105 protein-coding genes, 1 pseudogene and 1 riboswitch (1 of these 107 only partly in view) are annotated in these 111504 nt (G+C 75.3%); of the genes and pseudogenes, 42 read left to right on the top strand and 64 right to left on the bottom strand.

From position 1 onward, the window contains the following. A protein-coding gene (locus Ae331Ps2_RS19710) for a hypothetical protein (RefSeq protein ID WP_075307205.1) crosses the window boundary here: on the bottom strand, positions 1 to 424 show its 5' portion. 404 nt of this gene lie to the left of the window's left edge; 424 of the gene's 828 nt are visible here — the first part of the coding sequence; the start codon lies at positions 422 to 424; its stop codon lies off the left edge, out of view. A gap of 98 nt (positions 425 to 522) precedes the next feature. On the opposite strand from Ae331Ps2_RS19710, the gene Ae331Ps2_RS31330 reads away from it, so the two are divergent. From Ae331Ps2_RS31330 to Ae331Ps2_RS19695, 3 genes are read left to right on the top strand one after another with little or no spacing between them, the layout of a single operon-like run. Then, a complete protein-coding gene (locus tag Ae331Ps2_RS31330) occupies positions 523 to 2451 on the top strand; it encodes a hypothetical protein (RefSeq protein ID WP_139318764.1) in 1929 nt (642 codons plus the stop codon). A gap of 46 nt (positions 2452 to 2497) precedes the next feature. After that, entirely contained in the window at positions 2498 to 3814 is a 1317-nt protein-coding gene (gene dinB / locus Ae331Ps2_RS19700) for a DNA polymerase IV (protein WP_075329770.1), read from the top strand. Positions 3815 to 3863: 49 nt separating this feature from the next. After that, entirely contained in the window at positions 3864 to 4592 is a 729-nt protein-coding gene (locus tag Ae331Ps2_RS19695; RefSeq protein ID WP_075307209.1) for a Clp protease N-terminal domain-containing protein, read from the top strand. 45 nt (positions 4593 to 4637) lie between these two features. Here Ae331Ps2_RS19695 and Ae331Ps2_RS19690 read toward each other — a convergent pair whose 3' ends face one another. The 7 genes from Ae331Ps2_RS19690 to Ae331Ps2_RS19660 all read right to left on the bottom strand — a co-directional run bounded on the left by Ae331Ps2_RS19690 (position 4638) and on the right by Ae331Ps2_RS19660 (position 13160). Then, entirely contained in the window at positions 4638 to 5525 is an 888-nt protein-coding gene (locus Ae331Ps2_RS19690; protein WP_083695774.1) for a MaoC family dehydratase N-terminal domain-containing protein, read from the bottom strand. Beyond that, positions 5522 to 6316: an alpha/beta fold hydrolase gene (locus tag Ae331Ps2_RS19685; RefSeq protein WP_075307211.1), complete on the bottom strand. Its 795-nt coding sequence runs from the start codon at positions 6314 to 6316 to the stop codon at positions 5522 to 5524. Before Ae331Ps2_RS19685 ends, Ae331Ps2_RS19690 begins: the two co-directional genes overlap by 4 nt. Next, on the bottom strand, positions 6313 to 7749 hold the full coding sequence (locus tag Ae331Ps2_RS19680; protein ID WP_075307213.1) for a wax ester/triacylglycerol synthase domain-containing protein: 1437 nt from the start codon (positions 7747 to 7749) through the stop codon (positions 6313 to 6315). Before Ae331Ps2_RS19680 ends, Ae331Ps2_RS19685 begins: the two co-directional genes overlap by 4 nt. Next, positions 7746 to 9251, bottom strand: a complete 1506-nt coding sequence (locus tag Ae331Ps2_RS19675) for an HAD-IB family hydrolase (RefSeq protein WP_075307216.1) — start codon at positions 9249 to 9251, stop codon at positions 7746 to 7748. Before Ae331Ps2_RS19675 ends, Ae331Ps2_RS19680 begins: the two co-directional genes overlap by 4 nt. Next, on the bottom strand, positions 9238 to 9537 hold the full coding sequence (locus Ae331Ps2_RS19670) for a hypothetical protein (RefSeq protein ID WP_075307218.1): 300 nt from the start codon (positions 9535 to 9537) through the stop codon (positions 9238 to 9240). Before Ae331Ps2_RS19670 ends, Ae331Ps2_RS19675 begins: the two co-directional genes overlap by 14 nt. A 21-nt stretch (positions 9538 to 9558) precedes the next feature. Continuing rightward, positions 9559 to 11637, bottom strand: coding sequence for a glycerol-3-phosphate 1-O-acyltransferase (locus tag Ae331Ps2_RS19665; RefSeq protein WP_075307220.1), 2079 nt, complete (start codon positions 11635 to 11637; stop codon positions 9559 to 9561). Positions 11638 to 11738: 101 nt separating this feature from the next. Beyond that, complete coding sequence (locus Ae331Ps2_RS19660; protein ID WP_075307222.1) at positions 11739 to 13160, bottom strand: aspartate aminotransferase family protein; 1422 nt, start codon at positions 13158 to 13160, stop codon at positions 11739 to 11741. 115 nt (positions 13161 to 13275) lie between these two features. Between Ae331Ps2_RS19660 and Ae331Ps2_RS19655 the strand changes: the two genes are divergently transcribed. Further along, the gene (locus tag Ae331Ps2_RS19655; RefSeq protein WP_075307224.1) at positions 13276 to 14751 is read left to right on the top strand and encodes a PucR family transcriptional regulator; all 1476 of its coding nucleotides are present in this window, start codon (positions 13276 to 13278) and stop codon (positions 14749 to 14751) included. A 9-nt stretch (positions 14752 to 14760) separates the two neighbouring features. On the opposite strand, the gene Ae331Ps2_RS19650 is transcribed toward Ae331Ps2_RS19655, so the two are convergent. Both Ae331Ps2_RS19650 and Ae331Ps2_RS19645 read right to left on the bottom strand, forming a co-directional pair. Beyond that, on the bottom strand, positions 14761 to 15630 hold the full coding sequence (locus Ae331Ps2_RS19650; RefSeq protein WP_075312027.1) for an SAM-dependent methyltransferase: 870 nt from the start codon (positions 15628 to 15630) through the stop codon (positions 14761 to 14763). Between the two features lie 173 nt (positions 15631 to 15803). Beyond that, positions 15804 to 16913 (bottom strand): glycosyltransferase family 4 protein, encoded by a 1110-nt coding sequence (locus tag Ae331Ps2_RS19645; protein ID WP_075307226.1) that lies wholly within the window; start codon positions 16911 to 16913, stop codon positions 15804 to 15806. Between the two features lie 185 nt (positions 16914 to 17098). On the opposite strand from Ae331Ps2_RS19645, the gene Ae331Ps2_RS19640 reads away from it, so the two are divergent. Further along, positions 17099 to 17518: an ATP-binding protein gene (locus Ae331Ps2_RS19640; RefSeq protein ID WP_158071506.1), complete on the top strand. Its 420-nt coding sequence runs from the start codon at positions 17099 to 17101 to the stop codon at positions 17516 to 17518. A 45-nt stretch (positions 17519 to 17563) separates the two neighbouring features. Here the strand turns inward: Ae331Ps2_RS19640 and Ae331Ps2_RS19635 are convergent, their stop codons facing one another. Further along, positions 17564 to 18487 (bottom strand): methylenetetrahydrofolate reductase, encoded by a 924-nt coding sequence (locus tag Ae331Ps2_RS19635; protein WP_043277965.1) that lies wholly within the window; start codon positions 18485 to 18487, stop codon positions 17564 to 17566. A gap of 213 nt (positions 18488 to 18700) precedes the next feature. On the opposite strand from Ae331Ps2_RS19635, the gene Ae331Ps2_RS19630 reads away from it, so the two are divergent. The 4 genes from Ae331Ps2_RS19630 to Ae331Ps2_RS19615 all read left to right on the top strand — a co-directional run bounded on the left by Ae331Ps2_RS19630 (position 18701) and on the right by Ae331Ps2_RS19615 (position 24078). After that, entirely contained in the window at positions 18701 to 19777 is a 1077-nt protein-coding gene (locus tag Ae331Ps2_RS19630) for a polyprenyl synthetase family protein (protein ID WP_075312031.1), read from the top strand. 5 nt (positions 19778 to 19782) lie between these two features. After that, positions 19783 to 21342, top strand: coding sequence for a phytoene desaturase family protein (crtI, locus tag Ae331Ps2_RS19625; protein WP_075312029.1), 1560 nt, complete (start codon positions 19783 to 19785; stop codon positions 21340 to 21342). A gap of 104 nt (positions 21343 to 21446) precedes the next feature. Beyond that, on the top strand, positions 21447 to 23105 hold the full coding sequence (gene mptB, locus Ae331Ps2_RS19620; protein ID WP_170918289.1) for a polyprenol phosphomannose-dependent alpha 1,6 mannosyltransferase MptB: 1659 nt from the start codon (positions 21447 to 21449) through the stop codon (positions 23103 to 23105). Next, complete coding sequence (locus tag Ae331Ps2_RS19615) at positions 23086 to 24078, top strand: phytoene/squalene synthase family protein (protein ID WP_075307232.1); 993 nt, start codon at positions 23086 to 23088, stop codon at positions 24076 to 24078. The genes mptB and Ae331Ps2_RS19615 overlap by 20 nt, the downstream gene beginning before the upstream one ends. Positions 24079 to 24122: 44 nt before the next feature. Here Ae331Ps2_RS19615 and Ae331Ps2_RS19610 read toward each other — a convergent pair whose 3' ends face one another. After that, entirely contained in the window at positions 24123 to 24476 is a 354-nt protein-coding gene (locus Ae331Ps2_RS19610) for a helix-turn-helix domain-containing protein (protein ID WP_139318765.1), read from the bottom strand. A 122-nt stretch (positions 24477 to 24598) separates the two neighbouring features. Here Ae331Ps2_RS19610 and pknB point away from each other — a divergent pair, with 122 nt between their 5' ends. After that, a complete protein-coding gene (gene pknB, locus Ae331Ps2_RS19605) occupies positions 24599 to 26467 on the top strand; it encodes a Stk1 family PASTA domain-containing Ser/Thr kinase (RefSeq protein ID WP_083695770.1) in 1869 nt (622 codons plus the stop codon). Between the two features lie 179 nt (positions 26468 to 26646). Here the strand turns inward: pknB and Ae331Ps2_RS19600 are convergent, their stop codons facing one another. Genes Ae331Ps2_RS19600 through Ae331Ps2_RS19590 form a run of 3 tightly spaced genes read right to left on the bottom strand, consistent with a single transcriptional unit; the run spans position 26647 to position 29905 of the window. Beyond that, positions 26647 to 27510: a ribokinase gene (locus Ae331Ps2_RS19600; protein ID WP_075307234.1), complete on the bottom strand. Its 864-nt coding sequence runs from the start codon at positions 27508 to 27510 to the stop codon at positions 26647 to 26649. Then, positions 27507 to 28931 (bottom strand): MFS transporter, encoded by a 1425-nt coding sequence (locus tag Ae331Ps2_RS19595; RefSeq protein ID WP_075307236.1) that lies wholly within the window; start codon positions 28929 to 28931, stop codon positions 27507 to 27509. Before Ae331Ps2_RS19595 ends, Ae331Ps2_RS19600 begins: the two co-directional genes overlap by 4 nt. Continuing rightward, on the bottom strand, positions 28928 to 29905 hold the full coding sequence (locus tag Ae331Ps2_RS19590; RefSeq protein WP_075307238.1) for a nucleoside hydrolase: 978 nt from the start codon (positions 29903 to 29905) through the stop codon (positions 28928 to 28930). The genes Ae331Ps2_RS19595 and Ae331Ps2_RS19590 overlap by 4 nt, the downstream gene beginning before the upstream one ends. Before the next feature lie 117 nt (positions 29906 to 30022). On the opposite strand from Ae331Ps2_RS19590, the gene Ae331Ps2_RS19585 reads away from it, so the two are divergent. Then, on the top strand, positions 30023 to 31039 hold the full coding sequence (locus tag Ae331Ps2_RS19585; RefSeq protein ID WP_075307240.1) for a LacI family DNA-binding transcriptional regulator: 1017 nt from the start codon (positions 30023 to 30025) through the stop codon (positions 31037 to 31039). A gap of 126 nt (positions 31040 to 31165) precedes the next feature. Here Ae331Ps2_RS19585 and Ae331Ps2_RS19580 read toward each other — a convergent pair whose 3' ends face one another. Genes Ae331Ps2_RS19580 through Ae331Ps2_RS19570 form a run of 3 tightly spaced genes read right to left on the bottom strand, consistent with a single transcriptional unit; the run spans position 31166 to position 33880 of the window. Next, positions 31166 to 32569, bottom strand: a complete 1404-nt coding sequence (locus Ae331Ps2_RS19580) for a class II 3-deoxy-7-phosphoheptulonate synthase (RefSeq protein ID WP_020626439.1) — start codon at positions 32567 to 32569, stop codon at positions 31166 to 31168. Positions 32570 to 32597: 28 nt separating this feature from the next. After that, positions 32598 to 33098, bottom strand: a complete 501-nt coding sequence (locus Ae331Ps2_RS19575) for a polyadenylate-specific 3'-exoribonuclease AS (protein ID WP_020626438.1) — start codon at positions 33096 to 33098, stop codon at positions 32598 to 32600. Positions 33099 to 33124: 26 nt separating this feature from the next. Beyond that, positions 33125 to 33880, bottom strand: coding sequence for a 1-acyl-sn-glycerol-3-phosphate acyltransferase (locus tag Ae331Ps2_RS19570; protein WP_020626437.1), 756 nt, complete (start codon positions 33878 to 33880; stop codon positions 33125 to 33127). A 186-nt stretch (positions 33881 to 34066) separates the two neighbouring features. Between Ae331Ps2_RS19570 and Ae331Ps2_RS19565 the strand changes: the two genes are divergently transcribed. Further along, on the top strand, positions 34067 to 34567 hold the full coding sequence (locus tag Ae331Ps2_RS19565) for a hypothetical protein (RefSeq protein WP_075307242.1): 501 nt from the start codon (positions 34067 to 34069) through the stop codon (positions 34565 to 34567). 3 nt (positions 34568 to 34570) lie between these two features. On the opposite strand, the gene Ae331Ps2_RS19560 is transcribed toward Ae331Ps2_RS19565, so the two are convergent. From Ae331Ps2_RS19560 to Ae331Ps2_RS19535, 6 genes are read right to left on the bottom strand one after another with little or no spacing between them, the layout of a single operon-like run. Then, positions 34571 to 35557, bottom strand: coding sequence for an ROK family protein (locus tag Ae331Ps2_RS19560; protein ID WP_075307244.1), 987 nt, complete (start codon positions 35555 to 35557; stop codon positions 34571 to 34573). Further along, on the bottom strand, positions 35554 to 35946 hold the full coding sequence (locus tag Ae331Ps2_RS19555; protein WP_075307246.1) for a hypothetical protein: 393 nt from the start codon (positions 35944 to 35946) through the stop codon (positions 35554 to 35556). Before Ae331Ps2_RS19555 ends, Ae331Ps2_RS19560 begins: the two co-directional genes overlap by 4 nt. Continuing rightward, positions 35943 to 37190, bottom strand: coding sequence for an ArsA family ATPase (locus Ae331Ps2_RS19550; RefSeq protein WP_075307248.1), 1248 nt, complete (start codon positions 37188 to 37190; stop codon positions 35943 to 35945). Before Ae331Ps2_RS19550 ends, Ae331Ps2_RS19555 begins: the two co-directional genes overlap by 4 nt. Before the next feature lie 43 nt (positions 37191 to 37233). After that, positions 37234 to 37671 carry an SRPBCC family protein gene (locus tag Ae331Ps2_RS19545; protein ID WP_020623841.1) on the bottom strand — a complete coding sequence of 146 codons (438 nt, stop codon included), beginning with the start codon at positions 37669 to 37671 and terminating at the stop codon, positions 37234 to 37236. A 20-nt stretch (positions 37672 to 37691) separates the two neighbouring features. Then, a complete protein-coding gene (locus Ae331Ps2_RS19540; RefSeq protein ID WP_075307250.1) occupies positions 37692 to 38486 on the bottom strand; it encodes a metallophosphoesterase in 795 nt (264 codons plus the stop codon). Between the two features lie 2 nt (positions 38487 to 38488). Then, complete coding sequence (locus Ae331Ps2_RS19535; protein ID WP_075312037.1) at positions 38489 to 38905, bottom strand: polyketide cyclase / dehydrase and lipid transport; 417 nt, start codon at positions 38903 to 38905, stop codon at positions 38489 to 38491. 207 nt (positions 38906 to 39112) lie between these two features. Here Ae331Ps2_RS19535 and Ae331Ps2_RS19530 point away from each other — a divergent pair, with 207 nt between their 5' ends. After that, complete coding sequence (locus tag Ae331Ps2_RS19530) at positions 39113 to 40957, top strand: long-chain fatty acid--CoA ligase (RefSeq protein ID WP_075307252.1); 1845 nt, start codon at positions 39113 to 39115, stop codon at positions 40955 to 40957. A gap of 43 nt (positions 40958 to 41000) precedes the next feature. Here the strand turns inward: Ae331Ps2_RS19530 and Ae331Ps2_RS19525 are convergent, their stop codons facing one another. Next, the gene (locus Ae331Ps2_RS19525) at positions 41001 to 42143 is read right to left on the bottom strand and encodes a glycosyltransferase family 4 protein (RefSeq protein ID WP_075307254.1); all 1143 of its coding nucleotides are present in this window, start codon (positions 42141 to 42143) and stop codon (positions 41001 to 41003) included. Between the two features lie 397 nt (positions 42144 to 42540). On the opposite strand from Ae331Ps2_RS19525, the gene Ae331Ps2_RS19520 reads away from it, so the two are divergent. Further along, positions 42541 to 42870: a hypothetical protein gene (locus tag Ae331Ps2_RS19520; protein WP_075307256.1), complete on the top strand. Its 330-nt coding sequence runs from the start codon at positions 42541 to 42543 to the stop codon at positions 42868 to 42870. 4 nt (positions 42871 to 42874) lie between these two features. Here Ae331Ps2_RS19520 and Ae331Ps2_RS19515 read toward each other — a convergent pair whose 3' ends face one another. Further along, the gene (locus Ae331Ps2_RS19515; protein WP_075307258.1) at positions 42875 to 44368 is read right to left on the bottom strand and encodes an NYN domain-containing protein; all 1494 of its coding nucleotides are present in this window, start codon (positions 44366 to 44368) and stop codon (positions 42875 to 42877) included. A 148-nt stretch (positions 44369 to 44516) separates the two neighbouring features. Here Ae331Ps2_RS19515 and Ae331Ps2_RS19510 point away from each other — a divergent pair, with 148 nt between their 5' ends. Next, positions 44517 to 46262, top strand: a complete 1746-nt coding sequence (locus tag Ae331Ps2_RS19510) for a DEDD exonuclease domain-containing protein (protein ID WP_075307260.1) — start codon at positions 44517 to 44519, stop codon at positions 46260 to 46262. A gap of 99 nt (positions 46263 to 46361) precedes the next feature. Here Ae331Ps2_RS19510 and Ae331Ps2_RS19505 read toward each other — a convergent pair whose 3' ends face one another. The 4 genes from Ae331Ps2_RS19505 to Ae331Ps2_RS19490 all read right to left on the bottom strand — a co-directional run bounded on the left by Ae331Ps2_RS19505 (position 46362) and on the right by Ae331Ps2_RS19490 (position 50749). Further along, positions 46362 to 48077 carry a ubiquinol-cytochrome c reductase cytochrome b subunit gene (locus tag Ae331Ps2_RS19505; RefSeq protein WP_075307262.1) on the bottom strand — a complete coding sequence of 572 codons (1716 nt, stop codon included), beginning with the start codon at positions 48075 to 48077 and terminating at the stop codon, positions 46362 to 46364. Next, entirely contained in the window at positions 48074 to 49210 is a 1137-nt protein-coding gene (locus Ae331Ps2_RS19500; RefSeq protein WP_043279663.1) for a ubiquinol-cytochrome c reductase iron-sulfur subunit, read from the bottom strand. Before Ae331Ps2_RS19500 ends, Ae331Ps2_RS19505 begins: the two co-directional genes overlap by 4 nt. Further along, positions 49207 to 50073 carry a c-type cytochrome gene (locus Ae331Ps2_RS19495; RefSeq protein WP_075307264.1) on the bottom strand — a complete coding sequence of 289 codons (867 nt, stop codon included), beginning with the start codon at positions 50071 to 50073 and terminating at the stop codon, positions 49207 to 49209. The genes Ae331Ps2_RS19500 and Ae331Ps2_RS19495 overlap by 4 nt, the downstream gene beginning before the upstream one ends. A 64-nt stretch (positions 50074 to 50137) precedes the next feature. Then, positions 50138 to 50749 carry a heme-copper oxidase subunit III gene (locus Ae331Ps2_RS19490; protein WP_020625132.1) on the bottom strand — a complete coding sequence of 204 codons (612 nt, stop codon included), beginning with the start codon at positions 50747 to 50749 and terminating at the stop codon, positions 50138 to 50140. Between the two features lie 248 nt (positions 50750 to 50997). Between Ae331Ps2_RS19490 and Ae331Ps2_RS19485 the strand changes: the two genes are divergently transcribed. Together Ae331Ps2_RS19485 and trpD are read left to right on the top strand one after the other, a co-directional pair. Next, on the top strand, positions 50998 to 51393 hold the full coding sequence (locus tag Ae331Ps2_RS19485; RefSeq protein WP_020625131.1) for a response regulator: 396 nt from the start codon (positions 50998 to 51000) through the stop codon (positions 51391 to 51393). 23 nt (positions 51394 to 51416) lie between these two features. Then, a complete protein-coding gene (trpD, locus tag Ae331Ps2_RS19480) occupies positions 51417 to 52457 on the top strand; it encodes an anthranilate phosphoribosyltransferase (protein ID WP_020625130.1) in 1041 nt (346 codons plus the stop codon). Positions 52458 to 52609: 152 nt separating this feature from the next. On the opposite strand, the gene Ae331Ps2_RS19475 is transcribed toward trpD, so the two are convergent. Then, the gene (locus Ae331Ps2_RS19475) at positions 52610 to 52888 is read right to left on the bottom strand and encodes an Lrp/AsnC family transcriptional regulator (protein WP_060711495.1); all 279 of its coding nucleotides are present in this window, start codon (positions 52886 to 52888) and stop codon (positions 52610 to 52612) included. Positions 52889 to 53197: 309 nt separating this feature from the next. On the opposite strand from Ae331Ps2_RS19475, the gene Ae331Ps2_RS19470 reads away from it, so the two are divergent. Beyond that, positions 53198 to 53509: a hypothetical protein gene (locus Ae331Ps2_RS19470; RefSeq protein ID WP_020625128.1), complete on the top strand. Its 312-nt coding sequence runs from the start codon at positions 53198 to 53200 to the stop codon at positions 53507 to 53509. 59 nt (positions 53510 to 53568) lie between these two features. On the opposite strand, the gene Ae331Ps2_RS19465 is transcribed toward Ae331Ps2_RS19470, so the two are convergent. From Ae331Ps2_RS19465 to Ae331Ps2_RS19445, 5 genes are all read right to left on the bottom strand, one after another. Further along, positions 53569 to 54954, bottom strand: a complete 1386-nt coding sequence (locus tag Ae331Ps2_RS19465) for an FAD-dependent oxidoreductase (protein ID WP_075307266.1) — start codon at positions 54952 to 54954, stop codon at positions 53569 to 53571. Between the two features lie 59 nt (positions 54955 to 55013). Next, entirely contained in the window at positions 55014 to 55925 is a 912-nt protein-coding gene (locus Ae331Ps2_RS19460) for a PaaI family thioesterase (protein WP_075307268.1), read from the bottom strand. 128 nt (positions 55926 to 56053) lie between these two features. Further along, positions 56054 to 57190 (bottom strand): LLM class flavin-dependent oxidoreductase, encoded by a 1137-nt coding sequence (locus Ae331Ps2_RS19455; RefSeq protein WP_075307270.1) that lies wholly within the window; start codon positions 57188 to 57190, stop codon positions 56054 to 56056. A 67-nt stretch (positions 57191 to 57257) separates the two neighbouring features. Further along, positions 57258 to 58043, bottom strand: coding sequence for an IclR family transcriptional regulator C-terminal domain-containing protein (locus Ae331Ps2_RS19450; RefSeq protein ID WP_075307272.1), 786 nt, complete (start codon positions 58041 to 58043; stop codon positions 57258 to 57260). After that, complete coding sequence (locus Ae331Ps2_RS19445) at positions 58040 to 59191, bottom strand: lyase family protein (RefSeq protein ID WP_075307274.1); 1152 nt, start codon at positions 59189 to 59191, stop codon at positions 58040 to 58042. Before Ae331Ps2_RS19445 ends, Ae331Ps2_RS19450 begins: the two co-directional genes overlap by 4 nt. Here Ae331Ps2_RS19445 and Ae331Ps2_RS19440 point away from each other — a divergent pair. From Ae331Ps2_RS19440 to Ae331Ps2_RS19425, 4 genes are all read left to right on the top strand, one after another. Next, a complete protein-coding gene (locus Ae331Ps2_RS19440) occupies positions 59190 to 59978 on the top strand; it encodes an HAD hydrolase-like protein (RefSeq protein ID WP_233147596.1) in 789 nt (262 codons plus the stop codon). The two genes, Ae331Ps2_RS19445 and Ae331Ps2_RS19440, sit on opposite strands and share 2 nt — an antisense overlap. A 68-nt stretch (positions 59979 to 60046) precedes the next feature. Continuing rightward, positions 60047 to 60964, top strand: a complete 918-nt coding sequence (locus Ae331Ps2_RS19435) for an MOSC domain-containing protein (RefSeq protein WP_075307276.1) — start codon at positions 60047 to 60049, stop codon at positions 60962 to 60964. 198 nt (positions 60965 to 61162) lie between these two features. Then, positions 61163 to 61906: a CoA transferase subunit A gene (locus tag Ae331Ps2_RS19430; RefSeq protein WP_020626880.1), complete on the top strand. Its 744-nt coding sequence runs from the start codon at positions 61163 to 61165 to the stop codon at positions 61904 to 61906. A gap of 2 nt (positions 61907 to 61908) precedes the next feature. After that, entirely contained in the window at positions 61909 to 62535 is a 627-nt protein-coding gene (locus tag Ae331Ps2_RS19425) for a 3-oxoacid CoA-transferase subunit B (protein WP_075307278.1), read from the top strand. Between the two features lie 92 nt (positions 62536 to 62627). Here the strand turns inward: Ae331Ps2_RS19425 and Ae331Ps2_RS19420 are convergent, their stop codons facing one another. Continuing rightward, positions 62628 to 63836: a cytochrome P450 gene (locus Ae331Ps2_RS19420; protein ID WP_075307280.1), complete on the bottom strand. Its 1209-nt coding sequence runs from the start codon at positions 63834 to 63836 to the stop codon at positions 62628 to 62630. Positions 63837 to 63870: 34 nt separating this feature from the next. After that, positions 63871 to 65040 (bottom strand): FAD-binding oxidoreductase, encoded by a 1170-nt coding sequence (locus tag Ae331Ps2_RS19415; protein ID WP_075307282.1) that lies wholly within the window; start codon positions 65038 to 65040, stop codon positions 63871 to 63873. Between the two features lie 258 nt (positions 65041 to 65298). On the opposite strand from Ae331Ps2_RS19415, the gene Ae331Ps2_RS19410 reads away from it, so the two are divergent. The 3 genes from Ae331Ps2_RS19410 (at position 65299) to Ae331Ps2_RS19400 (ending at position 67987) form a co-directional block, all read left to right on the top strand. Beyond that, positions 65299 to 65619, top strand: coding sequence for a hypothetical protein (locus Ae331Ps2_RS19410; protein ID WP_075307284.1), 321 nt, complete (start codon positions 65299 to 65301; stop codon positions 65617 to 65619). Positions 65620 to 65739: 120 nt separating this feature from the next. Next, positions 65740 to 66447, top strand: coding sequence for a 4'-phosphopantetheinyl transferase superfamily protein (locus Ae331Ps2_RS19405; protein WP_233147597.1), 708 nt, complete (start codon positions 65740 to 65742; stop codon positions 66445 to 66447). Positions 66448 to 66454: 7 nt separating this feature from the next. Next, positions 66455 to 67987 carry a DNA polymerase IV gene (locus tag Ae331Ps2_RS19400; RefSeq protein ID WP_075307288.1) on the top strand — a complete coding sequence of 511 codons (1533 nt, stop codon included), beginning with the start codon at positions 66455 to 66457 and terminating at the stop codon, positions 67985 to 67987. A 21-nt stretch (positions 67988 to 68008) separates the two neighbouring features. Here the strand turns inward: Ae331Ps2_RS19400 and Ae331Ps2_RS19395 are convergent, their stop codons facing one another. The 9 genes from Ae331Ps2_RS19395 to Ae331Ps2_RS19355 all read right to left on the bottom strand — a co-directional run bounded on the left by Ae331Ps2_RS19395 (position 68009) and on the right by Ae331Ps2_RS19355 (position 78388). Continuing rightward, positions 68009 to 68386 (bottom strand): hypothetical protein, encoded by a 378-nt coding sequence (locus Ae331Ps2_RS19395; protein WP_075307290.1) that lies wholly within the window; start codon positions 68384 to 68386, stop codon positions 68009 to 68011. Between the two features lie 34 nt (positions 68387 to 68420). Then, a riboswitch (cobalamin riboswitch) is annotated at positions 68421 to 68610 on the bottom strand. Then, a complete protein-coding gene (locus Ae331Ps2_RS19390) occupies positions 68607 to 70193 on the bottom strand; it encodes a chloride channel protein (RefSeq protein ID WP_075307292.1) in 1587 nt (528 codons plus the stop codon). Its footprint overlaps the riboswitch before it by 4 nt. Further along, entirely contained in the window at positions 70190 to 70732 is a 543-nt protein-coding gene (locus Ae331Ps2_RS19385) for a MarR family winged helix-turn-helix transcriptional regulator (RefSeq protein ID WP_226362056.1), read from the bottom strand. The genes Ae331Ps2_RS19390 and Ae331Ps2_RS19385 overlap by 4 nt, the downstream gene beginning before the upstream one ends. Positions 70733 to 70785: 53 nt before the next feature. Then, on the bottom strand, positions 70786 to 72006 hold the full coding sequence (gene cobA, locus Ae331Ps2_RS19380) for a uroporphyrinogen-III C-methyltransferase (RefSeq protein WP_075307294.1): 1221 nt from the start codon (positions 72004 to 72006) through the stop codon (positions 70786 to 70788). Then, the gene (locus tag Ae331Ps2_RS19375; protein WP_075307296.1) at positions 72003 to 72503 is read right to left on the bottom strand and encodes a cobalamin biosynthesis protein; all 501 of its coding nucleotides are present in this window, start codon (positions 72501 to 72503) and stop codon (positions 72003 to 72005) included. Before Ae331Ps2_RS19375 ends, cobA begins: the two co-directional genes overlap by 4 nt. Positions 72504 to 72556: 53 nt before the next feature. Continuing rightward, the gene (locus tag Ae331Ps2_RS19370) at positions 72557 to 73933 is read right to left on the bottom strand and encodes a cobyrinate a,c-diamide synthase (RefSeq protein WP_249265278.1); all 1377 of its coding nucleotides are present in this window, start codon (positions 73931 to 73933) and stop codon (positions 72557 to 72559) included. A gap of 23 nt (positions 73934 to 73956) precedes the next feature. Further along, positions 73957 to 74571: a cob(I)yrinic acid a,c-diamide adenosyltransferase gene (gene cobO, locus Ae331Ps2_RS19365; RefSeq protein ID WP_075307298.1), complete on the bottom strand. Its 615-nt coding sequence runs from the start codon at positions 74569 to 74571 to the stop codon at positions 73957 to 73959. A 29-nt stretch (positions 74572 to 74600) separates the two neighbouring features. Continuing rightward, the gene (locus Ae331Ps2_RS19360; protein ID WP_139318767.1) at positions 74601 to 76862 is read right to left on the bottom strand and encodes a VWA domain-containing protein; all 2262 of its coding nucleotides are present in this window, start codon (positions 76860 to 76862) and stop codon (positions 74601 to 74603) included. Further along, positions 76859 to 78388: a cobyric acid synthase gene (locus Ae331Ps2_RS19355; protein ID WP_075312043.1), complete on the bottom strand. Its 1530-nt coding sequence runs from the start codon at positions 78386 to 78388 to the stop codon at positions 76859 to 76861. Before Ae331Ps2_RS19355 ends, Ae331Ps2_RS19360 begins: the two co-directional genes overlap by 4 nt. A 58-nt stretch (positions 78389 to 78446) precedes the next feature. Here Ae331Ps2_RS19355 and Ae331Ps2_RS19350 point away from each other — a divergent pair, with 58 nt between their 5' ends. Beyond that, positions 78447 to 79361: an SURF1 family protein gene (locus Ae331Ps2_RS19350; RefSeq protein WP_083695760.1), complete on the top strand. Its 915-nt coding sequence runs from the start codon at positions 78447 to 78449 to the stop codon at positions 79359 to 79361. A gap of 222 nt (positions 79362 to 79583) precedes the next feature. Here the strand turns inward: Ae331Ps2_RS19350 and Ae331Ps2_RS19345 are convergent, their stop codons facing one another. Continuing rightward, positions 79584 to 80591 carry a cobalamin biosynthesis protein gene (locus Ae331Ps2_RS19345; protein WP_075307300.1) on the bottom strand — a complete coding sequence of 336 codons (1008 nt, stop codon included), beginning with the start codon at positions 80589 to 80591 and terminating at the stop codon, positions 79584 to 79586. Positions 80592 to 80601: 10 nt separating this feature from the next. Then, positions 80602 to 81468 carry a helix-turn-helix transcriptional regulator gene (locus tag Ae331Ps2_RS19340; protein WP_075307302.1) on the bottom strand — a complete coding sequence of 289 codons (867 nt, stop codon included), beginning with the start codon at positions 81466 to 81468 and terminating at the stop codon, positions 80602 to 80604. 102 nt (positions 81469 to 81570) lie between these two features. On the opposite strand from Ae331Ps2_RS19340, the gene Ae331Ps2_RS19335 reads away from it, so the two are divergent. Both Ae331Ps2_RS19335 and Ae331Ps2_RS19330 read left to right on the top strand, forming a co-directional pair. Further along, positions 81571 to 82557: an aldo/keto reductase gene (locus Ae331Ps2_RS19335; RefSeq protein ID WP_075307304.1), complete on the top strand. Its 987-nt coding sequence runs from the start codon at positions 81571 to 81573 to the stop codon at positions 82555 to 82557. A gap of 46 nt (positions 82558 to 82603) precedes the next feature. Beyond that, entirely contained in the window at positions 82604 to 83236 is a 633-nt protein-coding gene (locus tag Ae331Ps2_RS19330; RefSeq protein ID WP_075307306.1) for a flavin reductase family protein, read from the top strand. 17 nt (positions 83237 to 83253) lie between these two features. Here the strand turns inward: Ae331Ps2_RS19330 and Ae331Ps2_RS19325 are convergent, their stop codons facing one another. Further along, complete coding sequence (locus Ae331Ps2_RS19325) at positions 83254 to 84951, bottom strand: AMP-binding protein (RefSeq protein WP_075329769.1); 1698 nt, start codon at positions 84949 to 84951, stop codon at positions 83254 to 83256. Between the two features lie 242 nt (positions 84952 to 85193). On the opposite strand from Ae331Ps2_RS19325, the gene Ae331Ps2_RS19320 reads away from it, so the two are divergent. Together Ae331Ps2_RS19320 and Ae331Ps2_RS19315 are read left to right on the top strand one after the other, a co-directional pair. After that, positions 85194 to 85859: a hypothetical protein gene (locus Ae331Ps2_RS19320; RefSeq protein ID WP_075307310.1), complete on the top strand. Its 666-nt coding sequence runs from the start codon at positions 85194 to 85196 to the stop codon at positions 85857 to 85859. A 285-nt stretch (positions 85860 to 86144) separates the two neighbouring features. Beyond that, a complete protein-coding gene (locus Ae331Ps2_RS19315; protein ID WP_020625337.1) occupies positions 86145 to 86570 on the top strand; it encodes an SsgA family sporulation/cell division regulator in 426 nt (141 codons plus the stop codon). An 83-nt stretch (positions 86571 to 86653) separates the two neighbouring features. On the opposite strand, the gene Ae331Ps2_RS19310 is transcribed toward Ae331Ps2_RS19315, so the two are convergent. Beyond that, entirely contained in the window at positions 86654 to 87193 is a 540-nt protein-coding gene (locus Ae331Ps2_RS19310) for a DUF5709 domain-containing protein (RefSeq protein WP_175581805.1), read from the bottom strand. A 206-nt stretch (positions 87194 to 87399) separates the two neighbouring features. On the opposite strand from Ae331Ps2_RS19310, the gene Ae331Ps2_RS19305 reads away from it, so the two are divergent. Further along, positions 87400 to 87984, top strand: a complete 585-nt coding sequence (locus Ae331Ps2_RS19305) for a TetR/AcrR family transcriptional regulator (protein WP_075307314.1) — start codon at positions 87400 to 87402, stop codon at positions 87982 to 87984. Here Ae331Ps2_RS19305 and Ae331Ps2_RS19300 read toward each other — a convergent pair. The 5 genes from Ae331Ps2_RS19300 to cobF all read right to left on the bottom strand — a co-directional run bounded on the left by Ae331Ps2_RS19300 (position 87974) and on the right by cobF (position 91224). Then, positions 87974 to 88969 carry an SDR family NAD(P)-dependent oxidoreductase gene (locus Ae331Ps2_RS19300; RefSeq protein ID WP_075307317.1) on the bottom strand — a complete coding sequence of 332 codons (996 nt, stop codon included), beginning with the start codon at positions 88967 to 88969 and terminating at the stop codon, positions 87974 to 87976. The two genes, Ae331Ps2_RS19305 and Ae331Ps2_RS19300, sit on opposite strands and share 11 nt — an antisense overlap. 48 nt (positions 88970 to 89017) lie before the next feature. Further along, entirely contained in the window at positions 89018 to 89518 is a 501-nt protein-coding gene (locus Ae331Ps2_RS19295; protein WP_075307319.1) for a hypothetical protein, read from the bottom strand. A 35-nt stretch (positions 89519 to 89553) separates the two neighbouring features. Further along, the gene (locus tag Ae331Ps2_RS19290; protein WP_083907834.1) at positions 89554 to 89814 is read right to left on the bottom strand and encodes a helix-turn-helix transcriptional regulator; all 261 of its coding nucleotides are present in this window, start codon (positions 89812 to 89814) and stop codon (positions 89554 to 89556) included. Positions 89815 to 89895: 81 nt separating this feature from the next. Next, the gene (locus tag Ae331Ps2_RS19285) at positions 89896 to 90387 is read right to left on the bottom strand and encodes an SRPBCC family protein (protein WP_020625343.1); all 492 of its coding nucleotides are present in this window, start codon (positions 90385 to 90387) and stop codon (positions 89896 to 89898) included. A gap of 30 nt (positions 90388 to 90417) precedes the next feature. Beyond that, positions 90418 to 91224: a precorrin-6A synthase (deacetylating) gene (gene cobF / locus Ae331Ps2_RS19280; protein ID WP_020625344.1), complete on the bottom strand. Its 807-nt coding sequence runs from the start codon at positions 91222 to 91224 to the stop codon at positions 90418 to 90420. A gap of 210 nt (positions 91225 to 91434) precedes the next feature. Between cobF and Ae331Ps2_RS19275 the strand changes: the two genes are divergently transcribed. Then, on the top strand, positions 91435 to 92625 hold the full coding sequence (locus Ae331Ps2_RS19275) for a glycosyltransferase family 4 protein (protein ID WP_233147599.1): 1191 nt from the start codon (positions 91435 to 91437) through the stop codon (positions 92623 to 92625). Positions 92626 to 92735: 110 nt separating this feature from the next. Here the strand turns inward: Ae331Ps2_RS19275 and Ae331Ps2_RS19270 are convergent, their stop codons facing one another. After that, a complete protein-coding gene (locus Ae331Ps2_RS19270) occupies positions 92736 to 94082 on the bottom strand; it encodes a glycosyltransferase family 2 protein (protein ID WP_075307321.1) in 1347 nt (448 codons plus the stop codon). A gap of 628 nt (positions 94083 to 94710) precedes the next feature. Here Ae331Ps2_RS19270 and Ae331Ps2_RS19265 point away from each other — a divergent pair. Beyond that, complete coding sequence (locus Ae331Ps2_RS19265) at positions 94711 to 95835, top strand: C40 family peptidase (protein ID WP_075307323.1); 1125 nt, start codon at positions 94711 to 94713, stop codon at positions 95833 to 95835. Positions 95836 to 96097: 262 nt separating this feature from the next. Here the strand turns inward: Ae331Ps2_RS19265 and galT are convergent, their stop codons facing one another. Together galT and Ae331Ps2_RS19255 are read right to left on the bottom strand one after the other, a co-directional pair. Beyond that, complete coding sequence (gene galT / locus Ae331Ps2_RS19260) at positions 96098 to 97177, bottom strand: galactose-1-phosphate uridylyltransferase (protein ID WP_075312049.1); 1080 nt, start codon at positions 97175 to 97177, stop codon at positions 96098 to 96100. 14 nt (positions 97178 to 97191) lie between these two features. Then, entirely contained in the window at positions 97192 to 97983 is a 792-nt protein-coding gene (locus tag Ae331Ps2_RS19255) for a DeoR/GlpR family DNA-binding transcription regulator (RefSeq protein ID WP_060714509.1), read from the bottom strand. 314 nt (positions 97984 to 98297) lie between these two features. Here Ae331Ps2_RS19255 and Ae331Ps2_RS19250 point away from each other — a divergent pair, with 314 nt between their 5' ends. The 5 genes from Ae331Ps2_RS19250 (at position 98298) to Ae331Ps2_RS19230 (ending at position 103089) form a co-directional block, all read left to right on the top strand. Next, positions 98298 to 99983, top strand: a complete 1686-nt coding sequence (locus Ae331Ps2_RS19250) for a sodium:solute symporter family protein (RefSeq protein ID WP_020625350.1) — start codon at positions 98298 to 98300, stop codon at positions 99981 to 99983. Between the two features lie 13 nt (positions 99984 to 99996). Further along, positions 99997 to 100305 carry a hypothetical protein gene (locus Ae331Ps2_RS19245; RefSeq protein ID WP_083695757.1) on the top strand — a complete coding sequence of 103 codons (309 nt, stop codon included), beginning with the start codon at positions 99997 to 99999 and terminating at the stop codon, positions 100303 to 100305. A 312-nt stretch (positions 100306 to 100617) separates the two neighbouring features. Then, entirely contained in the window at positions 100618 to 101244 is a 627-nt protein-coding gene (locus Ae331Ps2_RS19240) for a YigZ family protein (protein ID WP_075307325.1), read from the top strand. Positions 101245 to 101248: 4 nt separating this feature from the next. Next, complete coding sequence (locus Ae331Ps2_RS19235) at positions 101249 to 101734, top strand: GNAT family N-acetyltransferase (protein ID WP_075307327.1); 486 nt, start codon at positions 101249 to 101251, stop codon at positions 101732 to 101734. Positions 101735 to 101829: 95 nt separating this feature from the next. Then, positions 101830 to 103089, top strand: coding sequence for an Nramp family divalent metal transporter (locus Ae331Ps2_RS19230; protein ID WP_043279857.1), 1260 nt, complete (start codon positions 101830 to 101832; stop codon positions 103087 to 103089). A gap of 1 nt (position 103090) precedes the next feature. Here Ae331Ps2_RS19230 and Ae331Ps2_RS19225 read toward each other — a convergent pair whose 3' ends face one another. Further along, positions 103091 to 103894, bottom strand: coding sequence for a crotonase/enoyl-CoA hydratase family protein (locus tag Ae331Ps2_RS19225; protein WP_051050258.1), 804 nt, complete (start codon positions 103892 to 103894; stop codon positions 103091 to 103093). Positions 103895 to 103903: 9 nt separating this feature from the next. After that, on the bottom strand, positions 103904 to 104794 hold the full coding sequence (locus Ae331Ps2_RS19220) for an alpha/beta fold hydrolase (RefSeq protein ID WP_075307329.1): 891 nt from the start codon (positions 104792 to 104794) through the stop codon (positions 103904 to 103906). A gap of 128 nt (positions 104795 to 104922) precedes the next feature. Here Ae331Ps2_RS19220 and Ae331Ps2_RS19215 point away from each other — a divergent pair, with 128 nt between their 5' ends. Genes Ae331Ps2_RS19215 through Ae331Ps2_RS19200 form a run of 4 tightly spaced genes read left to right on the top strand, consistent with a single transcriptional unit; the run spans position 104923 to position 109365 of the window. After that, complete coding sequence (locus Ae331Ps2_RS19215) at positions 104923 to 106710, top strand: SDR family oxidoreductase (RefSeq protein ID WP_075307331.1); 1788 nt, start codon at positions 104923 to 104925, stop codon at positions 106708 to 106710. A 19-nt stretch (positions 106711 to 106729) separates the two neighbouring features. Further along, complete coding sequence (locus Ae331Ps2_RS19210; protein WP_075307333.1) at positions 106730 to 107641, top strand: metal-dependent hydrolase; 912 nt, start codon at positions 106730 to 106732, stop codon at positions 107639 to 107641. After that, on the top strand, positions 107638 to 108687 hold the full coding sequence (locus tag Ae331Ps2_RS19205) for a PDR/VanB family oxidoreductase (protein WP_075307335.1): 1050 nt from the start codon (positions 107638 to 107640) through the stop codon (positions 108685 to 108687). Before Ae331Ps2_RS19210 ends, Ae331Ps2_RS19205 begins: the two co-directional genes overlap by 4 nt. A 27-nt stretch (positions 108688 to 108714) precedes the next feature. Beyond that, complete coding sequence (locus Ae331Ps2_RS19200) at positions 108715 to 109365, top strand: TetR/AcrR family transcriptional regulator (RefSeq protein ID WP_075312051.1); 651 nt, start codon at positions 108715 to 108717, stop codon at positions 109363 to 109365. Here the strand turns inward: Ae331Ps2_RS19200 and Ae331Ps2_RS19195 are convergent. The 3 genes and pseudogenes from Ae331Ps2_RS19195 to Ae331Ps2_RS19185 all read right to left on the bottom strand — a co-directional run. Continuing rightward, positions 109323 to 109940, bottom strand: coding sequence for a phosphodiester glycosidase family protein (locus Ae331Ps2_RS19195; protein ID WP_075307337.1), 618 nt, complete (start codon positions 109938 to 109940; stop codon positions 109323 to 109325). The genes Ae331Ps2_RS19200 and Ae331Ps2_RS19195 overlap by 43 nt on opposite strands. 36 nt (positions 109941 to 109976) lie before the next feature. Next, complete coding sequence (locus Ae331Ps2_RS19190; RefSeq protein ID WP_075313133.1) at positions 109977 to 110801, bottom strand: transposase family protein; 825 nt, start codon at positions 110799 to 110801, stop codon at positions 109977 to 109979. A 76-nt stretch (positions 110802 to 110877) separates the two neighbouring features. Further along, positions 110878 to 111504, bottom strand: a pseudogene (locus tag Ae331Ps2_RS19185) (hypothetical protein); the annotation flags it as partial.

The raw sequence follows: 111504 nt of genomic DNA, 5'->3' as shown, positions 1-111504 counted from the left end.
GTGCGGCGGCGAGGATCAGCACGAACGACACCAGCAGGACCGGGGTGGCCACGGGGGGCAACGCGTCCGGACGGTCCGGCTCGGCGCTCGCGGCCACCACGACCAGGCCTGCGAGCACCGCCAGGACGGCCCACCGGTCGCGCCGGATCAGGTTCCACGGGTTCCAGCCGTGGTCGGCCAGCGTGGTCAGCGCGATGGCGCCGGCGAGGATCGACTGGACCGCGAAGACCGGCAGGTACCGCAGTGCGACCACGGTGAGCACCCAGGCCAGGATGTCGGCGAACAGCCCGGCCAGGAACCACGGCTGCAGCCACACCGGCCGCCCGTACTTCGCCAGCCGGCTCCCGCGGGCCTCCCAGAGGGCGGCGACGGTGTTGCCGGCCATGGCGGCCGCGGCCGCGAGCAGGGCGAGGAGTGTGGTCATGTCCCGGCCATCCTGCCTGCCGAGCCGGTGGCCCGCTCCGGACACGCCGATCCGTGGCCGTGGGTGTGGCCGGCCCGCCGGGCGTGCACACTCGGGCCATGCGCATGCGGTTCGGCCCGGACTCCGACGACGAGTTCCACGCGGCCGCCCAGGAACTGCTCGACGGGTTCGCGGCGTGGCTCACCGAGAACGAGGTGGACGCCGAGCCGATGTCGGCGGAGCTGTTGCTGCAGTACAAGTGGCTGGCGGCGGACGGTGACCTCGCGGACTGGCCCCTGGAGCACGTCGAGACCTTCCTCGACGGCTGGTGCCCGCACGGCGTGCTGGAGCACCGGCTGCCGGTGCGTCTGGTGCCCGCGAGCGTCGCGGCGTTCATCGAGTACCTCGACGAACGGGGGCTGCTCGCCCCGGGCGGGCCGCGGCCGTCGCAGGTGCGGCGGCTGTGCGGGGAGTACGTACAGGAGTACGAGGAGCTGGAGGCCGGAGCCGGGTCCCCGCTGCTGACCGAGCTGGGCGACGACCCGGACCCGGTGCGGATCCCCTCGCCCGCCGACCGGGCGGCGTCCGCGGCGCAGGCCCGGATCCTGCACGACGCCCGCGCGCTGGCCGCCTGGTGCGGCGACCGCGGCAGGCCGCTGACCGCGACCGGCAACCTGCGGCTGGCCGACGCGCGGGAGCTGGTGGACCTGCTCGGCACCGGTGACGAGCCGGACCGCTACGGCCGCCTCGACCGCTCCACCCGGCTGCGGACGCTCACCTGGGTGCTGGAGACCAGCGTGCGCGCGGGCGCGGTGCGCCGGGAGAAGGGCAGGCTGGTGGCCGTGCCACGGTTCGCCGGGCTCGACGACACCACGGCCCACGAGGACCTCGTGCTGGCCGCCCGCGACGTGGGGGCGCTCTCGACCGGCTGGCCGCGTGCCGTCGTCGACGACGGGACGGACCCCGACCGCCCGGCCGGCTCGTCGGCCCACCCGTCGCTGCCCGCACCGCTCGAGGACGTGGTCCTCGGGTTCGACGACGAGGCCCCGGTGCCGGGGGCCGGGATCGACGACGAGGCCCCGGTGCCGGGGGCCGGGATCGACGACGAGACGATCGAGGCGCTGCTCGGCGCCGGGGACGGCCCGCCCTCGGAGGACGCGACCCCGGCCCTGCTGTTCCTGCTGCGCCACGTCGAGGACGGCGTCGACCACGACGACCTGTGCCACGCCCTGGACGTGCTGCTCGACTGGACCGAGGAGCAGCCCGGCGACACCGGTGTCGCCGAGGGCCGGGCGCAGCTGCTGCTGGAGCAGCTGGAGCGGCTCGGCGTCGTCGCCTGGACCGGCTCGCGGACCGAGCCCGACGACCTGGTCGGCCAGGTGCGGGTCGGCGGGATCGTGCAGCTGACTCCCGGTGGGGTCGCCTGCGCGCTGCTGCTGCTCGCCGCCGAGGACCTGCACTACCCGACCCGCCCGGACCCGGCGGTCGCCTCGGCCGCGGAGATCGTCGAGCTGGCCGGGGAGGTCGCGCCGGACGAGTGGCGCCGCGACATCGACGCCTGGCACGCCGCGCAGCCCGACCCGGCCCGCGCGGTCGCGGACTTCGTGGCCGCCGCGCTCGCGCCGGGACAGTCGCTGCTGGTCGCGCTCACCGCGACCGGGGTGGCCGCGGACCGGTTCGGCGCCGACACCGTCGACACCCTGCTGCGCGAGCACCTCGACGGCCCGCACCGCGGGATGGTGGCCCGCCGGCTCGTCGCGCGCGGGGAGCTGGACCCCGACGCCGTCGAGCCGGAGCTCCTGCTGGTCGCCTCGGTCAACGTGCTGGCCGTCGCGCTGGACACCGTCGACGCCGAGGACTGGCCGGACGCGTTCGCCGCCGAGTTCCCGCCCGAGTCCCTCGACGTGTTCGACATGCTGTGGCAGCTCGACCATCCCCGGGTCGGCGACGTGCTCGCCGCGCTGGGCGAGCACCACCCCGACGCCGCGGTGGCGAAGGCCGCCCGGCGGGCCCGCGAGCGCTGGCGCAGCCGGACCGGGGGCGCCTGAGACACCACACCGAGCCCTCGCCGTCGGCCCGGCCGCATGCGAACATGTGTTCGTGCGCGGCCTGGCCACCATCCTGCATGCCGACCTGGACTCGTTCTACGCGTCGGTCGAGCAGCGCGACGACCCGCGGCTGCGCGGGCGACCGGTGATCGTGGGCGGCGGTGTCGTGCTGGCGGCCAGCTACCAGGCGAAGGCCTACGGCGTGCGGACCGCGATGAACGGGCGCCAGGCGCGGGCACTGTGCCCGCAGGCGGTCGTCGTGCCGCCGCGGATGGCGGCCTACTCCGAGGCGAGCCGCGCGGTGTTCGCGCTGTTCCGCGACACGACCCCGGAGGTCGAGGGGCTGTCCATCGACGAGGCGTTCCTGGAGGTCGGCGGGCTGTTGAGGATCGCGGGGACCCCCCGGGAGATCGCGACGCGGCTGCGCGAGCGGGTGGCCGGGGAGGCGGGTCTGCCGATCAGCGTCGGCGTGGCCCGCACGAAGTTCCTCGCGAAGGTGGCCAGCGGGGCGTCGAAGCCCGACGGGTTGCTGGTCGTCGACCCCGACCGGGAACGGGAGTTCCTGCACCCGCTGCCGGTGCGCAGCCTGTGGGGCGTCGGCGCGGTGACCGCGGCCCGGCTCCACGAGGTCGGGGTCCGGACCGACGCCGACGTCGCGTCGCTGGGCGAGGCGGCGCTGGTCTCCTACCTGGGACCCGCCGCGGGCCGCCACCTGCACGCCCTGGCCCACCTGCAGGACCCCCGGCCGGTGGACACCCACCGGACCCGCCGGTCGATCGGGTCGCAGCGGGCCCTGGGCCGGCGCCCGCGCACCGACGCCGAGCTCGACGGCATCCTGGCCTCGACCGTCGACCGGCTGGCCCGGCGACTTCGCGCCCCCCGCGGCTCCGACCGCGACGAGCAGGACGGGACCCCGGACCCGTTCGACGCCGCCGGGCCGGGCGACGACCCGGACGATCCGGCGGGCACCGGCGCGATCGGCACCCCCGCCGGCGGCCGGGTCTGCCGCACCGTCGTGCTGAGGGTGCGGTTCGGCGACTACGCCCGCATCACGCGCTCGCACACCCTGCCGGTCGCCACTGCCCACACTCCGACGATCCTGTCCGCGGCACGACGACTGCTCGTCGACGCGCTGCCCGAGATCCACCGCCGCGGGATCACCCTGCTCGGCCTGTCGCTGACCAACCTCGACCGCGACGACGCCCTGCAGCTGGAGCTGCCGCTCGACGCGCACGCCGGACCCGCCCTGGACACCGCGCTCGACGCCGTCCGGAGCCGGTTCGGATCGGCCTCGGTCGGCCGCGCCAGCCGCCTCGGCCACGACGAGGGCCTGCAGGTGCCGCTCCTGCCCGAGCACGAATGACCGTCAACTCAATGTTGACGGATCGCCTGCGTCAACTTACAGTTGACGCATGGGAACTCCGACGCCTCCGGGCACCACCGTCCGTCTCGACGACCTCATCCGAGCCATCACCGCCATCCACCAGGACCCCCTGGAGCAGCTGTCCGACGCAGTACTCGCCGGCGGCCACCTCGGTGAGGTGGCCGACCACCTGATCGGCCACTTCGTGGACCAGGCGCGCCGTTCCGGCGCCTCCTGGACCGAGATCGGCCGCAGCATGGGGGTGTCCAAGCAGGCCGCGCAGAAGCGGTTCGTGCCGCGTGCCGACCCCAGGACCGACATGGCGGGCGGCTTCGAGCGCTTCACCCCGCGGGCGCGGGCCGTCGTCGTCGCCGCCCAGGAGGCGGCCCGTGCGGCCGGCAACGACCGGATCACGCCGGAGCACCTGCTCCTCGGCGTGCTCTCCGAGACCCGTGGGCTCGCGGTGCTGCTGCTGACCGGGCTCGGCACCGACACCGCGGCGCTGGGCGAGGCCGCCACCGCAGCGCTGCCCGCCCCCGCGGACACCCTCCCCGCCCTCATCCCGTTCGACCCGGACACGAAGAAGACCCTGGAGCTGACGTTCCGCCACGCGCTGCGGCTGGGACACAACTACGTCGGCACCGAGCACGTCCTGCTCGCGCTGCTGGAGACCGAGGACGGCGACGGCGTCCTGTCCGCGGCCGGTGTCGAAGCCGCCCGCGTCGAGGAGTCCCTGGCCCAGGCACTCGCCGCGATGGAGGACCCCGAGACACCGTGACTCCTCGGCAGTTCGTCCGCCGCCACGCCCCGCGGACCTGACCGGTCAGGACGCCAGCTCGATGCTCCCCCGCACCGACTCCGGTGCCCCGTCCGATCCCGCGGCGACGACGATGCGGTCCCCGTCCGGGGTCCCGCCGACCCAGACGTCCGCGCCGGCGAAGGCCGGTGCGGTGAGGCGGTACTCGAAGCCGCGGACGAACGCCGTCGGGCGGTGGCGTCGCGCGATCTCCAGGCCGAGCAGCGCGAACAGCGGGCCGTGCACGACCAGCCCGGGATAGCCCTCCACCTCGGTGACGTAGGGCAGGTCGTAGTGGATGCGGTGGGTGTTGTAGGTCAGCGCCGACATGCGGAACAGGAGCTCCGGGCCGGTCGGCACGGTGAATCCCCACTCGTGCTCCGGACGCGGCGCCGGGTCCGGGGCGGTGATCCCGCGCCCGGTGCCCGCGGGCTGCGAGCGGTAGACGATGTCCTGCTCCTCGACGCAGAGGAGCGTGTCACCGCGGTGGAACTCCGCGCGGGTGGTCACGAAGGCCATCTGCCCGCTGCGGCCCTGCTTCACGCGGACCGGGCCGAGCTCCTGGCGGCGGGTCACCGGTTCACCGACCCGCCACGGCGCGTGCCAGGTCAGGCGGCCGCCGGCGACCATGCGTCGCCGGTCCGGGATCGGCGGCAGGAAGCGACCCTCGCCGGGGTGCCCGTCGTCGCCGAGCGCGGACGTCGGCGGGGTGTCGAGGAAGGCGAACCAGTGCCACAGCGGCGGGAGCGGGTCGCCCTCGGCGGCGACCGGGTCGAGGTCCAGCAGGCCGGAGAACGCGGCGACCGACCACGCGGACACCGCGTCGGTGCCGACGAGCGGCTCCGGCGCCCAGCCCTCGACCGCCGCGGCCAGGTCCACGGCCCCGTCCGGCGACCCGGCGGCCGGCCCGGTCACGAGGCCACCTCGTAGCGGGTGTGCTGCAGGATCGTCCACGCGACCAGGGCCGGGTTGTCGACCATCGGCACGTGCCCGACCCCCGGCAGCACGACGAACTCCGCGCCGGGCACGGCGTCCATCATGGGGCGCCCGTAACGGCTGTAGGGGATCGTGCGGTCCGAGCCCGACCACGCGATCCGGACCGGGCAGGGCAGCTCCTCGAACGGTGCCATCGCGTTGTCCATCCGCGCGGCGGACAGCAGCGGGTCGAGCACCGTGCAGCCGAGGAAGTCCGCGAACAGCTCGGCGACCTCCTCGGGGGTGAAGCGGTCGGTGCGCTCGGACAGCGCGCGCAGCATCAGCCGGCGGATCAGACCGCACGAGGCGAGCGCCCGGACCGGCGCCCACCCGGCGAGCATCGCGCCGATCCGGAAGCTCGCGAGCAACCGGTACAGGTCGGCGGGCATCTCCCAGGTCCCGGCCGGGGACAGCGCCACGACCGACCGGGCGCGCCCGCGGCGGGCCAGCTCCAGCGCGACCCAGCCGCCGAGGGAGTTCCCCACGACGTGCGGGCGCTCGGGCACGCCGAGCCCGTCGAGCTGGTCGAGCAGCGCGTCGACCAGCAGGTCGATGCTGAACTCGCCCTCGGGCATCGGGGGGCCGTTCAGGTGGCCGGGCATGGTGACCGCCCAGACCTCGTGGTGCTCCTCGAGCATCGCCAGCACCGGCTTCCAGGCCCGCCACGACGACGTCACCCCGTGCAGCAGCAGCAACGGCTCGCCGGACCCGCCGACGTGGACGGCGCTCACGCCACCACCACCGGCTCGGCCGACCCCGGGTGCAGGGCGAGGACCTCGGAGAACCCCTCGGCCAGGCAGCGCGCGAACGTGTCGCGGTCGGTGATGGCGGCGGCGTCGATGTTCGCCCCGACGCAGCAGAGCTCGCCGTGCGTGACGACGGTGATCATCGCCGCGCAGCCGGGCAGCGGCGCGAACGGGTAGACCCGATCGATCCGTGCCCCGCACAGGAACGCCTCCGCCCGCAGGCCCGGCACGTTCGAGGCCTGCAGGTCGTTGCCCTGGGTCGACCCGCCCGCCACCAGCGTCAGCAGCGGTCCGGGCAGCCGGGCCAGCAGCGGGGCGACGACGTCCGGGCTCTCCAGCGCGGGCTCCTCGTGGGCCGCACGCATCTGCTCACCGACCGCCCGCAGCCGGGCGGCCGGGTCGGCGATGCCCATCGGGCCGCGCAGCCGGGCCGGCGCCCACCGGTTGCCGCCGTCGGCGTCCCCGGGTCGGCGCACCGACACCGGAACCGAGGTGCGCAGGACGGCGTCGCCGGGGACCGGGTGGCCCATCTCCTCGTGGTAGCGGCGGAAGGCGCCGAGCAGCGAGGCCACGTAGGCGTCGTTGAACGAGCCGCCGACCGTCTTCGCGGCCGCCCGCAGGTCGGGGAAGGAGACGTCGAGCGCGACGAACCGCCACGACGTCCCGCGCGGGCGCAGCAGCTCCGACCCGGTGCCCGGCGGCGGCGACAGCACCCGCAGCGCGGACTCCAGGTAGCGCGCGCTGTCGCGGGCCGCGGAGAGCGGGTGGGTCAGCGCGCCGACGACGTCGCGCGCGGCGCGCACCGTCGCCGGGACGATGCCGGCCTCACGGCGCACCAGCCGGTCGACCTCGGCCAGCGGGTCGGGCGTCTCGGTGGCGGGTGCGGGGGGCTGCGGCTTCTCCTCGTCGTGCTCCCGCTTGCGGCTGTGCAGCTGCGACAGCAGCTGGACCACACCCATCCCGTCGGTGAGCACGTGGTGCAGCTTCAGCAGGAACGCGGCGCGACCGCCCGGGAGACCTTCGACGAGGGTCGCTTCCCACAGCGGCCGCTCCCGGTCGAACGGCGTCATCATGAACTGCTCGGCGATCGAGGACAGCTCCGGCCAGAAGTCGGGTCCCGCGCCGGGGATGCGCACCCGGCGCAGGTGGTAGTGCAGGTCGAACTCGACGTCGTGGATCCAGTAGGGCGTGCCCAGCCCGCCGAGCGGCTCGCGGATCCGCTCGCGGAAGCGCGGCACCATCCGCGTCGCCCAGTCGACGGCGGCCACGAGCCGGTCCCAGTCCGGCCGGATGTCGAGCAGCTCGACCGCGAGGACCGGCGAGCGGAACCGGGGGTCGTCGGCCTCCGCACGCCACATCATCGTCTCGAACGACGAGATCTCGCGGACCGAACCCCACGCCAGCGGAGTGTCACTCATGCCGGGTCCTCCTGGGTGCGTCCGTCCTGCGCGATCCGCCGCTCGGGCCAGGCCGCGAGCGTGTCGAGGAACTGGTCGCGGACCTGGTCGGCGTACTTCCCGACGTCCTCCGGCACCCACGACGAGGTGTCCACCGGCGGGAGCACCGCGACCTGCACGGTGCCACCGCGCATCGTCTGTGCACCCCGCCACATGATCTCGCCGGCATTGCGGATGACCACCGGGACGATCGGGACACCGGCCTGGATCGCGATGTGGAACGCGCCCTTCTTGAACGGGCCGAGCCGCGGCGTCGCCGAGCGCGTCCCCTCCGGCGCGATGGCCAGCGAGACCCCTTCGTCGCGGAGCTTCTCCACGGCGGGGCGCAGCGCCTCGCGGGCGGCGGTGGAGTTGCCGCGGTCGACGAACGCGACGTCGGCCGCCCAGAACAGCTGGCCCCACACCGGGATCTGTGCGGCCTCCTTCTTCGCGACGCCGGTGAAGTTCTCGCGGAGGAGCTTCATCATCAGCGGCACGTCGAACTTGGACTGGTGGTTGAACACGAACACGCACGGGCGCGCCGAGTGCAGGTGCTCCGCGCCGCTGACCTCGACGTCGATACCGGCCAGCCCGAACGCGACGTCGGACCCCACCCCGGCGGCCATGTCCACGAAGCGTCGCCGCGAGCCGTGCAGCAGACCCGCGCCTGCCGCGGTCGCGAGACCACCCAGCAGGCCGCCGTAGAACACCGCGGTCCGCGCGAGGTCGGCGACGCTCGGGAACAGCCCGCCCCGCGGTGCGCAGTCGAGCACCGGCCAGCCCCGCTCCACCGCGAGCCGGCGCAGCGAGTCGGTCGGCGAGACGGCCACCGCGTGCCCGACGGCGGAGAGGAACTCCGCGTCCTCGGTGCCGTTGGCGTAGCCGAAGCAGTCCGCGAGGTCGACGCCGTGCGCCGCGGCGTCGGCCCGCACCGCGTCGGCCTTGCCGGTCCCCCACAGCGAGGTCCCGGCGACGCGGCCGGTCAGCACGCCGTCGCGCACCTCCAGCTCGGTGCACAGTGCGCGGTCCGCGCCCAGCTCCTCGGCCATCGGCTGCACCTGGAACCGGGTCGCCGAGGACGCCATCACGACCTGGTGGCCCTGCTCCCGGTGCGCGGCGACGAGCTCCCACACCTCCGGGTGCAGCGCGGCCGCGATCTCGTCGCGGAACAGGGTCCGGCCCAGCGCGAGCAGCTCGTCCTCGCTACGGCCCTTCCAGGTCGCGAGGGTGATCGCGAGGAACTCCTTGAAGTCGTCGTCGGTGCGGATTCCACGCATGCCCGAGAGCACCGTTCGCACCATCTCGACCGGGCCGACGTCGAACTCACGCAGCCGTCGGCGGTAGAACGCGCCCGCCGAGTAGCCGTCGATGACGGTGCCGTCGTAGTCGAAGTAGGCGATCGTGCCCGGTCCGGGCTCGGCCTCCTGGATGGCCCGGATCCTGGCCCGGGTGTCCCCGTCCCGCGCACCGTCAGCTGGCGACACCCGAGTCCCCTTCCGCACGCTGTTGCGCCCCGGCCGGCGGGACGACGGCGCCCGCGGCGGCGGAGGCCGCGACCGTCGTCGTCTCGCCGGAACCGAGGACCACCTCGAGGCGGGCGCGCTGCAGCTCGCCCAGCCGTCCCAGATCGTGGATGACCGCGGTGACCTCCGTCAGCCAGGCGGCGCGCCGGTCGGCCAGCGGCGCACCGGCCGCGCCGGACTCCGGCTCGGCGAGCAGGTCGCGGTTGTCGGCCTGGCGCACGGCGGTGGCGTACAGCTCACGCGACACCGAGTCGGCGCGGTCGACCCGCTACTGGAGCAGCATCTGGCGGCCGACGCCCAGGCAGTCCTCCAGGAACTCCTTCTCGTCGGTCATCGGCTCCTCGCCGAGCGCGACGAGCCGGTCCGCGACGACGAGCTGGGCGTCGAAGAACGAGCGCAGCACACCCGGCGCGACCAGCAGCGGCGCCTGCCGCAGCGCACCGCGGACGTCGGCCGGGTCCGCCGCGCGGGTCCGCCACTGCGGGTCGACGAGGTCGAGCTCGCCGATGATCTCGGCGCGGAACTCGCGGCGGGTGGAGAAGAAGAACTCGAACTTCAGCAGGTCCCGGAGCCGGGCCAGCTCCCGCCATGCGACCTCGACGATGTCCTCGTCCGGGTCGGCGTCGCCCACCCGCAGCAGCGCGATCTCCAGCATGGCCCGGTTGAGCAGGTGGTGCAGCGCGCCGTTGCGGTAGAAGGCGGCCACGTGGTGGCGGCCGGTGCTGATGGCGAAGACGGGCTCGGTGCCGCCGTCGTAGATCGTGACGACACCGGCCTCGGCGAGCCGGTCGAGGGTCATCCGCAGGCCGTGCCGGGTCCGCAGCTCGGCGATCGGCACCGGGATGCCGCGGGCCTCCAGGTAGTCCGCCAACGGCGCGACGACCTCCCGGACCTGCTGCAGGGTCAGTGCCCGGTCCTGCGCCCAGAGCAGCGCGAAGGTCGCCAGCGAGGTCGCGGTGGCCGGGGTGACCCGGTTGATGCCGGCGCACACCCGGAACGCGACCTTCTCCAGCTGGGCCCGGCCCGGCCCGGCGTCGGCCAGCGCCTGGCGCAGCGCGAACGGCTCGGCGAAGCGCACCCGGGCGGTGCCGATGTGGCGGCGCTGGTCCCGGAAGTAGCCGAGCAGCCAGCCCAGGCCCTCGGCCTTCTTCGCCGCCCCACGCTGCTCGGCGGCCATCGCACCGACCTCGTGCAGCTGGTCGTAGACGATCGACACCGGCACCAGGATCGCGTCGAGCTCGGGGCGCTCCTCCAGCGCGGACACCAGGTACCGCAGCAGCCCGATGCGGGGCTTGCGCAGCTTGCCGGTGCGGCTGCGGCCGCCCTCGATGTACCACTCCAGGTTGAAGCGCTTCGCGAGCAGATGCCCCAGGTACTCCTGGATCGCGGCCTTGTAGATCGTGTCCCCGCCGAAGGTGCGCCGGATGAACACGATCCCGGCCCGGCGGCCCAGCGCCCCCATCGGCCAGAACGACAGGTTGTTGCCGCCGAGCACGTGGTTGCGCGGGAAGTCGCGGTCGTGCAGCACCTCGGCGAACAGCAGCGGGTCGGCGTAGGACCGGTGGCTGGGCAGGAAGACCAGTGCGTGCTCCTTGTTGAGCTCCCGCAGCCGCTCCAGCCCGGACTCGTCGACCTGCACGTCCCAGGCCTTGGAGTGCATCGGGCCCATCATCGCCCGGAACACGTCGATCGCCGGCGGGCTCTGCACCGCGGCCATCTCGTGCAGGCAGGACTCCAGGCGCTGCTCGACCTCGGCGGCCGGGGTGCCCGTCTGCCGGGCGAGCCGGTCGACCAGCGCCGCGAACCGCGACGAGGAGGTGATCTGCTCGACCATCCGGCGCGGCACCTTGTAGCGGTCGCCGAGGATCCGCCGCTCCGCCCGGTCGCAGGCCAGCACGGCCTGGCGGGCGACGAAGCGGGTGAAGCCGTTGCTGCCGGGCCGCCCGCTCTCCTGGGCGACGAACCGCGACACCAGGTCGGCGACGGTCGCGGCCTCCCCCACGACGACCCGCGCCGCGTCCGGGCGGTGCCGGGCCATCGAGGGGTGCAGCGGCGACCAGGCCATCCGCATGACGGCCGAGGTCGCGAGGCCGGTGAGCTTGCCGACCGCGCCGCTGTCCTCCGGCTCGGGGGTCACCCAGGCCACGCGGGCGGGGACGATCACGGTGTCGTCGCCGTGCAGGGCCTCCCCCAGGGCGGAGGGCACCTCGCCGTTCGGCCCGATCCCGACGACCCTCGCGCCCGGGTGGTGCTCCTCGGCCCAGCGCCGCAGGATGCCGCGCTCGGTGTGCGACCGGGCCTGGGTCACGACGACCTCGCGTCCGCCGGTGAGGTCGTCGGTCGTCATGGAGCCCCCCGTCGCATGCCCCGCCGCGGTGCGGCGCCTGCGCGTTCAACCTAGTTACCCGCCGGTTGGTCAACAACCCGACGCGGCGGGTCCCTACGAACTCATACGACCTCCGCCGCCTCGGTGAGCACGTGCCGCAGGATCTGCTCCATCTCGTCGAACTCGGCCTGGCCGGCGATCAGCGGCGGTGCCAGCTGGATCACGACGTCCCCGCGGTCGTCGGGCCGGCAGTACAGGCCCGCCTCGAACAGCGCACCGGGGAGGAAGCCGCGCACCAGCCGCTCCCGCTCCTGCGGGCCGAAGGTCTCCCGGGTCTCCCGGTCGCGCACGAGCTCGATCGCCCAGAAGTAGCCGTCGCCGCGGACGTCACCGACGATCGGCAGGTCGCGGAGCCGGCCGAGGGTCGCGCCGAACGCGTCGGCGTGGGACGCGACGTTGCCGTAGAGGTCCTCGCGCTCCATGAGGTCGAGGTTCGCGAGCGCGACGGCGGCGGAGACCGGGTGCCCGCCCCAGGTGTAGCCGTGCGGGAACGTCACGCCGGGGGCGAGGAACGGCTCGATCACCTTCTCCGAGGCGATCATCGCGCCCAGCGGCCCGTAGCCCGAGGTCATGCCCTTCGCGCAGGTGATGATGTCCGGGGTGAACCCGAACTTCGCGCTGGCGAACGGGACGCCGTGGCGGCCGAAGCCGGTGATCACCTCGTCGGCGACGAGGAGCACGTCGTGCCGGTCGCAGATCTCGCGGACCCGGGCGAAGTACGACGGCGGCGCGGTCAGGCAGCCGCCGGAGTTCTGCACCGGCTCCAGCACGACCGCGGCGACGGTGTCGGCGCCCTCGAACGCGATGGCCTCCTCGATCCGGTCGGCGGCCCAGCGGCCCAGCGCCTCGGCGTCGCCGTCGAACTCGGGGTGGCGGTAGAGGTTGGTGTTGGGCACGCGGAACCCGCCGGGGGCCAGCGGCTCGAAGTCCTTCTTCATCGCAGGCAGCCCGGTCACGGCCATCGCCCCGTGCGTGGTGCCGTGGTAGGCCGTCGCCCGGGAGATCACCTTGTGCTTGAGCGGGCGGCCGCGGAGCTTGAAGTACTGCTTGGCCACCTTCCAGGCGCTCTCGACGGCCTCGCCGCCGCCGGAGGTGAAGAAGACCCGGTTCAGGTCGCCGGGGGCGAGATGGGCCAGCCGCTCGGCGAGCTCGGCCGCGGGTGGGGTCGTGTAGCCCCAGACCGGGAAGAACGCCAGCTCCGACGCCTGCCGGGCGGCGACCTCGGCCAGCTCGCGCCGCCCGTGCCCGGCCTGGACGACGAACAGGCCGGCGAGGCCGTCGAGGATCCGGCGTCCGCGGTCGTCCCACAGGTGCACGCCCTCGCCACGGGTGATGACCGGGATCGGGTTCGCGCCGTCGCGGCCGTGCATCCGGGCGAAGTGCATCCAGAGGTGCCGGCCCGCCGCGTCGGCGTGCGGCGAGAGGGCGGGCGCGTCCGGGGTGGCACCGGCCTCGGTCCGGGTCGGGTTCTCGACGACGGTCACGTGGGGCTCCCTCGGTAGCGGCGTGGACACCTCCGATCGTCGGCGCCGCGAGTGCTCCGGTCAGGGATACGATCCGTATCGTCCCGAGCCTTCCGGCGAACGGAGTGGATCCCCGGTGCACCCGACCATCGCCGACGTGCTGGCCCGTCCGGAGGTCCGGGCGGGGGCACCGGCCGTCCGGGCCGGGCGGGCGGCGCTGGGTACCCCGGTGCGCTGGGTGCACGTCAGCGAGGTCGCCGACCCGGCCGGGACGCTGCCCCCGGGGGTGCTGGTGCTGTCGGTGGGGATGCCGGTGGCCGACCCCACCACCGTCCCCGCCCGCTACGTCGACGCGCTGCGGGCCGCCGGGGCGGTCGGGCTGGTCGTCGAGATCGGGCAGCAGCTGCCGTCGCTACCCGCCGGGCTGGTGCAGGCCGCCCGCGCGGCCGGGTTCCCACTGGTGGAGCTGCGCCGCACGGTGCGCTTCGCCGAGATCGTCGCGGGCGTGCTGGGGGAGATCGTCGACCGCGGCGACGACCTCCCCGGGCCGCCGGGCGCCGAGGCCGCGTTCCGGTCGCTCGCCCTGCACCGGGTGGGGCCCGAGCGCGTGGTCGACGAGCTGGCCCGCCGGATCGACGCGCCCGTGGTGTGCGAGGACCTCGCGCACCGGGTCCTGCTCACGGCGGGCGATCCGGATCTGCGGGACTGGGTGGCGCGCTCGCGCCTCGCCGGGCCCGCCGGGCCCGAGGGCTGGGCGACCGCGCCGGTCGGGCGGCCGGGCGCGCGGTGGGGGCGGCTGACGGTGCCGTCACGGCCGACGCCGGGCACCGCCGACCGGGTCCGCGCGGTGCTCGACGCCGCCGCGGACGCGGTGTCGCTGCTCGACCCGGACCCGGTGGTCCTGCTGCGCGCCGCCCGCGACGCGCTGGTCGCCGACCTGGCCGCCGCGGTCCCGTCCGACGCAGGACGGCTGGCGGTGCGCGCCCGCGCCGCCGGGCTGGACACCGCCGTCGGATTGTCGGTGGTGGCGCTGCGCGCGACCGGCGACCACCCCCCGGAGCAGGGCCTCGAGGCGGCACTCGCCGTCGTCGCACCGGCGGCGACGGTGGCCTCCCCCGCACCCGGCGAGCTCGTCGTGCTCGTCCCCGGCGACGGCGGCCCGCTGCTCGCCGCGCTGCCCGCCACGGTGGCCGCGGCGACGGCCGGGCCCGGTTCCGTCGCCGACCTGCCGGACCTGCTGCGCAGGGCCCGCGAGGACGCGGCCGCCCACGCCGCGACCGGCGGCCGCGGCCCCGTCCGGGTGCCCGCGCTGCGCGGGCTGGTGCACCGCCTCGGCGACGACCCCCATCTGCTCGGCTTCGCCGCGGACGTCCTCGGCCCGGTGGGCGCACTGCCCGCGGCCGCGCGGACCGACGCCCGGGACACCCTGTGGGCCCTGGTCGACGCCGGCGGGGTCGTCGCCGACGTCGCCCGCAGGCTCGGGGTGGGCCGCCCGGCGGCCTACGCCCGGCTGCGCCGCCTGTCCGCCCTGCTGGACCTCGACCTCACCGACCCCGAGGTGCGGACGACGCTGCACCTCGCCCTGCTCGTCGACGCCCGCGCCGCGCGCTGAGCCCGCCGCTCAGGGCCGGTCGGCCCACAGCAGCGTCGTCGCGCCGAGGATGTCGACGGCCGTGCCGCCCAGCGGTCGCCCGTAGTCCGCGGCGACGTCGCGGGCCGTACGGGCCGTGACCGTCCAGCCGTGGCGGCGCAGCCAGGCGTCGCAGGGCTCGGTCCGGGGCTCGGCGAAGAACAGCTCGCGGACGTCGGTGCCGGGCAGCATCTCCTGGGCGGCCACCCGGAACGACGGGTCGTCCGCGATCCGCTCCACCTGGTCGCCGAAGTGCTCGACGGCGATCCGGCTGCCCGGCGCCGACAGCGCGTGCACCCGTTCGAACAGGAGCTGCTCGGCGTCGGCGGGCAGGTAGGGCAGCAGCCCCTCGGCCAGCCAGGCGGTCGGCCGGGCCGGGTCGAAACCGGCGGCGGTGAGCGCGGCGGGCCAGTCGTGGCGCAGGTCGACCGGCACGGTGACCCGGCGCGCGGTCGGCGTGATCCCCGCCTCGGCGACGACCCCGTCCTTGAAGTCCAGCACCTTCGGCTGGTCGACCTCGAACACCGTGGTCCCGGCGGGCCACGGCAGCCGCAGGGCCCGCGCGTCGAGTCCCGCGGCGAGCAGCACGACCTGGGTCGTCCCGGCGCCGGTGAGGGCCTCGTCGAAGAAGCGGGAGCGCACGCCCTGGTAGCCGGCCTGCACGACCCACGGGTCGGCGGGGTCGTCCGGGTCCTGCGGCACGGCCGACAGCGTCCCGGCCGCATCGACGAACCGCTGGGCGTACGGATCGTCGACCAGTCGGTCGGGGCGGCGGGTCTCCAGTGCCCGCCCCGCGGCGACGGCCAGGGCGGTGGCGCCCACGCTGCTGGTGATGTCCCACTGATCGTCGGCTGTGCGCATGCCGATCACGGTAGGAGCTGATGCTTAGCGTCGCTCACCAGTCACGCGGATGACCACTCGCACGGCGCAGGCGGTACCGGACACCGAGCCCCATACCGACGGTGCGTGCGCGATCCGCGACGCCGCGTAGGTGCCAGGGAGCCGCGTAGGTGCCGGGGAGCACGGCCGCCGGGTCAGCCCAGGGCGCCCACCGGCGTGCGGGCCTCGGGGTCGTCGTCCTCGGAAGGCTCGACGACCGGCTCGCCGACCAGCTCGCCGTAGACGGCGGTCAGGGCCTGGGCGATCCGCACCCGGTCGAACCGTGACACCGCACGGTCCCGGCCCGCGATCCCGAACCCGACGCGCAGGGCGTCGTCGCCGAGCACGCCGCGCAGCGCGACCGCCAGCTCGGCCGGCCGGGCCGGGCGGACCAGCATCCCGGTCACCCCGTCGACGACGACGTCGCGCAGCCCGCCCACCCCTGTCGCCACGACCGGTCGCGCGCACGCCATCGCCTGCAGGACCGCCCCGACCCCGACGTCGTGCTCCGGCGCGGCGACCACGACGTCGGCCGAGCGCAGCAGCCGCGGGAGCAGGTCACCCTCGACCGGCCCGAGGAACCGGACACGTCCGGCGACTCCGGCCTCGCGGGCGATGCCGAACAGGCGCGCGCGGTCGGGGTCCTGGCCCGCCGCGCCGCCGGCGACCAGCAGCTCGGCGGTGCGGATCCGGGCCAGCGCCCGGATCACCGTGTCCACCCCGGCACCGTCGGCCAACGAGCCGACCGCGAGGAGCCGCGGCCGCTCGCCCCGGCGCAGCGCCGGGCCGTCGGGGGTGAAGGCGTCGGTGTCGACGGCGGTCGGCACGGTCCGCAACGCCGCCCGCGGCACCCCGTGGCGCAGCAGGGCGGTGTGCTGCTCCTCGCTGGAGGCCAGCACCCGGGCCACCTCCGGCGACGACCAGGTACGGGCCGCGGGAACCACGGCCGGGCCCGGGGTGTCGGGCGGGTAGACCTGCACCACCGGCACCCCGGTCGCGGCGGCGGCGACCCCGGCGCGCAGACCGATCGCGTGCACCACCTGGGGCGGGTCGTCGGACCACGCCGCGGCCAGTGCGGTGTCCTGCCCGGCGTCCCACGGCTGTACGCGCAGTGCGTCGCTGCCGGCCCGGGCGACCAGGTCCGGGTCGTCGGGGACGTCGGTGAACACCCGGACGGTGTGCCCGGCGGCGGCCAGCGAGGCGGCGGTGATTCCCGCGCCGCACGTTCTCGGGACCTCGGGGGTACGGATGACGGCAATGCGCAAGCGGAGCCTCCACGTCGTGCTCGCAGCTGCGGGCACGCGCAGTTGGCTCTACGCGTCGGATCTGTGACCGTACCCGCTCCGGGCGGCCCACGGGTGGGTGACCGCGCGCGTGTGCGAGGGGGGCACATCGGGTAACCCGTTCAGGTCGGGTGGCACGACCCGACAGGACGGGGAGGGGGCGGGCCGTGACCGCGCAGTCCTGGACCCTGAGGGTGGAGCCCGACGCGGCCGCGTGCCGCGCGGCCCGGCACGAGCTGACGCGGTTCCTGACGCCGCTGGTGGACGACTCGACCCTCGACGACGCGGCACTCGTGCTGCACGAGCTGGTCGCGAACGGCATCGACCACGCGCACACCCCGATGCTGGTGACCGCCCGGGTGCGCGACGGCGCGGTGCGGCTGCGCGTCCGCGACGGCTCGGTCGTCCGCGGACGCGAGCAGCCCCACGACCCCACCGCCACCCGCGGGCGCGGGCTGCAGATCGTCGGCCGGCTCGCACAGCGCTGGGGGGTGCGCCCGCACCGCGGCGGCAAGACGACCTGGGCCGACGTCGGGCCGACGGGCGCCCGACCGGCCCCGGACCTGCACCTGGTGCGCCCGGCCTGACCACCGGCCCGGCCGTCGGACCGGCACGGGCGCTGCGGCGCGGGGTCAGGCCGGGGTGGAGTGCCGGGCCCCCTCATGGCGCGGTGCCAGCCCGAGCCGCTCGACCAGCTCGGTCGTCGCCGTGGACCGATTGAGGCAGTAGAAGTGGATCCCGGGGACGCCCTCGGCGAGCAGCCGCTCGCACAGCTCGCCGGTGACCTCCATCCCCGCGGCGCGGAACCCCGCCGCGTCGCCGGAGTAGGGCGCGAGCCGCTCCACCAGTGCTCCCGGCAGCGGCGAGCCGGACAGCTCCGGACCCTTGCGGAAGGTCTTCTCCGAGGTCAGCGGCATGATGCCGGGGATGATCGGCTGGTCGAACCCGGCGGCGGCGACCCGGTCACGCAGCCGCAGGAAGCCCTCGGGCTCCAGGAACAGCTGGGTGACGGCGAACTCCGCCCCTGCCCGGAACTTCCCGACGAGCCGCTCGGTGTCGGCGTCGAGGTCGGCCGAGCGCGGGTGGCCGTAGGGGAACGCGGCGACGCCCACGCAGAACGGGCCGGACCGCTTGATCAGCGCGACCAGCTGGTCGGCGTACTCGAGTCCCTCGGGGTGGGCGACCCACTCGCCGAGCGGGTCGCCGGGCGGGTCCCCGCGCAGCGCCATGATGTTGCGGACACCCGCGGCGGCCAGCGACCCGATCACGTGGCGCAGCTCGTCGGTGGAGTGCGAGACGGCGGTCAGGTGCGCCATCGAGCAGAGCGTGGTGTCGGTGGCGATCCGTTCGACCGTGCGGACGGTCCGGTCGCGGCTGGAGCCGCCCGCGCCGTAGGTCACCGAGACGTAGGCGGGGTCCAGCACCTCGAGGCGACGGATGGCGCGCCACAGCTCCGCCTCGCCCTGGTCGTCCTTCGGCGGGAAGAACTCCACCGCGAAGAAGGGGCGGTCGACGCTGATCCGTTCGGTCACCGTGGATGCGGAACTCGTCGTCACGGCGACGACCTTACGGGGCGCAGGACCCACCGGTCGTCCGCCGAAGGGTCCGCACCGCCCCCGAGCGGCCATGACGTGCACCACCACCGCATCGACGGGCCGGGTCCCCGGCGCACCGATAGCCTGGTCGACGTGGCAGACCCCGTCTCCCCCGTGTCCGCACCGTCCGGTCCGTCCGGGTCCCCCGGCCCGTCCACGACCGGTCCGGCCCCCCTGGACGACGCGCTGCCCCAGCACGTGGAACGGGTGCTGGCCGGGTACCTGGACCGCCGGCGCGCCGAGGTGTCGGGCATCGACCCGGTCGTCGTACAGGCCGCCGACGCGCTGGCCGGGTTCGTCCTGGGCGGTGGGAAGCGGCTGCGGCCCACCTTCGCCTGGTGGGGCTGGCGGGGCGCGGGTGGCGACCCGGCCGACCCGCACGCCCAGGGCGTGCTGAGCGCGATCGCGGCGCTGGAGCTGATCCAGGCGTGCGCGCTGGTCCACGACGACCTGATGGACGCCTCCTCCACCCGGCGCGGCCGGCCGACGGTGCACGTGGAGTTCGCCAGGATGCACGCGGCGAACGGCTGGTCGGGCCCGCCGGCCCGGTTCGGTGCCGCCGTCGCGATCCTCGTCGGGGACCTGGCCCAGGTGTGGGCCGACGACATGTTCCACGCCGCACCGCTGCCCGAGGGAGCCCACACCCGCGCCGCCGAGCCGTGGCGGGCGATGCGCACCGAGGTGCTGTCCGGCCAGTACCTCGACGTGCTGGCGCAGGCCTCCGGGGACACCGCGGAGTCGACCGCGCTGACCATCGACCGCTTCAAGACCGCCGCCTACACCGTGGAGCGGCCGCTGCACCTGGGCGCGGCGATCGCCGGGGCCGACCCGCGGGTCGTCGCGGCCTACCGGCGCTACGGCGCCGACATCGGGGTCGCGTTCCAGCTGCGCGACGACCTGCTCGGCGTGTTCGGCGACCCCCGGGTCACCGGCAAGCCCGCCGGGGACGACCTGCGCGAGGGCAAGCGGACCCTGCTGGTCGCCGCGGCCCTGCAGCGGGCCGAGCAGCGCGGGGACCGGGCCGCCGCCGACGTCGTCCTCGCCGCGCTCGGCGACCCCGACCTGGACGCCGCGAGCCTGGACCGGGCCCGCTCCGCGCTGTCCGAGCTGGGCGCGGTGCAGTCGGTGGAGCAGCGGATCGCCGCCCTCACCGGCGCCGCGCTCGACGCGCTCGACTCCGCACCGGTCGCCGAACCGGGCCGGTCGCACCTGTTCGAGCTGGCCGAGCGCGCCACCCGACGGGCGTGGTGAGCGGGATGCGGCGGATCGAGGGGCCCTCCGACCACGTCGTCGTCGTGGGGGCGGGGCTGGCCGGGCTGTCGACCGCGCTGCACCTGCTGGGCGCGGGCCGCCGGGTCACGGTCGTCGAGCGGGAGAGCGTCCCCGGCGGCCGCGCCGGACGGCTCGACGTGACCGACGCCCACGGGACCTACGCCCTGGACACCGGCCCGACCGTGCTGACCATGCCGGAGCTGCTGGACTCCGCCTTCGCCGCCGTCGGCGAGACCACCGCGGACCGGCTCGACCTCGTCCGGCTCGACCCGGCCTACCGGGCCGAGTTCGCCGACGGCTCGGCCATCGCGGTGCACACCGACGCCGCCGCCATGGAGCACGAGATCCGCGAGACCTGCGGCCCGGACTCCGCGGCCGGGTACCGACGGCTGCGTCGCTGGCTCACCGACCTCTACCGCGCCGAGATGGACCACTTCATCGGCGCGAACATGGACTCGCCGCTGTCGCTGCTCGGCCCCGACCTGGCCCGGCTCGCCGCGCTCGGCGGGTTCGGACGGCTCGGGCGGCGGATCGACCGCTTCCTGCCCGACGAGCGACTGCGCCGGGTGTTCTCCTTCCAGGCGCTCTACGCCGGGGTCTCCCCGCGCGACGCGCTCGGCGCCTACGGCGTGATCGCCTACATGGACACGATCGCGGGCGTGTACTTCCCCCGCGGCGGCATGCGGATGATGGGGACCGCGCTGGCCGGCGCGGCCGCCGACGCGGGCGCGGAGATCCACTACGGCCGCACCGTGACCGGCCTGGACCGCTCCGGCGACCGGGTCACCGCGGTCCGGCACACCGGCCCCGACGGCACCGACGAGTCGCGCACCCCGTGCGACGCGGTCGTGCTCACCCCCGAGCTGCCCGCGGCCTACGCGCTGCTCGGCGGGGCGCCGCGACGCCCGGTCGGGCTGCGCTGGTCGCCCAGCGCCGTCGTCGTGCACGCGGGGATGCCCGCCCCCGCCCCGGGCACCGCGCAGCACCACCACACGATCTCCTTCGGCGGCTCCTGGGAGGGCACCTTCCGCGAGATCATCGACGAGGGCCGGCTGATGTCCGACCCGTCGCTGCTGGTCACCCGGCCCGGGCTGACCGACCCGTCGCTGCAGCCCGACGGGCGCGAGGTCATGAGCGTGCTCGCGCCCTGCCCGAACACCGCGGTGGCGCCCGGGATCGACTGGGACCGGGTCGGCCCGGCCTACGCCGAGGAGCTGTTCGGGGTGCTCGCCGACCGCGGCCTGGTGGACTCCTCGGCGGAGCCGAGCTGGACCCGGATGTGGACCCCGCAGGACTGGGCGGCCGCCGGGATGGCGGCGGGCACGCCGTTCTCGGCGTCGCACACGCTGGCCCAGACCGGCCCGTTCCGGCCGCGCAACCTGGTCCGCGGGACGGCGAACGCGGTGCTCGCCGGGTGCGGCACGACCCCCGGCGTCGGGATCCCGCCGGTGCTGATCTCCGGGCGGCTGGCGGCGGAGCGGATCACCGGTCCGCGCCCGGCCGAGCGCGCCGGGCACGGGGTCGGGGCACGCACGGGTCGCTGAGGGTCGGCACTGACGACGGCCACTGCGGGCGGGCGCCGAGTAGGAGCGTCGAGGGGCGTGGAATCATGACCCCGGACGACGCCCGACCAGCACACACGGACACGATGACGGCTCAGCCCTCGCCCCCGCTCCCCCGCCCGGCGGCTCCCGAACCGGTGACGCCGGCCCCCGGCGCGGGCCGGGTCCTGCCCCCGCCCGCCACCCCGCGGCCCGCCGGGCCCGGTCCGGTCGAGCGGCTCGGCTCGCCGCCGCGGGGCATCCTGCTGCTGGGGCTGGCCGGGACCGTGCTGATGTTCCTCGGCTCGTTCGGCGGCGGCGGGATCCCGATGCGGGACCCGGTGATCGGCAACTCGGCCCTGTCGTTCTGGCGTTACGGCCACGGCGCGATGCTCGCGACGATCGTGATCTACGTCGGCCTGGTGCTGATGGTGTGGGCGTGGGTGCGGCTGGGCCGCGCCGTGCTCGCCCGCAGCGCCGGCGGCCGCGCGGTGCTGACGACGGCCGCGGTGTGGATGCTGCCGATGCTGGTCACGGCGCCGCTGTTCACCCGCGACCCCTACAGCTACCTCGCCCAGGGCGCGCTGCCGCTGGCCGGGTACGACCCGTACGTCGTCGGGCCGGACACCATGGGCGGGATCTTCACCGACAACGTCCACTTCTTCTGGCAGGACACCCCCGCCCCCTACGGGCCGCTGTTCATCCTGCTCGCCCAGGGCGTGGTCCTGCTCGCCGGCCAGAACGTGCTGCTCGGCGTCGTGCTGATGCGGCTGAGCCTGGTCACCGGGCTGCTGCTGCTCGTCGCGGTGCTGCCCGCGCTGACCCGGCGCCTGGGCGGGCGTCCCGCGGTCGCGCTGTGGCTGGCGGTGGCGAACCCGGTGATGGTCGTGCACATGGTCGGCGGGGTGCACAACGACCTGCTGGTCGTCGGCCTGCTGCCGCTGGCGGCGCTGCTGGCGCTGCGGGAGCGGTTCGTGTGGGCGATCGTCGTCGCGTCGCTGGCGATGGCGGTCAAGGCCTCGGCCGGGATCGTGCTGCCGTTCCTGGTGCTCGTGTGGGCGGCGAAGCTCTCCGGCGGGTTCTGGTCGCGGCTGGTCCGGGCCGGGGTGCCGTCGGTGGCGGTGTTCGGCGTCGTGTTCGGCGGGGCCACCTGGCTCACCGGTCTCGGGCTGGGCTGGCTGCCCGCGCTCAGCGCCCCCTCGATGATCGTGAACTGGTTGTCGGTGCCGACCGCCGTCGGGCAGGCGACCGCGAGCGTGGCCGGGATGTTCGCCGAGGAGGTGAACTCCCAGGCGTTCGTCGACACGTTCCGGTTCATCGGCGCGCTGGTGATGGCCGCACTGATCGCACTGCTGTGGTGGCGCGGCCGCAACGACCCGCGGGTCGCGGTGCGCAACGCGGCGATCGCCCTCGCGCTGGCCGCGGTCCTCTCCCCCACCACACTGCCGTGGTACCTGAGCTGGGGGTTCTGCCTGCTCGCGATGACCCCGTGGAGCGCCCGCGGGCTGCAGTGGGTCGTGTTCGGCTCGATCTGGCTGATGATCGTGTACTTCCCCGACGGCGAGACCGCCCTCTACGTGCCGCACTACCTGCTGGCCTGCGCCCTGGCCGGTGTCCTGGCCGCGGTGTCGCTGCTGCGGCCGGACCCGCTCGGCCTGCGCCGGAGCACGCCGTCGCCGGCCCCGGCCCCGGCCCCGGCCGTGACACAACCCGCGACAGGGCCCGCGACCCAGCCGCCCACCGACGATGCGGCCGTCCGCGGCTGAGCGGGCCGGGCGCGTCGAGCTCGACGCCGCCGGCCTGACCGACCCGCAGCTGCGCGCGGCCTATGCCGCCTGCCGGGCGCTGCACGCCGAGCACGGGCGCACCTACTTCCTCGCGACCCGGCTGCTGCCCCCGGAGCGACGGGTCGACATCCACGCCCTCTACGGCTTCGCGCGCTTCGCCGACGAGATCGTCGACGACCCCGACGGCGCGGGCGGCGGGGACCCGCACACCCGGCTCGACGCGCTCGACGCCGAGCTGGCGGCCGCGCTGGCGGGCGCGCCACTGCCCGGCAGCAGGCCCGAGGTCATCGCCGTCGCCGAGACAGCGCGCCGCCACGACCTCGACGCGTCACTGTTCCGGGACTTCATGGTCTCGATGCGGATGGACCTGTCCGTCACCGACTACGCCACCGACGACGAGCTGGCCGTCTACGTGCACGGCTCGGCCGCGGTGATCGGGCTGCAGACGCTGCCGGTGCTCGGGACCGTCGTGCCGCGGGCCGAGGCCGAGCCGCACGCCGCGCTGCTGGGCGTGGCGTTCCAGATCACGAACTTCCTGCGCGACGTCGGCGAGGACCTCGACCGCGGCCGGGTGTACCTGCCCGCCGACGAGCTCGCCGCGTTCGGGGTCGACCGGGAGCTGCTGGCCTGGAGCCGGCGCACCGGGCGCCCGGACCCACGGATCCGCCGCGCCCTGGCCCACCTGGTCGCCCGGACCCGGGCCACCTACCGCCGGGCCGACCCGGGGATCCCGATGCTGGAGCGGGTGTCGCGGGCCTGCGTCGGCGCCGCCCGGGTGCTGTACGCGGAGATCCTCGACGAGATCGCCGACGCCGGCTACGACGTCCTGACCCGCCGGGTCGCGGTGTCGAACCGGCGCCGGGCCGCCGTCGCGCTGCCCCGGCTCGGCCGGGCGCTGGCCGCCCGCGGGAGCCAGCTGGCGCGCGACCGCGTCCACCGCGCCCGCGCCTGACGGGCCGCGCCCCGCAGGGCACCGGTCAGACCGCGGGGCGGCGGTCAGAAGGCCATGGCCTGGGCGCGGCGCTTGATCTCCTTGTGCCGGCCCGCGCGCAGCGCGGTGATCGGGGCGCCGTCCAGCGACTCCTCCTCGCTGAACAGCCAGGTCAGGATCGCGTGGTCGTCGTAGCCGCCGTCCCGCAGGACGACGATCGTGCCCGGCAGCCCGCGGACGACGCCGTCCCGGTCGAGCAGCGCCGCGGGGACGACGACGTCGTGCCCCTCCTTGAAGGACAGGAGCTGCCCGTCGCGGACGAGCTGGTGCACCCGGGAGACGGGGATCGACAGGCGGTCGGCCACCTCGGCGACGCTCAGCGTCTCCTCGGTGACAGCGGCGGAGAGGGACTCGTTCACAGCCGGACACTGTCCCACACCGCCCCGGGCGGCGGCGACGCCCACCGCACCGACCGGCACGGCGGCCCCGGCGCCGACCACCTGCACGAGCGCCGGGATCCCCACCGGTAACCTGACCCGCGATGAGCTCACCGTCCGGTCCGGCCGCCCCCGGCACCCCGGGTGGGGCCGGGCGGCTCGCCGCCGACGGCCCCGGCGAGGTGCTGCTCGACGGTCGCTACCGGGTCGGCCCGGTGCTGGCCCGCGGCGGCATGTCGACGGTGCACCACGGCACCGACACCCGTCTCGAACGCGCCGTCGCGATCAAGGTGATGGACCCGAGGATGGCCGGGGACCACGCCTTCCGCACCCGGTTCGACCGGGAGGCCCGCCTGGCGGCGCGGATCGACCACCCGTGCGTCGTCGCCGTCTACGACCGGGGCACCGTCCCGGCGGGCCCGCTGGGCGAGGCCAGCCTGTTCGTCGTCATGGAGCTGGTCGACGGCGGCACCCTGCGCGACGTGCTGCGCGCCCGCGGCGCACTCGGGCTCCCCGCCGCGGTGCGGGTGCTGGAGCCGGTCCTCGCCGGGTTGGCCCGCGCGCACCGGCTCGGCATGGTGCACCGCGACGTGAAGCCGGAGAACGTGCTGATCTCCTCCGGCGGCGAGGTGAAGGTGGCCGACTTCGGCCTGCTCACCGCGGCCGCCGAGGCCGGGGTCAGCCACGCGGGGATGATCCTCGGGACGATGGCCTACCTCTCCCCCGAGCAGGTCGTGTCCGGCCGCGCCGACGGCCGCAGCGACGTCTACGCCGCCGGCGTCGTGCTCTACGAGATGCTGACCGGGCAGCCGCCCTACACCGCCGACAACCCGCTGTCGGTGGCCTACCGGCACGTGAACGAGGACGTGCCGCCGCCGTCGGCGCTGGTCCCGGGCCTGCCACCGGCCGTGGACGCGCTCGTCGCCCGGGCCACCTCGCGGGACCCGGAGCAGCGCCCGGTCGACGCGGAGCACTTCCGCCGCGAGCTGCTGGACATGGCCGACCGGCTGGGCCTGCCCCGGACCGCGACGCCGCGACCGCCCGGCCCGCCGCCCCCCGACGACGGCGCCACCCTCCCCGCCGGACCGCTGCGGCACCGGCCGCTCGACGCGGCCGCGCCGGGCCCCGGCGGCACCCGGGTGCAGACCAGGGCCCGCGGCGCGCACGGCACCGCCGTCACCCCCGCCGGTCAGCCGGAGCCGATGACCCGCGAGGAGCTGGCCGGGCGCCGCCGTCGTGGCCGCCGGGTATTCGCGCTGTGGATGGTGCTGCTCCTGCTGCTGGCCGCACTGGCCGGGACGGGCGCCTGGTGGCTCGGGTCCGGCCGCTGGACCACGATGCCCGCGGTCACCGGCATGGACCGGGAGCAGGCGACCGCGCTGGTCGCCGAGTCCGACCTGACCCCGACCGTCACCGAACGCGCCGACGACGAGGTGGCCCCCGACCGGGTCGCCCAGGTCGACCCGGCGCCGGAGACCCGCGTGCTGCGCGGCACCACGGTCACCCTGGTCGTCTCCACCGGCCGGCCCGCCGTCCCCGACGTGCCGGCCGGCAGCGCCGTGGCCACCGCCGAGGACGCGGTGCGCCGCGCCGGGCTGACCCCGGTGCAGTCCACGACCGCGGCGGAGTACAGCACCGAGGTGCCGGCCGGGGCGGTCATCCGGACCGACCCGCCCGCCGGGACCCGGCTGGCGAGCGGCGCGGCGGTCACCCTGGTCACCAGTCGCGGCGCCGAACCCGCCCCGCCCCCGACGACCACGCCGCCCACCGCGGAGCCGGGCCCCACCTCGGTGCCGTTCGTGATCGGCATGCGCGCCGACGAGGCCGCGGACCTGCTGCGCCAGGCGGGCTTCGACGTCGACGTCGAGCGCGGCTTCCCGTTCGGCCGCCGCGACGGGCGCGTCATCGGGCAGGACCCGGGAGCGGGCAGCGACGCCGAACCGGGCGACACCATCACGCTCACCGTCCTCTGAGCCCGGCCCTCGGATCCGGGCGCTCCGAGCCGGATGCTCCGCGACGGGTGCTCTAGGCCGGATGCTCCGGGCCGGGCGACACACCGCGTGGACACCGGCCGCGGCCCGGAACCCGGCGGGACGGGAACCGGTGTCCCGGCCGGATGGCGGTCCGGCCGGGACACCGGCGTTCGTGGGGCCTACAGCCCGAAGCGGATGCGCTCGTCGTCGCCGACGGGCGGCAGCTGCGCCCCGGCGACGGTCACCGCGAGGGCACCGGCGCGCACGGCATAGCGGGCCGCGTCGACCAGGTCGTCCCCGGCGGCGAGCCGCACGGCGACGGCCGCGAGGAACGCGTCGCCCGAGCCGGTGGTGTCCACCGGCTCGACCCGCATCGCTTCCACTGTGGACACCGTATCGCGGTCGGCGTCGTGGACCTCGCACCCCGCGGCCCCGCGTGTCACCACCGACCGGGGCACCGGGTGCTCCCCCAGCAGCGCGGCCTCGTGCTCGTTGACGACGAGCACATCGGTGGCGTCGAGCAGCTCCGGGGGCACCGGGGCGTACGGCGAGAGGTTGAGCAGCACGGTGGTCCCGGCGGCGCGGGCGGCCCGGGCGGCGGCCAGCACCGTCGGGGTGGGGATCTCCAGGCACAGCGTCAGCACTGCGACGTCGTCGAAGGCGGGCAGGTCCTCCGGCCCCAGGGTGGCGTTGGCCCCCGGCGAGACGACGATCGTGTTGTCGCCCGCGGCGTCGACGGTGATGACCGCGGTGCCGGTGGCCGTGCCGGCCCGCACCGCGACCCGGTCGACGTCGGCACCCGCGGCGGCGACGGCGTCGCGCACGGTGCGGCCGTGGTCGTCGTCGCCGATCGCGCCGACCATGCCCACGCCGACCCCGGCACCGGCCCCGAGCCGGGCGGCGGCGACGGCCTGGTTGGCCCCCTTGCCGCCGGGGCCCACCGTCAGGTCCTCCCCGGCCACGGTCTCCCCCGGTCCGGGGAAGCGCTCGGTGCGCACCACCAGGTCCGCGTTGAGCGAGCCGACGACCAGGACCCGGCTCATCGGGCGTCCACCGCGTCGTGTGCGGCGCCGGTCTCGGCCGCGGCCGGACGCGGGATGAGCAGCGACAGCGCGAACGCGCCCGCGGTGCACGCGGCCCCGACGCCCATGCCCGCGGCGTAGCCGCCGACCCCGGTCTGCTCGACACCGCCGACGGCGACCTGCACCGCGGGCAGCACCACGAAGCTGATCCCGGCGCCCAGGTTGAACGCGCCGGCGTTGAGCCCGGGGAGCATGCCGGGCCGGTCGGCGGGCGAGAGCAGCACACCCAGGCCGTTGAGCATGATGTTGGCGATGCCGGCGTAGGTGATGCCGAGCAGCAGCGTCGCGACGACCAGCACCGGGAACGAGTGCACCCCCACCACCGCCAGCAGCACGGTGGCGACGACGCTGCCGGCCAGCCCGACCCGCAGCACCGTGCGGTAGCCGAGCACCGGGGCCAGCCGACCGGCGAACGGCCCGACCAGCCAGCCGATCAGGGCGTAGGGGGCGAGCAGCGCCAGCGCGGTGAGGTCCGCGCCGAGCCCGAACCCGGCCGTGGGGTTCTGGGCGATCGAGGCGACCAGGCCGTTGACCACGGCGAACACGCCGGTCATGGTCAGCAGCGTGGTGCCGAGTGTGGCCCAGGTCGCGCGCCGGCGCAGGTCCTCGGGTGCGACGAGCGGCTGCGCGGTGCGGCCCTGCAGCCGCCAGAACACCACGGCGGCGACGACGGCGAGCAGCGCGTACCCGACGACCAGACCCCAGCTCGCGTCGGACAGCGCGGCGGCCTCGTCGAAGGCCAGCAGCAGTGCACCGACCGCGACGACCAGCGGCACGACCCCGCGCCAGTCCATCCGGGCGCCCTCCGAGGGGCGGGACTCCACACCCCACACGGCGACGAGCACCAGCGCGACGACGGTGACCGCGGCGATGACCCAGAAGATCGAGCGGAAGCCGTGGTGGGTGGCCAGCCAGCCGCCGAGCAGCGCGTCGAGACCGGCGACGCCGCCGTTGACGGCGGTGATCAGCCCGAGCACGACCCCGTAGCGGCGCGGGTCGGCGATCTCGCTGCGCAGCATGAGCAGGCAGATCGGGACGACCGGCCCGGTGATGCCCTGCAGGATCCGACCGGCGAACAGCATCGGCACGCTGACGGCGAGGGCGGCGACGACGCTGCCGACCAGCATGACCGCGAGCATCACCAGCAGCACCCTGCGGCGCCCCGCGATGTCGGACAGCCGCGGCAGGAACAGCGAGAACATCGCCGCAAGGGTGAAGAACATCGTCTGGGACAGGCCGACGGTGGCGTCGTCGGTGCCCAGCTCACGGGCCATGGTGACCAGCGCGGGGCTGAGCATGGAGGCGTTGAGCTGGAACGCCACGCAGGCGGCCAGCACCGCCACGACGAGCGTGACGACCGGGCGGCGGTCGGGGGTGGTCATGCGATCTGCTCCGTCGCGGCGAGGAGGGCGGGCGCGGGGTCGCCGATGGCGCGCAGCGCGTCCACGACCAGCTCCCAGAAGCGGGCGTGGTCGAGCTCCAGCGCGGCGTGGGTGCGGCACCCCTGCGGGGCCGGACCGCGCCGGTCGGCGACCGTCATCCCGGTGGTGTGCCGACCCGCCGTCTCGACGACGATCGGCATCGGGAACGCCCGGACGATCGTGGGGTCGATGACGTGGGCGACCGCGCACGGGTCGTGCACCGGCGGGGCGTCGAAGCCCTGCACGTCGCGGTAGGTGGCGGCGAAGAAGTCGAGCAGCTCGTCGACGAAGCGCGCCGGGCCGGTCCCGACGGCGCGGATCGCGCGGCGCACCTCGGGACCGGCCAGCGCCTGGTGGGTCAGGTCGAGCCCGACCATGACCACCTCCCAGCCCGCCTCGAACACGATCGCGGCGGCCTCGGGGTCGATGGCGATGTTGAACTCGGCCACCGGGGTCCGGTTGCCGACGGCGACGCCGCCGCCCATCAGCACCACCCGCTTGACCCGTCCGACGATCTCGGGTGCGCGCCGGGCGGCGAGCGCGATGTTGGTCAGACCGCCGGTGGGGACGAGGGTGACCGTGCCCGGCTCGTGGGCGAGCACGGTCTCCACGATGAGGTCCACGGCGTGGGTGTCCACCGTGGTGAACGCCGGGGCGGGCAGCTCCGGGCCGTCCAGCCCGGACTCGCCGTGGATGTCGGCGGCGACGGCGATCTCCCGCAGCAGCGGGCGGTCGGCGCCGGCCGCGAACGGCACGCCGGTGATCCCGGCCAGGGTCGCGACCGACAGTGCGTTGCGCGTCACCTTGTCCAGCGTCTGGTTCCCGACGACCGTGGTGACGGCGAGCAGCTCGATCCGCGGGTCGCCGTGGGCGAGCAGCAGCGCGATCGCGTCGTCGTGGCCCGGATCGCAGTCCAGGACGATCTTCTCGGTCATCTCCGGTGTCCTACCTCGTCGTCGCGGCCGTCCGGGGCTCCGGACGTGTCGACTGTGACTGGTCAAGCGCATGACGTCAAGCGCTTGATGTGTGGCGCGTCCGGGTACGCTCGCCCAATGGCAGGACCGGTGGGCCGGCGGGTGACGGCGGCGATGGTGGCCCGGCGGGCGGGGACGAGCGTGTCCACCGTGTCGCTGGTGGTGAACGGCAAGTCGCGTGGGCGGGTGTCGGAGGTGATCACCGACCGGGTCCGGGCCGCGGTCGACGAGCTGGGCTACGTGGTCGACCACGCGGCGAGCTCGCTCGCCCGCGGTACCACCGACCTCGTCGTGCTGCTCGCCCCCGATCTCCCCAACCCCTACTTCGGGCGGGTCACCACCGGGATCCGGGCGGCGCTGGGTAGCAGGCACCCGCTGATGCTGTCGGTGATCGAGGGCGGCGAACAGCCCGGCGCCGACGACGTCCGCCGGGTCGCGGCGTTCCGGCCGGCCGGGCTGCTGGTGCACGCGCCGTCGCCGACCTTCCTCGACGACCTCGAGCCCGGCGGCCCGCCGATGGTCCTGATGGACGCCCCCGGTTTCGAGAGCCGCGCGGCCACGGTGACCTTCGACCTGGAGCCGGGCGTGCGCGCGCTGGTCGCGCACCTCGCCGCGGCCGGGCACACGACGATCGCCTACCTGGAGGGGTCGACGCCCTCGGCCACCTTCACCGTGCGCCGCGAGCTGCTGTCCCGGGTCGCCGCCGAGCACGGCCTGCGGGTCCTCGACGACGGCACCCGGGCCGGGCTGACCCTCGACTCGGCCGCCGACGTCAGCGCCGAGGCACTGCCGCGCTGGCGGGCGGGCGGGGCGACCGCGGTCGTCGCGGCGGCGGACACGATGGCCTACGGCGTCCTCGCCGCCGCGCACCGGCTCGGGCTGGACGTGCCGGGGGACATCGCCGTCGCCGGGTTCGACGATCTGCCGTACTCGCAGGTGACGGCGCCGGCGCTGACGAGCGTGGCGCTGCCCGCCGAGGAGCTCGGCCGGGCCGCCGCGCAGCGCCTGGCCGGGGTGCTCGCCGGCGCCGACGGCTACGGCGTCGCCCCCCGCCTGCCGTCGCGCCTGGCGGCCCGGGCCAGCACCGGCGCCTGATCCCGGGCGCCCCGCGCGTCGGGATGCGGGCGGCCCGCTTCCCGTCGATCAGTACTTGAGCGCGGTCCGGACCGGCCGGAACAGCGCTGAGGTACTGATCGACGGGTACTGATCGAGGACGGCAGGTCAGCCGCGCAGCATCTCCGCGACGAGGAACGCCAGCTCCAGGCTCTGCTGGGTGTTCAGCCGCGGGTCGCAGGCGGTCTCGTACCGGCCGGCGAGGTCGGTGTCGGAGATCCGCTGCGCACCGCCGAGGCACTCGGTGACGTCCTCGCCGGTGACCTCGACGTGGATGCCGCCGGGGTGGGTGCCGAGCGAGCGGTGCACCTCGAAGAAGCCCTGCACCTCGTCGACGATCCGGTCGAAGTGCCGGGTCTTGTAGCCGGTCGAGGCCTCGTGGGTGTTGCCGTGCATCGGGTCGCACTGCCAGATGACCTTGTGCCCCGAGGCGGTGACCTTCTCGACGATCGCCGGGAGCACGTCGCGGACCTTGTCGTTGCCCATCCGGGAGATGAGCGACAGCCGGCCGGGGCGGTTGTGCGGGTCGAGCCGCTCAACGTACTCGACGGCCTGGTCGGGCGTCGTCGTCGGGCCGATCTTCATGCCGATCGGGTTGGCCAGCAGCTCCGCGAACGCGACGTGCGCGCCGTCGAGCTGGCGGGTCCGCTCCCCGATCCAGAGGAAGTGCGTCGACAGGTCGTAGAGCTTCGGGGCCTCCCCGCCGGTGGGGTCGCGCTCGAGGTCCAGGCGCAGCATGGCGCGCTCGTAGTCCAGCAGCAGCGCCTCGTGGCTGGCGTAGAACTCGACCTGGTGCAGGTTGTGGTCGCGCACCCCGCAGGCGTCCATGAAGCGGACCGCGCGGTCGATCTCGGCGGCGACGGCCTCGTAGCGCACGCCCGCGGCGGAGGTGCGGACGAAGTCCTTGTTCCAGTCGTGCACCTTGGACAGGTCGGCGAGCCCGGTCGCGGTCAGGCCGCGGACCAGGTTCATCGCCGCGGAGGCGTTCGCGTAGGCACGCACCATGCGCGACGGGTCCGGGATCCGGCCCTGCGGGTCCGGAGCGAGGCCGTTGACGATGTCCCCGCGGTAGGACGGCAGCCCGGCCGCGTCGATCGGGGAGCTGCGCGGCTTGGCGTACTGCCCGGCGATCCGGCCGACCTTGACCACCGGCATCGAGGCACCGTAGGTCAGGACGACGGCCATCTGCAGCAGCGTGCGGATCGTCGCCCGGATGTGCGGCTCGGTGTTGTCGACGAAGGTCTCGGCGCAGTCGCCGCCCTGCAGCAGGAACGCCTCGCCGTTCGCGACGTCGGCGAGCCGGGACTGCAGCCGGTCGACCTCGGGCGGCAGCACCACCGGCGGGACGGACTCGAGGACCTTCCGCACGTCGCCCACCTGCGACGGGTCGGGCCACTCGGGCTGCTGGGCGGCGGGGCGGGAGAGCGCGTCGTCCAGCGCGGAGCGCAGGTCCGCGGGCAGCGGCGGCAGCTCCGGGAGGACGTCGATCGGCGCGTCGACGGACCAGTTCACGTGGTCCAGCCTAGGCCGCGGCCGATCCCTACCGGGGCGCGGCCCCCGTCGCGAGGGTCTCGGCGATCACTTCCCAGCGCCGCAGGTTGTGCCGGGCGTCGGCGAGCGCGTCGTGCGCCTCGGCGGGCGGCGGGGGCAGTGCCGGGCGGCCCGCGTCCTCCCACCGCTGGCGCAGCTCGCGGGTGAAGCGCGGGATCGGGCGCGGCAACGCGGGCATCGCGCCCCACAGCTGGCACAGCGCCACGTGGTCGTAGGCGGCGATCCAGGCCCACAGCTCGACGTCGCCGGGCGCACCGGTGCAGAAGTCGAGGATCTCCTCACGCATCCGGGCCCGCGACATCCAGGCCCGGTCGCTGGGCGGGGGCAGCTTGGGTAGGACGTTGGCCCGCACCCACTTGCCCGCCCGGTCCGGGTCGAACTCGGTGGACACGGCGTAGAACTCGCGGCCGTCCTCGCCGACGATCCCGATCGACACCAGGTCGATCGTCGTGCCGTCCTCGATGAACTCGGTGTCGTAGAAGAAGCGCATGGTGCCGTCCTGTCTACCGGAGCCGGTCAGGAGGCGCGGGAGTCGGGCACGTTCGCGTCCGGCCGCGGCAGGCTCTGGCGCGACGGGGCCGGCGGCGGCGCACCGGCCGCGGCCTTCTCCTTGACCGACGCCGCGTACAGGTCGACGTAGGTCTGCCCGGACAGCTCCATCAGCGCGTACATGATCTCGTCGGTCATGGAGCGCTCGATGAACCGGTCCCCCGCCATGCCCTCGTAGCGGGAGAAGTCCAGCGGCTCGCCGATCACGATCCGCACCTTGCGCGGGCGCCACATCTTCGAGCCGATGGGGTTGACCTTGTCGGTCCCCACCATGGCGACCGGGATGACCGGCACGCCGGCCTCCAGCGCCATCCGGGCGACGCCGGTCTTGCCCTTGTAGAGCCGCCCGTCGGGCGAACGGGTGCCCTCCGGGTAGATGCCGAGCAGCTTGCCCTCGTTCAGCAGCCGCACCGCGGTGTCCATCGCGGCGCGCGCCGCGGACCCACCGGACCGGTCCACCGGGACCTGCCCGACGCCGGTGAAGAACTGCTTCTTGAACCAGCCGCGGATCCCGGGCTCGGTGAAGTACTCGCGCTTGGCGAGGAAGGTCACCCGCCGCGGCAGCATCAGCGGCAGGAAGAAGGAGTCGGCCACCGCGAGGTGGTTGCTGGCGAGGATCGCGCCGGAGCCGGCGGGCACGTTCTCGGCGCCGCGCACCTCCGGCCGGCAGAACAGCCTCATCAACGGGCCGAGCAGCACGAACTTGGACCACCAGTACAGCACCCTGCGCTGCCTCCCTACCGACTTCGGCGACAGCCTACGGAGCGTCGACACCTCCTCACAACGGGGCTGTGGTCACCGTGGTCGGGCGCGCCCCGCGGTGGCCCGCGCGGGCCCGTGGGCGGTGTCGGGCGGGACACCGGCCGTGACAGGATGGGAGCCGCCGCGAGCGGGGAGGGACGGACCGGTATGAGTTCCGCAGACCCCGCGCGTGACCGCGAGGACCGGCCCGACGACGACTTCGACGCGATCGTCTCCGCCTGGCGCGACGAGGGCTCGGTGCCGGACTGGCCCGCCGAGCCCGTCGAGCGGGCCGACCGTGCGGACCGCACCGACAGCGGCGACACCGGCGACGCCACGGGCACCGCGGCGGACCGCCCCGTGCACCGGCCGGGCCCCGCGGTCCCGCCCCCGGGAGGCGGGGCCGACGCCGACCCGGAGGACCACTACCACCCGCCGGAGCCGCCGCCACTGCCGCGGCCGGGCCCCCCGGCCGTCGTGGGTGGCGGACTGATCGCGGTGGGGCTGCTGCTGTGCGTCGCGCCGGGGCTGGTCGGCGTCGGCGGGACCTGGCCGCTGCCGCTGGGGCTGGTGCTCATCGCGGCCGGGCTGGGCTGGTTGTTGCTGCGGCTGTGGAGCCCGGACACCGACGAGGGCCCCGACCCCTGGGACGACGGCTCGCGGCTGTAGCGCTCAGCGCCGGGCGTCGGCCCGCAGGCTCTCCCGGGCCAGCGTCGCCGCGCCCACGACGGCGGCGGCCGCGCCGAGCTGCGCGGTCCGGATCCGGGCCAGCGGCCGGTTGCCCGCGCCGGTGAGGATGCGGGCGTAGTGCTCGCGGGCGGCGTCGAGGAACAGGGGCGCCGACGCCGACACCCCGCCGGCGATCACCACGAGGTCCGGGTCGAAGACGTCCGCGACGAGCGAGAGCCCCTCCCCCAGCCAGCGCCCCATGTCGTCGAGGGCGGCGCGGGCGACCGGGTCGCCCTCGCGGGCGGCGGCGGCGACCCGTTTGCCGGTGATCCGCCCCGGGTCGACGGCGGCCTCCCGGGCCAGGCCGGACGGGCCGGGCACGTCGCCGCCCGAGAGCATCTCCAGCGCGGTGGCGCCGAGCGCGGTCCCGCTGCAGTAGCGCTCCCAGCAGCCGCGCTTGCCGCACGGGCAGGCTCGCCCCTCCGGGACGACCCGCAGGTGCCCGAGCTCGGGCGCGACGCCGTGCGCGCCGCGGTACAGCTCGCCGTCGAGCAGCAGGGCACCGCCGATCCCGGTGCCCAGCGCGATGACCAGCGCCACCGACGCGCCCGCCGCGGCGCCGTAGCGGCGTTCGGCGAGCGCGGCGGAGTTCGCGTCGTGCTCCACGACGACCGGGATCCCCCCGAGCCGGGCGCCGATCCGCTCGGCGACCGGGGCGTCGCGCCAGGACAGGTGCGGGGCGTAGCGGACCAGCCCGCGCGGGGCGTCGACGAACCCGGCGAGCGCGAGCCCGACGGCGGCGACGGTGTGCCGGCGCCGCAGCTCCTCGACCGCGCCGGCGATGGCGGCCTCCAGCGTGTCGTCGGTGCGTGGGGTCGGTGCGGAGGCGGTGTCGAGGATCCCGCCCTCGGCGTCGACGACGCCCGCGCGCACGCTGGTACCCCCGACGTCCACCCCGATGGTGCGGACGTCGGACATCCGGGGGCTCATGTCCGGTGCACCACGATCCGCTGGACGGAGCGACCGCTGCCCTGCGGCCGGCGGGACTCCCGGCGCGCGGGCGGGGCGGCCTCCTCCAACAGCGCGACGAGCACGGCGAGCAGCCCGGTGGCGTGGTCGGCGAGCCGGGTGACCAGCTCCGAGCGCTCCCCCCGGACGACGGCGATCAGCGCGCACACCGGACAGGCGGTGCAGGAGCCCGCGGCGCCGGGGCCGGGGTCGACGCCCGTGGCCTGCAGCGAGTCCGACATGGCCTCGGTGGCGGTGCGCAGCCGGTCGAGCAGCGCCACCGCGGTGACCCGCAGGTCCTCCGGGATCGCGCCGTGGGTGCCGCAGTGGGTGCCGCCCTGGGTGCCGCCCTGGGTGCCGCGGCCGCTCACGAGGTCATCCAGGTGCCCGGGTCGGGGACGAAGGAGATCACCAGGCGGGCGTCGGAGCCGTGGCCCTCCAGCCGGGCGCCGGTGGCCTCGCAGCGGCGCAGCACCGACGGCAGCGAGACCACGCGCCGGGAGAACCCGATGCCGACGACCATGTCGTCGCCGACCCGGGCGAGGTCCAGCGGCGCGTCCTGGGCGCCGGGCAGCACCACGTCGAGCTCGAACTCGGTGTCGGCGGAGACCCCGTGACCGGCGGTGCGCCGGAGCTCCATCAGCGGCCGCGACGGGGCGTCGTCGGCCGTGCCCGCGGGGTCGTCGTCGCCGTAGACGGAGTGGGCCAGCTCGCGCAGTGCGGCGACGCCGGTCGGCTCGGCGGCGGTGTAGCGGACGGCCGTCACCGGCACGTCCGCGCCGAGCTCGCCCAGCTCGGCGAGCACGGACTGCTGCTCGGCGGCACGTTCGCGCAGCCAGCGGGCGGCGGGCCCGCGCAGCGACGGCGGCGGGCCCGGCATCACCCGGTTCGCCAGCAGCCCGTCGACCCGCAGCTCGTGCAGGGCGAGCGCGGTCAGGGTCCGGCGGGTCTCGGCCGCGACGACCCGCTCCGGGGTCAGCACCAGCCGGATCGAGGTGCGGGAGCGGTCCGCGAGCAGGCCGCGCAGGCCGCGCAGCTGCTCGGCCAGCACACCGAGCGCGTCGACGGTGCGCTCCCAGCCCGCGCCGTCGGCCTTCGCGCCGGCGAGTCCGGCGACCAGACCGCGCACGGCGCGCCGGTGTGCGGGGAACAGCCGCTCCAGGTAACCCGACAGCGCCTCGGGCAGGGTGAGCAGCCGCAGCGTCTCCGCAGTCGGCCCGCAGTCGACGACGACGACGTCGAAGCGGCCGGAGTCGGCGAAGCGCTGCACCTCGACGAGCGCGAGCAGGTCCTCGACGCCGGGCAGCACGGTCAGCTCGTCGGCGACGAGCTCGTCCACCCCGGCCCCGGCGAGCATCGTGCGCAGGCGCCCCTGCAGGTCCCCCCAGGCGCCCTCGAGCAGGTGCCGGGCCTCGATGTGGGCGCCCCACAGGTTGTCGGTGACCTCGGTGGGATCGGCGCCCAGCTCGGCGTCCAGCGCGTCGCCGAGGGAGTGCGCCGGGTCGGTGGACACGACCAGCGCCGACCGCCCGGTCCCGGCGACGTGCGCGGCCGTCGCGGCGGCCAGGGTCGTCTTGCCGACCCCGCCCTTGCCGGTGAAGAGCACCACACGCACAGCGCGGAGCCTAACGATCGTGTCCGGGTCGCCGCCGACCGGCTCAGCCCTTCTCGACGCGGCGCTTGAGCCCCTTCAGGGCCGCGTCGATGATCACTTTCTCCGCCTTGCGACGGAGCATCCCGATCATCGGGAAGTTGACCTCGACGCTGAGCTCGTAGGTGACGGTGGTGCCGCCTGCGTCGCCGACCAGCCGGTACGCGCCGTCCTGGGCGCGCTGGATGCCGCCCTTGACCAGCGTCCACGACACCGAGCGGTCGTCGGCGGCCCAGTCGTAGTCGAGGGTGTAGGTGTCCTTGATGGCCCCGGCGTCCATCGCGAAGCGGACCTGGCGGGCGCGGCCGTCGGCACCGGCGTCGAGGATCTCGACGCTGGTGATCTGGTCGGTCCACTCGGGGTAGGACGCGAAGTCCGCGATCACCGCCATGACCCGCTCCGGCGGGGCGTCGATGTGGATCGAGGACGAGGTCGCGTCGGCCATGGCGGGAGGCTATCCGGTGGTCAGAACCGGAGCACGTAGGGCGTGCCGTGCGCACGGAAGTGTCCGGCGTTGACGCACTCGGTGCGGCCGACCCGGGTACGGCGGCGCAGCAGCTGGTGCACGTGGCCGAACAGCGCGTGCGAGGGCTGCTCGGCCCGGATCCGCGCGGCCAGCGGGGCACTGGCGATCTCGGCGCGGCGGGTGACGACGTCGTAGGTCAGGCCCGGGAGCGCCGGCGGGACGTGGGTGCACAGCACGTCGGCCGGGCCGAGCGCGTCCAGGCGGGCGGTCCAGTCCTCGTGGGACACGAAGTGCGGCTGCCAGGGGCCGGTGCGGCGCGGGTCGACCCCGGGCGGCAGCGGCACCCCGCCGAGGAAGCCGAACCGGCGGCCACCGATCTCGACCACCCGTCCGTCGGCGCGGGTGACGCCCTCGGTCTCGGGCCAGGCGTCGGGGACGTCGACGTTGCCGGGGATCGCCCACACCGGCACCCCGAGCCCGCCCAGTACCCCGAAGACCTCGGCGTACTGGGCGGCGACGGCCTCGGCGACGGCGGCCGCCGGGTCGGTGAACCGGGCCCAGGAACGCTCCAGCAGGCCCAGCATCTGCGTGCGCGGTGCCCCGATCCGGCGCATCCGGCCGAACTCGGCGGCCACCTCCGCCCCGAGCAGCCGGGAGATGATCCCGTTGGCCGGGTCGCGGTAGTCGATGAACTCCAGCAGGTCGCCGAGCACGAGCACGCCGTCGGCGCCCTCGGCGGCGCGGGCGAGCGGCGTGGTGGCGCCGTGGACGTCGGTGACGACGTGCAGCCGCACGCTCAGGCCGTCCCGTCCGGCCGGTACGCCGACGGCGCGACGCCGGCCGGGCGTCCGTCCTCCAGCCGGCGCTTGAGCGCGAAGGCGTGCGCCTTGAACGCGCGGTGCCGCCGGTCGGACTCGGCGCGCAGCCACCGGCGGCGGCGCAGCCGCCCGCCGGACGGCGCACCGTCCGGGTCCGCGCGCAGGAAGAAGTGCAGGACGGTGCCGTCGCCCTCCGGCTCGCACCAGACCTCCATGGTCCCCACCAGCGCGCCGGTCACGGTCCAGCGCAGCCCGGCCGGTCCGCGGTCGTGTGCGACCTCGGGGCGCAGGTCGGGCCAGTACGACGGCCACCGGGCCGGGTCGGCGAACTCCGCCGCGACCCGCTCGCGGGGCACGGCCAGGAAGGTCTCGTCGATCACGTCGATCGCGGGCACCGGGTCAGCGTGCCACCCCGTGCGACGGCCCCGGTCACGGGTACCGTCGCGGGCCGGGCCGGACCGGCGGATCAGCTCGTGGATCCGGTATGTCCGGTTCGATGTACGCACGTCCTACTCTCCGGTAAGTTCTGCCGGAAGGTGTCGCCGCAGCCGTCGCGGCGACCGTGTTCTCAGCCTGTCGAGGCCGCCAGGAGGTCGATCCCCGTGCGTGAGTACAGCGTTCCCGCCGCGGTGTCAGTGGGAGACGAGGAATCGCTCTCGGACGCCGTGTTCGACAATGCCGCGCAGCACCCGTCGGACGTGCTCTACCGCCGCAAGGCCACGGACGGGACCTGGTCGGAGGTGACCGCGGCCGAGTTCGCCGAGCAGGTCACCCGGGTCGCGGCCGGGCTGATCGCCGCTGGTGTGCAGGCCGGGGACCGGGTCGCGCTGCTGTCGCGGACCCGCTACGAGTGGACCCTGTTCGACTACGCGATCCTCGCCGCGGGCGGGGTCACCGTCCCGATCTACGAGACCTCCTCGCCGGACCAGATCTCCTGGATCGTGTCGAACTCCGGCGCGGTCGGGATCGTCGTCGAGACCGCCGACCACGCCGCGGCGCTGGAGAAGGTCCGCGGGGACCTGCCGTCGCTGCGCACCGTGTGGCAGATCGAGCCCGCCGGGTCGGCGCCGGACGCCCCCTCGGCGGTGGAGCAGCTGCGCGGCCTGGGCTCGGACACCCCGGACGCCGTGGTCCACGAGCGCCGGGGCGCGGTGCGCGCGGACGACCTGTGCACTCTGATCTACACCTCGGGCACGACCGGCCGGCCCAAGGGCTGCGAGCTCACCCACCGCAACATGCTCTCCGAGATCCGGACGATCGCCGCGACGATCCCGCACCTGTTCGAGCCGGGCGACTCGGTGCTGCTGTTCCTGCCGCTCGCGCACGTGTTCGGCAAGGCCATCCAGTGCGGCTGCCTGGCCACCCGCACCGTCGTCGGGCACACCCCCGACGTCAAGAACCTGCTGCCCGACCTGGCGGAGTTCCGGCCGACCTTCCTGCTCGCCGTGCCGCGGGTGTTCGAGAAGGTCTACAACGGGGCCCGGCTCAAGGCGCACAACGACGGCAAGGGGAAGATCTTCGACGCCGCCGCCGACACCGCGATCGCCTACTCCGAGGCGCTCGACGCGGGCGGCCCGGGGCTGCTGCTCAAGGCCCGGCACGCGTTGTTCGACAAGCTCGTGTACGGCAAGCTGCGCGCCGCCGTCGGCGGGAACGTCAAGGCGGCGGTGTCGGGATCGGCGCCGCTGGGTGCGCGGCTGGGCCACTTCTTCCGCGGCATCGGCCTGCCGGTCCTGGAGGGCTACGGCCTGACCGAGACCACCGCGGGCATCACCCTGAACACCCTCGACGCCCAGCGGGTCGGCTCGGTCGGGCGCCCGGTGCCCGGCTGCGCGGTCCGGATCGCCTCCGACGGCGAGATCATGCTGCGCGGCGACATCGTCTTCCGCGGCTACTGGGACAACGAGGAGGCCTCGGCCGAGGCCCTGGAGTCCGACGGCTGGTTCCACTCCGGCGACATCGGTGAGCTCGACGACGGCGGCTTCCTCACGATCACCGGCCGCAAGAAGGAGATCATCGTCACCGCGGGCGGCAAGAACGTGGCCCCGGCCGTGCTCGAGGACCGCCTGCGGGCGCACCCGTTGGTCGGGCAGTGCATCGTGATCGGCGACCAGAAGCCGTTCATCTCCGCGCTGGTCACGATCGACCCGGACGCCCTACCGGGCTGGCGCGAACGCAACGGCAAGCCCGCCGGCGACGGGAGCTCGGCCGCCGACCTCGTCGACGATCCGGAGCTGCGCGGCGAGATCGCGGCCGCGGTCGAGGACGCCAACCAGGCCGTCTCGCGGGCCGAGCAGATCCGCAAGTTCACGATCCTGCCGCACGACTTCAGCGAGGCGGGCGGCGAGCTGACGCCGACGATGAAGGTCAAGCGCAAGGTCGTCGTGGAGTCCTACTCCGACGAGATCGAGGCGCTCTACGCGGGGACCACCGCCGACAAGGGCTGACCCTCCACCGACGCCCTCCTCCCGGCGCCGACGGGTCGCGCGCTCAGCGCGGCCCGTCGTCGCCGGTCAGGAAGCCGTGCAGCCGCGCCGCCGACGACGGTCCGCCCCAGAGCCGACGGACGCGGGCCCGCCCGGCGCGACCCATCGCCGTCGCGCGGGCGGGATCGGCGAGCAGGTCCGCGACCCGGTCGGCGACGGCGGCGACGTCCCGTCCCGCCACGACGTGGCCGGTCACGCCGTCCTCGACGGTCTCCGGTGCTCCGCCGGAGTCCCCCGCGACGACGGGCAGTCCCGACGCCGCGGCCTCCAGCAGCGCGATCCCCAGCCCCTCGACGTCGAGCCCGCCCAGGTGGGTGCGGCACGGCAGGGCGAACACGTCCCCGGCGGCGTGGTGCGCGGCGAGCTCGGCGGCCGGCACCCCGCCGGTGGACACCACGGCGTCGGCGACCCCGGCCCGGGCCGCCAGTGCGCGCAGCCGGTCCCGGTAGGGCCCGCCGCCGACGAGCAGCAGCCGGGCGCCCGGCACCCGCGCGCGGATCCTCGGCAGCGCCGCGACCAGCACGTCCTGCCCCTTGCGCGGCACCAGCCGGGACACACACGACACCACCGGCGCGTCCCCGAGCCGGTAGCGGGCCCGGACCGCGGCGCGGGCGGCCGGGTCGGGCGCGAAGCGCACGGTGTCCACCGGCGGCGGCAGGACCTCGACGGCCGCGTCCGGGCCGAGCGCACCGGCGAGCCGGCTGCGGGTCCAGCGCGAGACCGTGGTGACGACGTCGGCGTCCCGGCCGATCCGGCGCAGCGCCCGACGCGCGCCGGGCAGCATCGACCAGCCGACCTCGTGGCCGTGCGTGGTGGCGACGACCCGCTCCACCCCCGCGTGGCGGCGCAGGTACGGGCCGAGCAGCCCCAGCGGCGCGGCCGCGCCGAACCAGACGGTCCGGGCGTCGTGCTCGCGGGCCAGCTCCGCGGCGCGCCGGGCGACCTCGGGGACCGGCAGCATCAGCGACGACCGGTGCCGGTGCACGGGGAACGGCAGCGTGGCGTCGTGGGCGGCGTCGCCGCGCCAGGCGGGGGCGTGGACGGCGAGGGTCTCCGGCGGGAGCGCGCGGGCGAGGTCGGACAGGTAGGACTGGATGCCGCCGGGGCGGGGCGGGAAGTCGTTGGTCACCAGCAGCGTGCGCGCCACGATCGGCGACGCTAGTCCCCGACGGGGCGGCGGCCCCCGGTGGTCACCGGCGGACCGGGCAGCGGGGTCGGAGCGGCGGGGTCGGGACGGCGGCTCCGCACGCGCACGGCGCGTCGGGGATGCGGGCCGCCGTCCGACACTCCGGGGAGCGGACGAGTTCCGCGTCCTCACCGCTGCGTGACCGGAGCGTTGGCCCGCCGGCGTGGCGCTGCTCCGCAGGAGTGGTGCCGGTCGTTCGACGGGACAGCTGGTGAGGATGTCGTGCTGTTCAGGTGAACGAGTGCGGCCGCCCGCGGTGACGGTCCGGCCCGGCATTTCTCCGGCGCGGCCATTCTGTCGGACCCCTCCCCTAGCGTCCGCGGTACTCGACCACCTCGGGTCCGACGAAGGAGGAGCCATGATCGTCGACTGCGATCGCTGCGAGGTCCGCGGTGCCGCGTGCGGTGACTGCGTCATCGGAGTGCTGCTGGAGGTCCCGGAGGACGACCGACCGATCCCCTATCTCCCCGTCGACCTGGCGGCCGGCTCGGTGGACACGAGCGTGGCCACGGCCGGGGCCCCGGTGGAGTTCGCCGAGCCGGAGCGCCGGGCGTTGCAGGTGCTGGCCGAGGGCGGCCTCATCCCGCACCTGCGCCTGGTCGAGCCGGGCGCGCCGGCACGCACCACGCTGCCGATGCCGGTGGTCCCGCCGGCCGGGCGCCGGACCCGGCACCGTGACGTGGGGTGACCGGTCAGCCGCCGAGGCGGCGCAGCAGCACGGCGGACGCCACGGTGTGCGCGCCCCGGCGGCGCACCGAGCGCACGAGTTCCTGGTCCGAGGTCGCCACCAGCAGCGGCCTGCCCGCCGGTTCGGCGGCGACGAGGTCGCGGACGACGTCGTCGGCGATCACCCCGGCGTCGCTGAACAGCACCCGTACCCCGCGGCTGCCGCGCACCGGCGCGGCGATCACCGCGGCGCCGTCGAACACCACGGTGATCTCGGCCCCGGTGCGGGCGCCCAGGGCGCTGAGCTGGGCCACCAGCCGGGAGCGCTGGTCGGCCAGCGGCAGGTCCGGGTAGCCGGTCTTGCTGACGTTGTAGCCGTCGACGATGAGGTGCACCGACGGCACGCTCAGCAGCGCGTCCAGCGCGGCCAGCCCGTCGACGGGTGCCGCGGCGCGTGCGCCCGCCGCGCGGTCGCCCGTGCCCGCGACCAGGTCCGCCGGCCGCGGTCCGCCCGCGCCGACGTCGAGCTCGCGGCGCAGGCCCGAGATCGCGCCGCTGACGGTGTCGAGCAGCAGCTCCAGGCGCACCTCGTCGCCGCGACGGGCCTCGCGGGCGGCCTGGCGGGCGGCGGCGACCTGACCGGCCGCGGCCTCGGCCCTGCGGCGTTCCCGGTCGGCGCGCTCGCGCTCGGCGGCGGTCTCGGCGCGGGCCCGCGCGAGTTCCTCGTCGACGCCGCCGCGCAGCCGCGCGACCTCCGCCTCCAGCTCGCTGCGGGCGTCGAGTGCGGCACGCAGCCGGGCGCCCTGGTCGCTGACCCGGCGGCGCATCTGCTGGTACTCGGTCTCCCGCTCACCGACGAGCATGCGGGCCCGCTCCCGTTCCTCGACCAGCTCGGCCCGGGCCCGTTCGAGCTCGGCGGTGAGCTTGTCGACCTTGGCCAGTGCCTCGTCGCGCTCGGCGCGCAGGTTCGCCAGGTCCGCGGTCTGTCCCACCTCGGCGACCCGCCGGTCCGCGAGCGGGTCGGCGGTGAGCAGCGCGACCGCGGCCGCATCGAGCTTGTCGACGGGCGCGGGCAGCGGCCCGGCCCCTTCCGCGGCTCCGGCGTCGCCGGCGGGCGCGCCGGTCCCGTCCGGGGACGGGTCGTCGGTGGGCCGTGGCGTGGAGGTCTCGGGAAGCTCCAGCTCACCGGGCCGGTTCTCGGCCCACCAGGCCACCACCGCGGCCCGGAACGCCGCGTCGTGCTGGAGCCGGGCCACCAGCACCTGCCCGCCGAGGCGGGCCCGCTTGGCGGGGGTGAACCGGGCGAAGCGGCGCAGCGGGGTGGGGACCTCCCCGGGCGGCAGGCCGCCCAGCGCGGTGCCCGCGATCTCCGCGAGCCGGGCCCGCAGCGGGGCGGGCAGCTCCGGCCAGTCGCCCGCGGCCGGTCCGCCGGGGCCCTCCCCGTCACGGGTACCGTCCTCGGCGCACGACGGCGGCCCGGAGCGCGTGGGCTCCGGTCGCTCCGTGTCGTCGTGCGCCATCTCTCCAGGTTATCCCCGCCCGCCCCGGACCGCCGTCGGCGCGGCCGTCCCCGTACGGGGCGTGCCCGATCGGTGGCGGCGCCGCGCCCGCCCGGGTCCCGGCCGGGCGTTCGAACATACTGTCGGACCCGACGGCTACGGTGCGGGCGTGACCTCCTGCTCCCCGCAGCTCACCTTCGACGAGCTGGGCACGCCGCTGCGCGACGTCACCTTCTGCGTGGTGGACCTGGAGACGACCGGCGGCAGCCACCGGACCGACGCGATCACCGAGGTCGGCGCCGTCGCCGTCCGCGGCGGCAGCCGGGTCTCCGAGCTCGGCACCCTGGTCGATCCGGGCGTGCGGATCCCGGCCGACATCACCCGCCTGACCGGCATCACCACGGCGATGCTGCACGGCGCACCGCCGCTGGGGGCGGTCCTGCCGTCGGTGCTGGACATGCTCCGCGGCTCGGTCCTGGTGGCGCACAACGCCCCGTTCGACGCCGGGTTCCTCAAGGCCGCCTGCGAGCGCCTCGACCGTCCCTGGCCCGGCCCCCCGGTCCTGTGCACCGCCCGGCTCGCCCGTGCCGTGCTGCCGCACGCCGAGTGCCCCAGCGTGAAGCTGGGCGTCCTGGCCCGGCACTTCGGATGTGCCACCACCCCGGACCACCGGGCGCTGACCGACGCCAGGGCGACCGTCGAGGTGCTGCACCACCTGCTGGAGCGGATCGGGAACCTGGGCGTGCAGAGCCTGGAGGAGCTGCTGCAGCTCGTGCGGGACCGGGCCCCGCACCGGCCCACCACCACCCAGCGCCGCCGCAGGCACCTGGCGAACGACGTGCCCTCCGCGCCCGGGGTGTACCTGTTCCGCGGCGGCGACGGCCAGGTGCTCTACGTGGGCACCAGCGGTGACCTGCACCGGCGGGTGCGGTCGTACTTCACCGCCGGGGAGAAGCGCCGCCGGGTCCGGGACATGCTCGCCCGGGCCGAGAAGGTCGACACGGTGGTCTGCGCGCACGCCCTGGAGGCCTCGGTGCGCGAGCTGGCCCTCATCGCCGCGCACCGCCCGCCGTACAACCGGCGCTCGCGCAACCCCGGCCGGGCCTACTGGGTGGTGCCGACGGCGGAGGCGTTCCCGCGGCTGTCGGTCGTCGCCACCCCGCGGGCGGGCGCCCTGGGCCCGTTCGGGTCGCAGCGGGCCGCGACCGACGTGCTCGACGCGGCGCTGGACGCGCTGCCGCTGCGCCGGTGCACGATCCGCATCCCGGCCCGGAACCCGTCGGCGACACCGTGTGCGCTGCACGAGCTGGGCCGCTGCGCCGCGCCGTGCGCCGGTCTGCAGCCGGCCGAGGACTACGCGCCCGCCGTGCACGCCTGGGGTCACCTCGTCGCGGGCAGGGACGACGGCCCGCTGCGGGTGCTGGCCGCCGAGGTCGACGACCGGTCCGAGGGCGGGCGCTACGAGGCCGCCGCACGGGCCCGGGACCGGCTGGCCACGCTGGCCGCCGGGGTCGACCGGGGCACCACCCTGGCCGCGCTCGCGGGGATCGACGAGCTGGTCGGCGCCCGGCCCGACGGCAGGGGCGGCTGGGAGCTCGCCGTGCTGCGGCACGGGCGGCTCGCCGCGGCGGGCACCGCGCCGCGCGGGGTGCGGCCGATGCCGGTCGTCGAGGCGCTGCGGGCCGGCGCGCAGACGGTCCTGCCGGGCGACGGGCCGCTGCGCGGGGCCCCGTCGGAGGAGGTCCGGATCCTGCACCGCTGGCTCACCAGCGGCGGGACCCGGCTGGTGCACTGCGACCCGCCGTGGGCGGAGCCGGCGTGGGGCGGGGGCGCCTGGCGCACCTGGGCCGAGCGGGCCCGGGAGGCCTCGCACCGCACCGGTGACCGCTCCCCCGACGAACCGGCCGGGGTCTGAGGTCGCACGGAGACCGCACGCACGACGGCGGCCCCGCCGGAGACCGGGTCTCCGGCGGGGCCGCCGTGGAGTGCTTCCGGGCCGGGGCCAGGGCCGTGCTCAGTCGCGCGGCTGCTGCGGACGACCACCGTCGTCCGGGCGGCCCGCGAGCTCACCGTGCCCGGACTCGAGCTCCGCCCGCGCCTCGTGACGCTGGCGCGACTCCTCGAGCTCGCGCTCGTGGGCCTCGTGGCGGGCCGCGGCCAGCGCACGGGACTCCTCGACCGGGTCGGGCGTGAGCAGCGAACCGGAGACCGGCTCACCCGCCGAGCCCAGCTGGTTCATCCGCTTGGGCACCGAGGCGCCCTGGTACTCCAGCGGGATGGCGTGGCCGTGCGCGTCGACGCCGCCCAGCGGCTGGTGCACCTCGATGAACTCGCCGTGCGGGAGCCGCTTGATGATGCCCGTCTCGATGCCGTGCTCCAGCACCGCGCGGTCCGACCGCTGCAGACCGATGCACCAGCGGTAGGCCACCCAGTACACGATCGGCGGCACGACGAGCAGACCGATGCGGCCGGCCCACGTCGTCGCGTTCAGCGAGATGTGGAAGAAGTACGAGATCCAGTCGTTGAACCCGCACATCACGAGCCACAGGTAGAACGAGATCGCCATGGCGCCGAGCGCGGTCCGGACCGGCACGTCGCGCGGGCGCTGCAGCAGGTTGTGGATCGCCTCGTCGCCGGTGAAGCGCCGCTCGATCGACGGGTAGGCACCCGCGAGCACGAACAGCACCGGCAGGAAGCCCGCGGTGGGGATGAACGCCGCCGGGATCGTGTACGTCCCGAACAGGTAGAACTCCCACGGCGGGAAGATCCGGCCCATGCCCTCGGACCACAGCATGTAGAAGTCCGGCTGCGACCCGGCGGAGATGTGCGAGGCGTCGTACGGGCCGAGGTGCCAGATGGGGTTCATCTGGAACAGCCCCGAGATCAGCGCCAGCACACCGGCGACGACGAAGAAGAACGCGCCGCCCTTCGCCGCGAACTGCGGCATGATCCGCACGCCGACGACGTTGTTCTCGGTCCGGCCGGGGCCGGGGAACTGGGTGTGCTTCTGGTACCACACCAGCCCGAGGTGCACGGCGATCAGCGCGAGGATGATCCCGGGCAGGATCAGCACGTGGATGATGTAGAGCCGCGGGATGATCTCGGTCCCGGGGAACTCGCCGCCGAACAGCGCCCAGTGCACCCAGGTGCCCATGATCGGCACGGTCAGCGTGATGCCCGAGGCGATGCGCAGACCCACACCAGAGAGCAGGTCGTCCGGCAGGGAGTAGCCGGTGAAGCCGGCGAAGGTGCCCAGCAGGATCAGCACGATCCCGATGGTCCAGTTGGCCTCGCGCGGCTTGCGGAACGCTCCGGTGAAGAACACCCGGAACATGTGGATGATCATCGCCGCGACGAACAGCAGCGCCGCCCAGTGGTGCAGCTGGCGCATGAACAGCCCGCCGCGGACCTCGAGCGAGATCTCCAGGGCGGACTCGTAGGCACGCGACATGTGCACGCCGCGCAGCGGGTCGTACGGCCCGTTGTAGACGACCTCCTGCATGGAGGGGTCGAAGAACAGCGCCAGGTAGGTGCCCGACAGCAGCACGATGATGAAGCTGTACAGGGCGATCTCGCCCAGCATGAACGACCAGTGGGTCGGGAAGACCTTGTTGAACTGCTTCCGCAGACCCGCGGCCGCGTGGTAGCGCTGGTCCGCCTGGTCGAGTGCTTCGCCGCCCTTGGCCGCGAGGCCCCCTGAGGAGGTGGTGGGTGTCGTGATCGAACTCATGTCGTCTTCGGCCTCTCCCAGAACGCGGGTCCGACGGGCTCCACGAAGTCGCTGCGGGCGACGAAGAAGCCCTCCTCGTTCACCGTGATCGGCAGCTGAGGCAACGGCCGGGCGGCCGGCCCGAAGACGGGCTCGGCATCCTGGGTGGCCAGGAACTGCGACTGGTGGCACGGGCAGAGAATGCGGTTGTCCTGCGCCTGGAACAGCGAGGTCGGGCATCCGAGGTGGGTGCAGACCTTCGACCAGGCGTAGAAGTCACCGTAGTTGAAGTTCTCCTGACCGGGGCGCTTCGTGACCTCGGTCCCGGGGCGGAGACGGATGAGCATGACCGGCGCGTCCGAGGCGCGCTGCGCGTGCAGCAGCTCCTCCTCGTTGCCCCGCTCGCTCTCGCGGTACGGGAAGACCGTCATCATCGCGCCCGGCTCCATGTCCTCGGGTCGCACGCGGGCGATCTCGGAGAGGATGCCGGTGTCGGTGCGCAGGTAGACCGTCTCGCCGTTCTCCGGACGCCAGCCGGTGTGCCACAGCGGGGCGTTCTCACCCTCGGCCCACGGGTTCCGGATGATGCCGCCGAGCGCGACGACGCCGGTGCCGATACCGGCGACGGCCGCCGCCAGCCCGGCGCTGCGGATGATCAGCTTGCGACGGCCGATCGTCGTGCCCTTGCCCGCGTCGGCGACCTGGGCCAGGAAGGTGGCGCGGTCGACGTCGGTGGACGGGCCGTCGTGGCGCTGCTGGACCGAGGTCTCGTCCGGGAAGAGCTTCTTCACCATCTGGATGACCGCGATGCCGATGGAGAGCACCGCGAACCCGAAGGTGAAGCCGATGACCGGGGTGTAGAGGTTGTAGAGCGCGTGGCCGGGCTCGCCGACGTTGACGTACTCCCACGGCCACGCGATGAACGCGACCACGAAGGCGATCATGGAGATCGCCGAGATGATGAACCACAGCGCGACCGAACGCTCGGCGCGCTTCTCCGCGCGGGTCCCCGGGATCGGGAACGCCGGCGTGTTGTGCACGACCTCGACCTCGTCGAGCTCGCCGGCCAGACGGGCCAGCTGCTCGGGCGACATCTCGTCGAGCTCCTCCTTGGTCGGACGACGGTCCGACCCGGTGCTGACTTCGCTGCTCAACTCTTCGCCCCCAACCAGATGGCGAACCCGACCAGACCGGACATCACGACGGCGAAGATGAAGACACCCTCGGCCGTCGGACCGAGACCCAGCAGCGAGTAGCCGCCCGGGTCGTTGGCGTGGTTCACCGACTTGATGTACGCGATGATGTCCTGCTTCTCCTGCGGCGTGAGCTGCTGGTCGGAGAAGCGCGGCATGTTCTGCGGGCCGGTCTGCATCGCGGTGTAGATCTGCTCCTCGCTGGCCGGCTCGAGCGCGGGAGCGTACTTGCCGGACGACAGCGCGCCGCCGACGCCGGTGAAGTTGTGGCACGAGGCGCAGTTCAGCCGGTACAGCACGCCACCACGGCCCGGGTCGTCGCCGCGCAGGGCCTCGCCGGTCGCGGCCGGGGTGACCGGCCCGCCGCCGTTGGCCTGCACGAACGCGCCCAGCGCCTCGAGGTTCGCCCGACCCTCCTGGGTCTCCGGGTCGAAGATCGGCAGCGGGTGCTTGCGGGCGGCCTGGGCCTCCTGGCGCGCCATCGGCATACGCCCCGAGGACACCTGGAAGTAGACCGCGGCGTCGCCGACGCCGATCAGGCTCGGGCCGCGCTCCTGGACACCCTGCAGGTTCGCGCCGTGGCACGTGATGCAGGTGTTGTTGTAGAGCTGCTCGCCCTTGGCGATCAGCGCGGTGTCCTGCTGGGCCTGGGCGACCTGCGGCTGCGGCGCGAAGGCGGCGTAGAGGAAACCGACGGACAGCAGGCCCAGCCCGATGGCGAGGGCGCCGGCGATGCGGCGCTTCACCTTGCCGTGCGGACGGGTGCGGCCCCCGGCCTTCTCGTCCGGCCGTTCGACCGGTGGTGGGTTCTGGTTCTCGGTCATCGCTGGGGGTCTTCCAACCTCGACGTCGTGGCGGGTGCTGTCAGGGGACGGGCGGCGCGATCGGTCAGCGGATGAAGTAGATCGTGGCGAACAGCCCGATCCACACCACGTCGACGAAGTGCCAGTAGTAGGACACCACGATCGCCGCGGTGGCCTGGGCGGGCGTGAACTTGCTGAGCTTCGTGCGGATGATCAGGTACACGAACGCGACGAGGCCACCGACCACGTGCAGCCCGTGGAAGCCGGTCGCCAGGTAGAAGACCGACCCGTAGGCGCTCGAGGAGATCGTCGTCTCGTGCGAGGTGACCAGGGTGTAGTACTCGAACGCCTGGCCGAGCACGAAGAACGTCCCCATCGCCAGCGTCAGGGCGTACCAGCGACGCAGCCCGAACACGTCGCCGCGCTCGGCCGCGAACACGCCGAACTGGCAGGTGAACGAGGACGCCACCAGGACGAGGGTGACCACCAGTGCGTAGGGGACGTCGAGCTCGGTGGGCGGCGGCGGCCAGGGGCCGTCGTTCTGCGCCCGCGCGGTGAAGTACATCGCGAACAGCCCGGCGAAGAACATCAGCTCGCTGGAGAGCCAGACGATGGTGCCGATGCTGACCAGGTTGGGGCGGTTCAGCGAATGGATCCGCGCGCTGATGTTGGGTGCCGCTGTCGTCACGTCGGGCATTATGACCCGAGCCGAACTTCTACGGCTTGTCGGGATACCCCTCACCGCATCACGATCGGCGAACGGACCCGATGATCGGGAACTCATCGCCTGGTCGGGACGACGGAGCGGCCGCCACGCGGCCCCGGCCCGGATCGCCGACACGACAACGTTCGGGGGTGTCGGGAGGTTCCCCTAGTATCGCCGGCGTGAGCGGACGAGCGGCAGAGATCGGCAGCGCGGCCGGGTCGGGGACGGGGACCAGCACGGTGCTGGTCTACAGCCACCGTCCCGAGGTCCGCGAGAGCATCATCGAGGCGGTCGGGCGGCGTCCCGCGCCGGACGTGGGCCGGGTGCGCTGGGTGGAGGCGGCCGGCATCGCCGAGGTCCTCGCGGCCTGCGACGCGGGTGAGGCCGACCTGCTGGTCCTCGACGGCGAGGCCCAGCCGACCGGCGGGATGGGCGTGGCCAAGCAGCTGCGTCACGAGATCGTCGACTGCCCGCCGATCGTGCTGACCGTCCGCCGCCGGGACGACCGCTGGCTCGCCACCTGGTCGGAGGCGGATGCCGTGCTGGTGCACCCGCTCGACCCGATCGAGGCGGCCGAGGTCGTCGCCCAGGTCCTGCGCGACCACCGACCCGGCACCCTGACCCAGCAGCAGTAGCGAGACAGAGGACACCTCACGTCGTGAGCGCACCCACCTGGCCCTCCGTGATCGGCCGCCTGATGCGCGGCGAGGACGTCACCGCCGACGAGGCGACCTGGGCGATGGGGCAGGTGTTCGCCGGGGAGGCGACCCCGGCGCAGCTCGCCGGGTTCCTCGTCGCGCTGCGCGCGAAGGGCGAGACGCCCGCGGAGATCTCGGGCATGGCCGACGCGATGCTCGCCCATGCGCTGCGGGTGCACGTGCCCGGCCGCTCGGTCGACGTCGTCGGCACCGGCGGGGACCAGGCGCACACGGTGAACATCTCCACGATGGCGGCGATCGTCGTCGCGGCGGCGGGTGCGCCGGTCGTCAAGCACGGCGGGCGCGCGGCGTCGTCGCAGTGCGGGACGGCCGACGTGCTCGAGGAGCTGGGGGTCGCGATCGAGCTGACCCCTGCCGCGGTCGAGCGGTGTGCCGCGGAGCTGGGGATCGCGTTCTGCTTCGCCCAGTCCTTCCACCCCGCCATGCGCTACGCCGGCGGTGTCCGTCGCGAGCTCGGGGTGCCGACCGCGATGAACCTGCTCGGGCCGCTGTCCAACCCGGCCCAACCCGAGACCGGTCTGATCGGCTGCGCCGACCCGCGGCACGCCGCGACGATGGCCGAGGTCTTCGCCCGGCGCGGCAAGTCGGTGCTGGTGGTGCGCGGCGACGACGGGCTCGACGAGCTGACCACCACCGGGCGCAGCACCGTCTGGATCAGCGACGGCGGCACCGTCCGCGAGGAGCGGCTCGACCCGGCCGACCTCGGGGTCGGCGTGGCCACCGCAGAGGACCTGCGCGGCGGCACCCGGCAGGTCAACGCCGCCGTGGTCCGCGACCTGGTGGCCGGCAAGAGCGGCCCGGTGCGCGACGCGGTGCTGCTCAACGCCGCGGGCGCGCTCGCCGCGCACCGCGGGATCGGCACCGACCTCACGGCCGCGATCGGGGACGCGCTCGACGCCGTCGCCGCGGCCGTGGACTCCGGCGCCGCGTCCGACCTGCTCACCCGCTGGGCGGCGCTGTCCACCGAGCTGGCCGCCTGAGCGGACCGGCACCACCGTCCACCGGACCGGCCGCCCGAGCGGACCGGCACCCTCCGCCGAGCCGGCCGCTCGCGCAGTCCGGTCGGTTCGGGCAGCGCCATCCCGCGGGCCGACCGCTCGCGCAGTCCGGTCAGTTGGGGCGGGGCGCGGGCTCAGTCGAGGCCGATGGCGAAGGCCGCGTCGGTGTCGGCCTTGGAGTAGGACCGGAACGCTATGTGCGTGTCGGTCCCGACGACGCCGTCGATCCGGCTGAGCCGGCTGGCGATCACGTCGGCGAGCTGCTCGTGCTCGCGCACCTTGACGATCGCGATCAGGTCCACGTCGCCGGCACAGGAGTAGACCTCCGACACGCCGTCGAGGTCCGCGATGGCCTGAGCGGTCTCGGGGATCCGGTCGGCGGCGGTGTGCACCAGGACGATCGCGGTGATCACGGTGGGGCTCCCCCTCGGGTCAGGGCGTGGCGGACACCGGTCAGGCTAGTGGGGGCATCCCCTGTGGCGCAGGCCGCATCCGGTTGCTACTGTCACCGTCATGCGCACCGTCGAGCACACCCTTGCTCCGGCCGCAGCGCTGCCCGCACTCATTCCCGCGGTAGTAGCACTGCGCGTCGGCTGATCCAGGCCGCCGACGCGCCCGCGCCGCAATCCCGGCGCTTCCCTCCCGCACACCGCGGTGAGGATCTTCGAGACCTGGCTCGCGTTCCCGCTTCTCTCTCGCGCAACGCACGGAGCCACACGATCATGAGCATCACCGCCGACCGCCCCACCACCACCTTCTCCTTCCCCACCGGTTCCGGTGGCGCCGCGGACATCGCGTCCCGGATGCCCCGCCGGCACACCGTCGTCACCGGCGACGGGATGGCCGGGGTCATGCAGATCGCCTCGGCGCTGCAGAGCTGCGGCCGCACGCTGCGCGAGTTCTGCGTCGACGTCCGTGAGGGCGTCGCCTACAGCTCGGTCACCTGCACCCTGTCGATGACGCCCGACGAAGCCGACGACTTCACCCGCGGCATGGGCGCCATGCCCTGCGTCCTGGCCGTCGACCCGTACTGAGCCGTACTGAGCCGTACTGAGCTGGACCGGCCGCCACCGAGGCGACGGGCCCGCGGCCGCTACGGGCGTGAGCTGCGGCTGCGGGCCGCGTCGAGCATCTCGGCCCGGTCCGCGATCTTGACCCGTTCGGTGCCGCCGCGCCGCTCCCCCAGGGCGATCTCGGCGGCGTCGAGACGCAGCCAGTCCTCCCACAGGACGGGGTCGACGCCGTAGGAGCGCATCCGCTCGACGACGGCGTCGCCACCCGGCCGCGGCGGCGTCGCCAGGTCCGGCAGGTCGGCCAGCACCGACTCCGCGGTCTGTGCGCCGTCGCCCTTGTTGGTGCCGATCACCCCGGTCGGGCCCCGCTTGATCCACCCGGCCACGTAGCTGCCGCGCACGGGCTCCCCGCCGAGCAGCACCCGTCCGGCCTCGTTCGGGACGGTGCCGGTCACCGGGTCGAACGGCAGCCCCTCGATGGGCTCGCCCGCATAGCCGATGGCCCGCACGACCAGGCCCGCCTCCAGGGTCTCGACCTCACCCGTGCCGTGCACCCGGCCGTCGGCGTCGACGGCGTTGCGTTCGACCACGACGGCGCCGACCCGGCCGGTGCCGTCGTCGACGAGCCGGACCGGCGACCGCAGGAACCGCAGGTGGATGCGCCGACGCGCACCGGTCGCGGACCGGGCGGCCCATTCGGTGAGCATCTCGATGTTCTGGCGCATCCGCCGTTCCTCCGGCTCGGCGACGCCCGCGGCGAGCAGGCCGTCGTCGTGCACCACGACGTCGACGTCGTCGAGACCCCCGAGACCGCGCAGCTCGGCAGGGGTGAACTTCACGTGCAGCGGGTCGCGCCGGACCAGCACGTGCACGTCGGTGACCGCGCTCGCCCGCAGTGCGTCGAGCACCGCGTCGTGCGCGTCGGTGGCGGCGAGGTCCTCGGCGGGGCGGGCAAGGACCCGCGCCACGTCGACGGCGACGTTCCCGGCGCCGACCACGACCGCGCCGGGGCGGTCGAGCAGCGGGCCGGGGCCCACCGCGTCGGGGTGCCCGCAGTACCAGGACACGAACGCCCCGGACCCGACCGAGCCCGCGAGATCCTCCCCCGGGACGCCGAGGTCGCGGTCGACCGCGCTGCCGGTGGCGTGCACGACGGCGTGGTAGTGCTCCCGCAGCGCCTCCCCCGGGATGCCGCCGGGACCGACGTGCACGTTGCCGAGGAACCGGACGCGGTCGCTGTCGTCGAAGGTCCGCACCAGCGCCCGGATGACCGACTTCATCTTCACGTGGTCGGGGGCGACGCCGTAGCGGACCAGACCGTAGGGCGCGGGCAGCCGGTCGATCACGTCGACGTGCACCGCCGGGTCCCCCGCCAGCAGCGCCTCGGCCGTGTACAGGCCGGACGGTCCGGACCCGATGACGGCGATCCGGTGGGGTCGTGGGCTGAGGACCTGCGGGGTCGACACGTGCGCACCTCCGAGCCGGGGACGGTGACGACGCTAACAGCGATGACCCGTCCGGGCGATCACCGACGCAGCGCGGTGCCGACGGCGCGCACCGCGGTCCGCCCGTCGGGCAGCAGCAGCTCCGTGCTCAGGGTGCGGAAGCGCCGGCCGTCGCGGATCGCGACGGTGCGGGCCCGCAGCCGGTCGGTGACCTGCACCGGCCGCAGGAACTCCACCGTCGTCGACAGCGGCCGGGCGTCGCCGGCACCGGGGTGCGCGGACTGGGCCGCGGCGGCGAGCCCGGACAGGACCGCGCCGTGGGTGGTGCCGTTGAGGTTGGTCGTCGAGGGGCCGGGGGTGAACACGACGTCGCCGTCGCCGTCGCGCTCGAGGTTCTCCGGCCGCAGCCGGGTGGCGTCGAACGGCGGCAGGGCGGCCCGGAGGTCGGTGCCGGGAGCGGTGGCGTCGGGATCAGTGTTGTCGGGAGCGGTGGGGTTGTCGGGAGCGGTGGGGCCCGGGGCGGGAGCGGTCGCGAGCCCGCCGGGGCCCGCGGGGACACCGGTCAGCGCGAAGGTCGCGACGACGTGCGCCACGGCGACCCCGGTGTCGTCGTGCATCTCGGCCCGGCCGACACCGACGGCGCCGTCGAGGTGCAGCAGGGTCAGCTCGGCGCGCAGCCACCGCGCGTCCGGCGCGGGGATCCCGGCCAGGTCCAGGCGCAGGTCGACGGTGGGGGCGCCGGCGGCGAGGCGCGCGGTGGAGAACACGAGGTAGCCCAGGCCCGCGTCCGCGAGGAGCGCCGGGACCACCGGGAGGACCCGGCCGTCGGCGGTGCGGACGCCGTCGTGCAGCGGGGCGCGCACCACCGCGCGCTCCCGCGTCGACGACGGGTCGGGGACCATCCCGAGACCGGACTCGACCGGCGCGCGCCGCAGCCGCTCCCGGGAGCCCGGTCCGGGCCTGGTCTGCTGCGGTTGCGTCGTACCGGTCATGATCCCATCGTGCGTCACCCCGGGGGTGCTCCCGGCTCCGGGTCCCGGTACCCGGCGGTGAGCAGTGTCGCCGCGTCGTCGACGGCGCGCCGCTCGCGGTGAGGACGCGCACCCGGCGATCGTGCCGGTCAGCCCGCCGTACGGGCGTACCGGCTCACCGGGCGGGCGAGCCCGAACCGGTCCCGCAGGGTGCCGTCGTAGGGGGCGGGCGCCCAGGTGTCACCGAGCGCGGGGAGCAGGCCGTCGACGATCTCGTCGACCCCGGACGGCAACGCGAGCGGGACCAGGACGAACCCGTCCGCGGCACGCTCCTCGGCGGCGTCGCGCAGGAGGGCGGCGAGCTCGGCCGGGTCGCCGACGTGGCGCAGCGTGGCCGGGCCGGTGTCGGCGCCGGCCGGGGCGAGGGCGTCGAGCTCACGCAGCCGGGCAGGGGCGTCGTCGCCCAGCAGGATCTCGACGTCGAGCAGCACGGTGACCTGCTCGGGGTCGCGCCCGGCGCCGGCGACGGCGGCCCGGACCTGGTCGCGGGCCTCGGCGGCACCGGCGACCGTGTCGGCCGCGACCCGGACGACATCGGCGTAGCGGCCGACGGTCGCCAGCGCGGCGGGCTCGTCGCCGCGCAGCACGGTCAGCGGCTGCCCCTGCGGCGGCCGCGGTGTGATCGACGGCCCGGTCACCGAGAAGAACTCGCCGGTGAAGTCGATGTGGTGGAGCCGGTCGCGGTCGACGAAGCGCCCGGTGGCGGCGTCGCGGATCTCGGCGTCGTCCTCCCAGGAGTCCCACAGCCGCGCGGCGACCTCGATCACCTCACCGGCCTCCCGCCACAGCGAGGCCGCGTCGCGGTCGGCGCGCGCACGGCCGAACAGGTCGGCCTCGGCCTGGGTGCGCGACACCTCGGGCTGCCACCCGGCCCGCCCGGTGGACACGAAGTCCAGGGTGGCCACGGCCTTGGACAGGTGGAACGGCTCGGTGTGGGTGACCGTCACCGTCGGGACGACCCCGATGCCGGGGACGGCGGGCGCGACCCGCGCGGCGACGGCGACGGCGTCGAGGGTGCCGGGCAGCGCGGCCGGGTCGGCGCCGGGCGGCTGCAGCGAGTCGGGCAGCGCGACGAGGTCGAGGCCGCCGCGCGCCGCGGTGCGCACCAGGTCCAGGTGGTACGGGGCGGTGAACAGCCGGGCCGGGTCGGCGCCGCCGAGCCGCCACGCGCCGGGGTGCCGCCCCGCCGCTCCGAGTTCGACCGCCAGGTGCAGACGTCCGCTCACCGTGCCTCCGTCGCTCGTGTTCAGCTCCTGACCGAGCCAACCCGTCGCGGACGCGGTCTGTTCCCGGCTACCCGGCGGCGCGCAGGTCCGCCTCGATCGCGGCGGCGCAGGCGCGCAGCTCGGGCAGGATGTCCGCGCGCAGGCCGTCGGCGTCGTTGCGGGAGGCGTGGGTGGAGACGTTCGCGGCCGCGACGACCCGCCCCGCGCGGTCGTGGACCGGCACCGCGACCGAGCGCAGCCCGGCCTCCAGCTCCTGGTCGACGACGCAGTGCCCGTCCACGCGGACCCGGTCCAGCTCGGTGCGCAGCTGCTCCGGGGTCGAGACGGTGTGCGCGGTCAGCGCCGCGGGCTCCAGCGCGGCGAGGTGGGTGTCGAGGTCGGCGGGTGGGAGGGCGGCGAGCAGGACCCGGCCCATCGACGTCGCCCAGGCGGGGAAGCGGGTCCCGATCGTGATCGTGACGGTCATGATCCGCGAGGTGGGGACGCGGGCGACGTAGACGACGTCGTAGCCGGTGTGCGGGTCGCCGTCGAGCACCGACACCGACGCGGACTCGCGCACCGCGGCGACCAGCCGTTCCAGGTGCGGGGCGGCGATCTCGGGCAGCCCCATCGCGGACAGGTAGGACCAGCCGAGCTCCAGCACCCGCGGGGTCAGCGCGAACAGCCTGCCGTCGGTGCGGACGTAGCCCTCCTCGGCGAGGGTGAGCAAGAACCGGCGCGCCGCGGCGCGGGTGAGCCCGGTGGCGCGGGCGACGTCGGCGAGGGTCTGCTGCGGGCGCTGCGCGTCGAAGGACCGGATGACGGCCAGACCGCGGGCCAGCGAGCGGACCTGCTCGGTGCGCGGGGCGCTCATCCGGGCCGCCCGGCGAGGACGGTGTCGACCAGGTCGGCGGCGTGCCCGGTGCCCGAGCCCTGGGCGCCCGCGGCGAGGGCGAGGTTGCGGGCCATCGCCCCGGGGTGCACCTGCAGTCCCTCCAGGCTCACCCGCAGCCGGGCCGCGGCACCCGCGGTGACCCGCAGCAGCGCGACGAGCGTCTCCCACTCCGCGTGCCAGGCCCCGGCGGCGCGCTGGAACTCCTGCTCGGCGCCCGCGAGCAGCGTCGCGACCAGGCCGGGGGCGCGCTTCGCGGCGCCACGGGCGGTGACGGCGGCGGCCGGGTTGCGCTTGTGCGGCATCGACGACGAGTCCCCCGGCGCGGACTCCGACACCTCGCCGAGCTCGGTGGCGGACAGCAGCACCACGTCGCCCGCGGGCTTCGCACAGGCCCCGGCGGCGACGCCGAGTGCCCCGGCGAGCTCGCCGACGCGGCTGCGTTCGGTGTGCCACGGCACGCCCTGCGGGGCGAGCCCGAGCCGCGCGGCCAGTGCGTCGGCGACGGCCGGGCCGTGCGGGTGGACGGCCGCGAGGGTGCCCGCGGCGCCGCCGTAGGAGACCGGCAGGGCGTCGAGCACCCGGTCGAGACCGGTGCGCGCCCGGTCCAGCCCGGTGCACCAGGTCGCGGCGACCAGGCCGAAGGTGGTGGGCAACGCCTGCTGGCCGAGGGTGCGGGCCGCGCACGGGGTGCCGCGGTGGGCGGCGGCGAGCGCGGCCGCGGCGTCGGCGCAGGCCGTGAGGTCGGTGACGATGCGGTGCCCGGCCCGGCGGGTGAGCAGCATCAGCGCGGTGTCCATGACGTCCTGGCTGGTCGCGCCCGGGTGCACCGCCCGCTCGGCGCCGGGCTGGATCCGCGCCGCGGCCGCCTTGAGCCGTTTGACCAGCGGGATGACCGGGTTGCCGCCCTCGACCGACTCGGCGGCCAGCGTGTGCGGGTCGAGGCCCGCGACGGCGGCGACGGCGCGTTCCACCGCGTCGGCGTCGTGCTCGGCGACCGCGCCCTGCTCGGCGGCGACGGCCGACAGCGCCAGCTCGACCTCCAGCAGGGCGGCGATCCACGCGCCGTCGTCGAGCAGGCCGTCGACCCGGTCGGTACCGGACAGGGGCCCGAGCAACGTGTTCGCCATGCGTACGAGCGTACGGCTTGCGACCGCCGGGGAGGAGGACGCCCGCGTCGCCCGGCAGGCAGAATGGCCCGACGTGTTGACCCACATCCTGCTCGACCTCGACGGCACCCTCGTCGACTCCGCCCCCGGCATCCTCGGCTCGATGCGCCGCGCCATCGACGAGGTGGGCCTGGACGTCCCCGAGTCCGCGCTCGGCACCCACCTGCTCGGCCCGCCGCTGTACCGCAGCCTGCCCCCGATCCTCGGCGAGGAGGGCGCCGCCGCGGTGCTGCCGGTGTACCGGCGGATCTACGGCGACGAGGACGGCTGCCTGGACTGCACTCCGTACCCCGGCGTCGAGGAGCTGCTGCGCGCGCTGTCCGCGGCCGGCGTGACGATGGCCCTGGCCACCAGCAAGGCCGAGCCGCCGGCCCGGCGGATCATCGCCCACCACGGCTGGACCGACCTGTTCACCGAGATCGTCGGCGACACGCGCACCGCGGACCGGCCGACCAAGGGCGCCGTGGTCGCCGAGGCCCTGCGCCGGCTCGGGCACCCGTCCGGTGCCGACGAGCCGTTGATGGTCGGCGACCGGCTGCACGACGTCGAGGGCGCCGCCGAGCACGGCCTGCGCTGCGTCGGCGCGGGCTGGGGCTACGCCGAGCCCGGTGAGCTGGTCGCGGCGGGCGCGGACACCGTCTACGACTCCGCGGACGAGCTCCGGGTCGCCCTGCTGAGCCGAACGGGTGGTCCGACAGGGCGGGACGGCGCATCCGCGGCGACCCTCCCCCGGCAGTCCCTCAGCTGAGACCCGGCCGGGCGGCCCCCTCCGTCCGACCCGTGCCGGGGACGCGGACGGGCCGATATACACCGGACATGACGGTCGTCGCGCTGTACCGGTACCCGGTCAAGTCCATGCTCGGTGAGTCCCTGACCCGGGCCACCGTCAGCGGGCGGGGGTTGCTGGGCGACCGCGCCTATGCGGTGCTCGACACCGAGACCGGGAGCATCGCCAGCGCCAAGGTGCCCAGGCGCTGGCTCGGACTGCTCGGCTTCGCGGCCCGGTTCGTCGCCGAGCCGGTGCCCGGGGAGCCGCTGCCGCCGGTCGAGATCACCTTCCCGGACGGCTCGGTCCTGCGCAGCGACGACGAGGGCCTGGACACCGCGCTGTCGGCCGCGCTCGGGCGGGACGTGTCGCTGGTCTCGGTCCCGCCGGAGGGCAGCCACTTCGAGGAGCTGTGGCCCGACATCGAGGGCCTCACCCCGCAGCAGCTCGCCCCGCGCGCGCTCATCGACGCCACGACGACCCGGCACGAGGACTCCGGCGAGGCCATCAGCCGGTTCGACATCTCCGCGTTCGGGGCGCCGGGCACGTTCTTCGACCTGTCGTCGCTGCACGTGCTCACCGAGTCCACCCTCGACCGGCTCCGCGAGCTCGCGCCGGAGGCGACCTTCGACGCGCTGCGCTACCGGCCGAACATCGTGCTCCGCGCCGACTCATCCCCCGACGGCGGCCACGGCTTCGTCGAGAACGACTGGCCGGGCAGCACGTCGACGATCGGCGAGGAGGTCCGGGTCTCCTTCTCCTTCGCCACCATGCGGTGCGTCATGACGACGCTCCCCCAGGGCGACCTGCCCGACGACCCGGACACCCTGCGCACGATCGCGAAGCACAACCGCATCGAGATCCCGCAGATCGGCGGGGTCTGGGCGTGCGCGGGCGTGTACGCCGAGGTCGCCGCGGGCGGGGAGATCGCCGTCGGCGACCCGCACACCGCCCCCGCCCCGGCCTGACCCGCGCCGCGCCCGCCCGACCGACGGTGCGCCGCGACGGCGGCGGTCGTCGAGATGCAGCTCAGCGGGGTACGGGGCACCCTCGGGCCCCGCTGAGCTGCATCTCGGCGCGTGGACGCCACTCCGGCAGTGTTCGCAGAGCGAACACTTGTGCGTCTGTCGTACGCCGCGTACCGTCGTCGGCGACGGAGGTGAGTGATGGACAAGGTGGTGGCATCCGCCGCGGAGGCGGTCGCCGACATCGGCGACGGGGCGTCGCTCGCGGTCGGCGGGTTCGGCATGTCCGGGGTTCCGACGGTGCTGATCGCGGCGCTGCTGGAACAGGGCGCGACGGACCTGGAGACGATCTCGAACAACCTGGGCGTCGACGGCTTCGGCCTGGGCACCCTGCTCGCCGCCGGGCGCATCCGGCGCACGATCGGCTCCTACGTCGGCAACAACAAGGAGTTCGCCCGCCAGTACCTCGCCGGCGAGCTGGAGCTGGAGCTGACCCCGCAGGGCACCCTCGCCGAGCGACTGCGGGCCGGCGGCGCGGGCATCCCGGCGTTCTACACCCCGGCCGGGGTCGGCACGCTGGTCGCCGAGGGCGGGCTGCCCTGGCGCTACGCGGCCGACGGCTCGGTCGCCGTCGAGTCCCCGGCGAAGGAGACCCGCGAGTTCGACGGCGTGACCTACGTCCTCGAGCGTGCCCTCACCCCGGACTTCGCGCTGGTCCACGCCTGGAAGGGCGACCGGCACGGCAACCTGGTGTTCCGGCGCGCGGCGCGCAACTTCAACCCGGACTGCGCCGCGGCCGGGCGGACGACGATCGCCCAGGTCGAGCACCTGGTCGAGCCCGGGGAGATCGACCCCGACGAGGTCCACACCCCCGGCATCCACGTGCACCGCGTGCTGCACGTCCCCGACGTCGAGAAGCCGGTCGAGTTCAGGACGGTGCGTTGACCATGGCCCTCAACCGTGACGAGATGGCCGCCCGGGGCGCGGCGGAGCTGCCCGACGGCGCGTACGTCAACCTCGGCATCGGCATGCCGACCCTGGTCCCCGGGCACATCCCCGAGGGCCGGACGGTCGTGCTGCACTCGGAGAACGGGATCCTCGGCGTCGGCCCCTACCCCACCGACGACGAGGTCGACCCCGACCTCATCAACGCCGGCAAGGAGACCGTCACCGTCGCCGCCGGTGCCGCCTTCTTCGGCTCCGCCGAGAGCTTCGGCCAGATCCGGGCCGGGAAGCTCGACGTGGCCGTCCTGGGCGGGATGGAGGTCGCCGCGAACGGCGATCTCGCGAACTGGGCGATCCCCGGCAAGATGATCAAGGGGATGGGCGGCGCGATGGACCTCGTCCACGGCGCGCGCTCGGTGATCGTGATGATGGACCACGTCTCCAAGGACGGGTCCCCCAAGATCGTGGAGCGGTGCTCGCTGCCGATCACCGGCCTCGGCTGCGTCACGAAGATCGTCACCGACCTGGCCGTGATCGACGTGACGCCGGACGGGCTCGCACTGGTCGAGACCGCGCCCGGCGTCACCGCCGACGAGGTCCGGGAGAAGACCGGCGCTCCGCTGCGCTGACCCCGACCCGCTGCACCGACGGCCGCCCCGCCGGGTCCACGCCGGCCCCGCCGGGCGCGCCCCCTCGGTCGCGTCCGGCGGCGGCGCGTCCCTCAGGCGGGCGCGCCCGGCGTGACCGGCAGCCGGGACAGGCCCCGGACCAGCGTCGACTCGCGGTAGACGAGCTCCGAGGGGTCGACGGCCAGCGCCAGGTCCGGTCGCTGCGCGATGAGCTTGCCGATCGCCACCCGCCCCTCGGTGCGGGCCAGCTGCGCGCCCAGGCAGAAGTGGATGCCGTGCCCGAAGAACACCCCGGACGAGGAGTCCCGGGTGATGTCGAGGCGATCCGGGTCCGCCAGCCACTCCGGGTCCCGGTTCGCCGCGGCGAGCCCCAGCATCACGGTCGATCCGGCGGGGATGGTCACCCCGGAGTACTCGACGTCCTCGCTGGCGAAGCGCATCGGGGCGTTGGAGACCGGGGACTCGAAGCGCAGGAACTCCTCCACCGCCGAGTTGATCAGCGACGGGTCGGCCTTCAGCCGGGCGTGCTGCTCGGGGTGGGTCAGCAGGGCGAGCACGCCGTTGCCGATCAGGTTGACCGTGGTCTCGTGCCCGGCGATGAGCAACAGGGTCGCCATCGCGACGAGCTCCTCGGAGGACAGCCGGTCGCCGTCGGCGTCGCTGACGGCGAGCAGGCCGGAGAGCAGGGCGTCGTCGGGCTCGGTGCGCTTGCGCTCGATCAGCTCGGCGAGGTAGCCGTTCAGGCTGCCCATCGCGGCGAACTTCTCCTCCTGCGGGGAGTCGTCGACCAGCACCGACGACCACGCGGAGAACTTGTCGCGGTCCTCGGCGGGCACGCCCAGCAGCTCGCAGATGACCAGCACCGGGACGAGGAACGCGTACTGGCGCATGAGGTCGACGGGGCCCTCGGCAGGCAGCGCGTCGAGCAGCTCCTGGGTGATCTCCTCGACCCTGGGCTGCAGGTCGTTCATCCGCCGCACGGTGAACGAGCGGCCGACGAGCTTGCGCAGCCGGGTGTGGTCCGGCGGGTCCATCAGGATCATCATCGGGATCGGCGCGGCCGGCTGGCCCTCGCGCTGGTCGGCGGGCAGCGTGTACCGCCAGTCCTTGCTCAGCCGCGGGTCGACGAACGCGGCGCGGACGTCGGCGTACCGGCTGATCAGCCACACCTTCCCGTCCGGAAGTGCGAGCTCCCGCACCCGCTCCTCGGTGCGCAGGGCCGCGTAGGCGGGGTGCGGGTCGGTCCAGAAGTCGCCCGAGAACAGGTCGTGCGTCTCGGTGCCGGTGGTGGTCAGCGCCATGGGTCCATCGTGCCAGCCGGTGGTAAGCGAGCGCTTACGTCAATCGTGTGACGGAGCACGCAGCCGGGTCGAGATCGATGTCGGCCGGCGACGGCCGGCCGAGGACGACCGACGCGGCCAGCGCGGCCAGCGCCGGCGCGGACTCGATGCCCGACCCGCCCTGCCCAGCGACGAAGAAGAAGCCGGGGTGCTCCGGGCGCGCACCCAGCACGGGGGCACGGTCGGGGGCGAAGGTCCGCAGCCCCGCCCACGCGGTCCGGACAGACCGCAGCCCCAGCGTGGTCGCCGCGCCCACCCGGTCCAGGGCGAGGGCGACGTCGAGCTCGTCGGGACGGGCGTCGCCCGGCTCGGCCTGGGTCTCGTCGGCCGGGGAGACGAGCACCGTGTCCGCCTCGGCCTTGAGGTACCAGCGCTCGGCGGCGTCGACGACCATCGGCAGGACGGCGCCGTCGACGGTGAGCACCGACGGGTCGGCGACCGGGCACGCCGCGATCGTGCGCCGGTAGGGGGTCAGTCCGGCACCGGGCACGCCGGCGAGTGCCGCCACCGCGTCGGCCCAGGCGCCGGCCGCGTCGACGACCGTCTCCGCCCGCACCCGGTGCCCGGCGGCCGTCGTGGCGGTCCAGCCGGAGCCGTCCCGCTCCAGCGCGGCCACCCGGGCCCCGCGCAGCACGGTGCCGCCGCGGGCGCGCAGCCCGCGCCGGTAGCCGTCGTGCAGGGCGGCGGTGTCGACGTCGCAGGCACCGGCGGTCCACGCGGCCGCACGCGGGGCCCGGCGCAGCACCGGCACGCGTCGCCAGGCCTGCTCGGGGTCCAGCGCGACCGGGGCGCCGGGCTCGCCGTGCTGCTCGCGCACCGTCGTGGCGAGGTGGTCGGCGGCCAGGTCGTCGTCGGCGACGTGCAGGACCGGGCGCGGGCTCAGCAGCGGTGGCGTGCCGAGCAGCGCGGGCAGCGCGGCGAACCGCGGGCCCGAGGCGTCGATCAGCGCGCGGAACGGGCCGGAGCCGTGCCCGGGGATGTAGGTCGCCGCGGAGCGGGCGGTGGAGTGGACCGGCAGGTCGTCCTCCGCCTCGGTCAGCACGACCCGGGCGTGCGCGGCCAGCTCCCACGCGACCGACACCCCCGCGATGCCGCCGCCGATCACCAGCACGTCCGCCGTCACCGTGCCCGCCGTCCCTGCCGTACCCGTGCCCGCCGTACCCATGCCCGCGACGATAGGGCGGCGGCGCCGGGGAAAACCGGTGGCACCGGTCGGGGTCGTCGTCGTAGCGTCGCCGCCATGCTGATCCGGTTCCTCTGAGCGACCCGCGCGGTCGATCTCCGCGCCCTCCGTCGCCGGCCCGTGACGTCCTCACCGGGCCCCGGAACCGTCGCCGCCCTCACGCGGCCCCTCCGGCGTCCCCGCGCGTCACCGGCCCCTCTCACCCGGTCCGAGTCCGACCCGATGTTCCGAGGAGGTCGTATGCCCACGACCCGCCACACCACCGCCCACAGCACCGCCCACAGCACCGCCCACAGGGCAGCCCACAGCACAGCCCGACCGACCGACGCGTCCGCGGTTCCCGGTTCCCTGACCGGCGCGACCGGGCCCGGCACGGCCGGCGGGGCGGCACCCGGCGGGGCCACCGCCACCACACCCGCCAACCGCGCCGAGCGCCGTGCGGCCAAGCGCGGCCGGTCCGGCGCGCCGGGCGGCCCGGCGGCACCGCGCACGGCGGGGCCGGCCCCGCAGGCCCGCCCGGCCCACGTCCGCACGGACTTCGCCGCCCGCCGCAGCGGCTGACCGCACGGGGAGCACGGACCGGGCACCGGAGACGCCGACGGGCGACCCTTCGTGTGCCCGGTCCGTGATCACTCCCGGCGGCGCGCCCCGACCGGGGTGCGACGTGGGAGGCTGGACGCCGTGACCGTCACCGTCTGGTGGGCCGCCCCGGCCGATCCCGGCGCCCGCGCCGACCTCGTCGCGCTGCTGGACGCCCACGAACGCGAACGGCTCGTCGCGCTGCGACGGCCCGAGGACCGCGCCCGCTACCTCGCCGCGCACGCGCTGGCCCGGCTCGTGCTCGCCGAGCGGCTCGACGCCGACCCCGCCGAGCTCGTCCTCGACCGGACCTGCCGCTGCGGGGAGCCGCACGGCAAGCCCCGCCTGGCCGGGCGCGGCGACGACCCCGGCTTCTCCCTCACCCACTCCGGCGCGCTGGTCGGTGTCGCGGTCGGGACCGGGCCGGTCGGCGTCGACGTCGAGGCGCACCGCCCCCTGTCCGGCCTCGACGGCCTGGCCCGGCACGCCCTGTCCCCCGCCGAGCTCGCCGCCGGGACGCCCGACGGGACCGGCTTCCTGGTCACCTGGACCCGGAAGGAGGCGCTGCTCAAGGCCACCGGGGAAGGCCTGTCGAGCCCGATGGACGCGATCACCCTGTCCCCGCCGCACGGCCCGGCCCGGGTGCTGGACTGGACCGGCACCGCCGGGAGCTGGTGGGTCACCGACGTCCCCACCGGCCTCGACGACCACCCGGGCGCCGTCGCCGGGGCGGGACCGGTGGCCCCGGCCGTCACCGTCGCCGACGGCGACGCGATCCTGTCGGTGCGCCGGGGCACGATGCACGGGTGATGATGGAGTGACCGCGGCGGCCGACCGCTGGGTGCTGCACCTCGACATGGACGCGTTCTTCGCCTCCGTCGAGCAGCTCACCCGGCCCACCCTGGCCGACCGTCCGGTCCTCGTCGGCGGCGCGGGACCTCGCGGCGTCGTCGCGGGGGCGAGCTACCAGGCCCGGGTGTTCGGGGCACGCTCGGCGATGCCGATGGGCCAGGCGCGGCGGCGCTGCCCGCACGCGACGGTCCTGCCGCCCCGGTTCTCCCTGTACAAGGCGCTGTCCGAGGAGGTCATGGCCGTCCTCGGCGAGTTCTCCCCCGTGCTGGAGCCGGTGTCGGTGGACGAGGCGTTCGTGGAGCCGCCCGACCTCGTGGGCGCCTCCCCCGACCAGGTGCGGGAGTGGGGCACCCGGCTGCGCGGCGCGGTGCGCGACCGCACCGGGCTGCCCGCCTCGGTGGGCGCCGGGTCGGGCAAGCAGATCGCGAAGATCGCCTCCGAGCTGGCCAAGCCGGACGGGCTGCGGGTGATCGCCCACGCCGAGCAGGCGGCCGTGCTCGACCCGCTGCCGGTGCGGTCACTGTGGGGCATCGGGCCGGTCTCCGGCGAGGCGCTGCGGAAGATCGGGATCGAGACGATCGGGCAGCTCGCCGCGATGGACGCCCGCGAGGTCGCCGGGGTGCTGGGTAGTGCGATCGGGTCCGAGCTGCACCGTCTCGCCCGCGGCATCGACGACCGTCCGGTCGCCCCGCGCGGCGCGGCCAAGCAGATCAGCGCGGAGACGACCTTCGACGCCGACCTGACCGCGATGAGCGCGGTGCACACCGCGGTGGAGTCGATCTGCGTCGCCGTGCACCGACGGCTGGTCGCCGACGGTCGGACCGCCCGCACCGTCACCGTGAAGGCGCGGACCGGGGACTTCACCACCCACACCCGGTCGGAGACGACCCCGTTCGGCACCCGGGACCTGGCGACCCTGGTCGCGGTGGCGCGCCGGCTGGCCGAGGGCGCGGTCGGCGAGGGCGGGGTGCGGCTGCTGGGCGTGTCGGTGTCCGGCTTCGGCGACGAGCCGCCGCTGGCCCTGTTCGACGCGGTGCCCTCGGAGAACGGGTGGACGACGGCCTCGGCCCTGGACCCCCCGCCCGCGGCCGACGCCCGGGCCGGCGCGGCGGGGGTGGCCGTGCTCGACGCACCACCGGACACCGACGCACCTCCGGACACCGACGCGAGGACGGGGACGGGCGCGGCCGCGGGGGCCGACAGTCCTGCGGGGACCGGCGGTACCGCGGGGGCCGACGCGACCACGGGTGCCGGCGACGTGCCCGGCCCCGTCCGCCCGGGCCGCCCCGACCGCGAACCCGACCCGGACCGGCCCTGGCGCGCCGGCGACGACGTCGCCCACCCCGAGCACGGCCACGGCTGGGTCCAGGGCGCCGGGCACGGGCGGGTCACCGTGCGCTTCGAGACCGCCTACACCGGGCCCGGCCGCACCCGCACGCTCGACGCCGCCGACCCCGACCTCACCCGGGCCGACCCGCTGGGCAGCTGGCGGGCCTGAGCGCGCCGCCCGCCGGCGGTCTCAGCCGATCAGCGGGCTGCGGTGCGGCGGCGCGACGCGGCTGCCCTCGGCGACCCGGGCCCGCAGCGCCGGGACGGTGCGCGCCAACCCGTCGAGGACCGCACCGAGCGCGGCGTCGGCCGCGGGGTCGCCCCCGACCAGCAGCACCGCGCCGCCGGCGGGTCCGGCGGCGGCCCAGGCCCCGATCCGGGCGACGGCGTCACGCGGGGTGACCGGCTCGACCCGCCACGCCTCGGCGTAGAACAGGGCCGTCGACTCGGCCTGGGGGAAGGCGAAGACGGTCTCGGCGTCGGCCAGCAGGTCGGCGACGTGGGCACCCGGGCGGGGTGCGCCGTCGCCGGACGGGTCGGTACCGAGCACCACCAGGTCGTGGCTCATCGCATGTCCTCCTCGAGGGTCCGCGCCCTCACCAGTGGGAATCCGCGACGACGGGCAGTGTCCTGGCTCCCGGATCCCCGCGCCCTCCCCGGCCTTCCCACCCTCGCGGGCGGTGGCACCGGTGTGGGGAGGGCACTCCCCGGTGACAGTGGCGGGACCGCGCCGGATTCGCACCGGCTTCCTGTTCCGTCGTCGTCGGGGAGCCCATCACGCGACCGGGTCAGTGGTCAACCGTCCCCCGCCCCGACACCCCCCGCAGATGGTCGAGCAGGTCGTGTTCGGCGAGCGTCCCGAGCAGCGGCCCGTCCGGCTCCCGCACGGGCAGCGCGGCTCCCCGGTGCGCGGCGAGCACCCCGAGGACGTCGTGCACCGGGGCGGCCGGGTCCAGCGCGGGCAGCTCCGGGCCGGGCGGGGTGCCGTCGACGGGACGCATCACCTGGGCGACGACGACCCGGCGCAGCGCCTCGTCGGTCGGGGTGTCGGCAGCGAGGTCGATCCCGCGTCGCAGCAGCTTGAGCGTGTAGATGTTGTCCCGCGACACCAGGTTCGACAGGCCGGTGGCCAGGACGACGGCGGCCATCAGCGGCAGGATGAGGGCGTAGTCGCCGGTCAGCTCGAACACGATGAGCACCGCGGTGATCGGGGCGTGCGCCGCCCCCGCGAACACCGCCGCCATGCCGACCAGACCGAACGCGCCGGGGTGCAGGTCCAGCGCCGGGAACAGGGCCGCGGCGGCGTAGCCGAAGGCGGTACCGGCGGTGCCACCGACGAACAGCGACGGCGCGAACACACCGCCGGACCCGCCGATGCCGATGGTGAGGCTGGACGCGAGGATCTTCCCGACGACGAGCAGGAGCAGGAACCCGACGGCGTACCGGCCACCGATCGCGGCCTCCAGCACGGGGTAGCCGACGCCGTACATCTGGGGCAGTGCCAGCAGCAGCGCGCCGAGCAGCAGCCCGCCGACGGCCGGGCGCAGCCACTCCGGGCCGCGCCAGACGGCGTCACAGGCGTCCTCGACGACGTAGAGGATCCGGGCGAAGGCCCAGCCCAGCAGCCCGGCGAGCAGCCCGAGCAGCGCGTAGAGCGGCAGCTGGGCGGGGCTGCCCAGGTCGAAGTGCGGCAGGGTCAGGATCGCGCGGTCGCCGGCGATCACCTCGGCGACGACGTTCGCGACCACCGAGCTGATCACCAGCACGCCGAACGCCTCGGCGCTGAACGACCGCAGGATCAGCTCCAGGCCGAACACCACCCCGGAGACCGGGGCGTCGAACGTCGCGGAGATCCCGCCCGCGGCACCGCAGGCGACCATGAGCACCAGCCGGGTGGCGGGCACCCGCAGCCACTGCCCGATCGCCGAGGCGAGCGCGGAGCCGATCTGCACGATCGGGCCCTCCCGGCCGACGGAGCCGCCGGTCCCGATGCAGATCCCCGACGCGAGCGCCTTCACCGCGGCGACGGTGGCCGGGATCCGCCCGCCCCTGCGCGCGACGGCGAACATCACCTCGGGCACCCCGTGCCCGCGCGCCTCCGGGGCGAACCGCTGGACCAGCGGGCCGTACACCAGGCCGCCGAGCACCGGGGCGATCAGCAGGAACCACACGCCCAGCCCGGGCAGGTGCGGCGAGGCGACCCGGCCGGCGTCGGAGAAGTCCTCCCGCCCGGTGACCAGCCAGGTCACGCCGAGGATCAGCTCGTGGAACAGCACCGACCCGATGCCGGCGCCGATCCCGATGACCGTCGCCAGGCCGACGAGCCCCGGCCGGGTGCCGACGAGCGCGCGGTGCAGCGCGCGGACCGCGGTCACCGCGCACCGCCCTCGGCGGGCACCGGCGCGACGGCCCAGTCGGTCTCGCCGACCTCGCCCGCGGCGTCGGCGAAGCGGCGCAGTGCGTCGCGGACCGCGGTGCGCTCGGCGGCGGGCAGCATCGCGAGCAGCCGGTGCATCTCGGCGCGGCGCAGCCGGGTGACCTCGTCGACGAGCGTCCGCCCGGCGGGGCTGAGCGCGAGGGCGACCTCGCGGCGGTCGTCGCCGGTGCGGGTGCGCACGACGAGGCCGCGGCTCACCAGCCGGTCGCACATCCGGGTCGCCGTCGACGCCGACACGGTCAGCGCCGTGGCCAGGTCGGCCGGGCGCCGGGTGCCGTGCTGGGCCAGCACGACCAGCGCGCGGTACTGCGGCAGGGTCACCTCGCCCGCCGTCGGGCCGGCCTGCTCCCCCGCGGCGGCCAGGGACCCGGCCACCACGGAGAGCATCGCCCGGCTCGCGGTCATCACCGCGTCGACGACATCGTCGATCTCGTCGGCAGCACCGTTCTCGTCGGTCGCACCGTTCTCGTCGGTCACGCCGCCGATGATTGCACACTGCAAGGTTGCAGTGTGCAATGAGGTCGGCGCGGTCAGCGGGCGACGGGCGCCTGCAGACCGGCGACCGGCCCGATCACGACGATCGCGGGCGGGCTGATCTCCTGCTCGGCGGCGACGCGCTCGGCGGTCTCCAGCGTCGCGCGGACCGACCGCTCGATCCGCGTGGTGCCGTCCTGCACGATCAGCACCGGGGTGTCGGCCGGGCGGCCGTTGGTGATGAGCGCCTCGGCGAACTTCCCGAGCCGCTCCACGGCCATCATCAGCACGATCGTGCCGGTCATCCGGCCCAGCGCGGTCCAGTCGGTCAGGCTGCGCGGGTCACCCGGTGCGACGTGCCCGGAGACGACGACGATCTCGTGTGCCACCCCGCGGTGGCTCACCGGCGTCCCGGCGACGGCCGGTGCGGCGAAGGCGCTGGTGATACCCGGGACGACGGTCACCGGCACCCCCGCCGCGGCGCACGCCTGGACCTCCTCGAACCCGCGGCCGTAGACGAACGGGTCGCCGCCCTTGAGGCGCACCACGAACTTCCCGGCACGGGCGTGCGAGACGAGCAGCTCGTTGATCCGCCCCTGGGCCATGGCGCGGCCGTAGGGGATCTTCGAGGCGTCGATGACCTCGACCTCGGGGGACAGCTCGTCGAGGATGTCGCGCGGGCCGAGCCGGTCGGCGACGACGACCTCGGCGCGCGACAGCAGCCGCCGGCCGCGCACGGTGATCAGCTCCGGGTCGCCGGGGCCGCCACCGACCAGCGCGACACCGGCCTGTGGGGGCTCGGCCGACTCGTCGACGACGCCGGCGGCCAGTGCCTCGACCAGCGCGGTGCGCACGGCCGCGGACCGCCGGTGCGCGCCCCGGGCCAGCACACCGACGGTGAGCCCGTCGTAGCCGCCGGTGGCGGGGGTGACCGCGGTGCCCCGGTCGCCGTCGTCGGCGCGGACGCAGAACACCCGGTCCCGCTCGGCCTCGGCGACGACGGCGGCGTTGGTCTCCGGCTCGTCGGTGGCGGCGATCGCGTACCAGGCCCCGGCGAGGTCGCCGTCGGTCCAGCGGCGGGCCGTCCAGGTGATCTCCCCGGCCGAGGCCATGCCCTCGACCGCCGGGGTGACCTCGGGCGAGACGACCTCGACGACCGCTCCCGCCGCGATCAGGCGGGCGACACGCCGCTGGGCGACCTGTCCCCCGCCGACGACGACGGCCCGGCGGCCGGCCAGGTCCAGCCCGACCAGGTACTGCTCGTGGTGCGCGTTCAACGACGTTCCTCTCCCGGACTCCGAGGCCCGGTGGTGGCAGCGGGTCCCTGCGCCGGGCCCCCGCTCGACGGCGACGCCGGACGATAGCCGGGCCCGCATGTGTCGCAGGAGCCCCCGGAGGGCAATCCCACATCCGCCGCTCCGGCGGCCACGGCGACCGTGACGCCCTGACCAGCGGTCTTGCCCACGATCAGCTGGGCTCCGTCGCCCGCGGCGAGGAGCGCGGCGGCCTCTGCGACCGATGGGGTCCCGACGGCCGCGGCGACCCGGGCATCCGACCTCGCCACCCCGACCACGGCCAGTGCGGCCGCGGCGAATCCGTGCGGTTCCCGCGGTGCGACGGCCGCCAGCAGACCGGGTTCGGCGACCCGCCGGTCCAGGGTGGCGACGACGGCGCCGCCGAGCTCCAGCCCGTGCTCGGCGGCGACCCGGTCCAGCAGCGCGCGCACCGCGGCCTCGGGGGTTCCGGGGCGCAGCCCCACCCCGACCGTGATCACCGGTCGTGGAGCGGAGCGCTCGGCACGCGGACGGTCGGCTCCACGACCGGTGATCATGCGAACGCGGCCGGGGCGGCCCCGGCCGGGGTGTGGCGTGCCGCCGCGACGAACCGGGCGACGGCGCCGGGCACGCCGGCCGGGTGGGTGTGCAGGAACGAGGCGTGCACCCGATCCTCGACGTAGCCCTCCGGCTCCCCGCCCCGCCACGCCCAGGCCGGGGCCGCACCGGCCCGCGGGGTGACCGCGCACCGGTGGAACTCGTGTGCCCCGGCCCGCTCGCCCGCCGCGAACAGGGGCGACGCCGACACCGCGACCGCGTCGCGGTAGCCGAGGGTGAGCCGCGGGGTCATCCCCGCCGACGCGTCGAGGACCCCGCACATCGGCGTCCCGTCGAGGTCCCGGCACAGGTAGAGCAGCCCGCCGCACTCGGCGTGCACCGGGGCCCCGGACGCGGCCAGCGCCGCGACCTGCGCCCGCAGCGGTGCGTTGTCGCCGAGCGCGCCGACGTGCTCCTCGGGGAAGCCGCCGGGCAGCACGAGCGCGGCGGTGCCCGCCGGGAGCGCGGGGTCGCGCAGCGGGTCGAAGGTCGCCACGTCGGCGCCGGCCGCGGTGAGGAGCTCGGCGTGCTCGGCGTAGCCGAACCCGAACGCGGGCCCCCCGGCGAGCGCGACGAGCGGCCGCTGCCCCGCCGTGCCGCTCGTGCCGACCTCGGCGGCCGGGTCCCAGACCGGGCCGGCGGGCAGCGGGCGGGCGAGTGCGAGGACGGCGTCGAGGTCCACGTGTGTGGCGACGAGCTCGGCCATCGCGTCCACCGCGGCGGTCGCGGCGGTGCCGTGCTCGGCGGCGGTGACCAGGCCCAGGTGCCGCGAGGGCACCGCGAGCTCGGCACGTCGCGGGACGGCGCCGAGCACCGGCAGCCCGACCTCCTCGGCCGCGGCCCGGCAGACGTCGGCGTGGCGCTGCGACCCGACCCGGTTGAGGATCACCCCCGCCACCTGCACGGACTCGTCGAAGCTGCGGAACCCGTGCAGCAACGCGGCCAGCGACCGGGACTGCCCCCGGACGTCGACGACCAGCACCACCGGTGCCCCCAGCACGGCGGCGACCTGCGCGGTGGACCCGGCGCCGTCGGCGATGCGGCCGTCGAACAACCCCATCACCCCCTCGACGACGGCGACGTCGGCGTCCCGGCTCCCGTGCCGGGCCAGCGGGGCGAGCCGGTCGGCGCCCTGCAGGACGACGTCGAGGTTGCGGCCCGGACGGCCCGCGGCGAGCGTGTGGTACCCGGGGTCGATGTAGTCCGGCCCGATCTTGAACGGCGCGACCCGGGTGCCGCGCCGCGACAGCGCGGCCATCAGCCCGGTCGCCACCGTCGTCTTCCCGCTGCCCGACGACGGCGCCGCGACGACCAGCGCGCGGGCCGTGCTCACGGTGGACACGGTGCTCACGGTGGTCACCACTCGATCCCCCGCTGGCCCTTCTGCCCGGCGTCCATCGGGTGCTTGATCTTCGTGGTCTCCATGACCAGGTCGGCGGCCTCGATCAGGGCGGGCGGGGCGTCCCGGCCGGTGATGATCACGTGCTGCCGGCCGGTCCGGGCGGTCAGCACCTCGACGACCTCGTCGACGTCGATCCAGCCCCACTTCAGCGGGTAGGTGAACTCGTCGAGGACGTAGACCTGGTGCTCCTCGCGCTCGATGCGGCGACGGATCTCGGCCCAACCCTCGACGGCGTCGGCAGCGTGGTCGGTCTCGGTGCCCGCCTTGCGCGACCAGGACCAGCCCGACCCCATCTTGTGCCACTCCACGGGCCCGCCCTGCCCGGTCTGCTCGTGGACGGCCCCCAGCGCGCGGAACGCCTCCTCCTCGCCGACCTTCCACTTCGCGGACTTGACGAACTGGAACACCCCGATCGACCAGCCCTGGTTCCAGCCGCGCAGCGCCATCCCGAACGCGGCGGTCGACTTCCCCTTCATCACCCCGGTGTGCACCACCAGCAGCGGCCGATTGCGGCGCTGACGGGTGGTGAGCCCGTCGGCGGGCGTGACGGACACCTGTCCCTGCGGCACGGCTGTCCCTCCTTCTCGGGCGTGATGTGTCAGGCGGCGCGCGCGGACCGGGTCGCCCGGACCAGGTCGCCCACACTGTCGGCGGTCAGCTCGTCGAGGGTCACCAGCTCGCCGCCCGCGGCGGCGGCGAGCGGCGCGGCGAGACCCAGGCGCACGTGCCCGGCCTCGCAGTCGACGACGACGGTGTGCACCCCGTCCGCGGCCAGCAGCCCGGCGGCGCGGCGGGAGTCGGCGACGGGGTCCCCGCCGTCGCGGGCGGCGACGGTGGCCCGCCCGTCGGTGAGCAGGACGACCAGCGGACGCCGGCGCGGGTCCCGGCGCCGCTCGGCGTCGAGCACGGCGCGGGCCTTGAGCAGCCCGCCGGCCAGCGGGGTCCGCCCGCCGGTGCGCAGCCGGGACAGGCGCTGCTGGGCGGTCGGCACCGACGACGTCGGGGGCAGAGCCAGCTCCGCCTCCCGGGCCCGGAAGGTGACCAGCCCGACCTTGTCCCGGCGCTGGTAGGCGTCGCGGAGCAGGCCCAGTACGGCGCCGGACACCGCGGTCATCCGCCTGCGCGCGGCCATCGAGCCGGACGCGTCGACCACGAACAGCACCAGGTTGCCCTCGCGCCCCTCCCGCTCGGCGCGGCGCAGGTCGTCGCGGCGGACCAGCAGGCCGGGCCCGCGGCGCCCGCGACCGGCCTGGTGCGGGGCCGCGGCGAGCACGGTCGCGGGCAGGTGCAGGTCCGCGGCGCGGGTGGTCCCCGCCCCGGACGGGCGGACGACGCGCCCGGTGTCGGTGCGGGCCCGGGAGCGGCGCCCCGGGGCGCCCGCGCCCAGCCCGGGCACGGTGAACTTCCTGACCGTGGCCCGGTGCAGCCGGGCGGCCTCCCCGACGACGACGGCGCGGCCCTCCCCGCCGTCGCCCCCGGCCGGTGCCTGCGCGGCCCCGGGTTCCCGGTCCCCCGGGTCCGTCGCCCCGGTCCCCTCGGTCGTCTCCGTCGCATCGGTCGGGTCGGTCGTGCCGTCGGCGCCGTCGGCGCTCGCCGTGCCGTCGGTGCCGGGGGCCTCGGCGCGCCCGCCGGACCCGGTCGCGGGGCCGCGAGGGTCGTCCGCCTCGGGGGTCGTCCCCCCGGTCCCGTCGGGCTCCTCGCCCGCCCCGGATCCGTCCGGGCCGTCCTGCGGCTCGGCCGGGTCGCCGGGGCCCGGGCTGGGATCCGGATCGTGGTCAGGGTCGTCGTCGGGGTCCGGGCCGTCCTCGGGACCCAGGTGGTCCTCGGCGTCGGCGAGGGCGCGGTCCAGCTCGGCCGGGTCCAGGCCGGGCTCGTCGAACGGGTCGCGGCGACGGCGGTGCGGCAGCGCGAGCCGGGCGGCGACGCGCACGTCGTCGGCGGTCACCGCGTCGCGGCCCTCCCAGGCGGCGTGCGCGGCCGCGGCGCGGGTGATGACCAGGTCGGCGCGCATGCCGTCGACGTCGAACCGGGCGCACACGAACGCGATCCGCCGCAGCTCCCGGTCGCTCACCGCGACGGCGGAGACCCGGGCCTGCGCGGCGCGGAGCCGGGCCGCGGTCGCGGTCTCGTCCGGGGCGAAGCGGGCGACGAACCCGGCCGGGTCGTCCTCGAACGCCATCCGCCGCCGGGTCACCTCGACGCGGGTGTCGACGTCGCGGCTGGCCCGGACCTCCACGGTCAGCCCGAACCGGTCGAGCAGCTGCGGGCGCAGCTCGCCCTCCTCCGGGTTCATCGTCCCGACCAGCAGGAACCGGGCCGCGTGCGAGACGGAGACGCCGTCGCGCTCGACGTGCGCGCGGCCCATCGCGGCGGCGTCGAGCAGCAGGTCGACGAGGTGGTCGTGCAGCAGGTTGACCTCGTCGACGTAGAGCACCCCGCGGTGGGCGTCGGCGAGCAGACCGGGCTGGTAGGCGCGGCGCCCCTCGGACAGCGCCTTCTCCAGGTCGAGCGAGCCGACCAGGCGGTCCTCGGTCGCACCGACGGGCAGCTCGACCAACCGGGCCGGGCGGCGGCCGCCCGGTGCGCCCGCCGGGTGCGGGCCGTCCGGGCAGGACGGGTCCGGCGCGGCGGGGTCGCAGCCGAACCGGCAGGCCTCGACGACGTCGTGCCAGGGCAGCAGCGCCGCCAGCGCGCGCACCGCCGTGGACTTCGCGGTGCCCTTCTCCCCACGCACCAGGACACCGCCGACGCCCGGGTGCACGGCGTTGAGCAGCAGCGCCAGCCGCAGGTCGTCGTGGCCGACGACGGCGGAGAACGGGAAACGGGGAGGTCCGGCGGCGGGGGCGGTGCTCGTGCTCACGCCGGTGAGGCTGCCAGACCGGAGGTCAGCACAGGGAGGTCCGACGGCGCACCGTGTCCGATCACATGTTCAAGTGACGACGTGTCCAGGTGGTGTTCGACCAGGTCGGCCAGCAGATCCACCTGCCGGGTGCGCTCGGCCGCGAACGACGTGTCCTGTGCCACCCGGAACCCGGTTCGCCCTGCCTCGTCCGCGAGGCGGGTGAGCAGCAGCCGTCGGAAACCGTCGTTCTCGGCGAGGCCGTGCCAGTGCGTGCCCAGGACGTTGCCGCGGTCGCTGCCCTCCTCCCCGATCAGGCCGGGGTCGCCGGAGCGCACGACGCGGCCGTGGTGGATCTCGTAGCCGGTGACGGTCTCGCCCCACGCCGTCGCGGTGGGGGTGCCGAGGTGCTTGACCGGGTCGAAGGCGATCTCCAGGTCCAGCAGCCCCAGCCCGGCGACGGAGGTGCCGGAGGCAGCCTCGGCCCCGTCCGGGTCGGCGACGGTGTGCCCGAGCATCTGGTAGCCCCCGCAGATCCCCAGTACCGGACGCCCGGACGCGGCGTGCGCGCGCACCGCGTCGGCCATCCCGGAGGACCGCAGCCAGGCCAGGTCCGAGACGGTCGCCTTCGTCCCGGGCAGGACGACGACGTCGCTGTCGGCGAGCCGCGACGGCTCGGTCACGTACCGCACGGCGACGCCCGGTTCGCAGGCCAGCGCCTCGGCGTCGGTGGCGTTGGAGATCCGCGGGAACCGGACGACCGCGACCCGCAGCCACTGGGTGCCGAGTGGCGGGGCCGGACGCCCGAGCACCCCGTCGGCGACGGCGGAGAGCGAGTCCTCGGCGTCGAGCCAGAGCCCCTCGGCGAAGGGCAGCACGCCCAGCGTCGGCCGACCGGTGAGCTCGCGCAGCCGGTCGAGGCCGGGTTCGAGCAGGCGGGGGTCCCCGCGGAACTTGTTGATCACGAAGCCGGCGATCAGCGCCTGGTCGGCCGGGTCGAGCACGGCGAGGGTGCCGAACAGGTGCGCGAGCACCCCGCCGCGGTCGATGTCGCCGACGACGAGCACCGGCAGGTCGTTGCGCCGGGCGAAGCCCATGTTGGCGAGGTCGGTGGCCCGCAGGTTGATCTCCGCGGGCGAGCCCGCCCCCTCGCAGACCACGACGTCGTGGCGGGCGCGCAGCCGGGCCAGGGAGTCGGCGACGACGTCGGACAGCGCCGCGGTGCGGTGCCGGTAGGACAGCGCTGACACCTGGCCGTCGGCGCGGCCGCGCACCACGACCTGCGAGGTCCGGTCCCCGCCGGGCTTGAGCAGCACCGGGTTCAGGTCGACCGAGGGGGCGATGCCGCAGGCGAAGGCCTGCATCGCCTGCGCCCGCCCGATCTCCCCGCCGTCCGGGGTGACGACCGAGTTGTTGCTCATGTTCTGTGCCTTGAACGGCGCCACCGAGACCCCGCGCCGGTGCAGCCACCGACAGATGCCGGCGACGACGGCGCTCTTGCCCGCATCCGACGTCGTCCCCGCGACGAGGACCGCTCCCTGAACCACCACGGCGCGAAGTATCGCCCCGGCGGGACCGTCGGCGGGCGCGGCTACCCTGGGCGGCGTGCGTTTCCTGCTGCGTCCCGGGTGGATCGCGTTCGTCGTCGCGGTGCTGGCCTTCGCCGTCGCCTGCTACACGCTGCTCGCGCCGTGGCAGTTCGACCGGGAGTCCGAGCGCTCCGCGCAGAGCCGGGCCATCGCCACCGCCGACGCGACCCCCGCCGTCGGGTTCGACACGCTCGTGCCGCCGGGCACCGGGATCGGCGCCGAGGACCAGTGGCGCCGGGTCACCCTGACCGGCTCCTTCGACCGCGCCGCGGAGACCCTGGTCCGCCTGCGGGTCGTCGACGGCGCGCCCGCGTTCGAGGTGTTGACGCCGCTGCGGCTCACCGACGGTCGGACCGTCGTGGTGAACCGGGGGTCGATCCCGGCCGCGGACCGGGGCGCCGTGCCCGAGTACGCCGCGGCGCCCGCCGGGCCGGTGACCGTCGAGGGCAGGCTGCGCCTGGACGAGACCGACCCGCAGGGCCGCCCCCCGCTGGTCGAGAACGGCACCCGCCAGGTCTACGTGTCCGACTCCCGGTCGGTCGCCGCCGCCACCGGCCTGACGCCGGTCGAGGGCGTCGTCGTGCTGGAGGCCGGTCAGCCGGGCGTGCTGGACCCGATCCCGATCGCGCCGGTCGGGGGCGGAGCGCCGTTCAGCAACTTCTCCTACGCCCTGCAGTGGCTGACCTTCGGCGCCGTCGCCCTGATCGCGCTGGGCCTGTTCATCCGACTGGAACTGTTGCAGCGCAACGGGAAGCGCGAGACGGCAGGCAGCCTGCGGGACCAGCTCTCCGGCCGCGACGGCTTCGGCGACGAGCCCGCCCCCGACGGCCGTGTCACCGACCGTGCCGCCGATGGTGCCGACGGTGGTGCCGACGACGGCCGCCGTGACACCGCCCGCGACGCCGCCGGCTCCGGCCCGGGCGCCGGCTGACTCCGCCCCGGCCAGGTGCGCCGGGCGGGCAGGTCTGCACCCCGCGAGTCCCGTGCGCTCACCCGGTCAGTGAGTCCGCCCGACCGACCCGTCTCCCGCGCTGCCCCGCACCGGACCAGCGCCACCTCGCGGGCCTCACTCTCCGAACTCGCTTACCGGGTAAGCGAATTCGCCCGCCCCCCGAACACACCGACCGCCCGCGATCCCTCCCTCCGGACCCGCTCACCCGCTCGGCGACCGCCCCCGATGTACCCTCACCGACCGGGTGGGCACGCCCCGCCGTGCGAGGACCGCCGCCGTCGCGACGGCGAGCAGCCCGGCTGTCCCGGCCACCAGCCGGGACAGCCGCGCGACGCGGTGCAGGTCGGCGACCCGGGGCGGGTGCCCGTCGCCGAGCGACGGGCGGTCCTCGGTGCCGTGGGCGTAGATCGTCGGCCCGCCCAGACGCAGCCCGAGCGCACCGGCGGCGCTCGCCTCGACCGGACCGGCGTTCGGGCTGGGGTGCCCGGCGGCGTCGCGGCGCCAGGTCCGCAGCGCGGTCGCCGGCGAGCCCCCCACCAGCGGCGCGACGGCCACGGTGACCACCGCGGTGACCCGGGCCGGCGCCAGGTTGACCAGGTCGTCGAGGCGGGCCGAGGCCCACCCGAAGCGGGCGTGCCGGGCGGAGCGGTAGCCGACCATCGCGTCGAGGGTGTTCGCCGCGCGGTAGCCGAGCAGCCCCGGGATCCCGGCGACCGCGCCCCACACCAGCGGCCCGACGACGGCGTCGGAGGTGTTCTCGGCCAGCGATTCGGCTCCGGCGCGGGCCATTCCGTCGGCGTCGAGCAGGTCCGGGTCACGCGCGCACAGGTGCGGGATCCGGGCGCGTGCGGCGTCCAGGTCGCCGGCGTCGAGCGACGCGGCCAGCGCGGCGCCCTCCCCCACCAGCGAGGTCCCGCCGAGCACCGCCCAGGTGGCGACGGCGGTCAGCCCGGCCCGCAGGACCGTCTCCCGCCGACCCCCGGCCCGGCGGGCGACCGCCTCGGCCAGCGCCCCGGCCGCGACCGTGCCACCGACCAGCAGCGCGGTGTAGGCGGCACCAGGCGCGACGGCGTCGCGGTACAGCCGGCGCTCCAGCCGGGCGGCGGCGGCACCGAACCCGGCGACCGGGTGCCCCCGCCGCGGGTCGCCGAGCAACGCGTCGGCGACGATCCCGGCGGCGAGCCCCGTCGCGCGGCCCCGTGTTCCCATGCCGGGGAAACTAGGCCACCGGGCGTCCGTCCGGCGCAGGCCCGGTCGGGAACTCCTGCACGCCGAGCACGCGCAGCAGCTCGAGCCGCTCGCGGGTGTCGTCGTCGGCCGGGGTGAGCACGACCAGCTGCTGGCCGAGGTCGGGCGTCACGAGGGTCTCGCAGTCCATCACCAGCGCGCCGACCCGCGGGTGCCGCAGCGTCTTGCGGTCGGCGCGGCGGACGGCGACCTCGTGCTCGGCCCACAGCTCGCGGAACTCGGCGCTGGCCGCGGCCAGCCGTGCGACGAGCCGGTCGACCACCGGGTCCCCCGCACGCCGCCCGGCCACCGCCCGCAGCTCCGCGACCAGCTGGCGGGAGTGGCGCACCTGCTCCTGCGGCGGGTGACCGTCGCGCTGGTCGGACCGGGTGAACCAGCGGTGGGCGAGGTAGCGGTCGTCGCCGGTGAACCCGGTCTGCTCCCCGGCGAGCACCCGTGACATCGCGTTCTGGGCCAGGACCTCCCCCAGGTCGGAGATCACCATCGCCGGGGTGGCCGGCAGCAGGTCGAGCAGGCGCAGCAGCCCGGCGCGGGCGAGCCGGGCCACCCCCTCCCCGGGAGCGGGCCGGTGCCCGGCCAGTCGGAAGAGGTGGTCGCGCTCGTCGTCGGTCAGGCACAGGGCCCGGGCCAGCGCGGCGAGCAGCTGCGTCGACGGTCGGCTGCTGCGCCCCTGTTCGAGGCGCACGACGTAGTCGACCGACATCCCCGCCAGCATCGCCACCTCCTCCCGGCGCAGGCCGGTGGCCCGCCGGCGCGGCCCCGCCGCGATGCCGACCTCGGCCGGGCGGACCGAGTCCCGCCGGCGACGCAGGAAGTCCGCGAGCTGTTCACGTTGCACCCTGCGATGGTCCCCGTGGGCAGGCCGCCCGACCAGGGAGCGCCGCTCCCACGATCGACGCTCCGCTCCCGCTACGGGCCGACGCGGCGCACGCTGGCTCCCATGCAGACACGCACCCTCGGCACCACCGGCCCCACCGTCTCCGCTCTCGGCCTGGGCGCCATGAGCATGTCCGGTTCCTACGGACACGCCGACCGCGCGGAAGCCGTCGCGACCGTGCACGCCGCGCTCGACGCCGGAGTCACGCTGATCGACACCGGCGACTTCTACGGCATGGGCCACAACGAGCTGCTGCTCGCCGAGGCGCTGCGCGGGCGCGATCGCGACGGCTACGTCCTGTCGGTGAAGTTCGGCGGGCTCGGTGGCCCGGGCCTGCCACCGCTGACCCAGGACTGCCGCCCGGTCGCGGTGAAGAACTTCCTCGCGTACTCGCTGACCCGCCTCGGCGTCGACCACGTCGACGTCTACCGCCCGGCCCGGCTCGACCCGCAGGTCCCGATCGAGGACACCGTCGGCGCGATCAGCGAGATGATCGACGCCGGGTACGTCCGCCACCTCGGGCTGTCCGAGGTCGACGCCGCCACCGTCCGCCGGGCGCACGCCGTGCACCCGGTCGCCGACCTGCAGATCGAGTACTCGCTGATCTCCCGCGCCGTCGAGGCCGAGGTCCTGCCGACGCTGCGCGAGCTGGGCATCGGCCTCACCGCCTACGGCGTGCTGGCCCGCGGGCTCCTCTCCGGCCACTACGAGCCCGGCAAGCCCGGGGACGCCCGCACCCGCAGCCCGCGCTTCAGCGGGGAGAACCTGACACACAACCTGGGCCTGGTCGAGACGCTGCGCGCGCTGGCGGCCGAGCGCGGGGTCACCGTCGCCCAGCTCGTGATCGCCTGGGTCGCCGCGCAGGGCGACGACGTGGTCCCGCTCGTCGGTGCCCGCACCCGGGAGCGGCTCGCCGAGGCGTTGCCCGCCGCCGACCTCGACCTGGGCCCGGCGGACCTCGCCGCGATCACCGACGCGCTGCCCGCGGGCTCCGCGCGCGGGGACCGCTACCCGTCGGCGTTCATGGGGGCCCTCGGCGTGGGGAACTGACCCTCGCGGTGGGCGGTCCGGCGCCGGGCCGGGGAGGATCAGGGGCATGCGCACGGACATCGTCCCCGAGGAGCTGGGCAGCGGCCCGTTCTACAAGCTCCTGACCAGCGTCGTCGTCCCCCGGCCGATCGCCTGGGTCTCCACCCGCTCGGCCGGCGGCGTCGACAACCTCGCCCCGCACTCGTTCTTCACGGTGTCCTGCGTGGACCCGCCCATGATCCAGTTCACGTCGGTCGGGAAGAAGGACTCGCTGCGCAACGTCTCGGAGACCCGCGAGTTCGTCGTCTGCCTGGCGAACGAGCCGATGTTCGAGAAGATCAACGCGACCGGCACCGACTTCCCCGCCGAGATCAGCGAGTTCTCCTCGGTCGGGCTGACCGCCGAGGCGTCGTCGGTCGTGGCGCCGCCGCGGGTCGCCGAGTCACCGGTCGCGCTGGAGTGCGTGCTGCACGCCAGCATCGAGCTGGGCAACTCGACCGTCGTGATCGGCCGGGTCGTGCACGCCGCGATCGAGGAGAGCGTGTTCGTCACCGACGAACGCGGCAACTCCCTGCCCGACATCCACCGGCTCGCCCCGCTGGCCCGCCTGGGCCGCAACGAGTGGTCGCGCGTCGGCGAGGTCCTGGAGATCACCCGCATCCCCTATCAGCAGTGGCCGGGTCACTTCGGCGACGCGTGACCCGGCCCCCGCCGGGGCTACAGGGTGTACTCGGTGGGCGGCGTCGCGGCCGGGTCGGCGTGGATCTCGCCCTCCCGGCCGCGCAGCTCGACCCGGCGGATCTTGCCGGAGATCGTCTTCGGCAGCTCGAAGAACTCGAGCCTGCGGATCCGCTTGTAGGGCGCGAGGTTGTCGTAGGCGAACCGCAGGATCGCCTTCGCCGTCTCCTCGGTCGGCTCGTGCCCCTTGGCGAGCACCACGTAGGCCTTCGGCACGGCGAGGCGGACCGGGTCCGGGGACGGCACGACCGCCGCCTCGGCGACGGCCGGGTGCTCGATCAGCACGCTCTCCAGCTCGAACGGGCTGATCCGGTAGTCGCTGGCCTTGAACACGTCGTCGGCGCGGCCGACGTAGGTGATGTAGCCCGCCTCGTCACGGGAGCCGACGTCGCCGGTGTGGTAGTACCCGCCGGCCATGGCCTCGGCGTTGCGCTCCTGGTCGTCGGCGTAGCCGACCATCAGCCCGGTGGGGCGGTGGGCGAGGTCCAGGCAGATCTCGCCCTCGTCGGCCGCCTTCCCGGTGGCTGGGTCGACCAACGCGACGACGAACCCGGGGATGGGCCTGCCCATCGAGCCCGGCTTGACCGGCTGCCCGGGCGGGTTGCCGATCTGGACCGAGGACTCGGTCTGGCCGAACCCGTCGCGGATGCGCAGGCCCCACGCCTTCTCGACCGGCTCGATGACCTCGGGGTTGAGCGGCTCCCCCGCCCCGACGACCTTCGACGGCGGCGTCGTCAGCCCGGACAGGTCGGCCTGGATCAGCATCCGCCACACCGTCGGCGGCGCGCAGAAGCTGGTCACGCCGCAGGAGTCCAGGACCGACAGGACCGACTCGGCGTCGAACCGGGCGTAGTTCATGACGAGCACGGTCGCCTCGGCGATCCACGGCGCGAACACGTTGGACCAGGCGTGCTTGGCCCAGCCGGGCGAGGAGATGTTGAGGTGGACGTCGCCGGGCTCGAGCCCGATCCAGTACATCGTCGACAGGTGCCCCACCGGGTAGGACGTGTGGGTGTGCTCCACCAGCTTCGGCTTGGCCGTGGTGCCCGAGGTGAAGTACAGCAGCAGCGTGTCGGAGGCCTTCGTGACGCCGTCCGGGGTGAAGTCGGCCGCGGCCGAGTAGGCCTCACCGGTGTAGTCGCGCCAGCCCGCGACGGCACCGCGCACGGCGATGCGGGTGTAGTCGCCGTCGACGCCGTCGAACTTCGCGGTGTCGCCCGCACCGACGACGACGTGCCGCGCCCGACCCCGGTCGATCCGGTCCTGCAGGTCGGCCGGGGTGAGCAGGGTGGTTGCGGGGATGACGACGGCGCCCAGCTTCATCGCCGCCAGCAGGGTCTCCCACAGCTCCAGCTGGTTGCCGAGCATCAGGACGACCCGGTCGCCGCGGACGACGCCCTGCTCGCGCAGCCAGTTCGCGACCCGGTTGGACCGCTCGGACAGCTCCGCCCACGTCCAGTGCGCCTGCGAGCCGTCCTGCTCCACGATCCACAGTGCCTTCCGGGCACCCCGCTCGGGGTCCGCGGCGACGACGTCGAAGTGGTCGAGCGCGAAGTTGAACTCGTCGAGCTCCGGCCAGCGGAAGTCGCGGTAGGCCGTGTCGTAGTCCTCGCGGTGGGTCAGCAGGAAGTCGCGGGCGGCGAGGAACGTCTCCGTCGCCGGGCTGGCGGTCGCCATGGGGTGCACCTCGGTGGGCTCGTGCGGGGGGCCCGTGCCCCGGGCCCGTCGTGCGGGGCCGCCCGTGCGGCCGTACCGCGACCCTAGTCACTCCGCAGCAGGCTCGGCAGGTCGCGACGGCCCCGCCACACGGGCCCACCGAACAGGGCCGCCGCAGGACCTCGGGCCGTAGGACCTCGATCACGCGATGGTGGCGGCGAGGTCGGCCCGCCCGGGCGGGCCGGTGATCGTAAGGTGCCCGCGTGACCGTGCCGAACCTGCCGAAGGTGACGACCCCCGACGTGTCGGTGTCCCGCCTGCGGGTGGGCCGGTACGGACCGCGGACGCTGCTCCGCGTCGTACTCGTGGGGCTCGCGCTGGTGCTCCTCGTGCTGCTGCTGGCCGGCTGCGGCAACAGCGAGCTGCCCGCGGCGTGGCGCACCCCGTCGCCGGCCCCGACGACGACATCGCCGACCGCCACGCCGACCCCGTCCCCGACGCCCACCGCGACCCCCACGCCGAGCCGCACCGCCGAGCCGTCGCGCACGACGGCCGCCCCCGCCCCGGCCCCGGCCCCCGCGCCCGGGCGCGGTGGTGCCGACGGCGGCGGGTCGGGCCGGACCGGGGCCCCGGGAGCGGCCGCGGCGCCGTCGCCGATGTGGCCCGCGGGCGACGCGGCGACCGCGCGGCGGATGCAGCAGCAGTCCGACGCCGGCGGCGACCCGTGGCTGCTCGACCCGGAGGAGGTGACGCTCTCCTTCGTCGGCAGCGAGCTCGGCTACCGGAACCCGACCGTCACCCGCCTCGGCAACGGTGTCTACGCCGCCACCGACGGTCGCACGCCGCAGCGCGCGACGATCCGGCTCACCCAGCCGGTCCGCTCCGGTACCGGCGGGATCTGGGTGGTCGACCACGTCGACCGCGGCTGACCGGACCCGACGGGGCCGACCGAGGCCGACTGCCGGGGCCGGTCACGGCCCGGCACGCGCCGGCACCCGCCGTCACCGGAGCCTCGCGCCGGACGGTGTGCCTCGCCGGAAGCCGACCTCGCGTTACGCCCTGTGCGCGCCGTGGGTACCGTGAGGTGAATGACAGTTGGCACGAACGGGTGAAACCCGGCGTCGAGTGCAGCGCCAGGGCCCGGTTCGACGATGTTCCGTACGAGGCCGTCGCGAGACCGCGACGGTCGGGGGGTCCAGGAGAGGCGGAGCACGATGGCCAGCGAGTCGGTCCAGCAGGACGTCTTCACCGTGTTGCACGGGCAGGCGTCGCCGATCGTGAGCCGATGGGCGTACCGCGCTGCGGACCCGTTCGCGATCTCCTTCTCGGTGCGCCGGTCCTCCGACCGCTGGATCGAGTGGCTCGTCGCGCGTGATCTCGTGATCGAGGGCCTGACCACCCCCACCGGCATCGGTGACATCCGGATGGCGCCGCGCCGCATCGACGGCTACGACGTCGTCGAGCTGGAGATCCGCTCCGACGGCGGCTCCGCCGTGCTGGAGGTCGACCGCGACCTGCTGGCCCAGTTCGTCGACTCGACGTTGGAGATCGTCGACCTCGGCGAGGAGCACGACCACCTCGACATCGACGGCGCCATCGCCCGGCTGACCGGCAGCGCGGCGGGCCCCACCACCCCCTGAGCCCACGCTCCCACCGACGACGAGGGCCCCGGACCGCACGACGCGGTACCGGGGCCCTCTTGTCGACCGGGTGTCCCGGACACTCAGCGGTTCTGCCCGGCCCACTCGGGGTCGGTCGAGGCGTCCCACTCGGCGGCGGCCGCGGCCTGGTCGGCGTGGTCGGCGTCGCGGGCGAGCTGGTCGCTGACCTCCGGGTCCCCCACCGGGGACTCGTCGACCACCGGCACGACGCCCTCGTCGACGTCGTGCACGGCGGCCTCCTCGGCGCTGGCCGCGCCGCCGTCGATGCCGACGTCGGTTCCGGCGCCGTCGACGGCCGGGTCACCCGCGACGGAGTCGGTGGCCGCGGTCAGCCGGCCGGAGCGGCCCGGGTCGCCTTCCGGCAGGTCGTCGGGCAGCTCCCGGGCCAGGCGCGCCTCGTGCGACTCGCCCTCCTCCTGTCCCGCCGCGGTCACCGCGTTGTCCTCGACGCCGTAGGGGCGGTCCGGCGGGACGTAGCCGGAGTCCAGCGGGTCGGTGTCCGACGGCCCGGTCAGCGCCTCGTCGGTGTCCAGCTGCATCGCCGACGCCATGTCCGGCGCCTCCGGCTGGAACTCGTTCTCGTCACCTGAAGCGGATGCCATCGCCTGCGGGTCTCCTCGCTGTGGCCGTGTGTCGGGTGGTGTTCGGTCTCGGGTGTTCGGTATCGACCGTGCGTACCCGGCGTCGCCTCCCGCCATGCGCCGACGCCCGGACGCTACGGTCGCCGACACCGGACCCGCCGTCGCCGGTCCCCGCGCCGCGCCCCTGGCGCGCCGCACCTCCAGTACCTACGAAGGAGCACTCCCCCGTGACCGCCGCCCCGTCCGCCCGTTCCGGTGACAGCACCCGCAGGGCCCTGCTCGCCGCGGCCGCGGACCTGTTCACCGAGCACGGCTACGACCGCACCTCGGTCCGTGCGATCGCCGACCGGGCCGGGGTGAACCAGGCGCTGCTCTTCCGCTACTTCGGCAGCAAGGACGCCCTGTTCGCCCGGGTCGCCGCCGAGCGCGCCCTCGCCGTGCTGCACGACGGCCCGCCCGAGGATCTCCTGCCCCGGCTGCTGCGGTCCGTCCTCGACAGCAGCCAGGGCCCCGAGCGCGACCTGTTCGGGCCCGTCGTGCGCTCGGCCGGCACGTCGGAGGCGGCCACGGCCGTGCGGAGGGAGCTGGCCGGGGCGTTCACCGAGGCGTTCGCCGCGCAGGCCACCGGCGCCGCCGACCGGGCCGAGGCCGAGCTGCGCGCGGAGCTGGTCCTGACCTGGCTGCTCGGGCTGAGCCTGGTCCAGCCGCTGCTGCCCGAGGGCGCGGTCGGGCGGGCCGAGCCGGACACGGTGCTGGCCCACGTCACGCGCGCCGCGCGCACCCTGCTGGAGGCACCCGGGGTCAGCCGGTGAGCCGGTCCACCTCGGCGCGGAACCGCTCGCGCTGGGCGGGGGTCTCCCGGGTGCGCGACAGGTAGTGCTCGGGCCGCGGGGCGCGGTCGTGCCAGAACCGGCCGGTCCCGACCGCCGAGGACGGCGCGGCCGCGAGCCACACCGCGGTGTCCGCGCCCTGGGCCGGGGTGCGCAGCACGGGGCCGACGACCCGGTCGAACAGCGGCAGCGACCCGGTGACGCCCGGGGTGCGGGCCCAACCGGGGTGCAGTGCGTGCACGGTGACCCGACGGGGGGCCAGCTCGTCGGCGAGCAGCCCGGTCAGGACGACCTGCATCCGCTTGGTGCGGGCGTAGGCCGCGGTGCCGCCGTAGTCGCCGGTGCGGAACTGCAGGTCGTCGTCGCGCAGGGGCTGGGCGTACATGCCGCCCGAGGACATGATGATCACCCGGGAGTCGCTGCCGGACCGCTCGGCGCCGGCCGCGAGGGTGTCGGTGAGCAGCCGGGTCAGCAGCAGCGGCCCGAGGACGTGCACGGCCAGGGTCAGCTCGTTGCCCTCGGAGGTCTCGCTGCGGCCGGGCGGGAGCAGCCCGGCGTTGTGCACCAGCACGTCCAGGGCGTCGACCTCGGTGGCGAACCGGGTCGCGAACGCGCGGACGTCGGCGAGCTCGCCGAGGTCGCAGACCTGCACCGGCAGCCGGTCGGCCGACAGCCCCGGCACGGCGGCCAGGATCCGGTCCCGTGCCGCGACGCCCTTGTCCCGGGAGCGGACGAGCAGGTGCACCGTCGCGCCGAGCCGGACCAGCCCGGTCGCGATCGCCTCGCCCAGTCCGCCGCCCGCGCCGGTGACGAGCGCGGCGCGCCCGGCCAGGGCGCCGCGGGGTGGGTCGGCGCGGTCGCCGCTCCACCCCGGGCGCCGCAGGAGGTAGCCGATCCGCGAGTAGCCGGGGACCAGGGTGCGGTCGAGGAGGGTGTCGAGGACGGAGGGGACGACGCTGCCGGGCACGCATCGATCCGACCACAGCGCCGCGCCACCCGCGCGTCGATCAGCCCGTCAGGCCGCGACGTCGTCGGCGGTGGACTCGCGACGGCGCGCCCGGATCTCCGTCCAGCTCATCAGCCCGACGACGGCCACGCCGCCCGCCACGACCCCCCAGAGCGTCGAGGCGCTGACCCCGTCGCTGCTCCCGCGCACCAGCAGCCCGGCAGCCATGACGAGGAGCAGGACCAGGACCGGGGCCATGCGCCACCAGGACATCCGCGCGCCCTCCGTGGCGCGGACCCCGAGCCTCGCGGCGTAGATGCTGCTGACCAGCGACGGCACACCGACGACGCCGATCACGACCAGGACGTAGGGCAGCGCCGGCGGTCCACCGATCCAGATCATCGCCCCCGCGGCCGCCAGCCCGAGCCACAGCATCAGCTGGAACCCCACGGCCGACGCCTCGTTCCAGACGTCCCGGCGGCGCTCCTCCCGGTAGAACGGATTGCCCAGGTCGCCGACCGCGGCGGCCGCCCGCACGAACCAGCTGTCGCGCTTCATCTCGTCACCCATCACACGTCCTCCCCCCGCCGCGCCTCGGCGCGGCCTCACTCCGATGTCCCGGTCGCGTTCCCTGCGGTCCGGCCGGCCTCTGCCTCGGACCCGAACAGCCCCTCGACGGTGCCGTCGAGCGACCGTGCGATGGCCAGGGCCAGGTAGACCGACGGTGCGTAGTCGCCGGCCTCGACGGCCACGACCGTCTGCCGGGTCACGCCGACCTGTTCGGCCAGCTCGGCCTGCGTCATGCCGGCCGCCGTCCGGGCCGCGCGGACGGCGTTGCGCCGTCCCCTCGCCGATGTCCGTCCCACATCGACGATTGTCAAGGCTACTCGACTTCATGTCAAGTAAGCCGGACATCGATCCGGCACCCGGTCCGGCGCGACCTCGATCTAGCCGAGGCGCTCGCGGACGGCGTCGAGGTTGCGCTCCATCCCGGCCCGCCACTCACGCAGCCGGCCCTCGACGATCCGCTCCTCCTTGTCCGGCCACCGCTCGATCGCCGCGGTGAGCCCGGACGGCCCGGGGCCCATCCGGGCCCACTGGCGCAGCACGGTGCCGTCGCCGTCGGGGGTGAGCTCGAAGCGCCAGACGGCGGTCTCGCCGCACTCGGCACCGGCCTCGACGGTCCACTCGAACACCCGCCCGGGTTCCCAGGCGGTCACCGTGGACACGGTGCTCCACGCGCCGCGGGCCTCGTGGTGGTGCTCGCCGCGCAGCCGGGCGCCGGGCCCGGGGCGGTCGCCGTCGACCCACTCGGCGCGCTGCATCTCGGTGGACACCTCCACCAGGAACTGCGGGTCGGTGACCAGCGCCCACACCGCCCGTGGCGGTGCGGCGACCCGGGCGGTGGCCTCGGTGGTGGGTCCGTCGGCGTAGCGCATGCGACCTCCTCGTCGTCGGCCCGCGGCGGGTCAGCGCTCGTCGGCACCCCGGCGCAGCAGGTAGGTGTCCATGATCCACCCCTTGCGCTCCCGGGCCTCGGCGCGGACCTTCAGGATCTCGTCGGCGACCTCGTCGAGCGGCCCGGCGACGAGCAGCTCGTCCGCTGTCCCCAGGTAGGCACCCCAGTAGATGTGCAGCTCACGATGCTGCTCGGCCGGCAGCGTGGCGAAGGCGGTACGGCCGTCGAGCATCACGACGACGTCGTCGACGTCGTCGGGCATCCCCTCGGCGATCCGGCGCCCGGTGGTGATCAGGACGGGGCGGCCGACCCGGTTGAGGATCAGCCGGTGGGCGGCGGCGAGCGCGGCGACGCTGGAGATCCCGGCGACCGACTCGACCGCCCACTGCTCCCCCGCGCCGTCCAGGACCCGGTCGAGCAGGCGCAGCGTCCCGTCGTAGAGGGAGGGGTCGCCCCACACCAGGAACGCGCCGGTCTCGCCGTCGGCCAGCTCGGCGTCGAGCATCTCGCGGTAGAGACGAGCCCGCCGGTCCTGCCAGTCGACGACGACCTCGCGGTACCGCTCGTCGTCGCGCTCGACCTCGGTGCCGCGGTCCCGGCCCACCTCGGGCGCGGTGACCAGCCGGTAGCCGCCGTCCGGGCGGTGCCGGCGCAGGATCTCGGTGCGCAGCGCCAGCAGGTCGTCCTGCGACCCCCCGCCGTCGAGCCCCTTGTCGATGACGAAGACGACGTCGGCCCGTTGCAGGGCGCGGACCGCCTGGAGGGTGAGGTGGTCGGGGTCACCGGCCCCGATCCCGATCACGAGAACCGTGCGCACCGGAATGACCGTAATGGACCCCGGACACGCCCGGGCACTCCCCCGATCGGCAGGCACCTCCGCTCCGGTGTCGCCCGATGCGCGCAGCGTGCGACCCCGTCTCGCCCCGTCGTCACTCGGTAGTGTCGGAGTGGCCGGCGAGCCGGGCCGCGTCACCGGCCGACCGCCGACGACCGACCCCCACGCGCCACCCCGGGAGGCCACGTCACCGTGCCCACCAGCGAGAGCACCAGCAGGATCCTGACGATCGGGCACCTCGTCGAGTCCCTCGACGACGGCGGCGTCGCGGCCGCGCTCGGTGACCTCGCCGTCGCCGGCCCGGACGCGGGGTTCCGGGTGGTGGTCGTCGCGCTGGCCCCGTCCGGGCACTCCGAGGTCGCCGAACTCCTGTCCCGTGCCGGGGCGCCGCCGGTCGAGCTGAACGTCGCACCGTGGGACCCGCGCGCCGTGCTGAAGGTGCTCGCCGCGTTCCGGGAGCACGGCGTCGACCTGGTGCACACCCACGGAGCCCGGCCCGACGTCGTCGGCTCGGCCGCCGCGGCCCGCCTGCGGGTGCCGGCGGTGTCCACGCTGCACCACATCCACGAGCACCCCGCCGACCGCGGCGACCAGCTCCGGCGGACCGCGAAGACGTTGGCGCGCAAGCGGTTCATGACCCGCACGATCGCGACGTCGGCCCTGCAGCGCGACTGGTACCGCCGCGCCGCCGGGTCCACCGAGGGCCTGTCGGTGATCCCGGACGGCGCCGCCGACCCGGGCGAGGGCACGGCCGAGGAGCGGGAGCGCCTGCGGCGCGGGCTCGGCGTGGCCGACCACGAGGTCGTCGCCGTCTCGGTCGCGCCGATGCGCCGGGGCCAGGGGCAGGACATGCTGCTCGACGCCGTCGCCGGGATCGCGCCGGACGAGCCGCTCACCGTGGTGCTCGGCGGCGACGGACCGCTGCGGCCGTGGCTGGAGTCCCGGGTCGCCGCCGACGAGGCCCTGTCCGGCCGGGTGGCGTTCCGCCGCAGCACCGACCCGGTGGCGCTGCTCCGGGCGGCCGACGTGCAGCTGCACACCACCCGGCACGACACGATGCCCCGGATGCTGCTGCTCGGGCACGGCACCGGCACCCCGGCCGTCGCGACCCGGGTCGGCGGGATCCCGGAGATCGTGACCCGCGAGACCGGCCTGCTGGCCCCGGTCGACGCCACCCGGATCGCCGACGAGCTGGTGCGGCTCACCCGCGACGCCGACCTGCGCGCCCGGCTCGGGGCCGGGGCCCGGCGGCGGTTCCTCGACCGGTTCGCGGCCGCGCCGTGGGCGGCCCGGCTCGGCGACGTCTACCGCAGTGCGGTCGGGGTCGCCGGCGCGCCGGCCGCCGCCGAGCTGGACACACCCGAGCCGGTGGGCCGGGGCTGAGCCGGTCCCGGGCTCCGGCTGCCCGGACCGGGCTCCCGGTGCGCCGCGGGGTACCTCGTTCGCGGAGGTCCCGGTCGGCCGGCTCGGAGCAGGGACGGACCGGACCGCGGTCAGCGCCGCCGCAGCGGCCGGGCCGGGCCGGTCAGCGGCGGAGTGCTCCCGCCCTCGGTCTGCACCTGCCGGCGGGCCTGCAGGTAGAGCGCCGGACCGGAGACCAGTCCGCGCAGCTTGCGAGCGCCCGCCCCCCTCGGCAGCGCGACGACGTCCTGCGGCGCCGGGCGGTCCTCGTCCGCGAGCGGGGCACCCAACGGCTCCGGCGACGGCCCGCGCCCACCGACAGCGGCGGGGGCGTGCTGCTCGTGGCGGGCCCGCGCGACGGGCTTCGGCTCCGCGGACTCGCGGCGCACGATGTCGCGCAGCCGCCCCAGTGCCGCCGGGAACCGGCGCACCGCCAGCCGCCGAGCCCGCGGGTCCAGCGCCACCTTGCCCAGGAACGCACCCAGCCCGAGCGCGTAGCCGCCCATCTGGTCGCGCAGCTCCCCCGACGACGGCCGGTGGTGGTGCCACACCCACGCCGACGGCAGGTAGGCCAGGGTGCCGCCGTCGAGCACGATCCGGACCAGCAGCTCGATGTCCTCGCCGCCCCGGGTGGGCCTGCCCGGGCCGAGCGCCTCGTCGAACCCGCCGAGCGCGCGGACCGGCTCGGCACGCACCGCCAGGTTGGCGCCGATCCCGAACAGGCCCGGGGAGAACGGGAACACCGGGGAGTCCGCGGGTGGGTCGTCGAGCCGGAACCGGCGGGGCAGGAAGCCCTTGTTCCAGGCCAGCGCGACGTCGGCGGCCCGCTCTTCCGGGGTCTCCAGCCGCGCGGCGAGCACGGGACCGCTCAGCGCGACGAGCTCGGGGTCCTCGGCGAAGGACCCGGCGATCCGTGACGCCCACCGCGGGTCGGGCTCGGTGTCGTCGTCGGTGAACGCGACGACCGCGGTGCGGGCCTCGGCGAGGCCGCGGTTGCGCCCGACCGACACACCGCGGCGCGGCTCGCAGACGTAGCGGACCCGCGGGTCCGCGCAGTCGCGGACGACCTCGCGGGTGCGCTCGTCGGGCGGGTCGTTGTCGACGACGAGCACGGTCACGTCGGGGTGGTCGCCGGCCAGCACCGCGGCCAGGCAGCGACGGACGCTCTCCGGCCGCCCCCGCGTCGCGACGACGACGGCCAGCGGCTCGGCCGACACCGCGGGCTCGGCCGGTGGTTCGCGCCCGGCGACGGCCGCGGCGGCCCGGGCCAGGTCCGCGGCGCGCGCCCGGCCCCCGTGCAGCGGGACGACGGCCTGACCGACGGGGACACCGCCGTCGGTGACCAGCAGCCGGGCCGAGCCGAACCGCGGCGGGACGACGAGGTCACCGGCCCCGTGGCCACTGCCGTGCACGCCGCGGTGGTGGGCGAGCTCACCCACCCAGACGGGGTCGCCTGCTCGGTCCGGCACTGCTGCGGCCTCCCGGGATCGTGGGTCGGTGTCGGTGGTCGGCCCGACCGGTGCACGCCCCGCCGGTCGCGACGGGCACCCGCCCCGATCGTCGCAGAGCACCCGGCACCCGCGCTCACCAGGCACGGGACCCGCATCGTGCGCTGCTCCGTCCGCCGCGGTCCGGACGACCTCCCGGCCCAGTCACGCCGACGAGGTGCCACCGGCGGCACCGCCGGGTTCGGGACAGGGTGGTCCGTCCGGGGGCTCTCCCGGTCACCGTGCGCACTGCGACACCCGCGTACGCACACCGTTCGGCGCAGCCGAACGACCGTACGACCCGAACAACACACCGTCTGCACCGTTGGGCGCGGCCCCGGTGCGCGGATCGCGCCGGACCGGCCGCTCGCCGCACACCCGGCGAGCCCCGTCGGTGTCCGAGTCACGGATCGGTTACGGTCGCTCTCGGCTGGTCGACGAGATGTCGGCTGGTGCGCCTGGTCGGTCGCCTGCTCCCCGCTGGCCGACACTCCCCCTGGCGCCCACCCAGCACGCAGCGGGGCGGAGCCGTGTCCGGTCACGAGGACCGGGGCGGGTTCGAGGCGGCGAGGACCCCCGAATGACCACTGCACTCACCCCGGAACTCCATACACCCGAGAGCGACGTCCCCCGGCGTCGCCGGGACCGTGACGCCGGCGCGGGCATCTCCGCCGCCGAGCTGCTCGCCCGCTACTCCGAGGCCGGGTTCGACACCCCCGCGACCGGCGGCCGTCGCGCCCGCCGTGCCGACGCCCCCGGCCCGGACCTGGAGCGCATCGGCACCCCCGCGACCGGTCTGCCCGCCGTGTCCGGCAGCGACACCGTCATCACCCGCGACGCGCCGGACACCCCCGCCAGCGTCACCTCGCGGACCGCGGTCGGCCTGCTCCGCGGCACCTCGGACACCGGGCCGCTCGGGCGCAACCCGCGCGCCGTCGTCGCGACCATGTCGGCGACGCTCGTCGGCGCCACCGCGGTCATGGGCGTCGTGTCGACCCTCAGCTCGCCGGAGCAGTCCCCCGAGACCTCCGCGGACATGGACCTCACCGGCGCGGCCAACGAGGCCACGATGAAGCTGTCGATCCCGGCCGCGGGCTCCGAGCACGGCGGCACCGGCACCAGCGACGCCGCGTCCACCCTGACCAGCGGGTTCGAGCACGTCACCGCGTCGGTCCCGCAGGCCTTCGAGAAGGCCGACGCGGCCCGCATCGCCGCCGTCGCCCAGAAGGAGGCCGCGGCGAAGGCGGCCGAGGCCCGGGCGAAGGCCGCCGCGGCGTCGGCCCGGCACGGCGGGGACGACGACGGCGACGGTGGCGGCGTGATCGGCGACATCGTCGGCGGCCTGACCGGCGGCTCCGCCGAGGGTGCCCAGGCGCTCGCGCAGGCCAAGCAGCAGCTCGGCAAGCCCTACAAGTGGGGCGCCACCGGCCCGAGCGCGTTCGACTGCTCCGGCCTGATGGTATGGGCGTTCGAGCAGATCGGCATCGACCTGCCGCGCACCTCCAGCGCGCAGTCGCAGATGGACGGCACCCCGGTCTCCAAGAGCCAGCTCAAGCCCGGCGACCTGGTGTTCTTCTACTCGCCGGTGAGCCACGTCGGCATCTACGCCGGCAACGGCAAGGTGCTCCACGCCTCCACCAGCGGCGAGCCGGTCAAGTACTCCGACATCGACTCGATGCCGTTCCACAACGCCGTCCGGGTCTGACCCCGCCGCACCCTGCCTTCGAGGCCGCACCCCTGGGGAGGGGTGCGGCCTCGACGCACGTCCGGACCCGTTCGCCCCGCGCCGCGACCCACAGCCCGCACGCAGGCAGACCCGCAGCCCGCGCGGTGATCCGCCGGGCGCGCGGTGATCCGCGGGACGCGCGCGTCTGAACACGCGCGAACAACGGATCACCGCGCGGGCTGCGGATCACCGGCGGACCGCGGGCGGCACCGGCGGGTGGCTCCCCGTGGCCGGGCTGCGGTTACAGCGAGCGGAGCCGCTCCGCGACGGCCTCGGGCAGCACGTCGGAGATGAACGCGCCCGCGCCGGACTCGGACCCGGCCAGGTACTTGATCTTCCCGGGGGCCCGGCGGATCGAGTGCAGCCGCAGGTGCAGCCGGGCGTCGGAGCGGCCGTCGGACTCCAGCACCGGTGCCTGGTTCCAGCCCGCGACGTAGGGGAGCTCGTCGTCGTAGAGGGCGTCGAGGCGGCGCAGCACGTCCAGGTAGAGGGTCGCGAACTCGGCGCGCTGGGCCTCGTCGAGGGCGGGCAGGTCCGGGGTGGGCCGGTGCGGGTACAGGTGCACCTCGACCGGCCAGCGCGCCGCCTGCGGCACGAACGCCGTCCAGTGCTCCCCAGCCACGACGACGCGCTCCCCCGCCCGCTCGGCGGCCAGCTGCGTGTCGAACAGGTTCTCCCCCGTGGCCTCGCGGTGCGCGGCGACGTGGGCCAGCATCCGCTGCGGGAACGGCGGGACGTAGGGGTAGGCGTAGATCTGTCCGTGCGGGTGGGACAGCGTCACGCCGATCTCGGCGCCCCGGTTCTCGAACGGGAAGACGTAGCGGACCCCCGGCCGGGCACCCAGCTCGGCGGTCCGGTCGGCCCACGCTTCCAGGACCAGGCGCGCCCGGTCGGGGGTGAGCCGGGAGAACGGGGTGTCGTGGTCGTCGGTGAAGCAGACGACCTCGCACCGCCCCGACGCCGCCTGCGGCACCGGGCCCGGTTCGGGCAGCGGCGCGCCGGGTGCGGACCCGAAGGACGGGAAGCGGTTCTCGAACGCGACGACGCCGTACTCCGGGCTCGGCACCTCGGTGTGGCGACCGTCGCGGCTGGGGCACAGCGGGCACTGGTCGGCCGGCGGCTTGTAGGTGCGGTCCTGCCGGTGCGCGGCGATCGTCACCCACTCCCCGGCCAGCGCGTCGTAGCGCAGCTGCGAGGCGGGCACCACCCGCGGGAGGTCGCGGGCGTCGACCAGGTCGGCCGGGTCCCGGGGAGCGTGGTCGGGGCCGTCGAACCAGAGGATCTCCCGGCCGTCGGCCATCCGGGTGGCCAGCTTCTGCACCTTCTGCACGTACGTCACCTTCCGGGCCGGGCAATGATCACGTGGTCGACCTCGCCCTCGAGGACCGCACGGTCGGCGTCGGCCAGACCGCTGTCGGTCACGAGCACGTCGGCCTCGGACAGCTCGGCGATCGTCGAGATCCCGACGGTGCCCCACTTGGTGTGGTCGGCGACGACCACCAGCCTGCTACCGGACTCGATCAGGGCGCGGTTGGTGTCGCGCTCGGTGAGGTTCGGGGTGGAGAAGCCCGCCGCGGCGCTCATCCCGTGCACCCCGAGGAACACCGTCTCCAGGTTCAGCGAGCGCAGCGCGGCGATCGCGACCGGGCCGACCAGCGCCTCCGACGGCGTCCGCACACCTCCGGTCAGGATCACCGTGGTCCCGCGGGAGTCGGCGCCGCCGGTGTGCAGCGCGTCCGCGACGGCGACGGAGTTGGTCACCACCGTCAGCCGCGGCACGGCTGCGAGCAGCCGGGCGAGCCGCCAGGTCGTCGTACCCGCGGACAGGCCGATCGCGGCACCGGGGGTCACCAGCTCGGCGGCCGCGGCGGCGATGGCGTCCTTCTCCTCCAGCTCGCACACCGACTTGGCGGCGAACCCGGGCTCGGACGTGGTGTGCTCGCCGACGGCCGTCGCGCCGCCGTGCACCTTGTCCACCAGGCGGCGCCGAGCCAGCACGTCGAGATCGCGGCGCACGGTCATCTCCGACACACCGAGGTGGTCGGCGAGCTCGGACACCCGCACCGCGCCGCGGGTGCGGACCTGCTCCACGATCACCTCGCGCCGCTGCTCGGCGAGCAGGCTCATCGTGTCCGGGCCGGACACCGTCGGGGCTTCACCCGCACAGAATGCAACACAACCGAACGTGCGGCAAGGGTCGACCGAGCGTATCGATCGGCCACCCGAGGGGCATCCAGGTCACCGACCGGTCTCGAAATCGAGCGAAAGTGTTCACTTCTGATCGAGTCCGGTCTAGCTTGTGCGTTGGTCCGCGCAACGCGCCGTCGTGCACCACCGGCCGGCGGACCGGCAGCACACGCACTCGACGGCGAGGAGCTATCCGAGATGGAGCATCACGAGACGGCCCGGCGGGCCCCGGGGACGTCCCGGGAGGGCACGGCATGACCGCCCAGGAGGTCCTGCGCCTCAACCCCAACCTGGTCGACTACCTGCTGGTGGCCTTCTACTTCGTGCTGGTGCTCGGCATCGGCTTCGCGGCACGTCGCTCGGTCTCCTCCAGCCTCGACTTCCTGCTGTCCGGCCGGTCGATGCCGGCCTGGATCACCGGCCTGGCGTTCATCTCGGCGAACCTCGGCGCGATCGAGCTCATCGGCATGGTCGCCAACGGGGCCCAGTTCGGCATCCCGACGGTGCACTACTACTGGCTGGGCGCGATCCCGGCGATGGTGTTCCTGGGCATCGTGATGATGCCGTTCTACTACGGCTCCAAGGCCCGCAGTGTCCCGGAGTTCCTGCTCAAGCGGTTCAACAAGACCACCCAGCGGGTGCAGGCGGTGATCTTCGCGGTCGCCTCGATCCTGATCGCCGGGGTCAACCTGTTCTCCCTGGGCCTGGTCCTGGAGGCGCTGCTCGGCTGGTCGCTGTACCTGGCGATCCCGGTCGCGGCCGTCGTCGTCCTGGGCTACATCTCCCTCGGCGGGCTGTCCGCCGCGATCTACACCGAGGTCCTGCAGTTCTTCGTGATCCTCGCGCTGCTGATCCCGCTGACCGTCGCCGGACTCAACCGGGTCGGCGGCTGGGACGGCCTGACCCGCGCGGTCACCGAGGGCCCGAGCGGCGGCGCGGACCTCAACGCCTGGCCCGGCACCCCGCTCACCGAGATCGCCAACCCGTTCCTGTCCGTGCTGGGCATCGTGTTCGGCCTCGGGTTCGTCCTGTCCTTCGGCTACTGGACGACGAACTTCGCCGAGGTCCAGCGCGCCCTGTCGGCCAAGTCGATGTCGGCCGCCCGGCGCACCCCGATCATCGGTGCGTTCCCGAAGGCGCTGGTCGTGCTGGTCATCGTGACCCCGGGCATGATCGCCGGGATCCTGGTCCCGCAGATCGCCGCGGTGAAGTCCGGCGGCGGCGACGCCGTCGAGGGCATCACCTACAACAACGCGCTGTCGCTGCTGATGAAGGAGGTCCTGCCCAACGGGATCCTCGGCGTCGCGATCGCCGGCCTGCTGGCCGCGTTCATGGCGGGCATGGCGGCGAACATCAGCTCGTTCAACACGGTGTTCACCTACGACATCTGGCAGGACTGGGTCCGCCCGGGCCGCGCCGACCGCTACTACCTCGGCGTCGGCCGGCTGGTCACGATCGTCGGCTGCGTGCTCGCGATCGGCACCGCGTTCATCGCCTCGGGCTCGGCGAACCTGATGGACTACATCCAGTCGCTGTTCAGCTTCTTCAACGCACCGCTGTTCGCGATCTTCATCCTGGGACTGTTCTGGAAGCGCATGACCGGGCCGTCGGCCTGGATCGGCCTGCTCTCCGGCACCGCCGCGGCGGTGCTCGTCGACATCCTGGTGCGCACCGAGGTCTGGACGATGTCCAGCCAGGCGGGCAGCTTCGTCGGCGCCATCGCGGCGTTCGTCGTCGGTGTCGGCGTGGCCGCGGGGGTCTCGCTGGTGACCACCCCGAAGCCGGACGCCGAGCTGGTCGGCCTGACCTGGAGCCTCACGCCCAAGGAGGCCCGCACCCATTCCACCGACGGCGACGACGCGGGCTGGTACCGCAGCCCGGGTGTGCTCGGTGCACTGGTGCTCGCGATGACCGTCGTCCTCTACATCGCGTTCGGCTGAGCGGAGACCTGCGATGAGCTCGAAGAGTGCAGACCACACCCCCGGCGACCGCGCCGGGACCGACGCCCCGGTCTCGACGACCGCGGCCAACCTGTTCGACCTGCGGTCGGTGATCGCCCTGCTGTTCGGGGTCTACGGCATCGTGCTGCTGATCATGGGCATCGTGTCGGGGAACGACCCGGAGAACCTGGCCAAGACCGGCGGTACGAACCTCAACCTGGACACCGGCATCGGCATGCTGGTGATCGGGGTGCTGTTCGTGCTGTGGGTGTACCTGCGGCCGCTGAAGCTGGCCCCGCCGGCGGCCGACGAGCAGGACTGACCCGGACCACGCCGGCCGGGAGTGCCCTCAGCGCTCGCGGCCGGCGCGGTTCGGGTAGACCGGGTTGAACGCCGCGAGGGTGTAGTCGTCGATCCGGCGCACCACGCGGGTCAGGCCGGAACGCAGGACGCGGAGTGTGTCGATCATGGATGGGATTCCCTTCGGTGTCGGCGGCAGAACCGCCAGCTGTGGACGAGGGAGCCCGCCGGGTGAGGCGGGCGGCCTCGTCACCGGACCCTTCCAGGATGCACTGAATCGATCCCGATGCGCCGCCGATCGCGAGCGCGGTCACGATGTGAGGCCGGTCGCGGCGTGCGGGTGATCGCCCGCGACGGCGCGCACGAGATCGAGATCGCGCGGTCGCGCTTCCTCTGCACCGTCGCCCGCGTCGCCGACGTCGCGGCGGCCCAGGCCGTGATCGACCGCGTCCGCCGGGCCGGGCCGGACGCCACCCACCACTGCACCGCGCTGCGCATCGGCGACCCCGCCACCGGGGACCTCACCGCCCGCAGCAGCGACGACGGCGAGCCGTCGGGCACCGCGGGCGTGCCGATGCTGGAGGTGCTCACCCGCCGGGGGCTGACCGACGTCGTCGCCGTCGTCTCGCGCTGGTTCGGCGGGACGAAGCTCGGCGCGGGCGGGCTGGTCCGCGCCTACTCCGGCGCCCTGACCGCCACCCTGGACGCGGTGGGCGAGCTGCGCCGGGTCCGGCACCGCGAGCTGCTGCTCGCCGTCGGCCACGACCGCGCCGGGCGCCTGGAGCACGACCTGCACCACTCCCCGTACCGGCTGTGCGACGTCACGCACGGCGTGGACGTCACACTGACCGTGGCCGTCGCCGAGACCGACACCGGTGCCTTCGCCGACTGGCTCGCCGAGCACACCGGCGGCGACGTCGAGGCGCTCGACGCCGGCCCGCGCGACCTCTACCTACCCTGAGCGCGTGCACATCCGCGCCGCCACCGCCGACGACCTCCCCGCCGTCCTCGACGTGCTCCGCCCGATCTTCGCCGACGGCCGGACCTACACCGTCCCGCCCGACGCCGACGACGCCTGGATCACCCGCATGTGGATGCTCCCGCCGCCGGCACGGGTCGTCGTGGCGGTCCGGGACGGGAGGGTCGTGGGCACCGCCAAGACCGGGCCCAACCAGCCGGGGCCGGGCTCGCACGTCGCGACCGCGAGCTTCGCCGTCGACACCGGCGAGGCCGGGCGCGGCACCGGGCGCGCGCTCGGCGAGCACGTGCTGGCCCTCGCCCGCGCGGACGGGTACGCCGCGATGCAGTTCAACGCCGTCGTCGCGACCAACACCCGCGCGGTCGCGCTGTGGCACTCGCTCGGCTTCGCCACGGTCGACACGGTGCCCGACGCGTTCGCCCTGCCCGACGGCACGACCACCGGCCTGCACGTGATGCACCGCTACCTGTGACCCGCACGGTCTGCATCGTTGCACCTCTGTACCTGCAGAGTTAGTCGCGCCTACACTGTGTCTTCGCCAGACCTCATCACTTCACGGGGGCGCACATGACGAGCACGGACACGGCCGCACCGGTCAGCGTGGAGCAGCTGCGCCGACGCGGGTGGCGCGGCAGGCTCGCCGTCCTCGGGCCCGCGTTCGTCGCCGCCGTCGCCTACGTCGACCCGGGCAACTTCGCGACGAACTTCTCCGCCGGCGCCGGCTACGGCTACCTGCTGGTCTGGGTGATCGTCGTCGCCAACCTGATGGCGATGCTCATCCAGTCGCTCTCGGCCAAGCTCGGGCTCGCGACCGGCAAGAACCTCCCCGAGCTGTGCCGCGAGCACCTCACCCCGTGGCGGAACCGGTTCATGTGGGCCCAGGCCGAGCTCGTCGCGATCGCGACCGACCTGGCCGAGGTGATCGGCGGCGCCGTCGCACTGCACCTGCTGTTCGGGATCCCGCTGTTCACCGGCGGGGTGATCACCGGCGTGATCGCGTTCGTGCTGCTGGGACTGCAGTCGCGCGGGCACCGGCCGTTCGAGCGGGCGATCGTCTTCCTGCTCGCGATCATCCTGGTCGGGCTGGTCTCCACCGTGGCGCGCACCGACGTGGACGGTCCCGCGCTCGCGGCGGGCCTGGTCCCGGGCTTCGACGGCGTCGGGTCGCTGGTGCTGGCCACCGGCATCCTCGGCGCGACCGTGATGCCGCACGTGATCTACCTGCACTCGGCACTGACCCAGGGCCGCCTGGTCGCCCGTGGCCCGGAGGACACCCGGTTCCTGCTGCGGGTCGGGCGCACCGACATCGCGCTCGGGATGGGCGTGGCCGGGCTGGTCAACCTGTCGATGCTGGTCGTCGCGGCCGCCCTGTTCGCCGGCACCGACGTGCCCGGCACCGACACCCTGGAGGGCATCTTCGCCGGGCTGGGCAGCGAGCTCGACGCCGTCGCCGCGTACGGGTTCGCGATCGCGCTGCTCGCCTCGGGGTTCGCGTCGTCGGGCGTCGGGACCTACGCCGGGCAGGTCATCATGGCCGGGTTCCTGCGCCGCCGGATCCCGCTGCTGCTGCGCAGGCTGCTGACCCTCGCCCCCGCTCTGGTCGTGCTGGGCATCGGGATCGACCCGACGCAGGCGCTGGTGCTCTCCCAGGTCGTGCTGTCGTTCGGGATCCCGTTCGCGCTGGTCCCGCTGGTGTGGCTGACCGCGCGCCGCGAGGTGATGGGCGACCTGGTCAACCACCGCGTCACCACGGCCGCGGCGGTCGTCGTCGCCGCGGTCGTGGTGGGGCTGAACGCCTTCCTGATCTGGGAGGCGTTCGTCGCCTGACTCAGCGACCGCGCCAGACCGGGTCGCGCTTCTCGGCGAACGCGGTGGCGCCCTCGCGGGCGTCCTCCGAGGTCAGCACGGGGCGAACGATCGCGTCGTGGCGCTCCCAGCGGTCGGCGCCCCAGTCCGGGCTCTCCCGCACGATCCGCTTCGACGCGGCGACGCCGAGCGGCCCGTTCACCGCGATCCGCGCGGCCAGCGCCAGCGCCGCCTCGAGCGCGGTGCCGTCGTCGACAACGGAGTTGACCAGGCCGGCGGCCTCGGCCCGCGCGGCGTCGATCGGGTCCCCGGTCAGCAGCATCTCCAGCGCCAGCGCCCGGGGCACCCGGTTCGCCAGCTCCAGCGCCCCGCCCGCGGCGGCGACCAGGGACCGCTTGACCTCCGGCACCCCGAAGCGGGCGCCACGCCCGGCGACGACGAGGTCGCAGGCCAGCATGATCTCGAACCCACCGGCCAGGGCCCAGCCCTCGACGGCGGCGATCATCGGGGTGACCGGCGGGGCCTGGGTGATCCCGCAGAGGCCGCGCCCGGGCACCGACGGCCGCTCGCCGCGCAGGAACGCCTTGAGGTCCATCCCGGCCGAGAAGACCCCGCCCGCCCCGGTCAGCACGCCGACCCGCAGGTCGGGGTCGGCGTCGAGCTCGTCGACGGCCGCGGCGACGGTCCGCGCGACGCTCTCGTTGAGGGCGTTCTTGGCGTGCGGGCGGTTGATCGTGATCAGCAGGACGCCGTCCCGCCGCTCGACCAGCACGTCCTCGTCGGACGCGGCCGTCCCGGAAGGAGTCAGTTCTGACTGCTCTGTCATGGGCCCACCCTAGATCGCGGGCGCCACCACCGGAACCGAGTGCTCCCAGTCCGCCAGCAGGGTCCGCAACGCGGTCACCAGCGCCAGCGGCTGGTCGATCATCATGTGGTGCCCGGCACCGGGGATCTCGACGACCAGCGCGGCCCGGCCCATCCGGTCGACGGCCATCTCCCCCATGTCGGCCGGGACCAGGCCGTGCTCAGCGCGGAACAGCGCGATCCGGCAGCCCGGCCGGCCCAGGTCGCCGGGGGTCAGCGCGATCCCACCGAAGATGCGCGGGTCGAACTTCCAGCTCCAGCCGCCGTCGACGGCGCGCACGCTGCGTTCGGCGATGTGCCGGTGCACGTAGGGTAGGTCACCGGGCTGGCCGGGGATGGTGCGGAACCGCGCGACCAGCGCGTCGCGGTCGGGGTGCACCTTCACCGGACCGAACGCCCGCTGTTCTCGTGCCGCCAGCTCCTCCGGCGACCGGTCCCGGATCGGGGAGTCGACGGCGACGGACCCGGCCAGCTCCTCGCCGTAGCGCAGTGCCGCGGTGAGCGTGACGTACCCGCCCATGCTGTGCCCGATCAGCGTCGGACGCGGGCCGAGGCCCGCGGCGTCGATCACGGCACGCAGCTCGGCGGCCCAGCGGTCCAGGTCGTAGGACGGCGCGCGCCCGGAGTCACCGTGCCCGGACAGGTCGACCGCCGCCACCCGGCGGGTGCCCTCGGTCAGCAGCGGAGCGATGTGGTCCCACCAGTGCAGGTGTGCCGCGCCGCCGTGCACCAGCAGCACGCCGGGCCCGCCAGGGGTGCCCCAGCTGCGGAAACGGATCTCGACGCCGTCGCTCTCGGTGCGCCCGGGCTCGCCCGGATCGGCGAGTGCGTCGGTGAACCACGTGGGCGGAGCGGTGGACACGCTGGGACCTCGGATCGTGGTGCGGGGACGGCCGTGGAGAACCTACCTCCCCGCGGCCCCGACGACGCCCGGCAGCGCGGCGGCGACCAGGGGTGGCGTCTTGTTGACACGTTTTCTACGATGACGGTGTGTCTCACAACGAGGTGGAGCCCGCCGGCCGCGTCCGGACGGTGCGCAGCCGGGACGACCTGGACCTGGTCGTGGAGGAACGGGGCGACCCGTCGCACCCGACGGTCGTCGCCGTGCACGGTTATCCCGACGACCGGCACGTGTGGGACCGCGTGGCCGCGGACCTCGCCGCGGACCACCACGTCGTCACCTACGACGTGCGCGGCCACGGTGGCTCCGCCGCCCCCGGAGCCCCGGCCGGCTACGACCTGGAGCTGCTCGCCGCGGACCTGCGCACGGTCGCCGACGCCCTCTCCCCCGACTCTCCGGTGCACCTGCTCGCGCACGACTGGGGCGCGATCCAGACCTGGCACGCCGTGACGCGCGAGGACGGCGCCCCCTCGGCGATGGACGGCCGGGTCGCGTCGTTCACCTCGGTCTCCGGCCCGTGCCTGGACCACGTGGGGCTGTTCCTGCGCCGCCGCGGCCTGCGCGACCTGCGGCCGGTGCTCACCCAGGCGCTGCACTCCTGGTACACCCTGGCGTTCCGGATGCCCGTGCTGCCCGAGCTGATGGTCCGCAGCGGGCTGCTCGGCGCGATGGTGGCGCGGACCGAGCGGATCCCGCGGCCCTCGGTGCGCGACGCGGTCAACGGTCTGGAGCTCTACCGGCGGAACCTGCCCCGGCGGCTCGGACGCCCCCGGCCGCGGCGCACCGACGTCCCGGTGCAGATCCTGGCCCCGCTCGGCGACGCCTACGTCACTCCCGCGATGGCGACGAGCGCCGCCGCGTACGCCCCCGACCTGCGGGTCCGGTACCTGCCCGGCGGGCACTGGATCGTCCGCAAGCGGGCGGGTGTCGTCGCGCGCTGCGTCCGCGAGCTCGTCGCCGAGCGCTCCGGCGGCACCACCTCGCCCGCGCTGGAGCGGGCGGCGGCCCGGGGCGCCGCCCTGGTCCGCAGCGGGGGGCGGCCGGGCCGGGCGTCGCGTTGGGACGGCTCGCTCGCCGTCGTCACCGGGGCGGGCAGCGGGATCGGCCGCGAGATCGCCCGCCGGCTCGCCGACCTGGGGGGACGGGTCGTCGTCGCCGACGTCTCGGAGGATGGCGCCGCGGAGACCGTCGACCTGGTGACCCGGCGGCACGGGCCCGGGCGTGCGGTGGCCGCGGTCGTCGACGTCGCCGACGAGGCCGCCGTCGCCGCGCTCGCCGAGCGGGTCGCCGCCGAGCACGGGGTGCCCGACCTCGTCGTGAACAACGCCGGGATCGCCGTCGCCGGGTCGTTCGCCGACACGACGACGCAGGAGTGGCAGCGGATCGTCGACGTGAACCTGTGGGGCGTCGTGCACGGCTGCCGGCACTTCGGCGCGCTGCTCGCCGCACACGGCGAAGGCGGCACGATCGTCAACACCGCGTCGGCGGCGGCCTACCTGCCGTCGCGCTCGCTGCCGGCCTACGCCACGACCAAGGCGGCGGTGCTCATGCTGTCGCAGTGCCTGCGCGCCGAGCTGGCGGGCGCCGGGGTCGGGGTCACCGCGCTGTGCCCCGGGTTCGTCGACACCCCGATCACCGGTGCCACCCGCTTCGCCGGCACCGACGACGCCACGCAGGCCGTCCGCCGTCGCGACGTCGCGGCGGCCTACGCCCGACGCGGGTACACCCCGCAGCGCGTCGCCGCCCGGCTGGTCCGCGCCGTCGAGCGGGACCTGCCGATCGCCCCGGTCACCGCCGAGGCGCACGTCGGGCTGCTCGCCTCCCGGCTGTCCCCCGCACTCGTCCGCGCACTCGCCCGGGTCGACGGGACCCGCTGAGTCTCCCAGGAGCATCGCCATGACCGACCCGACCGAGGACCGGATCGCGCTGCAGGCCCGCGACGTCCGGTTCGACTTCAGCACCCTGCGGACCGACTGGATCCCCGGCGAGCCGTTCGCCTCGCACCTGATCGACGTGCTGCACCTGCTGCTGCCCGAGGGGGAGCGCTGGTTCGTGGAGGTCTTCTCCCGCGCGCTGCCGATGGTCCGTGACGAGGCACTGGCCGAGGACGTGCGCGGTTTCATCGGCCAGGAAGCCGTGCACGCGACCTCGCACCAGGGGGCGCTGGACCACCTCGTCGAGGCGGGCGTGGACGTGACCCGCTTCGTCGAGCAGGTCGAGTGGATCTTCACGGAGCTGCTCGGCGACCGCGGCCTCACCGGCGACGCGGCCCGGGAGTGGCTGGTGGAGCGGGTCGGGCTGATCGCGGCGATCGAGCACTTCACCGCCGTCCTCGGCTCGTGGATCCTCGACGCCGACGCTCTCGACGCGGCCGGGGCCGACCCGCACATGCTGGACATGCTGCGCTGGCACGGCGCCGAGGAGGTCGAGCACCGCAGCGTCGCGCACGACCTCTACACCCACCTCGACGGGCGGTGGCTGCGCCGGATCCGGGCGATGGCGGTGGCCGGGCCGGCGCTGGCGAAGCTGTGGGCCGACGGCACCCGGCACCTGTGCGACCGCGACCCGCACCTGCGCGGGACACCGCAGCGCCGGGCCCGGCTGCGCGACTACCTGCGGGACTCCCGGCGTGGGCTGGTGCCCGGCCCGTGGCTGTTCGCCCGCGCCGTGCTGACCTACCTGAGCCCGCGGTTCCACCCGGCCGCTCACGGCGACACCGACGCGGCGGTGGCCTACCTCGCGGTCTCCCCCGCCGCCCGTGCCGCCGAGGCGGGGCACGCCGACCCGGCCGGGGGGTCCGCGGCATGAGGACCGCGCTGCTGTCCGGCGCGGGCTCGGCCGCGCCGCCGCCGCACCCGAACCGCGGGGCGACCGCATTGTCGGTGCTCACGGCGGTGACCCAGACCCTGGCGACGGCCGGTGGCCGGCGCCGTCGCCCGGTCACCCCGGTGGACCGCACCGTGGTCGTCGAGGTGCACGCCGTGCGCCGCCCCTGCCCCGACGTCGCCGAGCTCGACCTCGTCCCGGCGGGCACCGGGCCGCTGCCGGGCTGGCGGCCCGGCGCGCACGTCGACGTCGAGCTGCCCTCGGGGTTGCTGCGGCAGTACTCGCTGTGCGGCGACCCGGGCGACCGGTCGGTGTACCGGATCGCGGTGCGGCGGGTGCCCGGGGGCTCCGGCTCGCACGAGGTGCACGCCCTGCGCCCCGGGGCGCGGCTGCGGCTGCACGGCCCGCGCAACGCGTTCCCCCTGGCCGCGGCGCCGTCGTACCTGTTCGTCGCCGGTGGCATCGGGATCACCCCGATCGCGCCGATGGTCCGGGCCGCGCACACCGCGGGGGTGGGGTGGCGGCTGGTGCACACCGGCCGGGACCGGGCGTCGATGCCGCTGTCCGACGCCCTCGCCGCGCTCGCCCCGGATCGTGTGGTCCGCCGCCCCGACGACGTCGCGGGCGTCCCCACGGCGGCCGAGCTGCTGGCCGGGACCGACCCGGACGCCGCCGTCTACTGCTGCGGCCCGCCGCCGATGATCGAGGCGCTGCGCCGGGCGCTGCCCGCCGGGCAGCGGTTCCACTCCGAGCGGTTCTCCCCGCCCCCGATCCGCGGCGGCCGCCCGTTCACCGTCCGGATCGTCGGCGGCCCGGACGTCGCGGTCCCGGCCGACCGGACCGCGCTGGACGCCGTGCGCGCGCTGCGCCCGGACGTGCCCTACTCCTGCCGGCAGGGGTTCTGCGGGACCTGCCACGTCCGGCTGGTGGAGGGCACGACCGTCGGCGACCCGGCCGGGCCGGGCCGGACCGCGCTGTGCGTCGGGCGGGCCACGGACGGGACGATCGTCGTCGACCTCGGGCGCTGAGGCATGGGGTCCGTACCCTCGTCGGTGATGACCTCACCCGCACGTCCACCCCGGCGCATGACGCCCGAGGCCCGCCGCGCGCAGCTGGTGTCGGCCGCGCTCGACCTCTACGGCGCCCGCTCGCCGGAGGAGGTGGCCGTCGAGGACGTCACCCGGGCCGCGGACGTGTCCCGGGCGCTGTTCTACCGGTACTTCTCCGGGATGGAGGAGCTGCACGTCGCGGCGCTGGGCAGTGTCGCCGAGGAGCTCATCGACCGGGTCGCGCTGCCCGCTGACGGTCCGCTGGACTCCCAGCTCGCCGACGCGCTGGACGTGTTCCTCGACGTCGTCGGCCGGCACTCGCGGGCCTACGTCGCGCTGCTGCGCAGCGGCTCGGTCGTCTCCACCGGGGAGACCGACGCGATGGTGGACGGCGTGCGCGACCACATCGTGGACCTGCTGTGCGTGCGCGGCGGTGTGCCCGACCCGACGCCGCTGCAGCTGATGACGCTGCGCGGCTGGGTCGCGCTGGTCGAGGGCTCGGTGCTGGTGTGGCTGGAGGCGGGCCGGGTGCCGGCCCGCGCCGAGCTGCGGGACTGGCTGGTGGAGCAGCTGTTCGCGATGCTCGGGGTGACCGTGGCCCGCGACCCGGACGCTCAGTTCTCCACGACGCCGAGCGCGTTGGGCACCAGCCGGTAGGCGTCCTCGGACGGGCTGTTCACGACCTGGCCGCGGAACACCATCGTCGAGGAACCGCCCCCGTCGAGGTTGACACCGTCGACGGCGCCCGCCCGGCGCAGCTGCTCGGCGGTCTCGGCCAGGGTGATGCCGACCGAGGTCGACTCGCGGCCGTCGGCGGTGAGCAGGATCAGCCGTCCCTGCGCGGTGAGGCCCGCGGCGCTGCGCGGGTCGCGGGAGCGGGCGTCCAGCCCGGCGCCGGGTGCACCGTCGCGCAGGATCGGCGACGCCCCGACCGCGGTCCGCGGCGGTGTCCCCGACGCGGCGGCGAGCGCGTACCGGACGGTGACCCGGTCGCCGACGGCGAGCCGTCGCAGCGCGGCGGCGCCCTGGTCGCGGCCGGCGAGGACCTGGTCCCCGGCCGGGATCGCTCCCCCGCCGGGCGGGCGGACCGCGGTGACCGCGCCGTCGCGGACGACGACCTCGACCCGGTCCGGTGCGCACGGCGCGTTCCGGTCGGTGTCGCTGCCGCACAGCGTGGCGGCCCGGTCGCCCGCCCAGTCGGAGGTGAACAGCCCGATCCCGCCGACCGGCACGGCGTAGGCATTGAGGTGTTCTCAGTAGCGGGTTGATCATGTCGTGCGGTCGTACTCGGTGTGGAGTAGTACGAGCGCAGCTGCGGTGATCGCGCCGGTGCGCCAGGGACATAGCGTGACTCGCCGCAACGCGGCGAAGGTGGTCTTGAGCAGGGCGTTTCCGCGTTCGGCCAGAGCACGAAGGGCTGAGTGCAGGGTGTTGACGGTGCGCTGGTTGACCGTCTGCCCGCGGCCGGGGGCGAGTTTGATGGGCACGGTGAGCCGGTCGGCTTCGCCTTCGTAGCCGAGGTCGCCCAGCGCGGCGTGGGTGTCGTCGGTGAACGCGGCCAGGCCCTCGAGCAGCCCGGGGTGGGTACGGGCGCAGCGGGTGTCGTGCTCGCGGCCCGGCCGCACGTCGCTGGTCCATAGCGGCCATCCATCAGGTGCGGTGAGGACCTGGATGTTCCCGCCGTGGCGGCGGTGCTTGCCCGACCACCACAGGTCGACCCCGGGGGTGAGGCCGAGCGCGCGGCACCGGTCGGTGGCGATCAGGGTGCCGTCGAGATTCACGTGGGTGTGCCCGGCTGTGCGGGCGGCGAGCAGGGCTCCGTGCAGGCCGGGTGCGGCCGCGGCGAGGACGTCGATGCCTTCGTGCAGGTAACGGTAGGCCGTTGCAGTGCTGATCGCGTTGTCACCGGCCAAACATCGGACCCGGGTAGCATCACAGAACCAGCGGATCACCAGCACTGCCTGGGCGAACGGGGTCAACGCCCGCCGCCGGGTGCCACGTCGACGGCGTTGAAGGACCAGGAGCCGCGCCAGATAGGCCACGGTGCGCTCCCCGATCGGGAGGACAGCGGTGTAGGTGACAGGATCAGACATGCAGGACCTCGGTGACGGTGTCGATCTGTGCTGGACCGAACCGATCTACCGGGGTCCTGCCCCGTTCCCGCTCATCTCACCACCCTCGGCGTGTCGCCACGACCTGCCACCCCGCTACTGAGAACACCTCATTGAGGGTGTCGATCCGGAGGCGGCCCTGCGGGCCGGTCGCGGAGGCGTCGAGGGTGAGCCGGTCCAGGCGCGGGGTGCCGTCGTCGTCGACGGCGAGCACGTCGCCCTGCTCGGCGCCGGGGACGCCCGGGGCGAGCCGCCGCCCCGGTGGGACGGCGGAGGTCAGCGCGCGGCCGTCGCGGACCGAGGGCCCGGCGGGGGCGTTGCTGCGCCCCAGGTCGAAGAAGTCACCGTTGATCGCGGCTGCCGCCCCGCCACGCTGCGCGTGCGCGGGAACCGAGGACCGCTCGCCGACCGTCGCACCGGTGAGCAGGGTGGCGCGCAGCTCGGCCCGGTTCAGGTCGGCGACGACGACGTCGACGGTCACCGGCCCGGCCGGGGTGTCGACCCGCTCCTCGCGGTGGGTGATGGCGGGGGCCTGCGGGGCCGGGGCGACGGGCGCATCGGCCCCGGTGGACCCGGACGTCGCCGTGGACCCGAGCGCCACGGTGGACGGGGTCTCGCCAATGGAAGCGGTCTCGGCAGTGGACGCGGTCTCCGCGGTGGCCCCGGTGGACGCGGTCTCCGCGGT

It is taken from the genome of Pseudonocardia sp. Ae331_Ps2, from assembly GCF_001932405.1.
Taxonomy (GTDB): domain Bacteria; phylum Actinomycetota; class Actinomycetes; order Mycobacteriales; family Pseudonocardiaceae; genus Pseudonocardia.
The sequence above is the reverse complement of the archived record's forward strand: the minus strand, read 5'-3'. Positions and strand labels throughout refer to the sequence as shown.

What these genes read in the sequence shown, in the direction of transcription:
- Ae331Ps2_RS19230 (WP_043279857.1), top strand. Translation starts at nt 101,830, where the DNA reads ATGACGAGCACGGACACGGCCGCACCGGTCAGCGTGGAGCAGCTGCGC.
- Ae331Ps2_RS19520 (WP_075307256.1), top strand. Translation starts at nt 42,541, where the DNA reads ATGATCGTCGACTGCGATCGCTGCGAGGTCCGCGGTGCCGCGTGCGGT.
- Ae331Ps2_RS19345 (WP_075307300.1), bottom strand. Translation starts at nt 80,591, where the DNA reads ATGGGAACACGGGGCCGCGCGACGGGGCTCGCCGCCGGGATCGTCGCC.
- mptB (WP_170918289.1), top strand. Translation starts at nt 21,447, where the DNA reads ATGACGGCTCAGCCCTCGCCCCCGCTCCCCCGCCCGGCGGCTCCCGAA.
- Ae331Ps2_RS19265 (WP_075307323.1), top strand. Translation starts at nt 94,711, where the DNA reads ATGACCACTGCACTCACCCCGGAACTCCATACACCCGAGAGCGACGTC.
- Ae331Ps2_RS19515 (WP_075307258.1), bottom strand. Translation starts at nt 44,368, where the DNA reads ATGGCGCACGACGACACGGAGCGACCGGAGCCCACGCGCTCCGGGCCG.
- Ae331Ps2_RS19490 (WP_020625132.1), bottom strand. Translation starts at nt 50,749, where the DNA reads ATGCCCGACGTGACGACAGCGGCACCCAACATCAGCGCGCGGATCCAT.
- Ae331Ps2_RS19695 (WP_075307209.1), top strand. Translation starts at nt 3,864, where the DNA reads ATGGGAACTCCGACGCCTCCGGGCACCACCGTCCGTCTCGACGACCTC.
- Ae331Ps2_RS19310 (WP_175581805.1), bottom strand. Translation starts at nt 87,193, where the DNA reads ATGGCATCCGCTTCAGGTGACGAGAACGAGTTCCAGCCGGAGGCGCCG.
- Ae331Ps2_RS19460 (WP_075307268.1), bottom strand. Translation starts at nt 55,925, where the DNA reads ATGACCGGTACGACGCAACCGCAGCAGACCAGGCCCGGACCGGGCTCC.
- Ae331Ps2_RS19335 (WP_075307304.1), top strand. Translation starts at nt 81,571, where the DNA reads ATGCAGACACGCACCCTCGGCACCACCGGCCCCACCGTCTCCGCTCTC.
- Ae331Ps2_RS19595 (WP_075307236.1), bottom strand. Translation starts at nt 28,931, where the DNA reads ATGACCACCCCCGACCGCCGCCCGGTCGTCACGCTCGTCGTGGCGGTG.
- Ae331Ps2_RS19600 (WP_075307234.1), bottom strand. Translation starts at nt 27,510, where the DNA reads ATGAGCCGGGTCCTGGTCGTCGGCTCGCTCAACGCGGACCTGGTGGTG.
- Ae331Ps2_RS19665 (WP_075307220.1), bottom strand. Translation starts at nt 11,637, where the DNA reads ATGACGACCGACGACCTCACCGGCGGACGCGAGGTCGTCGTGACCCAG.
- Ae331Ps2_RS19495 (WP_075307264.1), bottom strand. Translation starts at nt 50,073, where the DNA reads ATGACCGAGAACCAGAACCCACCACCGGTCGAACGGCCGGACGAGAAG.
- crtI (WP_075312029.1), top strand. Translation starts at nt 19,783, where the DNA reads ATGCGGCGGATCGAGGGGCCCTCCGACCACGTCGTCGTCGTGGGGGCG.
- Ae331Ps2_RS19245 (WP_083695757.1), top strand. Translation starts at nt 99,997, where the DNA reads ATGAGCTCGAAGAGTGCAGACCACACCCCCGGCGACCGCGCCGGGACC.
- Ae331Ps2_RS19680 (WP_075307213.1), bottom strand. Translation starts at nt 7,749, where the DNA reads ATGAGTGACACTCCGCTGGCGTGGGGTTCGGTCCGCGAGATCTCGTCG.
- Ae331Ps2_RS19545 (WP_020623841.1), bottom strand. Translation starts at nt 37,671, where the DNA reads ATGGCCGACGCGACCTCGTCCTCGATCCACATCGACGCCCCGCCGGAG.
- Ae331Ps2_RS19590 (WP_075307238.1), bottom strand. Translation starts at nt 29,905, where the DNA reads ATGACCGAGAAGATCGTCCTGGACTGCGATCCGGGCCACGACGACGCG.
- Ae331Ps2_RS19650 (WP_075312027.1), bottom strand. Translation starts at nt 15,630, where the DNA reads ATGCGCACAGCCGACGATCAGTGGGACATCACCAGCAGCGTGGGCGCC.
- Ae331Ps2_RS19225 (WP_051050258.1), bottom strand. Translation starts at nt 103,894, where the DNA reads ATGACAGAGCAGTCAGAACTGACTCCTTCCGGGACGGCCGCGTCCGAC.
- Ae331Ps2_RS19440 (WP_233147596.1), top strand. Translation starts at nt 59,190, where the DNA reads ATGCGTACGAGCGTACGGCTTGCGACCGCCGGGGAGGAGGACGCCCGC.
- Ae331Ps2_RS19395 (WP_075307290.1), bottom strand. Translation starts at nt 68,386, where the DNA reads ATGAGCCACGACCTGGTGGTGCTCGGTACCGACCCGTCCGGCGACGGC.
- Ae331Ps2_RS19560 (WP_075307244.1), bottom strand. Translation starts at nt 35,557, where the DNA reads ATGAGCCCCCGGATGTCCGACGTCCGCACCATCGGGGTGGACGTCGGG.
- pknB (WP_083695770.1), top strand. Translation starts at nt 24,599, where the DNA reads ATGAGCTCACCGTCCGGTCCGGCCGCCCCCGGCACCCCGGGTGGGGCC.
- Ae331Ps2_RS19315 (WP_020625337.1), top strand. Translation starts at nt 86,145, where the DNA reads ATGGCCAGCGAGTCGGTCCAGCAGGACGTCTTCACCGTGTTGCACGGG.
- Ae331Ps2_RS19210 (WP_075307333.1), top strand. Translation starts at nt 106,730, where the DNA reads ATGACCGACCCGACCGAGGACCGGATCGCGCTGCAGGCCCGCGACGTC.
- Ae331Ps2_RS19250 (WP_020625350.1), top strand. Translation starts at nt 98,298, where the DNA reads ATGACCGCCCAGGAGGTCCTGCGCCTCAACCCCAACCTGGTCGACTAC.
- Ae331Ps2_RS19505 (WP_075307262.1), bottom strand. Translation starts at nt 48,077, where the DNA reads ATGAGTTCGATCACGACACCCACCACCTCCTCAGGGGGCCTCGCGGCC.
- Ae331Ps2_RS19585 (WP_075307240.1), top strand. Translation starts at nt 30,023, where the DNA reads ATGGCAGGACCGGTGGGCCGGCGGGTGACGGCGGCGATGGTGGCCCGG.
- Ae331Ps2_RS19205 (WP_075307335.1), top strand. Translation starts at nt 107,638, where the DNA reads ATGAGGACCGCGCTGCTGTCCGGCGCGGGCTCGGCCGCGCCGCCGCCG.
- Ae331Ps2_RS19450 (WP_075307272.1), bottom strand. Translation starts at nt 58,043, where the DNA reads ATGAGCGCCCCGCGCACCGAGCAGGTCCGCTCGCTGGCCCGCGGTCTG.
- Ae331Ps2_RS31330 (WP_139318764.1), top strand. Translation starts at nt 523, where the DNA reads ATGCGCATGCGGTTCGGCCCGGACTCCGACGACGAGTTCCACGCGGCC.
- Ae331Ps2_RS19410 (WP_075307284.1), top strand. Translation starts at nt 65,299, where the DNA reads ATGCCCACGACCCGCCACACCACCGCCCACAGCACCGCCCACAGCACC.
- Ae331Ps2_RS19330 (WP_075307306.1), top strand. Translation starts at nt 82,604, where the DNA reads ATGCGCACGGACATCGTCCCCGAGGAGCTGGGCAGCGGCCCGTTCTAC.
- Ae331Ps2_RS19470 (WP_020625128.1), top strand. Translation starts at nt 53,198, where the DNA reads ATGAGCATCACCGCCGACCGCCCCACCACCACCTTCTCCTTCCCCACC.
- Ae331Ps2_RS19255 (WP_060714509.1), bottom strand. Translation starts at nt 97,983, where the DNA reads ATGAGCCTGCTCGCCGAGCAGCGGCGCGAGGTGATCGTGGAGCAGGTC.
- Ae331Ps2_RS19190 (WP_075313133.1), bottom strand. Translation starts at nt 110,801, where the DNA reads ATGTCTGATCCTGTCACCTACACCGCTGTCCTCCCGATCGGGGAGCGC.
- Ae331Ps2_RS19430 (WP_020626880.1), top strand. Translation starts at nt 61,163, where the DNA reads ATGGACAAGGTGGTGGCATCCGCCGCGGAGGCGGTCGCCGACATCGGC.
- Ae331Ps2_RS19325 (WP_075329769.1), bottom strand. Translation starts at nt 84,951, where the DNA reads ATGGCGACCGCCAGCCCGGCGACGGAGACGTTCCTCGCCGCCCGCGAC.
- Ae331Ps2_RS19415 (WP_075307282.1), bottom strand. Translation starts at nt 65,040, where the DNA reads ATGGGTACGGCGGGCACGGGTACGGCAGGGACGGCGGGCACGGTGACG.
- Ae331Ps2_RS19285 (WP_020625343.1), bottom strand. Translation starts at nt 90,387, where the DNA reads ATGCGCTACGCCGACGGACCCACCACCGAGGCCACCGCCCGGGTCGCC.
- Ae331Ps2_RS19295 (WP_075307319.1), bottom strand. Translation starts at nt 89,518, where the DNA reads ATGGGTGACGAGATGAAGCGCGACAGCTGGTTCGTGCGGGCGGCCGCC.
- Ae331Ps2_RS19435 (WP_075307276.1), top strand. Translation starts at nt 60,047, where the DNA reads ATGACGGTCGTCGCGCTGTACCGGTACCCGGTCAAGTCCATGCTCGGT.
- Ae331Ps2_RS19615 (WP_075307232.1), top strand. Translation starts at nt 23,086, where the DNA reads ATGCGGCCGTCCGCGGCTGAGCGGGCCGGGCGCGTCGAGCTCGACGCC.
- Ae331Ps2_RS19445 (WP_075307274.1), bottom strand. Translation starts at nt 59,191, where the DNA reads ATGGCGAACACGTTGCTCGGGCCCCTGTCCGGTACCGACCGGGTCGAC.
- Ae331Ps2_RS19200 (WP_075312051.1), top strand. Translation starts at nt 108,715, where the DNA reads ATGACCTCACCCGCACGTCCACCCCGGCGCATGACGCCCGAGGCCCGC.
- Ae331Ps2_RS19565 (WP_075307242.1), top strand. Translation starts at nt 34,067, where the DNA reads ATGAGTTCCGCAGACCCCGCGCGTGACCGCGAGGACCGGCCCGACGAC.
- Ae331Ps2_RS19425 (WP_075307278.1), top strand. Translation starts at nt 61,909, where the DNA reads ATGGCCCTCAACCGTGACGAGATGGCCGCCCGGGGCGCGGCGGAGCTG.
- Ae331Ps2_RS19575 (WP_020626438.1), bottom strand. Translation starts at nt 33,098, where the DNA reads ATGCGCTTCTTCTACGACACCGAGTTCATCGAGGACGGCACGACGATC.
- Ae331Ps2_RS19420 (WP_075307280.1), bottom strand. Translation starts at nt 63,836, where the DNA reads ATGGCGCTGACCACCACCGGCACCGAGACGCACGACCTGTTCTCGGGC.